The organism is Erythrobacter sp. S43, from assembly GCF_057364955.1.
In genome coordinates this window covers 1,190,546-1,303,378 of sequence record NZ_CP200285.1, presented here as the reverse complement: position 1 = coordinate 1,303,378, position 112,833 = coordinate 1,190,546, and the positions used below count along the sequence as shown (strand labels likewise).

Sequence of the window (112,833 nt, the reverse complement as noted above, 5' to 3'; positions counted from 1 at the left end):
GTGTGCCGGAGCGCATCAAGGTTGACGACGACATCGATCAGGACATTAGAAAGTCGGCATAATGACCGCCCTGGTCCACAAACTGCGCGATATCCGCTTCATTCGCTATATTCTGGCGAGTGTTGGCGCGTTGGCGGTGGATGTGGGTGTGTTTCTGGCGCTGCTTTCCGTTGGTGTCATGGCAGCGGTGGCTTCGGCTATCGGCTATTCCTTCGGCATTCTGGCGCATTGGCTGATGTCGAGCCGCGCTGTGTTTCAGGACACTGTCGCTGAAGGCGGCATGGCTCGCACGCGGCAAAAGGCACTGTTTGTCATTTCCGCGCTGGTCGGGCTGGGCCTAACCACTTTGATTGTCGGTGCGGGCGATTATGCAGGCGGTGATCCGCGCTTGGCCAAGGTTCTGGCCATTGCAGTCAGTTTCTTCGCGACGTGGCTGATCCGCAGCCGGATCGTGTTCCGCGCAGACAGCGCTGGGTAAGGCCATGCTGGCCGCGCCCCAGAAATCCGCCCTCTCCAAGGATTTGCTCGTTCGTGTGAGTGCGATCTGGACGCTGGTTTCTGCAATGCTGATTGCGGTCAATTGGAGCGCCATAACCGGCATGCGCTTTCCCGATCCCGATGACGCGATGCGGTTGGTGCAGGTGCGCGATCTGCTTGCCGAACAAAGCTGGTTTGACGTCACTCAGTATCGCAGCGATGCGCCGGCAGGCGGTGTCGCTATGCATTGGTCGCGGTTGGTCGATGTTCCACTGCTGCTGGTGATCGCGGCGCTGACTCCGCTTTTCGGTGCAGCGGCTGCCGAAACGGTTGCCATCGTTCTTGTACCGTTGCTCACGCTGTTTCTGGTTATGTTTCTTGCCGCGCGGATTGCGTGGAGAATGCTGGGCGAAGAAGAGGCGACCTTCACCTGTTTGATCCTTGCGATTGCGATCCCGGTGCTTTTCCAGCTTGGCCCGATGCGGATTGACCATCACGGCTGGCAGATCGTGTGTGCCCTCGGCGCTGTGAACGCGCTTATGATACGCTCACCTGCCATTGGCGGCGCGTTGATTGGTCTGATCTGCGGGGTGTGGCTATCCATCTCGATCGAGGGGCTGCCTTTGGCCGCTGCGATATTTGGCGTGCTCGCGTGGCGCTGGGTCCAAAAGCGCGAGGCGCGTTGCTGGCTGGCCAGCGCGATTGTCGGCTTGACACTGTCGAGCGCGCTGTTGTTCCTGCTCACACGCGGCCCAAGCGCATTCGCCAATTATTGCGACGCAGTCAGCCCAGTGCATTTGGGCGCGTTCGCTTGGGGCGCATTGGTGCTGACGATGCTCGCCCGATTGGAACCCATCCCCCGTATTGCATTGGTGGTCGGCTTTGGCCTTGCAGCAAGCGGAGCGGTTGGCCTGATACTCTACGCCGCGCCACAATGCGCGAGTGGTGGTTTTGCTGATATCAATCCTGTGGCCGAGAAATACTGGCTTTCCCAGATCAGGGAAGGCTTGCCCTTTTGGCGGCAGGATTTCGCGACCGTTATGCAATATGCGGTGACGCCGGTGATCGGATTGATCGCAGCTGTGCAACTCGCCCGACAAGGACAGGGAGGCCAGCGCCAGTTTTGGGCTGACTACACTCTCATTCTGGCGGCTGCATTCTTAGTCTCTCTGCTTGTTGCCCGTGCCGGGGCCGTTGCTTGCGCGCTCGCGGCTGCTCCGTTGGCGTGGCAGGTGCGCCAATGGCTGCGCGCTATCCGGCGGATGGAGAAACCAACGCCGCGCGTGCTTTCAATGCTGGGCGTGGTTTGTGCGCTTTTGCCCGCCTTTCCCGCGATGATCCTCACCAATGCAATCCCCGCTAAGGCGTCAGAGCGCCCGGCATCCGTCGCCAAAGCATCCACCTGCGATGTAGCTTCCGCTTCCGTGTCGCTGGAGTCTTTGCCCACGGGTGAAGTGTTCGCGCCGATGGATATCGGGCCGTCACTGCTGCTCGAAACCGGCCATACCGTGATCGCCACTGCGCATCACCGAGGGGATGAAGGCATCAAGTCGCTGATCGAGATATCGCTGGCGGACCCAGCGCAAGCCCGCCCAATGCTGGCCAAGCGCGGTACACGCTACGTGGCACTGTGCCCCGGTCTAAACGAAGCGCAGATGTATGCTGGGATTTCGACTGAGGGATTTGCTGCCAAACTGGTCCAAGGCGACGCGCCCGAGTGGCTCGAGCCTGTCGCACTAGACGGCGATGGCCTGAAGCTCTGGCGCATCAAGCCCTGACAAAGTCCCAACGGGCTCACGCCCGCACAAAATCCATGGCAACGCCGTTGATGCAGTGGCGTTTGCCGGTCGGCTTGGGGCCATCACCAAAGATATGACCCAGATGTCCGCCGCAATTGGCGCAATGCACTTCGGTGCGGGCATAGCCGATCTTGTAGTCAACCGATGTGCCCACTGCACCACGACGGATCGGCTTGTAGAAAGCGGGCCAGCCGCTGCGGCTGTCATATTTGTGGGCCGAGGAATAGATCGCGTTGCCGCATCCGGCGCATTTGTATGTGCCTTTGCGTTTTTCCTTGTTGAGCGGTGACGTCCATGCCCGCTCGGTTCCTGCCTTCCGCAGTACATAATACTCCGAACGCGTCAGCTTGCGCCGCCATTGTGCGTCGGTGCGAGTGTAGCGAAAGTTCTTCTTCTTCGCTTCGGCAGAGGCAATTCCGCATCCAGCGAGCAAAGGCGTTGCCGCCGCAATGCTGGCGCCTGCGATAAAGGAGCGGCGCTGAGTTGCGTCGCGCATCAGGTTGAAAGCCATGGCATCTTCCCCGTCATAAAGAGCGTGTTCTACTCTCTATTACGGCGAAAACGGCCAAAAAGTTTCACTCCGGCTACAAGGATTAGAATTCGGTGATCTCGACTTCGAGCTTGCGGAAGCCATGGACGAAGTTCGCCCGCACGCGCTCCACATCACCTGCCACGTGCACGCGCATCCGGCGTTTGTGCATTTCTTCGAGCAAAACGCGCAATTGCAGCTCTGCCAAGCGCGCACCGACACAGCGGTGAATGCCATAGCCGAAGGCGATATGCCGCTTGGCATTCTCGCGCTGAAGATCAAGCTTGTGGGGTTCTTCAAAGACGCTCTCTTCGTGGTTTGCGGCGAGATACCACAAAACCACTTTTTCGCCCTTTTTGATCGTTTTGCCGAACACTTCGGTGTCTTCGGTGCAGGTGCGGCGCATGTGTGCCAGCGGCGTTTGCATCCGCAGCATTTCCTGAACAGCGTTGGGGATCACCTCGGGATTTTCCTCGAACAGTTTGCGCTGATCGGGGAATTTGTCGAGCGAATGGACGAAGCCGCTCATTGAGTTTCGCGTCGTGTCGTTGCCCCCGACAATGAGAAGGATGAGGTTGCCCATGAATTCTTCCGGACGCATTTGGTTCATCGCCTCGGAATGGAGCATCATGGAGATGAGGTCGTTGCCCGGCTCTTTGTCTTGCGTTCGCTCAATCCATAGCGATTGGAAGTAGGCTGCCATCTCGTGGAGGAAGCCCCACCGCATTTCATCGAGCTCGCGCACCGTGGCGAGCTCTGTGTCGCCTGACCAGTCCGACCAAAAAGTGAGCATGCGCCGGTCTTCCCATGGGAAACCAAACAGAATCGCGAGCATACCAGTCGTAAGCTCGATCGACACCTTGTCGACCCAGTCGAAGACTTCGCCACGTGGCAAAGAATCGAGCAATTCGCCCGTTCGCTGCCTGATCTCAGGCTCCATTTCAGTCATGCCGGAAGGCGTGAATTTGGGAGCAACAGTCCGGCGCTGCCCAGTGTGCTGCGGACGGTCCATGGCAATGAACATCGGCAATTCACGGCGATCAACGCCGGCTTCAGCAACTTCTTCTTCGGTTAGCCGCTCAAGAATGGTGATGCCGCCATACTCCCAGCTGGACGAGAAAATTTCTGGCTGAGCTTCAATATGCTGGATCGCCTTGTGGCCGACGACCGACCAATATGGGCCGTATGGGCTGTCCGGGATCCAGTGCAGTGGCCCAGCCTCTTGCATCTCGGCGACGATCGGTTGCCACTTGTCCTCGTAATAGATGTCGGAGCGGCTGAGGTCCCACTTGTGCGGATGTGAGGGTTGATCCTCAGGGTGCTTCTTGAAATGCTCGGTAAGCGCCTGATAGGCGGTGGGCGAGGTGCGAACCTCTGGGCGTTGCGGGGCTACGGTTGCCATGACTCTCTCTCCTCTTGGGAGACAGGCAGACTCGTAGAGGCAATACCCTCTCCCTTGATATGCATCCTGCCGCAACTGACACGCGTGTCAATAGTAAGTTGCACTTTGCGACTTAAATTGGGGTCAGGAGGCCGTAGCGTCCTTGGCCCGCCGACCGAACAGGCCGCGGCGTTTGGTGTCACGCCCGGCGCTGCCCGATTTCATCACGCGTTTGCGGAATAGCAGCGATCCGGCTTTCACGAAGATGATGACCGCGACGACTTGCCATGCGAGCGCTGCCGCATGGATCCACAGCGTTTCATCCATCGCCGCGCGCGCCAGCATCGCGAATGGGGATGAGAGCGGGAAGACAATCGCATAAGGCTCCATCCACTCGAATGCTGGTGTCAGCGTTGCCGCGGCAACGAAGAACACCATCAGTTGGAGCATGGTGACAGGCATCGATAAGGTCTGTACCTCGCGCACCGTGTTCGCCATCGCGCCGATCGTAAGGAACAGCGAGCCGAGCAGCAGATATGCCATCGAGAAATAGACCACACCCAATGCGATAAACAGCGGCCAGCCGACGGCAGGACCTGGCAATTGGCTGTAATCGGTGCCTGTCACGGTGATGATCGCATCCTCGGCGGCGAACCAGAAGCCCCAACCGACAAGGCCCCAGACGGTGATCCCCACAAAGGAAACGCCCAGCATCGCAAACAGTTTGCCCATAAACACCGCATCCATCGGGATGGCGGCGGCGAGGATCTCGATGATCTTGTTGCCCTTCTCTTCGGCGAGGTTGGAAAGCACCATGCCCGCCAGAAGCATGGTCAAAAGGAACAGCACCATCTGCGCTGCTTGCGCAGTACGGACGCGGGTGGAACGTTCCGAGGCCGCACTGCTAGCGACGGTCGAAGTGGCGATGGTCGGGAAGCGGCTCGGTGATTGTCCAAGCGCGGTAGCTGCTGCCAACCCCACGGGGCCTTCCAGCCGCGATACCGCCGAGGCGGTGCCGTACAGCTCGGGTTGATCGAGCGTGCCAGCGATGATCGCGGCATAGTCGCCACGCCGCTCTTCCAGGAAGGTGCTCGGGTCAAAGTCCGGATCACTTGCTTCGGGCATTGCCTTCATCGGAGGCAGGGCACCGCGGAGTTGATTGCTCAAGGTCTCGCTCGCCGCGATCATGGCGGCGCTATCCTTGGCATTCATGGCCAGCCCGATCTCGACGGTCACCGCCTCGCGAGAGACCTGACTGCCGATGCTGCCCGCAAGACCGCCCACGATGACGGGGAACAGAGGGCCGAGCAGGAAGAACAGGAACGCGCGGCTGAACAGCACGGCGATAAAGTCTCGCCGTGCAATGACCCATGCTGCTTCCAGTTTGGACAGGCGCGGCTTTGCTTCCACTTCGGCGTTGATGATGGCTTGATCGTGCAGGCTCATGCGTTCTCTCCTGCTTGATCGGCTTCGAGTTGTTTGGCGGCCGCTTCACCCGCAATCGCGACAAATGCATCGTGCAATCCGGCGCGTTCGATGGAGAGCGAGAGAATACCTGCTTCGCCATCGATCAGGCTCTTGAGCAGCGGCTCGATTCCGCTTTCGGGTAGTGGGAAATGGAAGAAATCGCCCTCGCGCCGCGTGTCTTCGGGCAGTGCCTTCATCCATGCGCCTTCGCGCGCACGGGTCTCCAGACGCACTTGCGCAGGAATGCGATCTCGTGCCGCCTCAACGCTTCCCGCATAGGGCACTTTGCCGCCGGCAATGATCGCGACGCCTTCACAAAGGCGTTCGGCGTGGTGGATCACGTGGGTCGAGAAGATCACCGTCACTCCGTCATCGGCAAGCGCGCGGATCATCCGTTCCAGCTTACCTTGGTTGATCGCATCGAGTCCCGAAAACGGCTCGTCCAGAACCACCAAGCGCGGGCGGTGGACCAGCGTTCCGAGCAACTGAACGGTTTGAGCCATGCCCTTGGAGAGCTGGCGGATCTGACGATCGGCGGCGTGGCTCAGATCGTGGCGTTCAAGCAATTCGACCGCGCGCTTCCGTCCCTCGGCCAGAGGAAGTCCGCGCAGCGCGCCCATAAAGGCAATCGCCTCAGTGCACTTCATCGCCGGATAAAGCCCGCGCTCTTCGGGCAGGTAACCGATCATCCGGCCGATATCGTGCGGGCGATCGTGCCCGAATACACGGCGCACGCCTTCGTCCGGGTCAATAATTCCCAACAGCATGCGCAGCGTCGTCGTTTTGCCCGCGCCATTGGGGCCGAGAATTCCGTAAATCGCGCCTTCGGGCACGCTGATGTCCACGCCATCTACTGCGCGGGTGCCGTCAAAGCTCTTGACCAGACCGCGCGCTTCAATCGCCAGCGCGGGACCTTCGGGATGTTCGCTCACGACGTTGCTCGCAGCCATGTGTTCGCCTACCGGTATATGCATGAGTATGTCGGTTAACGCGTGAGACTAAACGGGAGCAACCCCAAGGATGGTTAACGCGAACCCAACAACCGAGCTCGTTGAGCTCTTGCAAGAGCAGGCGAACAGCCTTGGATTTGTGGCATTCGGCATCACTCATGCTCGTGAGGAACCCGCGCGTGCCAAGCGGCTGGAAGAGTGGCTGGGCGAGGGCAACCATGGCTCGATGGAGTGGATGGAAACGCGCCTTGAGCACCGACGCTCACCGGAAGGGCTGTGGCCCGAAGCCAAGAGCGTCATCGCGCTGGGTATGAGTTACGCGCCTGCGCACGATCCCATGGCTCTAGAAGATGTGAGAGATCACGCGCGCATCTCGGTCTATGCACAGGGCAAGGATTATCACGATGTCGTCAAGAAACGGCTGAAAGCGCTGGCGCGTTGGTTGGTTGCCGAAGAGCCGGAGGCGGGCGTGAAAGTCTTTGTCGACACCGCGCCGGTGATGGAAAAGCCTTTGGGCGAAGCGGCGGGGACCGGGTGGCAGGGCAAGCACACCAATCTTGTCAGCCCCGATCATGGCAGCTGGCTGTTTCTGGGTGCGATCTACACCACGCTCGACTTGCCGAACTTCGAGCCACAACGCGATCAGTGCGGATCGTGCCGCGCCTGTCTAGATTGCTGCCCGACCGACGCATTTCCCGCACCGTACAAACTGGATGCGCGGCGTTGCATTTCGTATCTCACCATCGAGCATAAGGGGCCGGTTGCGGAGGAGTTCCGTGAGGCCTTGGGAAATCGCATCTATGGCTGCGATGATTGTCTGGCGGTGTGCCCGTGGAACAAGTTTGCCAGCGAGGCGCATGCGATGCGCGAATTCCTGCCACGTGCGGAACTGGTCTCACCAAGGATTGCAGAATTGCTGGCGCTGGATGACGCGGGCTTTCGCGCCTTTTTCTCCGGCTCGCCGATCAAGCGCATCGGACGCAATCGATTTGTTCGCAATTGCCTTTATGCGGCGGGCAATAGCAGCGATGCGAGTTTGCGCGAACCAGTTGAGGCGCTGCGCAATGACCCCGATCCTGTGGTGGCTGACGCCGCCGAATGGGCGCTCAATCGTCTTTGAACTCGCTGTTATGCTCGCCCAGGCGCGGCGCATCGCCGGGCTCGCTAGCGTCCCAATCGCTGAACCGATTGGGATCGCGCATCTGGTAGAGCGGGCCTTCACTTGGGTGCTCGCTTGCAACGAAAAAGCCGCTTTCGCGCAGATGTCGATCATCAATCACATCGTCCAAATCGGTCACCGGCATGCTCGGCACATTGTGTCGGCGGAGTACCGATAGGCACTCTTCGGTGGTTAGCTGTGCGCTGAGCTCACCGATCCGCTGATACAGCTTGGGCATGTCGGCGATGATATTGCGAATGTCCGCGTAACGCTCGTGTTGCGCCGTGACCGCATCACCTAGAAGACCGATGACTTTCGGGAATTGCGGCAGGGTGTAGGGCACGATGCTGATCCAACCGTCTTTGGTCGGAAAGGGCTGGCGATTGGGATCGACCTGACGGCCATAGCCTGCATCGCCATTCGGCGGATCGAAGGTCTTCGCGTCTAGATGCTCTTTCATCATGAAGCTCGCAAAAGCTTCGAACATCGGCACTTCGACGCGCTGCCCCTTGCCGGTGCGCAGGCGGTGAGTGATCGCGGCGAGGGTGGCGTAGGCGGCGTGAAGCCCCGCGACCTTATCCGCGATAAGCGAAGGCAGGTAGCGAGGGCGAGGTTCGCCATCGACGCGCGGGAGCAGTGATGTGGTGCCAGTCGCGGCCTGAATGACATCGTCATAGGCTTGGAGGCCCGCATAGGGCCCGCCTGACCCAAAGCCAACGCAGTGGACATAGATAAGGTTCGGGTTAAGTGCCTTGATCGTCTCGTAATCAAAGCCAAGCCGCGCAATCGCCTCTTCGCGCACGTTGTGAATGAACACGTCTGCTTCGCTCAATAGGTCGCGAAAAGTGGCTGCGTCGCCTTCATCCTTGAGGTCGAGAACGAGCGACTTCTTGCCCCTGTTGAGCGCGATAAAGCCTGGAGCCATGCCCGCCGTTTTCGCTGGCTTTGCGCTGTGCCGATATACATCGCCGCCCGGCGCCTCGATCTTGATGACCTCCGCCCCGTAATCAGCCAGAATCTGTGTGGCGTAGGGGCCGAACACCACGCTGGTCAGGTCGACGACTTTGATGCCTTCCAGCATGGGTTGATTGTCACCCGGTGCCATCATGGTGCGCGCTGCCTAAATCAGCTCTTTGAGCGGCACTTCAGTGTCAGCAAGTAGCGCCGTATCAACCTTGCCGATGCCTTTTTCGAGCAGTTTGCGGCCCTGCACATAGTCTTTCATCGTGCCCACACAGTCGAAGGCAATCGGGCGGCCTTCCTTCATATAGACCACCGTGAATTTGCGGGTCTCCGGATCGCCGCGCAGCACGGTTTCGTCAAAGCCCAGGTTCAGCCCGGCGGTCTGCAACTTTAAATCATACTGGTTGGACCAGAACCAAGGCAGCGAGTTGTAACGCTCCTTTTCGCCCATGATCGCTTTCGCCACCGTGTTTGCCATGTCGTGCGCGTTCTGGACCGATTCCAGCCGGATCACGACATCTTCGGCATAGGGGTTTGCGTGTGCCGCGCAGTCTCCAATGGCATAAATGTCATCCAGTGTGGTGCGGCAACAATAGTCGACATCCACCCCGTTTGATCCCGATGCACCTGCCGCGATCAGCGGGCCGACGGCCGGAACGATGCCGATGCCAACCACGATCATGTCGCATGCGATGGTTTCGCCATTGTCGAGCTTCACTCCGTCGGCGACTTTGTCTTCGCCGATGACTTCGGTGACCGACCGGCCCAGCCAGACATCTACGCCCTGCCGCTCGTGTTCTTCCTTGTAAAAGGTGGACAGTTCCTCACCCGCAACGCGCGCGAGCAGACGGTCGAGCGTTTCGACCAACGTCACTTCGCAGCCCAGCTTGCGCAGCACGGCTGCTGCTTCGAGGCCGATATAGCCTCCGCCAATCACAACGGCTTTCTTCGCGCCGTCTGCAAGCGCCTCCATCATGGAATCGGAATCGCGTTTATCGCGGACATAGAACACGTTTTTCCGGTTGGCGCCGGCTACAGGGAGTCTGCGCGGATCACCGCCGCCCGACCAGATAAGTTTTCGATAACCGATGGTGCTGCCGTCAGAGAGGGTGATCTCGTGCCGCGTCGCGTCCACATCGGTCACCCCGCTGCCAAGCCGCAAATCAACATTCTTGTCGGCCCAAAACTTCTCTGGGCGGATCATGATCCGCTCGAAGCTTTTGTCTCCGGCGAGATATTCCTTGGACAAAGGCGGGCGCTCATAGGGTGGCATCGAATCGCGCCCAATCATCAGGATCGAGTCTTCGTGCCCCTGCTGACGCAGTGCAATGGCCGCTTGCGCGCCGCCGTGGCCGGTGCCGACGATCACCACATCGGCGTGAGTCTTTTCACTCTCCATAGGCTCGCGCAAATCGGGCATTGCGTGCGTTCCGTCAAGAAGACAGCGCGAGCCCTATGGGTCGAGCAGGTTGCGAGCCTGGCTGGCGATCTGGGCGAGAACCGCAGGGGCAACCGGTGTGTGCGACTGCGCACGGCCAACCATCGCCTTGAACTGGCGAATGGATGGCTCGTTGTCCTTCTCCCATGTCTCGACTGCGGCAAGAGGGTTCTCCTTGCCTGCTTTGCGCCGGATCAGGCGGCTCAGGAATTCGAGGCGCATCTGCTGGAAATCGCGGGCGAGGCCGGCGACAAGGAGACGCTCCCAGACATCGCTGGGCTCCATCAGAGCAGCAGTGCCTTGTGCCCAATCGAGACCAAGGCTGATGCCCAACTCGGTAAAGGCGTCTGTCAGATCGAGTGCCGACACTTCAGCTTTCCGCGCCAAACGGGCAAGGCCAATCACGCCGTCCATCTGGAACAGCAACACGACGTCTCCAGCGAGCTTTTTGGGCGTGCCCGAGCCGATAAGATTAGACACCATGGCATCCGATTGCTGGCGCGTTTCGCCGGCAATGAGCGTGTCGGTCGCCTTCGCCAGTTCTTTGACCCCGTCGCCCAGTTCCTCGGCCAGCTTGCTTGGCATCGATTTGGCAGCGCCAGCGCGAATCAGATCGGCCATGTGTCCGCGCAGGCCCATCGCCACCCGCTCGAACAGCTGAATACGCGTCGATTCCGACACATCCGCGTCGTCGATCTGGCGCCATATTGCACCCATATCGAACAGCAGGTCCGCCGCGACGAACGCCTTCGCGATCACTGCGGGTCCGACGCCTTCTTCTTCTGCGAGTTCGAACGGGACCAGCAGGCCCAGCCGGTTGACGATGCGGTTGGCCAGTTCGGTCGCAATCAGTTCGCGGCGCAGACGGTGATCGCGGATCTGATCGGCAAACTTCTTACGTATCGGTCCGGGGAACATCGCCAGAAGCGTGTCCTCCAGCACCGGATCATCGGGAAGATCGCTTTCTTCGATCGCGTCTTGCAGGACTAGCTTCGCAGAAGACAGCAGCACCGCGAGTTCTGGCCGGGTCAGTCCCTGACCATCGCCTGCGCGCCGCATCAGCACTTCGCCGCTGGCCAAGCCCTCATTGTCGCGGTCAAGATCACCCTGTTCTTCAAGTCGCTCGATCAGGCGCACATTTGACGCCATCGCATCCGCGCCGCCCGCTTCGGCGATAGACAAGGCGAGCGCCTGCAGGCGGTTATCCTCCAGGCATATGTCGGCGACCTCGTCGGTCATCTTCTCAAGCAGATTGTTGCGCGCTTTGTTTTTGAGCGCGCCCGCCCGCTGCGCTGATGCCAGTGCGATCTTGATATTGACCTCATTATCCGAGCAATCGACGCCGGCCGAATTATCGATGAAGTCGGTGTTGATCCGGCCTCCGGCGAGCGCAAAGGCGATGCGCCCGGCCTGTGTCACGCCAAGGTTTGCACCTTCACCGACCACTTTGGCGCGCACTTCGCCAGCATTGACGCGCATTGAATCGTTGGACGGGTCACCGACCTCCGAATTGCTCTCGCTTTCGGCCTTGATGTAGGTGCCGATGCCGCCGAACCACATCAGGTCAACCGGCGCTTTCAGGATGACGCTGACCAAAGCTTCGGGTTCGATCTCGGATGCGTCGATGCCGAGCGATTCGCGGGCCTTTTTGGGCAGTTTGATCGTCTTGGCAGATCGAGCGAAAACGCCGCCGCCGCCTGAAATCAGGCCTTTGTCATAATCGTCCCAACTCGAGCCCGCCATGTCGAAGAGGCGCTTGCGCTCCTTCCAGCTCCTCTTGGGGTCGGGATCGGGGTCGATGAAAATGTGGCGGTGATCGAAGGCGGCGACCAGCTTGATCGCCTTCGACAGCAACATCCCGTTGCCGAAAACATCGCCCGACATATCGCCGCACCCTGCGACGGTTACCGGGTCCTTCTGAACGTCGACCCCCATTTCCAGGAAATGGCGTTGCACACTGACCCACGCGCCGCGCGCGGTGATGCCCATGGCCTTGTGGTCGTATCCGTTCGAACCGCCGCTGGCGAAAGCATCGTCGAGCCAGAAATTCTTGTCTTCGGCGATGCCATTGGCGACATCCGAGAAGCTTGCGGTGCCCTTGTCTGCGGCGACCACGAAATAGGGGTCCTCGCCATCATGGATTACGACGCCGTCGGGATGCACGACCTTGTCATCGACGATGTTGTCGGTGACCGAGAGCATGGTGCGGATGAAGACCTTGTAGCTTTCCTTGCCCTCGTTGGCCCATGCGCCACGGTCCTTCGCCGGATTGGGCAGTTGTTTGGGGTAGAAGCCGCCCTTTGCGCCTGAAGGCACAATCACTGCGTTCTTGACCTTCTGTGCCTTCATCAGGCCGAGGATTTCGGTGCGGAAGTCGTCGCGCCGGTCTGACCAGCGAAGCCCGCCGCGTGCCACTGCGCCAGAGCGCAGGTGAATGCCTTCGACGCGGCTCGAATAGACGAAGATTTCACGCCACGGCACCGGCTTAGGCAAGTTGGGCACCAGCGAAGAATCGATCTTGAACGCGAGTGCTTCGTGCGCTGCATCGGCGAAGGCATTGGTGCGCAGGATCGCATCTATCACTGCCTTGTATAGGCGCAGCAGACGGTCATCATTGATCGCATCGACTTTCGCCAATGCGCGCGTGAAGGCTTTGGAAGCGGTGTCGCAGGCCTCTTCGCGATTGCCGTCAAAATCCGGATCATGGCGCGCATTGAACAGATCGATCATCGCGCGCGTCACATCGGGCGCGGCGTTGAGCGCATCGACCACGGTGTAGATCGTGAAGCTCATGCCGGTCTGGCGCAGATAGCGATAGAAGGCGCGCATCCAGTTCGCCTCTTGCGAGGCGAGCCCGGTTTCGACGACCAGGCGGTTGAACGGATCGTTCTCCGAATGCCCGCTCAGCACATCGACAATGGCCTGCTCAATGGCGTCCGCGCGCTCCATCAGGAGTGCTGAATCCTCACCGCTCCGCAGCGCCAATGTGAATTCGTGTATGGTGCCTAGATCACCATCGGCCAGATGGTTCGGAATTTCGGCAAGCACGCGGAAGCCGAAATTCTCCAACGCGGGGACAGCATCGGACAACATCAACTCGCCCGAGCTGTGGTAGATTTTCAGTCGGAGCTTTTCGCCTTTGTCTTTGGCAATACGGTACAGCCGCGCATCGCGTTCGGGCGTGTCGGCATCAGTATCGAGATGGCGCAGACGGTCGATATCCCGCGCTGCTTCGGCGGCATCATAACGCGCGCGATAGCTCGCAGGGAATGCGCCAGCGTAACGTGCGGCGATTGCCGGAACACGCGAACTCTCATCGTGCTCGGCCAAGTGATGCTCGACCGCTTCGCCCCAACCGCGCAGCATGTCTTCGATCTTTTGCCCGATCTCGTCTGCATCGGGCAGCGAAGTCGCTTCGCGAACATCCAAAACAAACTCGAGCTGCGCCAGTGCGCTACCTTCGACTTGCAATCCCCAATCCAGCACCGTGGTGCCAGGTTCATCGGTGAGCAGGCTTTGAATCTGCAGTCGCACATTGGTCGAAAGCAGGTCACGCGGCAGCCAGACAAATGCGAAGGCGTGACGTTGCAGGGCTGACGGCACCACCACCAGCTTCGGGCGAGGCCGGTCAACAAGGCTCATCATGGTTGTCGCCAAGCGGCTGACATCCGACTTGCCAAATGTGATCATCAAATCGTGCGGAAGCACTGTGAATGCGTGCAACAGCGCTTTTCCGGCATGCCCGGAGGGACTGAAGTCCAGCTCTTCGTTCAGAGCCTGAACGTTCTGGCGCAGCAGAGGCACGTCTTCGGGCGCCGTTGCCATTGCCGCGCTGGTCCAAAGACCAGCGTGAACGGAAAGTGCGGTTACCTTTTCTCCGTCACGCTGAGCCACGACCAGCAGATCGAGCGGCATACGGCGGTGCACATTGGAGATTCGGTTCGATTTGATAATGAGCAGATCGCGGCGCGATTCTTCGGTTGCTTCCTGCTCGAACCATTCAAATGCCCGATCATAAGAGGTGTCCGCCAACAGTTCGCGCGAGCTCTTGCGGCACACGCCCAGAATGTTGGTTTCGGTCCCGTTGCGGTGGCGAGTGATGTGGCCAAGCTGGGTCAGCATGCCGCTATTGAGCCATTGAAGAAGCGCGGCGGCCTCTTCGTTAATCGCAGAGAGCGCTTCGATATCTGCTGCCATTGCCGACTGCACATCGCCCCAGTCGGATACGGCCGCGCGGACATCGCCCATAGTCTCGCGCAGCAGTGAGAGAAGCTCGCGGCGCTCACGCGCATCAACGCGCGGGGTCTCGATATAGACCATGGACTCGCGCATTTCTGGCGTCTCGGCGCCAACCTCGCCGATCGCGGCCAGTTTGCCGTCCTTGTCTCGTTCAACCGGCACAACGGGGTGGACCAGCCGGTCAATGCTCAGACCCGCCGAAGCAATGGTCGCTGCGATGGAGTCGACCAGAAACGGCATATCGTCATTGATCACCGCAATCCGCAGTTTGCGTCGCTCACCGGTTGAGGATTCCAGCATGAGAGCCGAGCGCTTTTCGCTGCGGGTCTGTCCGGCAGAAAGCAGGAACTTAGCAATGTCCTGCAACTCATTGGCATCCAGGCTTTCGTCGCCGGGAAGCACTGAGGCGCTCAGATGACGGGTTAGACAGTCACGCATCGATTGGGGTTTCGATGCCGTATTTTTCGCGCGCTTTCCCACCATGAGCAGTGTTCCTCGCATCCTGCAGTCGGGCAATATTATTTTGCCGCATTGTTCTAATAGAACACTGATACTCGCATGCGCCGAGTCTGCGCAAGTGCAATCGGCGCCCGATCCGGAGCAATTCTCTGCCGACTGAGAAGTTAGCTCGCCAGCGCGGGCTGGCAGGCTTCGATCGTGAGTTCGAGCGAGCGAAGACGCGCCTCGGGATCATAGGTTGCGCCGCATAGGATGATCTCATCGGCGCGTGTGCGGGCCACAAAGTCGTCGATCTGCCCGCGAACGGTTTTGGGGGAGCCAACCGCAGCGGCCTGCCCAATATGTTCGATCATGGCGCGAGAGGGTGCGGGCAAAGTGCTGGTGTAGTCTGCGATCGGCGGCGGCAATTTCCCCGGATTGCCACTGCGCAAGCGTACAAAACTCTGTTGCTGGCTGGTGGCGAGTAGTTGCGCCTCTTCGTCGGTTTCCGCCGCAAAGACATTCATCGCTACCATCACGTGCGGTTTCTCGAGCGCTTCCGATGGCTGGAATTGGTGGCGATAGACTTCGAGAGCGCTGTCGAGATGATCAGGAGCGAAGTGCGCCGCAAAGGCATAGGGCATGCCGAGTTTCGCTGCGAGCTGCGCGCCGAACAGACTTGAACCGAGCATCCAGAATTCGACGTTCGAGCCAAGTCCGGGTGTGGCAGCGACCGGCAGGTTGATATCGCCGGTCAGCAGCGCGCGCAGCTCAACCACGTCTTGCGGGAAGTATTCTGACGCTTGATGCAGGTCCTTGCGCAGCGCCCGCTGCAATTCCGGCCCGGCTCCGGGCGCTCGGCCGAGCCCGAGATCGATGCGACCGGGGAAAAGTGCGTCTAGTGTGCCGAATTGTTCGGCAATCTGGAACGGTGTGTGGTTGGGCAGCATGATCCCGCCAGAACCGATGCGGATGCGACTGGTGGCGTTGCCGATATGCGCAAGCACGACCGACGTCGCGCCGCCTGCAATTCCGTCCATTGCGTGATGCTCGGCTACCCAGAAACGCTTGCAGCCGAGCGCTTCGGCATGGCGGGCAAGATCGGTCGCCGCCTCGAAGGCTTCTGCCACCGTCCCGCCTTCGCGCACGGGCACCAGATCGAGGACGGAAAAGGTAGTCATTGGGATGGCGTTTCCTCTGTCGGCGGGGGTCCGAGTTGTTTCAGATAATCCTGCGCAGCCTTTGCCGCCAAGCTGGCTGGTTGGGCATCGATAACAGATTGCCAACTTTGCCGCGCGGCCTCTTCACGACCCGACAGGACAGCAATCACGCCCGCCTCGAGCCCGATTTGTGCGTCCATCGGAGCCAGCTCCACAGCCTTCTCGATCGCGGCCTGCGCTTCATCAAGGCGATCCAAACGACGCAGCAACGTCGCCTTTAGCAACCAGCCTTCGCCTTTCTCGGGCTCAAGGCTTGTGACCAGCTCCAACTGCTCCAGCGCTGCCTCAGGCTGCTTTAGCGACACAAGTGCGCGCGCCAGATCGGACGCGGCGAGTGCCTGCAAAGTGGCGGATGCGGCCTGCTCCGCATCTGCTTTCGCCTTCACGAAAAGTTGCTGTGCGTTTGCTGCATCGCCGCCGACCAATGCGGCATTGCCTGCCATCACGCCAAAGCGTGCTTTCGCGCTCAACTCATCCCCGGGTGTCTCATCGCGGGCAGCAAGAAAGGCAGTGCGCGCATCATCCCACAAAGCAAGCTCGGTCGCGGCAAGGCCGAGGCAGTGATTGGCAATTACCCGCTCGGCGCCGCTAGAGCTGTTGCGTTTGATCTGCGCTTGGGTGTGTGCCCGCGCCGCATCTGTTTCCAACTGCTCCAAACACTGCGCCAGCCACGCGCTGGTTGGATCGGCAATTTCTGCGGCGACATTGCTACGGCCTGGATTGTTGAGCCGACGGTTGATGATTTCCTCTTCGGAGCCGGGCGGGGGCGCCACCGGATTGGGGCCAACCTGCATCATCAAGGCGAGTATCAAAGACATGGGTCAGGGGGTGTCCATTGAATAAAAGCGATCCACTTCCGCCTTTAGCCGCACGATATCTGAATCGCGTGAAAGGCGGTGATCGCCGTCTTTGATAAAGGTCACTTGAACATTGTCCGAACGGAGCGCGGCGGCTAGCTTGAGGCTGATTTCCCACGGCACATCGTTATCGCGCTGACCGTGCAGCAATTGCACCGGACAGATTATCGGGATTTCAGCCGAGAGTTTCAGATTGCGCTCTGCATCTTCGAACAGTTCGGGATGAGTCGGCGTGGGATCAGGCCCATAGGGGTTGTCCTGATAAAAGGTCTCCCCGCCGGTCAGGATCGCGCGCTCCATGTCTGAGAAGCCCCAACGGGTGAAATCGGGCGCGGCGGCGATGCCGATCATGCCGGTCAGGCGATTCTCCAATGCCTCGCCCACCATCAGCATCAGCCAGCCGCCCATTGATGAGCCGACCAGCAAAACCGGCCCTTCGACATAGGCCTCGATCAAAGCCAGCACCTCGTCGCGCCATCGGCTTAGGGTTCCATCGGCGAAATCGCCGCTGCTTTCCCCGCAGCCCGAATAATCAAGGAGCAAACACGCGCGCCCTTTGGCCTGCGCCTCGGCAAACAAAGCGGTCGCCTTCCCGCCTGCCATGTCCGACATGTAACCGGGCAAGAACACCAGCGTAGGGCCGGTGCCGGTCACCATTCGGTAGGCGATGCGGCGCCCGTCGGGCATGTCATGAAACTTCAATTCACTCATGCCAGCGTTCATGCCTGTGCTAGGGGCAAGAGTGCAAGGGCCGAGATACATGGTCCGACCGGGAGAGAGCCACACCATGATCAAGAATGAACCGAGCGAGCTGCCGTCTCGTCCAACCCCTACACCCGCCTCTGCGATCTCGCGTCGCGGACTGTTCGGTTTGGCAGGAGCAAGCGCGGCAATGGCGGCGATCCCGCTTGGCGCGCAAGGTTTGAATAAGGGGTTCACCCATTGCGTCGCGAGCGGTGAACCCTCAGCGAACGGTGTTCTGCTTTGGACGCGCTATGTCGGCAATGCAGAGCGACTAGAGTGGATCATCTCTAAAAACGCGGATCTTTCAAAACCGGTGCGAGGCGGCTCGGCACCACTCGATCCTCAGCGCGATTATTGCCTCAAGGTCGATATCGCCGGGGGGCTCGATCCCGACACATGGTATTATTACCAGTTTATCGCGCCCGATGGCACCAAGTCGCCGATTGGCCGCACGCGCACGTTGCCAGAGGGCCCGACTGACCGTTTCAAGCTTGCGGTGTTCTCCTGCTCGAACTTCGGCTTCGGCTGGTTCAACGCTTATGGCCATGCCGCCAAAGCCGCCGATTGCGACCTCGCCGTGCACTTGGGCGATTACATCTATGAATATCCGGATGGTACATATCCCGGCGCAGGTGAGCGCAATATTGCTCGCGGCCTTGCGCCCAAGAACGAGATTGTGACGCTGTCCGATTACCGGCTGCGTTACGCCACCTATCGCAACGACCCTGACCTTCAGCGCATCCACCAGATCATGCCGATGATCGCGGTTTGGGACGATCACGAAAGCGCCAATGACAGTTGGAAAGACGGGGCGCAGAACCACCAAACTGCTGTTGAAGGCCGCTGGGATGATCGCAAGGCGATTGCAAAGCGGGTCTATCGCGAATGGATGCCAGTGGCAGACAAACCCTATTCCAAGTTCGAGATCGGTGATCTGGCGACAATCTTCCGGCTGGACACGCGGCTGGAGGGCCGCGACAAGCAATTCAACCTTGCGCGCGTTTTGGAAGGCAAGACCAAGCCTGAAGAGGCGATGGCAGCGCTAACCAGTTTCCGCGATGGCGCATGGGCGCGTGAGGGGCGCCAGTTGCTTGGCAAGGCACAAGAGGAATGGCTCTCTAATGGGCTTGCCGCTTCGCGCAAACGCGGTGCGACATGGCAGGTGCTGGCGCAGCAGGTGCTGATGGGCAATCTCAAAACGCCGCCAAACATTATCGACGCGCTGCCCGAGGGCCTGCCTGACTTTATCAAGCAACGCTTTACCGCCGCTGCTCTTGCAAGCGGAGCGGGACTGCCCGCCAATATGGATGCGTGGGACGGATATCCTGCCGCGCGCGCGCGGGCACTGAAGTCCGCGCTTGAGGCTGACGCCAACCTATTGGTCTTGGCGGGCGATACGCACAATGGCTGGGCATTCGAGTTGGATCATGAGGGCGCCAAGGCGGGTGTGGAGTTCGGCACACCCGGTGTCACGTCGCCAGGGTTGGAACGCTCGCTTGGCATGATCCCACCAGCTGACTTTGCGAATTCGGCAGTCGCTGCGAACGACCAGCTCAAATGGGCGGACACATCGCAGCGCGGCTATATGACGGTGGAATTGACCCCGACCAAAGCGACCACCGAATATCGCTTTGTGGCCGGGGTCAAAACACGTTCAACGCAATTGGCAGGAACGAAGAGTATCACCACGCAGGCGGGGTCTGGCGCGCTGGAGGTTTAGTCGCGGCTGAATATCTCTTCGATTGTCAGCTCGAACACATCGGCAATCCTGAACGCAAGCGGCAGGGACGGGTCATAGCGGCCCTTCTCGATCGCGTTCACGCTTTGGCGGCTGACTTCCAAGCGGTCGGCAAGATCCTGTTGAGACCAGTCGCGCTCCGCGCGCAGCACTTTGAGACGGTTGTTCACCGGATCTCTCCATAGGTGCCGTATTTGATTTTGTTGAACACCGCGCCGATGCCAAGGCCGAAGCACCAGATGGTTGGCCACCAGAATGCGGCAACAGGTTCCACGATCTTGTAGGTTTCGAGAAAGCCCCAGACTGCCGCGAGCGTGAAGGAGATCGCTGTCGCGATCAGACCCTGCCTGACATAGAGCATGCGGTAAAACTCGTCTTGCTCCTCGACAATCAGGCCGCCGAAAATCCAGACCACGCCAGCAAAAGAGAGGCCGGGAAGCAGCGCGATGAACACAGCGAGGGGTCCAGTCAGTCCGCGATCTTCGATCAGGTTCTCTGCCAGAAACAGCGTGAGCAGATAGAACGCCATCACCACTGCGATCCGTGCGAGGTAGCGTTGGCTTGCCTTACCCTTTGTCCGCCCGAGTGACTTCACAAACGCAAAGATCATCAGCGCCGTCGGAACAATCGCGAGGATATAGGCCGTGTTGATGCCAATCGCGTCCGACTTCCAAAGAAACATGACCATCAATGCGCTTAGCACCGATGATACGGCTGCGACCAAACACGCCCGGCTGAATTCTTCCGGCTTATCGGCTTTGGCGTTCACAGCGCGCACCCACGGCCGCAGCCGCCATCGGTTTTGATCGTCGCCCACGCGGCGCCCGATAGACCCAGAACCACGCTCGATGAGGCGGCGCTGCTGATGTCCATAGCGCTCATTACAAGAGCGGCGGCGATGATGATTCCTGCCCAGAGGAGGGCTTTGCTTGCGTTGCTCATGGTAAAGCTCCCTTTCAACTATGGAAAGCACACTTGTCATTGATTCGTGCGAATGTCAAGGGTGCTTTCCAAAAAGGAGCGTCAACTTTCCGATCGCCCTTTCAGTGGGTGACATTTGGGCCGCGTGGCCCTATCTGCCCGGCATGGCCATTCTGCTGACCACAACCACGACAACTACCACCTCGGATATCCGGGGGCGGTTGGTCGCGCGTTGATCGCAGCCATCGCCACCCGGTTTCGGGTGGCGCGGTGTCCTCCTGAAATCGGTAAAGCCTCAAACACCGCTCTTCCGGTGCGCGCCCGCATGTTCTAGGGCGCGCCAAACGTGATTTGGAATTGATGATGACCGAACTGCTCAAAATCAGCCTACCCGATGGATCCGTGCGCGAAATGGAAGCGGGCTCAACGCCGTATGACGTCGCTGCAGCCATCGGCCCGGGCCTCGCCAAAGCCGCGCTTGCGGCACGAGTGAATGGCGAAGTGCGCGACATAAATCGTCCCTTCGAAGGCGACGCGCAGCTGGCGCTGATCACCTCCAAAGACGAGGAAGATGCGCTCGAGCTTGCGCGGCACGACTACGCCCACGTCCTTGCCGAAGCGGTGCAGGCGGTGTTCCCTGGCACGCAGATCACGTTCGGTCCGGCCACCGATGACGGCTTCTACTATGATGTAATGGCTCCTGCGACACGCGGTCCATTCACCATGGAAGACCTGCCCGCCATCGAAGAGAAGATGCGCGAGATCATCAAAGCGGACAAACCGCTGCGCCGCGAAGTGTGGTCGCGCGAGGACTTGATCGCCAAATGGGAAGGCGAAGGCGAAGCGTTCAAAGCCGAATGGGCCAAAGAGCTGCCTGAGAACGAGGAACTGACAGTGTACTGGTCGGGTGACGACTGGCTCGACATGTGCCGCGGTCCGCACCTTGCCTCGACCGGCAAGCTCGATCCGACGGCGTTCAAGCTGATGCGCGTCGCCGGGGCCTACTGGCGCGGTGACCAACGCAACGCGCAGCTGACCCGCATTTATGGCACCGGTTGGCTCAACAAGAAGCAGCTGAACGCGCACCTTCACCGCCTCGAAGAAGCGGCCAAGCGCGACCACCGCAAGCTGGGCCGCGAAATGGATTTGTTCCACCTTCAGGAAGAGGCGCATGGCAGTGTCTTCTGGCACCCCAAGGGCTATCGCATCTGGCGCGAGCTGGAGGCCTATATGCGCCGCAAGATGGATGGCGGCGGATACCGCGAGATCAAGACGCCGCAGCTGATGGATGTGCGCCAATGGACCCAGTCGGGCCACTGGGGCAAATATGCCGAGAACATGTTCGCGGTGCCAGATATCGTGCCCGAAGTGGACGACACTGGCGCCGCGTCCGAGGCTCCGAAAGTCGCTGATGATGCCGATTGGATGGCGATCAAGCCGATGAACTGTCCGGCGCACGTGCTCGTGTTCAAGCAGGGCATCACTTCATATCGCGACCTGCCGATCCGGTTGGGCGAGATGGGTTGCTGCCACCGCAACGAGCCGCACGGCGCGCTGCACGGCCTAATGCGTGTGCGTCAGTTCACGCAGGACGACGCGCACATCTTCTGCACCGAAGAACAGGTGGTCGAGGAAGTGCGCAAGTTCTGTCGCCTTGCTGCAGACGTCTACGAAGATTTCGGGTTCAAGTTCTCGATCAAGCTCGCCCTGCGCCCCGAAAAACGGCTCGGCAGCGATTCTGATTGGGACAAAGCCGAACAAGAGCTTCGCGACGCTGTCGAAGAAGCGGGTATGATGAACGAAGAATTCGGCTGGGAAGAACTCCCGGGCGAAGGTGCATTCTATGCGCCCAAGCTCGAATGGCACCTGACCGATGCGATTGGTCGGACGTGGCAGGTCGGCACCATTCAGGGTGATCGTGTTCTGCCCGAACGGCTCGATGCAACCTATATTGGCGAGGATGGCGAGAAACACCGTCCGGTGATGCTTCACCGCGCAATCTTTGGTTCGTACGAGCGGTTTATTGGCATCCTGATCGAGCACTACGCCGGGCGTCTACCGGTGTGGCTCTCGCCAGTGCAGGCCGTGGTTGCTCCGATTGTCTCGGATGTCGATGGCTATGCTGAGGAAGTGCGCGGCAAGCTTGAGGCGGCGGGGCTTCGCGTGTCGAGTGACCTGCGCAACGAGAAGATCAACTATAAGATCCGCGAGCATTCGCTGGCGAAGGTCCCTCACATCCTTGTGGTTGGCAAACGCGAGGCCGAGGAAGGTGCAGTCGCGATCCGAACGCTGGGTGAGAAGGATCAGCAAGTGATGGGTCTTGATGAGGCCATCGCGATGCTGACCGGCGCGGCGACACCGCCCGATCTGCGCGGCTGAGAGCAGGTAGAGCAATCACTATGAAGCTGATGATCATCCTCTCACTGGCGGTGAACATCGTTGTACTGGTTCCGGTGAGTTATGGCATCGCGACTGGCGCGCCATGGGCCAACGATGCCTATGGCGCGGCGAGCCCTGCGCGCGGCATCGTGCTTGCGATGTACACCGCCATCCTGCTGGCTTCGATTGCGTTTCTGTTCAAGCCGGTTCCAGCGGCGGTGGCAGCTTTGCTGGCGATCCAGATCATCTATAAAGTGCTGACTCCTGTAACTGTCGGATCGCTTGCCAATCCGGTGGTGACCGCCAATCTCGCGATTGCTGCGCTCCACGCGGTGACGCTTGGCTTTATTCTGTTGCGTCCTTCCGCCTGATGGACCTCCTCGACAGCTACAGCTGGACGCAAGTTACCGTGGCCATCGCCGCGACTTTTGCGTCTGCTTTTGTGCGTGGCCTCGCAGGCTTCGGCATGGCGATCATTCTTGTGCCAGTTTTGGCGCTGGCGCTTACGCCTATCGAGGCAGTTCTGATCATCAACTTCCTAGCGCTGTTTATCGGCGCGAGCGAGTTGAAGATGTTTCTGACCCATGCGGAGAAGTCGGCGTGGATCATCGGCGGACTGGTGTTGCTGACCACCGCGCCGGGTCTGATCGTGCTGGCTGCGACGCCGCCTGATCTTGCTCGCCTTCTAATCGCATTGGTGGCGCTTTCGGCGTTTCTCCTGATCCTGTTGCCCACGCGCGAGGCGCATATGCCCGGGCCGGTCACCACCGGTGCAGCGGGCGTGGCCAGCGGATTGTTGACCGGTTTTGCGGGCATGCCCGGGCCGCCAGTTGTGCCGTATTATGTGGGCCGCCGGATCGCGCGTGAAATCGCCAAAGCTTCGATGCTTTTAATCTTCACCATCGCCGCCTTTGCGGGCCTTGCTTCAGGCTACGCTATTGGCGAGCTGGAATGGCGTCTGTTGTGGCTGGCGGTCTTGCTGTTCCCGGCGGTGCTGCTGGGCAATTGGCTCGGCGCAAAGGCGTTCGGCAAAGTCACCGACACGGTGTGGCGCAGCTTTGTCGCATTTGTACTCGCCGCTGCAGCGATTGCTGCGCTGGTGAAGCTGCTTCAGTAGTGGGTGGTTAGAGCGGGAGCGGCTGACCCGCGAGGATCAACGCTGCGCCGCAAGCAAGCACGATAGCTGAACGCGCCAGATCAACTCGCCGCTCCTGCGCGGCCTCATAGGCGCTTTTGGTCAGGGCAATAGCTTTGCTCATTCCCCTCTAATGAAGGGTAGAGTCCTAACGGGTCGTTAAACCTTCGGCATTTGCTGGCTGGCGCAGTGGAAGCCGCCGCCCCCAGCGAGCACGGCATCGCCGGGAAGGCCAATCGTATTGCGGTCGGGGAAGAGCGCGGCGATGGCCGCAACGCCTGCGTCGTCGTGCGGTGAGCCGAAGGTCGGAACGACTACGAGGTTTGTGGTGATGGCAAAGTTCACGTAGCTTGCGGGTTCGACATGCCCATCACGCTCGATCCGCCCCGGTGAGGGGATTCGGGCTACGTCTACGCCATATGCTTCGGCACGCCGTGTGGCATCATCGTAGATTTCAGCATTGGGGTCGTTAACGTCCTTTGCTGTGGGCACCACCAGCCGGTTCGCCCCGACAAAGCGCGCGAGGTTGTCGACATGGCCATCGGTGTGATCGTTGATCAATCCATCGCCGAGCCAAAGCACGCGGTCGAAGCCGAGAATGTGGTGCAGCTCAGCCTCAATCTCTTCGCGGCTCATGTGCGGATTGCGATTGGGATTGAGCAGGCATTGCTCGGTTGTCGCAACGAGGCCAGTGCCATCGCCATCGACCGCGCCGCCTTCAAGGATCATCGGTGAACTGGTGGTCTCTAAGCCTACATTACGTGCGAGCTCAGCGCCGATCATCTCGTCACCCGGCATCTCGTACTTGCCGCCCCAGCCATTGAAGCTGAACCGCCGTGCGGAGCCATCGGACATGACCAGCGGGCCTGTGTCGCGCAGCCAAATGTCGCCATAGACACGCCGCTCCAGCACGATGTTGTCGTTGACCAGTTCGCGTGCTCGCGCCTCGTTTGCTTCGTCACGAACGAGCAGCCGGACCTGCTGTCCGCTTTCGGCCACCGCATTGGCAAACGCGGCCATCTGCTCTTGTGCGGCCTCGAGAAAACCTGGCCATTCCTCGGCCAGATGCGGGAAACCGATCCAAAGCCAGTCCTGCGGTGCCCATTCGGGCGGCATAAGCACGGCCATGGATCCGTTATCCCGCTTCTTGAACGCCTTGAGTGGCGTTTAGCAGCCCTTATCCGCGGCGCCGCAACTCTCGTCGCGGATGGCGCGGAATTCGTCACCATCGTTCCAGTTCGGCCAGCTGCTGCTCATCGCCATCATGCGTCCGATGCGGTAGAACAGCTGCAAGTCACCCATCACGCCGGACCAGTCCCACTCTTCGTTGAACTCGTCCTTCGGGCCGTGATAGCGATTGAGGCGATAGTCGTCGGCGACCTTCTTACCCGCTTCGCGCCCGCCTTCGATCAGGTCTTCACCACCGTCGATGTAGAGCATTGGAACGCCCTGCTTGGCGAAGGCGAAGTGGTCGGAGCGATAGTAGTAGCCGGCTTCAGGATTCGGATTTGGCGTAGCGACGCGGCCATCAGCAACAAGTGCTGCATCCATAAACGCATCAAGCTGCGATTTGCCCGGGCCGACCACGGTCACATCCTTGGACGGACCAGCGACAAGGAACGCATCCATGTTGATCCCGCCAACGGTCTGGTCGAGCGGGAAAATCGGGTTCGAGGCATAGTAATACGCCCCAAGCAGACCAGACTCCTCGGCGGTTACCGCGAGGAACACGAGACTGCGTTTGGGCGCGCCCTTCTTCGCATGCGCTTCAGCCAAAGCCACCAATGCTGCGGTGCCGGTTGCGTTGTCGACTGCGCCGTTGCAGATATTGTCGCCATCAGGCGCTGGTTTGCACTCGCCAAGGTGATCCCAGTGAGCTGTGTGGATGATGTACTCATCCGGCTTTTCGCTGCCTTCGAGAATGCCGATCACGTTCTGTGATTTGAATGTGCGCATCGAGTTCTCAAAGCTGGTCGAAGCTTTGAGTCCCAGCTCCACCGCTTTGAAGTCTTCACTCTTAGCGGCTTCACTCAGCTCTCCAAGGTCCTGTCCGGCAGCACTCAGGATGGCTGCGGCCACATCCTTCTGCACCCAGCCATTCATCTGCGTCATCGGCGGAGCGTTGTCGCCGCGCGCGGCATAGGCCTGCGGGCCGCTCCATGAACTCTCAACGACGTTCCAGCCATAGCTCGCTGGATCGGTGTCGTGCACGACCAACGCGGCCGCTGCACCCTGACGGGCGGCTTCTTCGTACTTGTATGACCAGCGACCGTAATAGGTCATCGCTTTACCGTTGAACGGGCCTTCAAGGTTTTCATTCTGCCAATCGGGGTCATTGACGAGGATGACGACGGTCTTCCCCTTCACGTCGACGCCCTCGTAGTCGTTCCAGCCCTTTTCGGGCGCGTTAATGCCGTAGCCAACAAAAACCATTTCGCTGTCTTCGAGGCTGATCGACGCTTCCTCCTGATAGGTAACGCCGACCCATTCACCGCCGAAATCATAGGATAGATCGGTGTCTTCGCCCTTAATCGTCAGCGGCGCGAAGTTGCTTCCGTTGATCTCGACCAGAGGGACTTCCTGAACCCAGCTATCGCCATTGCCCGGTTTCAGGCCGGCTTTCTCGAACCGGTCAGTGAGCAGCGCGACAGTCAGCTCTTCTCCCTTTGTGCCTGGCATACGGCCGCCGAATTCGTCGGTCGAAAGTTCGCGGGTGATGTCCTTCATCGTGTCTTCGGACAATTCGCCCGCTTCAACTTCTGGAATGTCGAGCTCTGCGGTGGTGTCGCTGCCCGGCAGCGCGTCGCACGCCGTCATAGCGAGCGCGCCAACCATTGCGGCGCCAAGGCCGAATGCGCGTTTGATCATTGGTAAGTCCCTCTCGAAAATATGCTGCGCGCTTCTCTTGCAGAGCGGCGGGGGCGCTGCAAGAGAGATGGTATGGCGTTAACGGGAGCGACAGGTTGGGACGGCGCGCTGGAGCGGGCGAGGGCGCATGCGCCGTTCCTGTCACGCGCGCTCGATCGCCAGCCTGAGCTTGCTGCATTGCTGGCTGATAGTGATGTCGATGCTGCGCTTGAGTGGACACGAAAGCAAGCTGAGCATGACGACATCGGGGTTGCTTTACGACGCGAGCGATTGGCCCTCGCCACCACCGTGGCCATTGCCGACCTGGCGGGCGCATTTGGGCTCGAACGAGTTGTGGCGGAATTGACCGATTTTGCCGATCGCGCGCTCGACCGATCGATCCGCAAGGCCATCGAAGAGCGCACCGGCGAGGATGATCCGTCCGGTCTGATCGCACTCGCATTGGGCAAGCAAGGGGCAGGAGAGCTGAACTACTCCTCAGATATCGACCCCATCCTCCTTTATAATCCAGCCACATTAACCCGGCGCGAGAGCGATGATCCGGGCGATGTGGCGCAGCGCTACGCGCGGCGCGTGCTCAAGCTGCTGTCCGAAAACACGGGTGAAGGTTACGTGCTGCGCGTAGACCTGCGGCTGCGCCCGGCAAGCGAGATCAGTCCGTTGGTCGTGCCGTATGGATCGGCGCTAACCCATTATCAGGGCGCGGCGTTGGCTTGGGAACGTGCCGCATTCACCAGAGCCCGTGCAGCAGCAGGCGACATCAAAGCAGGTGAGGCTTTCCTTGATGCGATCCAGCCGTTTGTCTGGCGCCACGCGCTCGATTTCGGCGCTGTTGAGGAAATTCGCGAACTAACCCGCCGCATTCGCGCAAGCCATGATGGCCCAAAGGAGCCAGGCCCCGGCTTCGACGTCAAAAAAGGGCGCGGGGGCATCCGCGAGATCGAATTCTACGCGCAGACACACCAGCTCATCCATGGTGGGCGGGATCCGTCCTTGCGGGTACGCGGGACGCGCGCGGCTCTGGATGCGCTGGCACAGGCGGGGCTGATCGAGCGCGAGGCAGCACAGGTGCTGGGCGAAGGCTATGATCGCCTGCGCCAGATCGAGCACCGGTTGCAAATGGTCAACGACCGCCAGACTCATGCGCTGCCCGAAGGCGATCCGCTGGACAATGTCGCGTGGCTCGACGGGTTGGATGATGGCGCAGCTCTTGTGGCGGAGTTGACCGAACTCACCGCGCGCACCGGTGCGATATACGATGCGTTGATCGGCGAGACGACGCCCGCTCCCGCTCCCGCGCCAGAAGCAGTCGGACAAAAGGACTGGTTGGCTGAACTCGGCTTCGAAGAGCCCGAGCGTCTCGCCTCACGGATCAAGGGCTGGCGCGACGGGCGTTTTCAGGCGCTGCGTTCTCCACAGGCGCTCGAGGCGTTCGACCGAATGCTGCCCAAGTTGTTCGCCGCGATTGCCGCCAGCGACGATCCACCGCGAGCCATAACGCGGTGGGAGAGCATCCTTGAACGCGCGCCCTCAGCGATCACACTGTTCCGCCTGCTCGATGCGCGCCCGCGTCTGATGGGCCGATTGGTTGCCGCACTGACTCTCGCATCGGGTCTGTCTGACGAGCTGGCGCGCCGCCCGGAATTGCTCGATACGCTGGTTGACCGGAATGCGCGCGAACTGCCCGGATCAGTGGAGGACATCAAAGAGCGTATCACCCTCGCTGCCTCGCGCGATGACTACGAAGCGATGCTTGATGCGATCCGGTTGGTGACCGGGGAAATCCGTTTTGCGCTTGGTATCCAGCTGATCGAAGTGAACGAGGACCCGCTCGAAATCGCGCAAGCTTTGTCGCGTACCGCTGAGGCCGGATTGCAATTGGCTGCTGAACTGACCGTCGCTGAATTCGCTCAGGCGCACGGGACGATTCCCGAAAGCGAGCTGCTGGTTCTGGGACTGGGTAGGCTGGGCGGCGGGGCCCTGACCCATTCGTCCGATCTCGACATCATCTATCTGTTCACTGGTGACTATGCGGCAGAGTCCGATGGAGAAAGGCCGCTAAGCGCGACCCATTACTATAACCGCCTTGGCAGCCGCGTGACCGCTGCCTTGTCGGTGCCGACGGCTCAAGGGGCGCTTTATGAAGTCGATACGCGTTTGAGGCCGCAGGGCGCGCAAGGGCCGCTTGCGGTGGGTTGTGATGCCTTCGCCAAGTATCAGCGCGAGGCCGCGTGGACATGGGAGCACATGGCCCTTGCGCGTGCGCGCGTGCTTTATGGGTCGCCGAAGGGGCGCCAAACGCTCGACACCGTGATGGACGAGGTGCTCCAGGCCAAGCGTGACCACGCCGCGCTGCGCGATGATGTGCGCAGGATGCGCAGCGAAATGGCAAAGCACAAACATCCCTCCGGTCCGCTCGACGCAAAGCTGCATCGAGGCGCGCTAGTCGATTTGGAGTTCATTCTGCACTATCTGCAGCTCAAGGGACGCAAACCAGACGGTAGCGTGCTAGTCGACACCCACCCGCAAGCCTTCGCGCCCGATCTAGGCACAGCGATCGCCGCCATGATTGACGCAGATTTGCTGCCAGAGGCGATACTGCCTGCACATGACCTGATGGCACGGCTGTTGATCGCGAGCCGCCTTCTTGCACCCGGCGGAGCAGAGCCTCCTTCCAGCGCGGCGAAGGCGCTCGCCGGCGCGTGCCGTGCGGATAGCTACGAAGACCTCTTGCAAAAGTTTGGCCAAGCGCGCCAAAGCGTCGCCGAAGTTTGGAACGCGATCTTCGACGAAACGCTTACCCTAACAGACATTCCCGAATTCTGACTGGAGCCACGAATTATGAGCACTTTCCCCGCAGCAGGCGATGCAATGCCCGATATCGAAATGGGCACCCCCGATGGTGGCACCGTCAGGCCATCCGATTTCAAGGGCAAGAAGCTGGTCGTGTTCTTCTATCCCAAGGACAACACGCCGGGCTGCACCACCGAGGCTAAGGACTTTACCGCGCTGAAAGGTAACTTTGACGCGGCCGGTGTTGAGCTGCTCGGCGTATCGAAGGACAGCGCGAAGAAACACCAGAACTTCATCGCCAAACACGAACTGACCACCCCGCTCGCGACAGATGCGGAAGAGGGCGGGCTTTCCGACGCGCTCGGCATCTGGACCGAAAAGCAGATGTACGGAAAGACCTATATGGGCATGGTCCGCACCACCTATCTCGTCGATGCCGACGGTACGATCGCGCAGGTTTGGAACAAGGTGAAGGTCAAAGGTCACGCTGAAGAAGTGCTGGCCGCAGCCAAGGCGCTCTAAGTCACGCCATCCATGCAATCCGTCGTTTCCGCCATCCGCGCCGCACTGTTGACGGCTGATCCGCGCGCCAAGTGCTTCGCAACCCGCGATGTCGCGCGGCGCTGGCGGCGGGGCGATTTAGCGTTTGTGTTTGACGAGCCCATGCCAGACCAGCCTGCATGGCCCGATGCGCCTGAGCTGCTGCCGCCAAACAAGATGCCCAAACGCGGAAAGTTCGGCTCCGAACGCGCGCGCATCGCTCTTTGGCACAGCTTGGCGCATATCGAGTTCGTTGCGATTGACCTCGCGCTCGATATGGCAGGGCGGTTCGGCGAGATTATGGGCGAGGAGTTCGTTTCCGACTTCCTCCATGTCGCAGCTGATGAAGCGATGCATTACGCGCTGCTAGCGCGAAAGCTGGAACGCTTGGGCAGTCATTATGGCGCACTTCCTGCCCATGCTGGCCTGTGGCAGGCTGCTCACACCACACGCCACGATGTTGCAGCGCGGCTAGCAATCGTGCCGATGGTGCTCGAAGCACGCGGACTTGACGTCACGCCGTCAACTTTGGAGCGGGTAGAGGCCGCGGGAGACGAAAATGGTGCGAAGATCCTTTCCCGCATCCTTGACGACGAAATTCGCCATGTTCGATTCGGCTCAAAGCACTTTTTGAAGGTTTGTGAATCGCGTGGTGAATCGGCCGAAAACCTATGGAAATCCCTCGTTCGCGAGCATTTCAGAGGAGTGGTTAAGCCGCCATTCAACGACTCAGCGCGTCTCGCAGCCGGACTGCCGCGCGAATTCTACATTGATGTTGCGAATTAACGAATCGCCGCAATAACTCACGATCACACGCTCAGGCCGGACTTTTTGTCGGTTTGAACACGGCATTGGCTGCAACGCAGCATGGTGGGACACGCTGCTTCGCCAAATGCCTCGAAAACCTGCAGGCGAAAACGCCGCACTGAATAGGATCGGGTTACGAATGAATACGCTTTTTAAGCGAATGTCCCAGGTAGCAGGCGCAATTTGTGCCGCCGCTGCCATGATTGCCTCTCCGGCAATCGCTTCGACTTCTGCCAACGCAAATTCTGCCGCTGAAGTGACCGTACCGGTCGAAGACGCGCAGGCCGGTAGCCTTACCTTGGGCGATCCGAAATTCCGCGATGCCTTTTCGCAGTGGGTTGAACTGGACAAGAGCGGTCCAAGCACACCGGAAGAGCGGACGCAGGCCACTAACTGGGCGCGTTCGCCTGTTATGATCCCATCGGGTATGCCGCTTTATAACTCGCGCCTGACCAGCAGCTACGGCATGCGCAACCACCCGGTTCTGCGTAAGCGCCGCGCTCACAAGGGTGTGGATCTGGCTGCGCCAACCGGCACGCCGATTTACGCGACTGCAGATGGCACCGTTTCGCGTGCAGACTGGTTCTCAAGCTACGGTCTTTACATCAGCATCGAACATGGCGGCGACCTTCAGACTCGCTTTGCGCACCTTTCGCGCCTTGCTGTTGCTGCTGGCGAAAAAGTGAAAAAGGGCGATCTGATCGGCTATGTCGGATCGACCGGACGCTCCACCGGCCCGCACCTGCACTATGAGGTCCGCGTGAACGGGGTTGCAGTCAATCCAATTCCATATATGAAAGAAACAGACGCGCAGGTCGCCTACCAAGGCGGTCGCGGCGGTCAGGGCGGCGAATAAGCGCCCGACACAGTTTCACCCGCCAATGAGCGGGTCGGACATTGGAGAGGGTGTCCGAGTTATGGCGGCGGGTTTTCCCGCCGCCTTTTTTGTGCGCGTTTGAGATGTTCATGCCTGCCGATTTTGCTTGCGGGCTAACGGCTCCCCGTTAGGTTTCTCAATTGAGAGAGATACCCTGAGTCCCTGCAAGGACCAGGCAACGGAGAGATACATGAGCATGCACCCCATCGCGCACGCCGCGAACCGTCCCGATCATCCCGCAGTCATTATGGCCGGATCGGGCGAGCAAATGACCTATGCCGAAATGGACGCGGCATCGAACCGTTTTGCCCAGCTGCTGCGAGCAAACGGCGTGGGCGAAGGTGATGCATTTGCGGTGCTGATGGAGAACCGCATCGAGTATTTTCCGATTATCTGGGGTTCGCAGCGATCGGGCACGATGCTTGTGCCTGTCTCGACCCGTCTGACCGCGCCAGAAATCGCCTATATTCTTCGCGATAGTAAAACCGAACTGTTGATCACATCGACTGCCTACGCCGATGTGCTCGAAGGGATCAGGGCCGAGCTTCCCGATCTGAAGGTGCTGGTGGTGGGCGATGACTACGCAGCGGCGCTGACCGCGCAGTCTGCTGATCCAATTGCGGACCAGAGCGCTGGCATGATCATGCTCTATTCTTCGGGCACCACCGGGCGCCCAAAAGGCATCCGCCCGGCGCCTCCTGAAGATCCTGACGTGCAAGCGGCAGTTCCGCTTATGGGTCTGGCGATCATGGGTGCTGGGATGCCTGCCGATGGATCGATGGTCTATCTCTCACCCGCGCCGCTTTATCATGCCGCCCCGATTGGCTGGTGCTCGGTCGCCCACCGTCTAGGCGCGACGATCGTGGTGATGGAGAAGTTCGAACCCGAAACCGCACTCGCCGCGATCGAAAAGCACAAGGTCACAGACAGCCAGTGGGTCCCGACCCATTTCGTGCGCTTCCTCAAGCTCGATCCGGCCATCCGCACCAAGTATGACCTCTCCAGCCACCAGCGCGCGCTGCACGCCGCTGCGCCATGTCCTGTGCCGATCAAGCAAGAGATGATCGAATGGTGGGGGCCGATCATCAACGAATACTATGCCGGTTCCGAAGGTATCGGGATGACGCTGGTGAAGTCGGAAGACTGGCTCACCCACCCAGGCACTGTGGGCAAGGCGATCTATGGCACACTGCACGTCTGCGGCCCCGATGGCGAGGAGACCTCGGCAGGTGAAGACGGCCTGATTTATTTCGAAAACGCCCTGCTGCCGACCTATCACAACGATGAGGCGAAGACGAAAGAGGCGATGAATGCGCATGGCTGGATGACGCTGGGCGATATCGGTCATGTTGATGAAGACGGCTTCCTCTTCTTGACCGACCGCAAGAGCCACATGATTATTTCGGGCGGCGTAAACATCTATCCGCAGGAGATCGAGAACCTGCTGGTGACGCATGACAAGGTGATGGATGCCGCCGTGATCGGTGCGCCCGATCCCGACCTTGGCGAAAAGGTGGTCGCTGTGGTGCAGCCGATGGACATGGGTGTGGCCGGTGACGCATTTGAGGCCGAGCTGCGCGACTTCCTCGCCCCCAATCTCTCCAAAATCAAAATGCCCAAACTGTTCGATTTCCGCCCGGATCTGCCGCGTGAGGCGAACGGCAAGCTCTACAAACGTGAGCTGCGCGACGAATTCGAAGCCAAGGAGAACGCTTGATGGCGGGCGCTCCAGCGGTTCTACCGAATGATGTCGCGCGCGCTGTTATCGCGCCCGAAAGCTATGCCGAATGGAGTGGTTTGCTCGATCTGTTTGACCGCCTGCGCGAAGAGGCTCCGGTGGCCAAGGTCATCGCCGAAGATGATAGTTTCGAGCCGTTCTGGCTGATTACGCGCTATGATGACGTCATGCGCATCTCGAAAGACAATGCGACCTTCCTCAACAATCCCAAACCGGTCGTGTTCGCCACTCGCGAAGCGACCGAGTTTTCGCGCGCGGCAACTGGATCGAACATGTTGGTCGATAGCCTTGTCGTGTTCGATGCGCCGATCCATCCGAAGTATCGCAAGCTGACCCAGGAATGGTTCATGCCGCGCAATCTCAAACTGATCGAGGGTGAAATCCGCGCTTTGGCCGAGCGTTTGGTCGATGCTATGCTTGCTGACGGGCCCGAGGTGGATTTTGTGACGGCCGTGGCTGCTCCGATGCCGCTGCGTGTGATCATGCAGATTCTTGGCATCCCAGAAGAAGACGAGCCGCGTATGCTGATGCTGACGCAGCAGATGTTTGGAGGGCAGGACGCAGACCTTTCGGGCAGCGGAATGGCGAATATGACGCCTGAACAGGTGCTCCAGTTGGTATCCGGCGCCGTCAAAAGCTTTGAGGATTACTTCGCTGGGATCGCAGCCGAGCGCCGTGCCAACCCGACCGACGATGTCGCGAGCGTCATCGCCAACGCCAAGGTGGACGGTAAGCCGCTGCCAGATCGCGACATGGCAGGATACTACATCATCATGGCCGCCGCCGGGCACGATACGACATCGGCCACCATGTCAGGTGCCATGCAAGCATTGGCTGATGATCCCGCGCAGTTTGCCCGGGTCAAAGCCGATCGCTCACTGCTTCCCGGAATCGTTGAAGAGGCGATCCGCTGGACCACATCGGTACAGCACTTCATGCGCACAGCAGCCGAGGATGTTGAAGTGGGTGGTCAGCAGATCAAAGCGGGTGACTGGATGATGCTGAACTATGTCTCAGCCAACCACGATCCGGCCCAATTTGACGATCCACGACGTTTTGATGCCAGCCGCTCGCCTAATCGCCATCTCGCCTTCGGGGCGGGCGCGCACCAATGCCTTGGCCTGCATATGGCGCGGCTCCAGATCCGGATATTGTTCGAGGTGTTGCTAGACCGGATTGAGACCGTCGAGCGTATTGGGGAAGCGCGGAGATCCACCAGTACTTTCGTCGGCGGGCTAAAAACGCTTCCGCTCAAGATCACGCCAACCTAAGTTTTGTATATGGGGTCAAAAAGCAATAAAACAAGAGTAAGTGCGAACAAAAGTTTCGCATCGTGTTTTATCGCGACTCAGGTGCGAATTATCTGGTCTTTTGTCCGCGATTATGTTAATTGTACGTTCATGGGAAAAATCAGGACCAGGACTACCGCTGACTTTGCGGTGCGCTTTTGTGCGGGTGTGGCACCATGACACTTTTGGAGCCGCATAACCTACCATTTGCGATTGCGATCATCGTGCTGTTGTTCATCGCAGTGGCGCAGGTGATTGGCATTGGTGATGTCTTTGAAAGCGCCGAAGCCGATGTCGATTTCGACTTCGATGTGGATGCGCCCGATGGCCTTGCCGGCGGTGGATTGGTCGAGAGTGTAATGGGTCTGCTCGGCCTTGGCCGGGTGCCGTTCCTGATCTGGTTGGTGGTCCTTCTGTTCCTGTTCGCCGCGATTGGCGTGGCGGGGCAACAGACCGCAATCGCTCTGCTGGGATCACCGCTCAACATGGTGATCGCGAGCCTGGGGGCAGGCGTAGCGGCGCTGCCCTTAAACGGCCTGCTTACCCGTCCACTAGCGCGCCTTTTGCCGCAGGACGAGACGAGCGCGGTCGATACGCGCAGTCTAGTGCGCCGCGATGCCGAAATTCAGGTTGGCACCGCGCGCATAGGTTCGCCCGCCCGTGCCAAAGTGATCGACGAATTTGGTCAGCCGCACTTTGTGATGGTTGAACCGCATGATCCCGATGCGGCGTTGGTCGAAGGCGAAACCGTCTTGCTGGTGCGCAAGGAAGGCGAGATCTTCTTTGCCACCCAGTACGAAAACCCATTGCTAGGCCTCGAATAGTCGAGGTTGTTATTCGCGTGAGATGGCCACCCCGAAAGCCAACGAAGCGCACATACGAACAGGAGAAAATATGGATACTTTGATTGAGGCAGGGATGTGGGCCGGAATAGGGCTAGTGCTTCTCTTTGTTGTTTTTGCTTTTTTGACGTCACTGTATCGCCGCGCCTCGAAAGAGATTGCATTTGTTAGGACGGGCGTTGGTGGTGAGAAGGTCGTGATGAATGGCGGCGCGCTTGTTTTTCCGGTATTTCATGAAACCATGCCAGTGAATATGAACACGCTGGTGTTGGCAGTTGTTCGCCGTGATGCCGAGGCTCTGATCACGCTCGACCGACTGCGTATCGATGTGAAAGCGGAATTCTACGTCCGCGTCCGGCCTGATGCAGGTTCGATTGCTATGGCTGCGCAAACGCTGGGCCAACGCACCATGCAGCCGGAACTGCTCAAGGATCTCGTCGAAGGTAAGTTTGTTGACGCGCTCCGCTCGGTCGCGGCGGGGATGAGCATGAACGAGCTGCACGAGCAGCGCGCAGACTTCGTCCAGAAGGTGCAGCAAGTGTCTTCGAACGATCTGGCGATGAACGGTCTGGAGCTTGAATCGGTATCTCTGACAGGCCTTGACCAGACCAGCATCGAGCACTTCAACGCCAACAACGCGTTTGACGCCGAAGGTCTGACCAAGCTCACCGAACAGATCGAAGCGCGCAAGAAGCTGCGTAACGATATTGAGCAGGACACCCGTGTCCAGATGGAGACCAAGAACCTCGAAGCCGATCAGCGGTCTTTCGAGATCGGGCGTGACACCGAATATGCCCGGCTCCAGCAAGAGCGCGAGGTTGAGGTCCGCCGTGCCGCGCAGACGTCTGAGATCGCTCGTGAACAGGCTGAACGCCAGCGCGAAGCAGATGCTGCGAAGATTGAAGCCAAGAAGCAGGTCGATGCGCAGCAGATCGAGGCAGACCGCTTGGTTGAAGAAGCCCGGATCGATCAGACCCGCGCACTTGAGATCGCCCGTCAGGAACAGCAGATCGCTGTCCAGAACAAGTCGCGCGAAGAAAGCCAGGCCAAGGCCGAAGCAGATGCTGCCCGCGCCAAAGCGGTCACGGCAGAAGAGCAGGTTGTTACCTCTCGCGAGAGTGAGGTGGCTGAACGTCAGAAGAAGATCGAGCTGATCGAAGCGGCCAAGGTTGCCGAACGTGATGCAATCCAGATCAAGGTGGAAGCCGAAGCAGAAAAAGACGCTGCAACCAACCGCGCCGAAGCCGCAAGGCTTGAGGCGAAGGGTGACGCGGACGCCGAAGTGCTGCGTGCCGAAGCCGACCGCGTGCGCTTCGAAGTTGAAGCCGCCGGTCAGCAAGCGGTCAACGAGGCAGCCAACATCCTCTCGATGGAGCAGATCAGCCTGCAGACCAAGCTTGCCCTGCTGCGCGTGCTGCCTGAGGTTATCAAAGAGAGCGCCAAGCCGATGGAGGCGATCGACTCGATCAAGATCGTACAGGTCGATGGGCTTACCCAAAGCGGTGGCGGCTCGAATGGCGGTGGTGCAGGCGCCGGCGGTGGCTCGGGAAACTTGGCTACTGACGCGGTGTCAGCGGCACTTGCTTACCGCGCCCAGGCACCGGTGCTCGATGGCCTGATGAAAGAGCTTGGCCTTGATGGCTCTTCGCTCGGATCACTGGTGCAGGCCGCAGCGGATGCTCCCGAGAAGAGCGACGCCGAACCGACCTCCTATCTCGCCGACGCGCTGATGGAGGAAGCGGGTGAGGCGATCGAGGACGATGCTGGTGACGCCCCGGCGGAAGAAGCCGCCGAGTAATTGGTCACTGACCCAGGTGGAGCCCCCGGACGGTTAAGTGCTGTCCGGGGGTTTTCTACTGCCTATGCTCCAAGCAGGCGCTGCGCCATGGCGCGCACATCGGCACCCATGTCTTCGCGTTCGAGAGCGAGTGCGAGGGTTGCTTCGACAAAGCCCAGTTTGCTGCCGCAGTCATAGCGATTGCCGTCAAAGGTGACGGCATGGAACGGCTGGTCACCAATCATCTTGGCCATCGCGTCGGTCAGCTGGATTTCACCGCCAGCGCCTTTTTCCTGAATTTCCAGCGTGCGCATTACTTCGGGCTGCAGAATGTAGCGGCCCGAAACGATCTTGTTCGAAGGCGCTTCGGCAACCGGCGGCTTCTCGACCAGACCAGTGACCTCGGTCAGTGTGCCTTTTTCAGCGCCCGGAGAGATCACGCCGTAGCTTGAGACCTCTTCCATCGGCACTTCGAGCACGCTGATGAGATTGCCGCCGGTTTCATTATAGGCATCCACCATCTGCTTCATGCAGCCGGTCCCGCCCTTTTTGCCGATCATCAGCTCATCGGGCAGAAAGATCGCGAAAGGCTCATCCCCCACAATCGCGCGTGCGCACCAGATCGCATGGCCCAGACCCATCGGCACTTGTTGGCGGACGGTGATGATATCGCCCGGTGTCGCACGAGTCGGCTCCAGCACGCCCATATCCTTGCCGCGTTCGCTCATCGTGTCTTCGAGCTCGTAAGCGACGTCAAAATGCTCAACAATGGCGGTTTTTCCGCGACCGGTGACGAAGATCATCTGCTCGATCCCGGCCTCGCGCGCTTCATCCACCGCGTATTGGATCAGCGGACGGTCAACGATCGGCAAAAGCTCTTTCGGGATCGCTTTGGTCGCTGGAAGGAACCGCGTTCCAAGCCCCGCAACGGGGAAAACGGCTTTCTTGATTGGCTTATGGGACGTCATAATTGGCCTCACGAAGGCTTCTGGTTTCAGTCTGCAAACGTTCGTGCCGTTCACATGCGTTCAGGTCAATGACCACAAACACGCATATGGCGTCAGTTGCGTGAATTTCGCGATCCGCTAAGGCAATGCTCCATGGACAAACTCATCATTCATGGCGGGAATCGCCTGTCGGGCACGATCCCCATTTCAGGCGCAAAGAATGCTGCGCTTACGCTCATTCCCTGCGCTTTGTTGACGGAGGAGCCGCTGACTCTGCGCAATCTGCCGCGTCTGGCGGATATTGACGGGTTCCAGCATCTGATGGGCCAGTTTGGCGTTACCGTCAGCATTCAGGGCAACAACCGGCCCGAAGATTTCGGACGTGTGGTCACGTATCAGGCCGCGCGTGTCACTTCGACTGTCGCGCCGTACGATCTGGTGCGCAAAATGCGCGCTTCGATCCTTGTGCTTGGCCCGATGCTGGCGCGGATGGGTGAGGCGACGGTTTCGATGCCGGGCGGCTGCGCTATCGGTAACAGGCCGATCGACTTGCACCTCAAGGCACTCGAAGCATTCGGTGCGGAGATCGAGCTGGCGCAAGGCTATGTGAAGGCGATTGCGCCTGATGGCGGATTGCCGGGCGGCGATTTCGATTTTCCTGTCGTGTCCGTCGGTGCGACCGAGAACGCGCTGATGGCCGCCGTCCTCGCCAACGGCACCAGCCGGTTGACCGGTGCGGCGCGCGAGCCGGAAATTGTTGACCTGTGCAACCTCCTCGTCGCAATGGGCGCGGAAATAGAAGGCATCGGCACATCCGATCTGACCATTCACGGCGCCAAACGCTTGAACGGCGCGACGTACAAGGTGATGCCTGACCGGATCGAAGCGGGCTCCTATGCCTGCGCGGCGGCGATCACAGGCGGTGATGTGCGGCTCGAAGGCGCAAGCGGATCGGATATGGGTTCGACACTCACCGCCTTGCGCGACATCGGGCTCGAGGTGGAAGAGGACAAGACAGGCGTGACGGTCCGGTCTAACGGGCCGCTGCAACCGACAAACCTGACCACCGCGCCGTTTCCGGGCCTTGCCACGGATATGCAGGCGCAATTGATGAGCCTGCTTTGCAAGGCCGAGGGCACCAGCGTGCTCAAGGAAACGATCTTTGAGAACCGCTTCATGCACGTGCCGGAATTGGCTCGCATGGGCGCCGATGTCGAAACCGAGGGACGCACTGCGATCGTCAATGGCCCGGTCGACCTGACCGGCGCGGAAGTAATGGCGACCGACTTGCGCGCTTCAATGAGCCTGATCATCGCAGCGCTGGCGGCCGAGGGTGAGACAACTGTACGTCGCATCTACCACCTCGATCGCGGATACGAGCGGCTGGAGGAAAAGCTCCAATTGCTCGGCGCGAATATCGAGCGTGTCGGGGACGACTAGCTCAGGCTTACCAGCCAAACCCTGATAGCGCTCGCCAAACCCGGCGGTGTCTCCGCCTTGATCCGTTCGGCGTCTATCTGCGCGACCAATGCGCTGATGGGCACGTCGCGCCGTGCCGCCTCAGCTTTCAGCATTTCCCAGAACAGCGGCTCCAAACTGATGCTGGTTTTGTGACCGGCGATCTGGATCGAGCGTTTGACCGGCGGGTGATAGGGCGGCGTGTGCATGGCCGGATTGATAGCAAGGCCGGAAAGCCGTGTCGCCCACCGCTATTTGTAATGCTCGCGCCGGTCCGAGAACGTCCGCACCCGTTTGCGCCATGCGCGATAGCTGCCCGGTTTGAGCCGTGCGCGCATCAGCGCCTTCACTTCCTTCTCGCCCAGACCGTACTGATCCTCGATCTGCGAAAAAGCCACATGATCGCTCAGCGCCATCTCGACGATGGCGCTGGCTTCAGCTTCAGAAAGTGAATCGCTTGCGGGCCCGGTCATACGCAATCAACGCTCGTGATGCGCCTTGGTGCCTTCAACTATAGGCCTCTTACTCCGCTATCCAGTCGGCATAACGCACTCTGGTCACAACTGCCTTACTTTCGCGTCGCTCGTCGCCAGTGGGGCGGCCTGTAACAATCGCGTCAACCGTTTCGGCGCGTTCCCAGACGAGGCCTGCTGAATCGACAGCAATCTCGAATGATATGGTCCCGCTCGCGTCAATATCACTGTTCTGCTTGGCGGCTTGCTCTTCGGTCAGCGTCCTGCCAGTCATCTCCGCTACCGCCAGATCGGTCTTGATCGCGGATTGTCTCACGAACGCTCCGTTTACTTTAGCCTCACCGCGGAAGCGCCGGAATGCGCCTGATGCGTCTACTTGTTCCAAAGTCACCGAAACACCGTGATGGGGAAGGTAGACTGTTGTGCCAGCCTCGATTGGACCGGGGCGCATTCCGAAGGACTCGATCTCCTCGATAACGGCTTCGGGTTCGCACAGGATTTGCTGTGCTGTCCATGTGAAGAAGCGGGCCGAGCACAATTCGCGGGTCCACCCTGCATCGGCCAGCCAATTGTCTACGCGGGTCTCGATATCCTTCGTGTTCTCGAGTTGTTTGGAGCCATCGGAGCCGACCCGGACAAGCGCCGGATACATCCACATCGCGTTTCCGCGAATGTCTTCTGGATTTGCCGGGATGGAGTATTCGATCCGCACGTTATCGCCATCGGTCTCAACTATCCTCTCGGCGAGGACAGCGCCGCCCGATGCGGAGCTTTTGCTGCCACCTTCGAGGCTACCTGACTGGGTACTGTATTCGCTCCGAAGTACATAATCTGGCGATTGCGCTATTGCGGGGACAGCAATCCCCGTGAGGATTAAAGCTAGGCACAATGCTTGGTGAATTTTCATTGCCCATCAGTAGCATTTTTGCCCGCCGGTGAGCAGAGTGAAATGCTGTGTGTCAGGCCGCGCGAGCTGCGCTGAGCAGACCGGCAAAGCCGCTCGGGAAGGAAGTGCCGAACGGTTGCAGGTGCAGCGCGCATTGCGCCAACTCTTCTTCGCTCAGGGCGTGCTGGAATTGCAGGCCGAAATGGTTGCCGTCTTTCCAGCGCACTTCGGCCAGTTGGTCAGGCAAGCCATCTAGTTCAAACGCCAACAGGCGATTGAAGGGCAGATCGTCGGTGCACTCAATCCGCACGCTGTCTCGCCCAAGTTCAATTGTCTGACCGAAAGTATTGCTGCGTCCGTCAACGATCTTGGCGGGCGCCGCGATCTTGAGGTTGAGAGAGGCAGGCTCCTGCGCGCTTTCGTCTCCGATGAACTCCTCTAGCGAAACATCGGCGGCAAAGCGGAAACCGGCCTGACGTTTGCCGATCCACACGCGCTCGACCGGGTAGGTGAAGCCGTCGGCCAGTTGCAGGATCATGCGTGGTTCCGGAGGGACCTTGTGGAGGAAGGCCAGCCCGACGCCGAGCGTCGAGACATCGCGGATCTGGCAGTAATACTCGCCGCTCTGGCACACCAGCTTGGCTGGGCGCAGTTCAAGCTCGGTACGTTCTGCCTCGCGCTGATCAGCGCCATCGGCTCCAGTGTCTGTGCTCACTTGCGTCGTCATGCCGCACCTCGGTTGTCCCATTCATGGATAACGAAAGGTAGCTCGTGTTGGTTAACGAAGTGATAAGAGAAACATTTTGATTTTCCAGAGCTTCGACTAGGCTGGATGGCATGTCATTCAATTTGATCTACGTCTTCTCAATGATTGCAACCGGGCCACTTTCTGCCTTTTCCGATGGCCCATCAATACAAACACTTGAGAGTGCGGAACGCGAGGGTGAGCGCAAGAAGCTGCCCGCGCTCAAATCCCACTTCCGGGCTGCCAAGCGGTTGGGACTACAAACTGATGGATTGTACTGGCATCGCGCTGACGGCAAAGCGCTAGATGCTCCTTTATCTGAGGGAGGGTATTTCAGCTACCTGCGGTTCTGCAAAGACGGGTCTGTGGTTTCGGTGAGCTCAACGGGTACGCCGGAGCAGGTCTGGAAATGGATGAAATGCAATCCGATCAATCCCGGACACGGTAGTGGGGCCATCCGCGAAGACACCGGGCTTTTGAGCTTTACCGTTCACGCCCCCACGGGAAGGATCGACTACGAAGTCCGCCTGTATTCCAGTACCTCGCGTCCTGACTATGCACCCGGCATGTCGGTTAGCATCACCACTCGAATCAAGCAGGCTAAAGACTTCGGCAAAACAGTCGAGCGCGAATACTGGTTCGTGCCGCTGTCTTGAATCTGCCGAGGCTCAATACATGTGCTGGCCGCCATTGATGCTCATGGTGGAGCCGGTCATGAAAGCGCCGTTCTCGCTGGTGAAGAATGCGACGCCGCGGGCGATTTCCTCGGCCTGGCCCAGACGGCCCACCGGGATCTTGGCGACGATCTTCTCCAGCACCGGCTCGGGAACGGCCGCCACCATGTCGGTGTCGATATAGCCGGGCGCGATCGCGTTGACGGTGACGCCGAATTTCGCGCCTTCTTGCGCGAGCGCCTTGGTAAAGCCGTGAATGCCCGATTTCGCAGCGGCATAGTTCACCTGGCCATACTGGCCTGCCTGCCCGTTGATTGAGCCGATATTGACGATGCGGCCCCACTTGCGCTCGCGCATTCCAGGGAAGGTCGCTTTCGCCATGTTGAAGCACCCGCCCAGATTGACGCGCATCACGTCGTTCCAGTCGTCAAAGCTCATCCGGTGCAGCGTGCCGTCGCGGGTGATGCCGGCATTGTTGATGACGATATCGACCGGTCCGTGCTTTTCTTCGACCTTGGCACAGCCATCAAGGCACGCCTCGTGATCGCCCACATCCCACTTGGCCACGGGAATGCCGGTTTCTTTCGAGAAGGCGGCGGCGGCTTCATCATTGCCGCCGTAATTGGCGATGACGGTGTGACCTTGCCGGTTGAGGCGGTTGCAGATGGCTGCCCCGATCCCGCGCGTTCCCCCTGTGACGATTGCTACCCGGCTCATAGATCCCTCCGACTGAAACTCGAAGCGAACGTAGCGGTGACGTAACGTCAGGCAAAGAAAAACCCCGCAAAAGCGGGGCTGTCTCATACGAATTCACTGTGCCCGGAATGGACTGGCGCGGGTCAGAACTTGATCTGAGTGCCGACGTAAACGGCCTGATCGTCTTGCTGTGGGCCGACAATCGGGCCGAGACGATCACGCTCTTGTGACAGCCGGACACCGGCGGTCACATCAAGATTTTTGGAAAGACGGAACGAACCGCCGACATCAACCGAAGCTTCCGACGCATCAAGCGTATTGAGCGAGCGGCCGGCAATGGCCTTATCCTCAAGCGTGATGCGTGGTTGCAGACGGCTTGGCTTGTCCTTTGCGGTCGGGCCGGCAGGCTTGAATTCTGCCAGATCCGGAACCTTCAGATCGCGCACAGTCTTTGGCAACTCGGTTGCGCGCGCGAAGCTTTGATAGCCGCGCGCAATGCCGAGATTGTAGCTGGACGCCTGAAGCCCTGCGATGCCGCTCGCGTTCTTGCCAGGCGTGGCCTGAATGGCGGAGCGAACCGAAATCGCTTTTGCAGTCTGTTCGTCAACACGCACAGCAACGGTCACAAACCGGTCCTGCTCAACCGGCCCTGCGCCAGCAGGCGTGAAACGCGAGCCGTGCTTATCAGAGACATCTGCGAACTTGGCGGCCAGTTCTGGATCAACAGAACCGGGCGTGAAAAGGCTGATAGCCGCATCCTCAATCGCGGAGGAATTGCCGGTAAGCGAAACAACAGCAAGACCAGAGGAAGGCAGGGCCAGAGCAAGAATGCCGGCCATGCCGATCAGCGGCGCGGAGCGCTTCGCTTTCTCGATCTTGGCGGTTTCTTGAGCCACTTTAACGTCACTTCCCTGTTTTTTGCGTAGATTTATCAGTGTCTCCCAAGCACGGTTAGCCTGAACGATAGCTGATCAAGAATCTTTAGCGCTAACAACCTAGGACTAAGATACCGCATTTCGCAATCGATTCGCCCCATGATTGACACGGTTGGTGATACAGTGTTGCCCAACTGCACACTTTGTTTCGGGCGATTGCCTGCTCTGCGATGCGCAGTTCAGCCTGTAGAAAGGCTCTCAAACCCAATCGAAGCAGGATTTTTCATGGTGGACCGAGTGACGAAGGCGCTTGCCGCAGGGCGCTTGGAGTTTATAGAGCCATGACATGGACACAGAGGGACATTACGCCGTGACACGCGCCAAACACGTTTTTTCAGGCCCGACAAAGACATTGATGCTGGGCACGGCACTCGCGCTGCTTTCTGCATGTGGTGGCAGCGGACGCCCGACCACCGATCTTCAGGCTGCTCAGCTTAATGCGATTGGCGTAAACGCGTTTCTGTGGCGCGCTTCGCTTGAAACCGTCAGCTTCGCTCCGCTGCTTCAAGCGGACAGCGCCGGCGGTGTGATCGTGACCGATTGGTACGCCAACCCCAGCAATCCGAGTGAGCGGGTCAAGCTGACCATCACGATCCTTGATCAGGATCTTCGTGCCGATGCGCTGCGCGTGGCCGCCATCCGTCAGGTTGCCCAGAGTGGCAGCTGGGTTGATGCGCCGGTTCAGGCCGCAACGGTTCAGAAGCTGGAAGACATTATTCTGACCAAAGCGCGCGATCTGCGTCGTAAGGCAGTAGCCGGATAGTCTTTTTCGCGTTAGCGGACATTCCATGACTGATACCCGTTTCGATCCGTCGCAGGCCGATGGGCGCTGGCAGCGTGCGTGGGCAGATGCCGGCACCTTCACCGCCGACAGCAACAGCGACAAGCCCAAGAGCTACATCCTCGAGATGTTCCCCTATCCATCGGGGCGCATCCATATGGGGCACGTGCGCAACTATACGATGGGCGACGTGCTCGCACGCTACAAGAAGATGCGCGGACACGAAGTGCTGCACCCGATGGGCTGGGACGCGTTCGGCATGCCGGCTGAAAACGCGGCGATGGAGAAGAAGGTCCATCCCGGCGAATGGACGCGGGCCAATATCGCAGCGATGAAAGAGCAGTTGCAGCGCATCGGCTTTGCGCTCGATTGGACACGCGAATTCGCCACCTGTGACCCCGAATATTACGGGCACGAGCAGGCGCTTTTCATCGATATGTACGAGGCAGGGCTTGTCTATCGCCGCCAGTCGGAAGTGAACTGGGATCCGGTCGACATGACTGTGCTCGCCAACGAGCAGGTGATTGACGGCAAAGGCTGGCGTTCGGGTGCCGAAGTTGAGAAGCGCAAGCTCGACCAGTGGTTCCTCAAGATCACCGACTTTGCCGAGGACCTGCTGGACGGGCTGGGCGATCTGAAAGACTGGCCTGACAAGGTGCGGCTCATGCAGGAAAACTGGATCGGCAAGTCGTCTGGTCTGGAATTCAGCTTTGATCTCTCGAATGGCGAGAAGCTGCCGGTTTATACCACGCGCCCTGATACGATTTTCGGCGCGAGCTTCTGCGCCATCGCGGCAGACCACCCGATTGCACAGGGGCTGGCGGCTGATCCGGCGGTCGCGGCGTTTATCGAGGAATGCAAGAAGGGCGGCACCACCGCTGCCGAGCTCGAAACCGCCGAAAAGCTCGGCTTCAAAACCGATATCACTGCCAAGCACCCGTTCAGCGGTGAGGCTATGCCCGTGTTCATCGCCAACTTCGTGCTGATGGATTACGGCACCGGCGCCGTGATGGGCGTGCCGGGACACGACCAACGCGACTTTGAATTCGCGACCAAATACGAGCTTCCGATTGCCCGTGTCGTCGCGTCCGATCCGTCCAAAGCCAGCGAGCCGATGGGCAACGAGGCAGAGCCGGGCGACGGTGTGATCGTCAATTCGGACTTCCTTGATGGAATGAGCGTCGAGGATGCCAAGGCGGAAGTGATCCGGCGTGCCGAAGATGGCAGCTGGGGCGAGGGCACGACCGTGTGGCGCCTGCGCGATTGGGGCATTTCGCGCCAGCGTTACTGGGGCACGCCGATCCCGTTCATTCACTGCGACACCTGCGGCGTGGTTCCGGTGCCCAAGGACCAGCTGCCCGTTACACTGCCCGAAGACATCGACTTCGAAACGCCGGGTAATCCGCTGGAGCGGCACGCGACCTGGAAGCATGTCGATTGTCCGAAATGCGGCAGCGCAGCGCGGCGCGAGACCGACACGCTTGACACGTTTGCGGATAGCTCGTGGTACTTCCTGCGCTTTGCAAGCCAGCCCGACAATGCGCCGTTTGATCCGAAGGAAATCGCCGCATGGCTTCCGGTCGAACAATATATCGGCGGAATCGAGCACGCGATCCTGCACCTGCTCTACGCCCGTTTCTGGACGCGTGCTTTGGCGCATATCGGCAAGTTGGACGTGAAGGAGCCTTTCGCGGCGTTGTTCACTCAGGGCATGGTGACGCACGAGACATACAGCCTCGGCGATGGCTCGTGGTTGAGCCCTGATGAGGTCAAGAAAGACGGCGCGGACTGGGTGACTGTCGAAGGCGGCAAGCCGGTTACGCCGGGCCGCGTCGTGAAGATGTCGAAGTCGAAGAAGAACGTCGTCGACCCCGACAACATCATCGCCAACTACGGCGCGGATGCGGCGCGCTGGTTCATGCTCTCAGACAGCCCGCCCGAGCGCGATCTGCCGTGGTCCGAAGCGGGAATCGAAGGCTGCTGGCGCTTCGTCCAGCGTCTCTGGCGTCTGTTCGACAGCTATGATGCTGGCGCGACTGGCGAAGACAAACAGCTCGCGCGGAAGGCGCACCAGACGATCGTCGCGGTGGCTGAGGATATCGAGGCGCTCAGCTTCAACAAGGCGGTCGCGCGCCTTTATGAACTAACCGGCGCAGCGGAAAAGGCGAACCCGAGCGAAAGCCGCAATTTCGCGATCAACGCGATCCTGCACATGGTCAGCCCGATGATGCCGCACCTCGCGGAGGAAGCGCATGCGAGTATGGGCAATGCAAGCCTCATCGCCGATGCCCCATGGCCTGCGCACGATCCGGCCCTGCTGGTCGAAGATGAAGTTACCATCGCCATCCAGCATATGGGTAAGCTGCGCGACACGCTGACTGCGCCTAAGGGAGCGTCGAAAGACGACCTCGAAGCGCTTGCTTTGGCGAGCGAGAAGGTCCAGCGTTCGATCGACGGAGCGGATATTCGCAAGGTGATCGTGGTGCCTGACAGACTGGTCAATATCGTCACATGACGCGCATGGGCGCCTTGCCCGCCGCAGCGATGCTGGCGCTCTCCCTTCCATTGGCGGGATGTGGCCTGCAACCGCTCTATTCCAGCGGCAGCACTGGCGTGGCGCAAGGTTTGGCTGCGGTGGAAGTGCCCGCCATTCCGGGCCGTGATGGCTGGTTGATCCGCAACGCACTGCAAGACCGGCTGGGCGTGGCTGGCGGTGACGTTCCCGCTCGCTATCGGCTTGATGTGCGGCTGGATGATGCGCTTGAAGCCCTGGGCGTGCTCAACGATGATACGATCAGCCGCGAACGCCGGATATTGCGCGCGCGCTATCAGTTGGTTGATTTGACCACGGGTGAAATCCTGCTTGATGCGACTTCCGGTTCGGATGCGGGGATCGACGTGGTTTCCAGCGAATACGCGACCATCGCCGCCGAGCAGACGGCGCTGGAAAACCTCGCCAAGGAAGTCGCCGACCGGATGGTAACGCGTATCGCGCTGACCTTGCGTAATGGCTCAGAGGGATCTGAGTGAAGGCGACCCAGCGCGATTTTGCCCGCGGCATTCCGCGCGGTGCGGCGGACGCCTCAATCTTCTTTTTCTGCGGCCCCGATGAAGCCGGAGCCTCGGCTGCGGCCAGCGCGATTATCGAGGCGCTGCCCGACGCGGGTGAGCGGGTAGATATCACCGGAGCCGACCTCAAGCGCGATCCCGCTATGCTTGGCGATGAAGCGCGTTCGGCATCCCTGTTTGGCGACAAGCGGCACATTTTTGTGCGCGCGACCGGTGATGAGGCGCACGACGCGGTCAAGGCGCTTGTTGAAACCGGAGAGGCGGGCGCTGGCGACGCCGCACCCGTCCTGATCGTTGCCACTTCCGCCACGGACAAAGCGCGCACTGCCAAATTGCTCGAAAAGCGGCCCGATGGGATGGTGGCGATGTTCTATCCGCCCGACATGCAGTCTGTGGCGGTGTCAGTGCGCGGCATGGCAGATGCGGCGGGCCTGCGGCTGGGCGGGGATCTTGCCGAGCGGATTGCGCGCGCGGCGGGACTGGATGTGAGGCTGGCGCAGTCCGAGGTGACGAAGCTGGCACTTTACTGCGACGCCGATCCGCAATCGCCCAAGTCGGCGAGTGTCGAAGACTACGAAGCCATCGGCGCCGCGACTGAGGAGGATGGCTTTCAGCCTCTCGTCAATGCGGTGATGGGCGGCGAAACGGGTAAGCTCGACAAGGAAATTCGGCGCATGCGCGAATTGGGGCTGAACCCGGTCGGTTTGTTGCTGGCGCTGGAGCGGCGCGCATCGCAATTGGCGCAGATCACAGCCAAGCTCGGCCCGCGTGGCAATTTCGATGCGCTCGGTAAGGGCGAGAAGGCACAGCTTGGTATCTTTTGGCGCGAAGAGCGGGACATCCGCATGCAGCTTGGCCGGTGGAACGTGCCGGAGAGGCGCGGATCGCAACGGCGCAAGCTTGATCGCCTTATTCCGCGCCTGATCGATTTGCACCGATCTCTGCTGACGAACAGCCAGACCGCCGAGCTTCTGTTGGCGCAGGACCTTGCGGAAATTACCCGTTTTGCGGCGCGCCGATAGATAAATCGGGATAAAGGGCGCCGCACACCGCCCATTGACGACCCTTTTACCGTATACCGTCAGCCTAGGGGCAATACGTAGGTCGTACGAAAAGGGCGGAAAGCTCTATGAACACTCACTCCGGGCCGCTGCTTACCCCAGCTCAGCTCGACATTGATGCAAACCAAATTGCACCTTCGCTGGAGCGGAGACGCCTACGGGCCTATGCTCTGATGTTGGTCATGGATGCGGTGCTGCTGCATCTTAGCTTTGCGCTGGCCTCATTTCTTTACGAAGGCATGTGGTGGGAGCCGCGCGCGATGTTGGCGGTCCAGGCGATGCTGCCAGTGTATTTTACGATCGCGCTCTACAATTCGACCTATTCCACCAAAACTCTCAGCGACTGGATATTTGCGTCTCGCAAAATGCTCATCGCTTTGGTGGTTGCCGCGGCGTTGATGAACTTCCTCGCCTTCTACACCAAATCAAATGCCCAGTTCTCGCGCGTGTCGGTCACACTGGGCCTGATGCTCGCGGCGATTGCGCTAGTTTCCTACCGCCGTCTGATCCCATTTGTCGTTGAGCGGTATTGGGGTGGCAAAGTCCGTAATCTGTTGGTGATCAATGATGGCGGGCCAGAATTTGCACTGGAAAATGGCGTAGCTGTTTCGGCGAGTGACTTTGATCTCGATCCGCGCAGCCATGACCCGTATATGCTTGACCGGCTCGGCAAGCTCTTGCGCAATCAGGACAAAGTTGTCGTGAGTTGCCCAGAAGGACGTCGCGGCAGCTGGAGCGTGCTGCTGAAATCCACCGGCATTTATGGCGAGATTGTCAGCGATCCTGCCCATGCGCTGGGTGCGATTGGCGTGCACCGTTACGATGGGCAAGAGCGAACGACATTGGTCGTGTCACGCGGCCCGCTTGGATTGCGCGGGCGCATTTTGAAGCGCGGCTTTGATCTTGTGGTTGCGGGCTTGGCGACAGTCTTTTTTGCCCCTCTGCTTCTGCTGGTCGCGCTTCTGATCAAGCTGGAGGATGGCGGACCCGTCTTGTTTGTTCAAAAACGACTGGGGCGCGGAAACGAGTTCTTCAAATTGCTGAAGTTCCGCAGCATGCGCGCAGAGAAGCTCGATGCGGACGGGGCGCAATCAACAGGGCGCAATGATGAACGCATCACCCGCATTGGCCGCTTTATTCGTCGCACCAGCATTGATGAGCTGCCACAGTTGATCAATGTTCTGCGTGGTGAGATGTCGATTGTGGGCCCGCGTCCACATGCCTTGGCCAGCCGTGCGAACAGCAAGCTGTTTTGGGAAGTTGATGCGGGATACTGGCGCCGCCACTCGCTCAAACCTGGTCTGACTGGACTAGCTCAGGTGCGCGGCCATCGTGGCGCGACGGAGGAGGAGAAGGACCTCACCGACAGGCTGGAGTCCGATCTCGAATACATCTCGAACTGGTCGATCCGCCGCGACATCCGGATTATGGCCCAAACACTGCGCGTGCTGGTCCACGACAAAGCGTATTAAGTCGTAAGCTTGGTTTAGTCGGGAACAGAGAAGGTCCCCGTCACCCGGCCAGAGCCATTGGTGCCTGCTGGCAAATCGGGATTGGAGCTGCCCGCCGCGCTGCCATCGACGCTGGATACACCGGAGCGCAGATCGATGACCAGACGCCCGCCGCTCAAACGGTCACTACCGCGATTGAGCTGAACGTTTCCGGCCATGGTGATGATGCGGCGGTTGAAATCATAGATCGCGGTGCTTCCGCTCGCGCGTTCATTTCCGCGCGTCACAACCACGCCGCCAGTGGCTGTGATGCGATTGAGATCTAGCTTGCCGCCCGCATCGGTGTAGTTCAGCAAGGTGCGAGCCGAACGCAATTGCAGGTTCGCCTGATTGATCACGACATTGCCTGAAAGGATCACGCGGTTGGCGCGGTCCTGAAGTTCGATCCGGTCTGCACCGAAGCTGACTGGTGCATTTGAGTTGTGGCCCGCAATCGCCTGCGCCTGAAGTGCCACGCCTGCTGCCAAAGCTGCCGTGAGAGCAAACCCTCCGGCAAACCAGCCAAGAGCCACCCGGCCAAGATGCGAAGACTTACGAGTGCGAGACATGTTCTTGTTCCTTGTCATCGTGGCGGTTTTATCGGGGCAGCTTGGGTGTTTGCGGAATTCTGAGCTGACCGGGCACCATGCGGACACGGGCATTTCCTTCCAGCGCGATAATCCGCGCGTCAAGGTCAATGCGCGCCGAATTGGCCGAGAAAGTGCCTGCGGGGATTTCACCTTCGACCCCTTCGTCGCCGCTCATCGTGCGGTTTTTCATATCGATGGAAACCCCGCGCGCGACCATGCGATAGCCGTCAGCGGCTTCCATCCGCAGCGCATCGTTGACCGAAACGACTTCGGATCGAATGTCATATGCGCCGCCGGGCGCAATGATCCGTGCCGGTCCTTCAGGAAGGATCAATTGCGCGGCGAGATCCTCCATCCGCACAATACCCTCGGAACTGGATCTTTGCACTGCCGATCCGGCAGTGACTGAAAACGGCCGGTCCTCGTCATCACGTCCGCGATACATGGCTTTGTCGACGCTCAATCGCTCGTCAATCATCGCCACTTTGTCGCGATCGAGCAGGAAGCTGACTTCGCTGCCCGGGCTGAGCGGGGTTATGATCATAAACGCCGCAACCACGCCCACCAGCATCGGCAGCACCCGCGCGAGGATACCGATCAGCGTATCGTGCGATCCACCAGGTGCGGCAAAGTGCTGACGCTTGTTGCGCAGCGCTCTGGCTTCCTGTGTTTCGATGCGGCGTTGTTGGCCCATGGCGGATCAGTACGGTGTTTCGGATTACGAGTGGCTGAAGATATCGTGATCGGCCCAGCCTGCGATGTCGAGCAGTGCGCGGGTGGGCAGGAAGTCAAAGCAGGATTGCGCCATCTCCATGCGTCCTTCGCGCTCCAGCCGGATGATCAGTTCGTCACGCATGCGGTGAAGGAAGCGCACATCCGATGCCGCATATTCGCGCTGTGCATCGCTGAGCTCCGGTCCGCCCCAATCGCTGCTTTGTTGCTGCTTGGAAATGCTTTCTCCGAGCAGCTCTTCGACAAGGTTTTTGAGGCCATGCCGGTCGGTATACGTGCGCACCAGTTTGCTGGCGATTTTGGTGCAGAACACCGGGGCTGCCATAACGCCAAGATAGTACTGGATCGCCGCCAGATCGAAGCGGCCAAAGTGGTACAGCTTCGTGCGTGTAGGATCGGCAAGGATAGCGGTGAGATTGGGCGCGTCGTAGCTGCTGCCCGGATTGAACCGCACTAGGTGTTCGTCACCGGTCCCGTCGCTGATCTGCACCACACACAGGCGATCGCGCGGGGTCAGCAGACCCATGGTTTCGGTATCGACGGCGAGGTCGCTGCTGCCTTGCAGCACGCCGTCGGGCAGATCTTCTTCATGAAAATGGACTGTCATTGCGCGGCTTCATTACGCCGATTGGGGAAAGAGGGGAAGGGGCCTCTCGCCCCTTTGATGCAAGCGGGTGTAACTTCGTTTGCATGGCAGGCGAGAACATCCCTGAAAGCTGGCGCGGCACGTTGGAGCCGGCGCTTGCAACACAAGAGGCTCGCAAGCTCGGAGGATGGCTGCGCGCTGAGGAATCGGCTGGCAAGGTGATCTACCCACCCAGGGGCCAGAGGCTGGCCGCACTGGCGCTCACGCCGCTCGATGCGGTGCGTGTGGTGATCCTGGGGCAAGATCCCTATCACGGGCCGGGTCAGGCGCATGGATTGGCGTTCTCGGTGCAGGACGGAGTGAAGGTGCCGCCTTCGCTTGCCAACATGTACAAAGAGCTTGAGGCGGACCTCGGCATCCCGCGCTCTGATACTGGAAACCTCACACCATGGGCCGAACAGGGCGTGCTGCTGCTCAACAACACACTGACGGTTCAGCAAGCGCAGGCTGGCAGTCATGCTGGACGCGGGTGGGATGCGATCACCGATGCATGTGTAAAGGCCGTGGCCGAGCGTGCTAAGCCTTGCGTGTTCATTTTGTGGGGCAGCCACGCCGCGAAGAAGGCTGGACGCATCGCCGCACTTGGCCGGAGTGATCGGCATCTTGTAATTAAGTCACCGCACCCAAGCCCGCTTTCTGCCCATCGCGGCTTCTTTGGCTCCAAGCCTTTCAGTCAGGCCAATGCCTTCTTGGAGGGCCATGGGCTGGAGCCGATTGACTGGTCGCTAACATGACCGAAGACGAAGCCCGTGCCGCTTTGCTTGTCCGCCAGGAGGAACTGGCGCGAGAAGATGTCGCGAACGCCGATAGCCGTGACACGGTCGAACTACAACAAGACAGCGTCGGGCGCCTATCCCGTATGGACGCCATGCAGCAGCAAGCGATGGCTCAGGCGCAAGAGCGTCGACGCGGACAGGAGAAGCTGCGGATCAAAGCCGCGCTGGAACGGCTCGATGATGGCGAATGGGGATATTGCACCACCTGTGGCGAAGAGATTGCCGAGGCGCGGTTGCGGCACGATCCGAGCGTAGCGGTGTGCGTCGGGTGTGCGAGCAGATGAAGCGCTAGCCTTAGTTGCAGGCGGCGCCCTTTGGATCGGTCCGGCGGCTGACCCAGCGAAATGCGTTCTTTAGCAGCGTGACATAGTGCGGATCGTCATAGCTTTCGTCGCTATGTCCGACGGCGGAGTAGACCGCCCGACCCTGGCCCGGACAGCGGCTCCACACGATCGGGTGGTTGATCGCACCTTCGCCCATTCGCAGGTCCGAGACATCCCCATATTCATCGTTACGCGGGCGATAGGTGCTCTCGTCGAGGCCTAGTAGTGGCTTCATCCCGTGTGCCTGCGCGGGCCCGTCAAAACTGTACCACTCATCCCGGTGCTCCCAGCTGGTGGGGAGATTCCGCGTAACTGGATGATCTCGTGAGAGCACCTCGACACGGGCGGTTTGAAATTGTGGGCCAGCGGGGTGACCAATAAAGCGCGGCCCGATCAACGTTTGCTGATACCATTCCCAACTGTTCTGCGAAGCGTCTCCGGCAGAGTGTAGTCCGATCCAACCGCCGCCGCCTTCAAGCCAACGCTGAAACGCGGCTTCTTGCGCTTCGGTGAGGATATCTCCGGTGGCGTTGTTGAACACCACCACATCGAAACGTGCCAAGTTCTCATCGTTGAAGACCGCGCCGTTGGCCGTCGTGAAAATGCCGTAACCAAATTCCCGCGCCACCTTCACGAAGAACGCATCGCCGCCAGCGATCCCCTCATTATGCCGCCAGCCCAGCGTTTTCGAGAACACCAGAATGGCAGGCTGCGGCATCCATTCGGTGATTTCGGGTGGAGCGGTGTCCACGCCGACTGCGGCTTTGTGCGAAGAAGTGGCGCAGGCGCTGAGCAAGGCCGCCGCAGCAAGCGAGAAACAGCGTACAAACGATTTCATGGCGTGGGCTCCAACCAAACAAGTCCCTGAAACGCGAGGTTTCAGGCTTGCTTATCGATAGAGGCTTTGCGCGGATTCGCTAAGTTAAAACGCTTTGGTCAGCCGTCCGCCAACCAGCAGCCCGTTGTCGCGAAACGCGATAGCACTGTCGATGAATTGCGCGTTGAGCGTGAACTGGAAGCCATTTTTCGCGCCCACAGTGTAGAACGCCTCGATGCCCCATTCATCTTCGATCGGCAGGCGGAACGCGATGTCGTTCACCAACTCGTCTGTGAGCGAATACTGGAACCACGCGAGGCCAAAGCGGTCTTGCGGGCGGAAACGCGGGTTACCGGAAATGCCGACATAGCCCGAATAGTCGAGGAACGTCGGATCGCCGCCAGAGGCCTGAAAACGGGCGAGGATGCCCCAGCCTTTGCCCGGTGCTTCGGGATAAAGCTTCACGAATTGATAGGCCGAAAGCTGCACCGCGAGCTCGTTGGACTCATCACCGAAGGTGCCGATTGGCGGCGGCGGCGGGGTCAGGGCGCGGGGCAGAATATCGACCGCAAAGCTGTTGCGTGTCGAGCCGACCACGGCGAAGTTGTAGACACCCGGCATCTTGCCGATGCGCGCCTTGTAAGCCGCAGCCGCCATAAAGGCGACGCCGCTTTCAAACCCGGTTTCGAAGCCGGTGCGTTCATACTGGCTGTCCGGATCGAACACCCAGAAGCGGTAAATCCAGTTCTTGGTCGGCACAGTAAGTTGCGCGCCGGTCAGCGTGTTCGGCACAACGGCGGTCGGCGGCAAAGCGAGGCCAAGGTTCTGGAACCCGTAATGCCCGTCGCTTTCCACCACCGGTAGAGCGCCCGAGATATCGAGCACGTTGATCTTGCCCACGGTCAAGTTGGTGCCGCCGGGCCATGTCTTCGAGATGTTGACCGAGACGTCGAAATTCCCTGCGCCTTCCGGGCGGAACAGGGCGGTGTTGTTCGGGATAAGGCCGATGACGCCGTTCGACGTTTTGCCCCAAGTGAATTCGGGGCGGATGTTCAACTGCCAGCTGTCATCAAGACCGAAATTGCTGCCACCCAGGCTGATGTAGGCGTCTGCGCGACCGCTGTAACGCGCGATGGGATCATAGCTGCCGGAAGCAGGCACATCGAGGAACTGCGAGACAACGAGTTTGACGTCTGACTTCTTTGGCTTGCCCGGCGGGATCAGCGCCTTGCCCTGCAGCGCGACTGCGGGGGCAATGCCGGCCACTGGCGCCGGTGCGGTTTGCGGTGCGTACCGCGCGACATCCTCTGGTAGCAGTGTGGCAGAAAGGTCGGTGCTGTCCTGTTCGGCAGCCTCAACCGGCAGAACAGTCTCCGTCTCTTCCTCTGCCGCAGCATCTGCCAAGGCTGGGTTAGCCCAAGCGAGTGCAGCGATACTGGTGGCGGCAAAGCCAAGTGCTCTTGCCTGTTCCAAGACGTGATTCATGCTTTTCGAAATGTGCGCCGCCATCGGCTTCGACCCCTCTCGTGGCTCTTTAGATAGAGCTGCTCTGACCTCTATGCTCTTCGACGCTTATAACTTTGTAAACAAAGCTAAAAACGGGCAAGATTCCTCATTATCTCGCCGCGCCGCGCGCATTTCTTTGTGTAAGAGTCTCTAGGTGCAAACCCGCGCCCATGGCAAGCGCCCCGAAATGCGGGGTCCGCATTTTTGCACCATGTGGCTTTTGCGCGACGTGAAACAGAGGCTTCAGCGGGGAAGGGCGGAGGCCCCCATCAGCGCCTCGTCAACCGCGCGAGCGGCCTGACGACCTTCACGGATCGCCCAGACAACTAGGCTTTGCCCGCGGCGCATATCACCGCATGCAAAGACGCCGGGAATGCTCGTGGTGTAGTCCTCGGTGTTGGCCTCGACATTGCCGCGCCCGGTCAGCTCCACGCCGGCCTGCTCCAGCAAGCCAGCCTTTTTCGAGCCGACGAAGCCCATAGCGAGCAGGATCAGATCAGCAGGGATGGTGAACTCGCTGCCTGCGATCTCTTCCATCTTGCCCTCGTTCCACTCGACCCGAACACATTCGAGGCCAGTGAGCGTTTCGCCGTCGCCGACCACGCGTTTAGTCAGCACCGCCCAGTCGCGCTCAACGCCTTCTTCGTGGCTGGAGGAAGTCCGCAGCTTCACCGGCCAATCGGGCCAGGTCAGTGCCTTGTCCTCGGCCTTGGGAGGCTTGGGCATGATCTCCAGCTGGGTGACGCTCTTCGCGCCCTGACGGTTGGAGGTGCCAACACAGTCGGACCCGGTATCACCGCCGCCGATCACAACCACATCCTTGCCCGTCGCGAGAAGACTGCCGCGCGGCGCGGCGCGCAGTTCATCGTCTCCTGCGTTACGCTTGTTCTGCTGGGTCAGGAACTCCATTGCCAGGCGAACGCCCTGCATTTCTGCGCCCGGGATTGCCAGCTGGCGCGCGTCTTCCGAACCGCCTGCCAGAACGATGGCGTCAAAGTTCTCCTGCAAGCTCTTGAAAGAGATATCGACGCCGACTTCTTTCGAGGTTTTGAATTCGACCCCCTCGGCCTCCATCTGGACGCAGCGCCGGTTGATCAGGTGCTTTTCCATTTTAAAGTCAGGAATGCCGTACCGCAGAAGTCCGCCAACGCGGTCGTTCTTTTCGAAGACGGTGACGCTGTGGCCCGCACGCGCAAGTTGCTGGGCTGCGGCCATGCCTGCTGGGCCGGAGCCGACCACGGCTACCGACTTGCCGGTCTTTGTTTCCGGAACCTGAGGTTTGACCCAGCCTTCCTGCCATCCGCGGTCAATGATCGCGGCTTCGATCGATTTGATCGTCACTGGCTGATCAATGATGTTGAGAGTACAACTCGCCTCGCATGGGGCGGGGCAGATGCGGCCGGTGAACTCGGGGAAGTTGTTCGTGGAGTGCAGAACGTCGAGCGCGTTCTTCCAGTCGTTCTCGTAGACGAGGTGGTTCCAGTCCGGGATCATGTTGTTCACCGGACAGCCGTTGTGACAATAGGGAATGCCGCAATCCATGCAGCGCGAGGCCTGCGCGGTCAGCGTTTCATCGCTCGGTTGAACGACGAATTCGCGGTAATTGTTCAACCGCTCTTTGGGATCGAGATAATCGCGCTCGCGGCGATCCAGTTCGAGAAATCCGGTGTCTTTGCCCATTGCTCTAACTCTTACTCCGCTGCCACGCTGGCAGCTTCATTGCGTTCGGCTTCAAGCGTCTCAAGCGCCCGCTTGTAATCGCGCGGCATAACCTTGACGAACTTGCCCAGCACGTTGTCCCAGTCCGCCAGCATGTCAGCGGCAGCCTGCGATCCGGTGTGCAGCTGGTGGCGTTCGATCAGGATGCGCAGACGCTCGGCATCGTGGCGGAGCATGTCACCCATGCCGAAATCGTTGACCGATGTGCCACGCTGTTTCGGTCGGCCCGTCCCTTCATCAGTGTCAGCCTCCGCACTGATCGAAATAAGGTCGACCTGCGCATGGTTTACGCGTTCATTGAAAGTGCCCTTGGGATCATAAACATAGGCGACGCCGCCGCTCATTCCGGCTGCGAAGTTGCGGCCCGTGCGTCCGAGCACCACGACCACGCCGCCGGTCATATATTCGCAGGCGTGATCGCCCGCACCTTCGACCACGGCGATGGCGCCTGAGTTGCGCACCGCGAAGCGTTCGCCTGCGACGCCGTTGAAATAGGCCTCGCCCGCAATTGCGCCGTAAAGCACAGTATTGCCGACGATGATGTTCTGACGTGGATCACGATCCGCAGCGTCTGGCTGGCGGATGATGATGCGACCGCCCGAAAGCCCCTTGCCGACATAGTCGTTGGCATCGCCGGAGAGATCAATCGTCACACCATGCGCGAGCCATGCGCCAAAGCTTTGGCCGGCGACGCCCGACATGTTGATGCGGATCGTGTCTGGCGGCAGCCCTTCATGGCCATGCGCCTTGGCAACTTCACCCGAAAGCATGGTGCCCACGGTGCGGTTCACATTGCGCACTTCATAATCGAGCTGGACCGGCTTCTTCGCCTCGATTGCGTCTTTGCAATCAGCGATCAACGTGTTGTCGAGCGCGGCATTCAGGCCGTGATCCTGCCCCTCGGTGTTATAGAGAGGCGCGTCCTCGGCGATCGCGGGTGCGTGCAGCAGACGATCAAGATTGATCCCACGCGCCTTCCAGTGGCGGTGCATGCGGCTCATGTCGAGACGGTCAACGCGGCCAACCATTTCCTGAACGGTGCGGAAGCCCATTTCGGCCATGATCGTGCGCAGCTCTTCGGCGACGAAGAACATGTAGTTGACGACATGTTCGGGCGTACCGGTGAAGCGCTTGCGCAGCACCGGATCTTGCGTCGCGACGCCAACCGGGCACGTGTTCAGGTGACACTTGCGCATCATAATGCAGCCTGCCGCAATCAGCGGGGCGGTGGCAAAGCCGAACTCGTCCGCGCCCAGCAACGCACCAATGGCGACGTCACGTCCGGTGCGCAGTCCGCCATCAACCTGAACCGCAATGCGGCTGCGAAGGTCATTGAGGAGCAGCGTCTGCTGCGTTTCGGCCAGACCGATCTCCCAAGGCGATCCCGCATGGGTGAGCGAGGTCAGCGGTGATGCGCCGGTCCCGCCGTCATAGCCCGAAATGGTCACATGGTCGGCGCGTGCTTTCGACACGCCAGCAGCCACGGTGCCTACGCCCACTTCGGAAACGAGCTTCACCGAAATCCGCGCGTCGGTGTTCACGTTCTTGAGGTCGTGGATCAGCTGCGCGAGGTCTTCGATCGAGTAGATGTCGTGGTGCGGTGGTGGCGAGATCAGGCCAACGCCCGGTGTCGAGTGACGCACTGCGCCGATGCGCTTGTCGACCTTGTGGCCGGGTAACTGCCCGCCCTCACCGGGCTTCGCACCTTGCGCCATCTTGATCTGGATATCGTCCGAATTGACGAGATACTCGGTGGTCACCCCAAAGCGGCCCGATGCCACCTGCTTAATGCGGCTCCGCATGGAATCGCCGTTGTCCATCGGCTGGAAACGGAACGGTTCTTCGCCGCCTTCACCGGTATTCGAGCGACCGCCAATGCGGTTCATCGCAACGGCCAGCGTCGAGTGCGCTTCATGGCTGATCGAGCCGAAGCTCATCGCGCCGGTGCTGAAGCGTTTGACGATTTCGGCAGCGGGCTCGACTTCTTCGAGTGGAATCGGCTGGTCGGCTTTTTTGAATTCCATCAACCCGCGAATGGTCAGCAGGCGCTCGCTCTGCTCGTTCACCGACTTGGCAAATTCTTCGTAATTGGCGTGATCGTTCCCGCGCACAGCGTGCTGCAATTGCGCGACGTTTTGCGGGGTCCAGGCGTGCTCCTCTCCGCGCAGACGGTATTGGTAGATACCGCCGACATCGAGCATGCCTTTATAGAGCGGATTGTCACCATAGGCCTGCGCGTGGCGGCGCACGCTTTCCTCGGCGACCTGCTCCAGACCGACGCCTTCGATCGTGGTCGCGGTGCCGGTGAAGAACTTTTCGACGAACTCCGACGAAAGGCCAACCGCGTCGAAAATCTGCGCGCCGCAATAGGACTGGTAGGTCGAGATGCCCATCTTGGACATGACCTTACGGATGCCCTTGCCGATGGCCTTGATGTAGTTCTGCTGCACTTCTTCGGTGCTGGCTTCGGGGTGTTTGCGCGTACGAATATCTTCAAGCGTTTCGAAAGCGACGTATGGGTTGATAGCCTCTGCACCGTAACCCGCGAGCACGCAGAAATGGTGCACTTCGCGCGGCTCACCAGACTCAATGACGAGGCCGGTTTGCATCCGCAGACCCTGCCGAACGAGGTGGTGATGCACCGCCGCCGTTGCCAGCAATGCAGGCATCGGCACGCGGCCCTCATTCTGGGCGCGGTCAGACAGCACAAGGATGTTGTGATCCTGAAGCACCGCTTCGGTCGCGGCCCAGCACATCTCTTTCAGCGCTAGCTCAATGCCTTCGACTCCGGCCTCGGCGTCCCAAGTGATATCCACTGTGGCACAGCGGAACGCGCCGTCGAGCGTCGTTTCAACCGAACGGATCTTTGCCAGGTCATCATTGGTCAGGATTGGTTGCTGAACTTCCAAGCGCTTATGCGTGCCGGCGTCATGGCCGAGCAGGTTCGGGCGCGGTCCAATCATGGAAAGCAGGCTCATCACCAGCTCTTCACGGATCGGGTCAATCGGCGGGTTGGTCACCTGCGCGAAGTTCTGTTTGAAATAGTCGTAAAGCAGACGCGCACGGTCAGACAGCACCGCAATCGGCGTGTCGGTGCCCATCGAGCCGATCGGATCGTCGCCTTTGACCGCCATCGGCTCAAGAAAACGCGAAACGTCTTCCTGTGTGTAACCGAAAGCCTGCTGACTTTGGAGCAGGGTGGGTGTTTCGTGGTTCTGGTCCTGCGGCAGTTCTTCAAACTCGGGATCGACAACGTCGAGGTCTTCGAGTTTGAACTGCGCCTTATCCAGCCAATCGGCGTAAGGCTCTGCGCCTGCGAGATCAGCTTTCAGTTCTTCGTCTTCGATGATGCGGCCTTGCTCAAGGTCGATCAGGAGCATTTTGCCCGGTTGCAGACGCCATTTGCGGGTGATGTCTTCCTCGGCAAAGGGCAGAACGCCGCTTTCCGATGCGAGGCAAACGATGTCGTCCTTGGTCACGCAGAAGCGCGCGGGGCGCAGGCCATTGCGGTCAAGCGTCGCGCCGATTTGGCGGCCATCGGTGAAGCACACCGCCGCCGGGCCATCCCATGGCTCCATCAACGCGGCGTGATATTCGTAAAACGCGCGGCGCTTCGGATCCATCAATGTGTTGCCCGCCCACGCTTCTGGAATCAGCATCATCATCGCGTGCGCCAGCGAGTATCCACCCGCCAGCAGCAATTCGAGCGCGTTGTCGAGGCAGGCCGTGTCCGACTGACCATGTGGGATAATCGGCCACATCTTGTCGAGATCGGTGCCGAGCAGGTCGCTTTCCATCGTGCGGCGACGCGCATTCATCCAGTTCACATTGCCCCGGTTGGTGTTGATCTCACCATTGTGCGCAATCAGGCGGAACGGGTGCGCCAGGCGCCAGCTCGGGAACGTGTTGGTAGAGAATCGCTGGTGCACAAGGCCCAGTGCTGAGACGCAATCGGGATCGCGCAAATCGTCGTAGAAACTGCCCACCTGACTGGCGAGCAGAAGGCCCTTGTAAACAACCGTGCGTGAGGAAAAGCTCGGCAGATATGTGTCGACCAGCGTCGGCATATCGTGCTTCTTGGCCAACTTCTCGAGCGGGTTTTGCACCTGTTTCCGGATAACCAGCAGCTTGCGCTCAAATGCGTCTTGATCGGCGCAGCTTTCACCGCGACCGATTATCGCCATCTGGATCACGGGCATGGATTCGATCACGGCATCGCCCAGACCATCCAATGTGGTCGGCACATCGCGCCAGCCGATGAAGGTCTGGCCTTCCTTGGCGGTGAATTTCTCGAAACGATCCGCGACAAACGCACGCGCTTCTTCGTTCTGCGGCAAGAAGCACATCGCGACACCATAATCGCCTGGCTGCGGCAGATCGTGGCCGTTCTCATCCGCCCATTTTCGGATAAGAGGGTCGGGAATCTGGATCAATAGGCCCGCGCCATCGCCCAAAAGCGGGTCAGCGCCCACCGCGCCTCGGTGATCAAGCTTGTCGAGAATCTCCAGCGCTTGCTCGATAATTGCATGGCTTTGCGCGCCTTTGATATGCGCAACCATGCCTACTCCGCAGGCGTCGTGTTCGTTTCTCGGGTCGTAAAGACCCTGGGAATTGGGCAATCCCATGGCAAAGATCCGTTCTGTCAGATGCCAATGCCTGCGACCCGGCTTGCGACGTTCGCAAGGGAGCAGACAACGGCAGGGTGTCGTGCAGGAAGCGAGCGCCGAGGCTGCTCCCACTCGTTCGACCCCCTATTGCCGACAGGATCACGATTTTGCAACTGCGAAAGACGAAAGTTTATTTCGCATAGGTATAGCTATGCTTATATTTGATTGCGCTTTGCGCAAACGCGCGGCGATCTTGTTGCAGATCGCTCAATTTGTGCCGTTGCTCGGCGCGCCGTTTAGGCGGCGCCGCGCAGGTTTTGAAGCTTTGAGATCGCTTCGCGCATTTCACCTTTGGCCGCATCCGTAGACTGGGCGCCTTCTTCGGTCAGGCGAGAAAGGGTCCTGAGTGCCTCGGCGAGCTCGGCATCACGGTCTTGCGCGGTGGCACGAGAATGCGCCGACGCTTTGTTTTCGTGCAAGGCAACCGCCAACCGCTCGACCATCTGTACAAGGCTAAGGTCCTGTGGTGACACGGCGCGCAGCTTTTCGATGGCTGATTCGACCGGAACCGCGGGAGCCTCTTTCGCAGCTGATTCTTCTTCGACGACGTCCTCTTCAGGCGAGCCCAGATCAAGCGGTTCGACGGGCTGAGCGTCAGCCTCGTGGTCTAGCTCCAGCTCTAGCTCAGTGCCGGCGAAACGGAAATCTTCATCACGCGAACCAACTTGCGGACTTTTGGCCCAGCTCGCCAGATGATCGTTTAGTGGATCAGATTGCTCTTCCTCACGCAGATCCTCGACCCATTCGGGATCGTGGTTGCTGAAGTCGTCAAAATCATCGAAATCGCTCGCGGCAGGCTCTTCTAGCTCGAAGGTGTCGTCTTCCAGCGGCGCATCCAGGCTTTCGCTACCAAGGTCTTCGCTCGGATCGATGGTGAAGGCATCGGCGTCTTCGAAATCGTCAGATTCCACCTCATCCGTTTCTGCCATTGCTTTGCGCTGGATCAGTCGCGCGAGAACAAACATGCCAATGGCACCACAGATCGCAGCGATAGCGATTGCGACAGAGTGAGTGTTTGGTGCGATCACATCAAAGATCGGCTGCGGGGTCAGGCGTTTCACCACTGAATAGGGCAGAACATAGAGCATCGCCGCGCCAACAAGGGCGCCCCAAACTGCGAGGCTCGGCACAAAGACCGCCTGTTGCGTGATGGGCTTTGATTTGCGGCGCGCTTTCAACTCTACGCCTTTGGATCGTTTAAACACGTTCGTGCACCTGCTCTAACCGTGTGTCTCCAGAGTTCTCTGGAAATCGGCGGGCTCTCGCCCATCTGTTTCATTGCGGTCGGTTAGCAAGAGATGGTAAACGTCTAGATAACGCGCGGCGTTGGTGTGCCAGCTATGCCGGGCGCGGACATGCTCAACGCCGCGACTACGGATCGCATCCCAATCTTCACGCGAATCAAGCACTTCCGACAGTGCGACGGCGCAAGCGGCAGGGTCGTCTGGTGCGAAAAGGAAACCGTTCTCGCCTTGCGTCATCAGCTCACGGTGGCCGCCGACATTGGACGCGGCGACAATGCGGCGCTGCGCCATGGCTTCGAGCGGTTTCAAGGGCGTGACTAGATCAGTCAGGCGCGAGGCTTTGCGCGGATAGGCCAGCACATCGATCAGCGAGTAATATCGCTCAACCTCGCTATGCGGCACGCGGCCTGTGAAAATCACAGCATCGGGTTCGGGCAGGGCAGCGGCCTTAGTGCGCCATTCTGCATCCATTTCTCCCGCGCCGACCAGCAGCAAGCGCGCTTCGGGATATTCGCGGCGCAAGATTGGCATCGCTGCGATTAGATCGTCGACGCCCTCATAATCATAGAAACTGCCGATATAGCCGATCACGGGCGTATCGGGCTCAAGGCCAAGCTCCGCAGCCAGCGCGTCATCGCGTGGGGGCGGATCGCCAAACAGCGACAAGTCGACACCGTTGGGCATGACGCCGATTTTCCCAGAGCTGATCCCGCGCTTGATCAGATCGTCACGCAGGCCCTGACAGATGGTGAAGACCGCATCGGCGCGCTTGACGATCTGCGTCTCCAGCGCGCGGGTCATGCGGTATTTGATCGATCCTTCGGTGCCGGTGCGATTGCCCACGGCAGCATCTTCCCAGAAGGCGCGGATTTCATAGACGAACGGAATACCGAGCGATTCTGCCGCACGCTGTGCCCCGCCGCCGCACAAAGCGGGCGAGTGGGCGTGGATAATGTCAGGGCGCCATTCTTCGGCCAGGTTGCGGATGGCGGCTGACAATGCCGCCATTTCGCGTGTTTCGGCGATACCCGGCAAGCCGCCAGCTTTGCCTTCAGTGCGATGAAATGTCAGATCGTCGACAGTCTCGACCGGCTCAAGCTCGCCAGCTTCTTTCAGGCTCGCCTGATGCCGCAGTCCGGTGATGCCGCGCACCTCCAGCCCATGGGCTTCCTGCGCTTTCAGGATTGCGCGCGTGCGGAAGGTGTAGCCGCTGTGGAGCGGTAGTGAGTGGTCCAAAACGTGAAGAACGCGTGTCATGAAAGGTCCATTGGCACAGATGTGCTTAACACCGCGTCAACCCAGCTGCGCTACATGCCTGCAAACGAACGGGCTCACGCCCGCATTTGGAAGCAACGCAGCCGCAATGATTGACTACATCGCTCTTGGACTTGGACATGGCCTGATCGCCATCGCGCTGGTGCGCATGTTTCTGCGAACGGAAGTCGATTACGACCCGCTGATCGAAAGGATGCGCGACACGATGCGCCGCACCCGTATGGAATCGAGCACCGCTGGACGCAACGCAAAGCGGCGAGAAGAAGCGAAAGCCGCGACTGTGAGCGCCAAGTCGCGCCGGCCATCTTCGCGCGGGAAGAAGAGCGATTGATGCTCGATCTCGCTTTCCTTGGTTTTATCGGCTTCGTGCTGCTGCTTGGCCTGCGCCGCCCATACATCTGGGTGATGCTGTATGTGTATATCGACATCCTCGCACCGCAGCGCATCGGATACTCGCTCATAACGGATATCCCTGTTTCGCTGATCGCTTTTGGCGCGGCCTTTGGCGGTTGGCTGCTGATGGACCGCAAGGACGGCGTGACCTTCAGCGCGCGGCAAGGCCTAATCCTCGCTTTGTTGCTCTATTGTTTTTGGACCACCGGCAATGCCGACTATCCCGAAAACGCTGCGACCAAATGGGAGTGGGTGTGGAAGGCGCTGCTGTTTGCGCTTTTCTTGCCTTTGACACTGACGACGCGGGAGCGGTTGGAAGGGCTCGGCCTTGTGTTGGTGCTCTCGATTGCCACGATCGTCATCGGCACGGGCATGAAAACCGTGCTCGGCGGTGGCGGGTATGAGAACCTCAAATACTTCGTCAACGACAACAGCGGTATTTATGAAAGTTCAACGCTGGCCACGGTCGCCATCGCGCTGACCCCGTTGATCTGGTGGTTCACGCGCTTTGGCACGATCTTCAAACCGCATTGGACCGTCACGACTTTTGCAGTCCTGCTGATTTTTGCGTGTTTGCTCGTTCCCATTGGAACCGAAGCGCGCACGGGTCTGGTCTGTATCGCTGTGCTGGGCGTGTTGCTGCTGCGCTATGTGAAGCGCCGGTTGACGCTGATGGCGGCGGGCGCGGTGCTGGGCATGGTCGCTCTGCCGTTCCTTCCGCAAAGCTATTACGAGCGTATGTCCACCATCGCGCAGCCGGGCGGTGATGAAAGCGCCTCCACCCGTATGGCGGTGTGGGAATGGACCATCGATTACGCTGCGCAGAACCCGTTTGGCGGCGGCTTTGATGCCTATCGCGGAAACAGCTTCACTTATGAAATGCCAGTGAAAGAAGAGACCGAAAACACCACCACTATCGAGTATCGCGAAGTGACCGATGAGGGGCGCGCCTATCACTCGGCTATCTTCGAGCTGCTGGGTGAGCAAGGTTATCCTGGCCTCACCATCTGGCTGCTTTTGCAAGGCCTCGGCGTTTGGCAGATGGAGCGGATCCGGCGGCGGTGGAAAGACAAGACCGAAGAGCAAGAGGCGTGGATTTCGCCCATGGCGACTGCGCTGCAAATGGCGAGCATCATCTACATCGTCGGCGCGCTGTTCCAGGGCATCGCCTATCAGCCGGTGATGCTGATGATTATCGGCCTGCAAATCGGACTCAATTCCTATTGCAAGCGGATCGAATCAGAGCGGGCCAAGCTGGAGCAGACGGGCAAGCGTTCATCCAAGGATAAGCGCCGCGAACGCCGTTCTCGTTCCACCCCGACCGGTAGCCATTCAGGCGATGCCGTAACGGCATAATCTGCCGCCTACCTTTACCATTGCGTTTGCGCGTGGCGCCTGCCATTAAGGCGACACTTAACGTAAACGTAAACCTGCCATTCGGCTCGATCGTGTGGCGCAAAAGGTAGAGGAGCCTCCCATGTCACCACAGGATCTGGCCGCGAAAGTCGGCGAGCATATCGGCACCAGCAACTGGGTCGAGATGAGCCAGGAAAAGGTCAACATGTTCGCGGATGCGACTGGCGACCACCAGTTCATTCACATCAATGAAGAAGCTGCAAAGATGACGCCGTTTGGTGGCACCATCGCGCACGGCTTTATGACCCTGTCGATGATCCCGGCTCTGACCGCTGACAGCGATGTTCCGCGCCTCGACGGGATCAAGATGGCGGTGAACTATGGCGGCAACAAAACCCGCTTCATCAACCCGGTCCGCACCGGCAAGCGCATTCGTGGTCACTGGAAGCTGACCGAAATGGTCGAAAAGCGCCCGGGCCAATGGCAGCAGACCTGCGAAATCACCATCGAGATCGAAGGCGAAGACAAGCCCGCTCTAATCTGTGAGTGGATGACGCTTTTCTTCGTCTGACTTGACCGGATCAATTCAGAATTTGCGCCCCGCGCCATGCGGGGCCGGATCGTATCACCTTTCGAAAGGACACCCCCAATATGTCACGTGACGCAGTCATCGTCTCCACCGCCCGCACGCCGATCGGGCGCGCTTACAAAGGCGGCTTCAACGCAACGCCCGGCGCAACGCTCGGCTCGTTCTCTTACAAAGCCGCTGTTGAACGCGCCGGCATCGAAGGCGGCGAAGTCGACGATGTCGTGTGGGGCGCAGTCCTCACGCAGGGCACGCAGGCAGGTAACATTGGCCGTCAGGTCGCGCTGCGCGGTGGTGCTCCGGTAACCGTCGCCGCCCAGACCATCGACCGTCAGTGCTCTTCAGGCCTGATGGCGATTGCGACCGCTGCCAAGCAGATCGTTGTCGACAACATGGACATCGTCGTTGGCGGTGGTCAGGACTCGATCTCGATGGTCCAGACGCCTGAAATGCGCGTTGCTCCCGATCCCTCGCTGATCGCGATGCACAAAGACGTTTACATGCCGATGCTCGGAACCGCTGAAACCGTGGCAGCACGTTACGGCATCAGCCGCGAAGCGCAGGACGAATACGCCCTGCAATCGCAGCAGCGCACCGCGGCTGGTCAGGAAGCCGGTCACTTCGACGCAGAGATCGTTCCTGCGACCACCACCATGATGGTGAAGGACAAAGAAACCGGCGAAATCAGCCAGGTCGAGCACACGCTGACCAAGGACGAAGGCAACCGCCCGTCGACCACGCTGGAAGGTCTCGCTTCGCTCAATCCGGTGATGGGTCCAGATAAGGTAATCACCGCCGGCAACGCTTCGCAGCTTTCGGACGGTTCGAGCGCATCGGTGCTGATGGAAGCCAAAATTGCCGAGCAGAAGGGCCTTGAGCCGCTGGGCCGTTATGTCGGCATGGCCGTTGCAGGCACGGAGCCGGACGAAATGGGCATTGGCCCGGTCTTCGCCATTCCGAAGCTGCTCAAGCAGACCGGACTGAAAATGGACGATATCGGCCTTTGGGAGCTGAACGAAGCCTTCGCCGTGCAGGTTCTGTACTGCCGCGACAAGCTCGGCATCGATAACGACATTCTCAACGTCAACGGCGGCTCGATCTCGATCGGTCACCCCTATGGTATGACTGGCGCACGTTGCACCGGCCACGCGCTGATCGAAGGCAAACGCCGCGGCGCGAAATACGCAGTCGTCACCATGTGTGTTGGTGGCGGCATGGGCGCAGCGGGTCTTTTCGAGATCTTCTAAGGCTGCAAGCGCAGAACGCTAAAAGGGGGCGGGATCGGCAAGGGGCTGGTCCCGCCCGTTTTGTTTGCTAGGCTGCATTCTTCAGAGTTGAGGGGGGAATGCAGATGACAAGGTCGGTAATTCTAAGTGGTGCAGCGATGTGCCTGGGGCTTGCGGCGTGCAATCAGGAGCCAGAGGCGCCGCAAAATGCCGCACCGGTTGAGCAGGCGGCACCGGCAGAGGCTGAGGCACCTGTCCCCGCGCCGACCGCAACCGAAACAGAGGCCGCCGCGCAAGAGGCTGCGCCTGCGGGCATCACCTCGGCTTATACCAAATACAATCTCGACAACTGCCGCGTGCTCGCATCACAGGCGGAAGAAGGTGAAAGTCTCGAGGCGGTTTGTGAAGGGTATGACGGCGTTCCGCTCTATGTGAATGTTGGCGACGGCCGGTACGACATTGATGTCGGCGTGAAGACCCGGGACTTCAGGACCATTTCGCCGTTCAACGACTTGAACGACACGATCGAGTGGCGATTGAAGGACGGCAAACCGTTCGCGGTGATCGCGCGGCTTAAAGATGTCTCCATGGAAACGGGCGGCAACAGCGCGCTGATCGTTGAAACAGTTGGCAGCGCAAGCAAGCCCGGCTGCCGAGTGGCGCATGTCTGGAACTCCACCGGCTCGACTCAGAACCAGCGGGCGCGGGACATTGCTGACGGAACGCTTGCGGCGGGCTTTGCGTGCCCCTCGGAGCCGCAACGCATCGGCTGACGCGAAGGGCTTGGTCACGCCATGGGGATCATGGAGATCATCGGAATCGCTAGCAGCGTCAGCTTGCTCGCAGGCTGGCGGCTGTATCTCTGCATCTTCGCCACGGGGCTGGCGATGCGGCTGGATGCGCTGCCGGTGCCTGAACATCTGACCAGCCTTGCGGTGCTGGAAAACCCGTGGGTCATGGGCATCGCGGCCATGGGGGCGCTTGCTGAATTCTTCGCCGACAAGGTGATGTGGCTCGACAGCGCATGGGACGCGATCCACACCGCCGTCCGTCCGGTGGGCGGTGCTTTGCTGGCGCTAGCGATTGTCGATCCCTCGGACCCCGCAACGCAGGTGGTGGCGTTTCTGCTGGGCGGGGGCGCCAGCTTCCTTGCCCATGGCGGCAAAGCCAGCGCGCGCGCCGTGGTCAACACATCGCCCGAGCCGGTCAGCAACGCGGTGGTATCAAGCGGCGAGGATGTGGCCACGGCAGGGCTGTTATTTGTGTCCTTTCAATACCCGCTGATGGCGCTGGGCATCGCAGCAGTCTTGTTGCTGTTGGTGCTCGGATTGCTGTGGGCGGCGAAGCGGGTTTTGAAACGGTTGTTTTTCCGGAGCCGTACACCCGAATCCTAGCTGGTCAGAAATGCTCGGCGATAAATTCTTCAACCACCGGCGCGACTTTGGTGCGCCAGCGGCTGCCGTTGAAGATTCCGTAGTGTCCGGCACCTTCAGCCACGTAATACCGCTTCTTCTCTTCGGGCAGATGATCGGTCAGCTTGAGCGCCGCCTTGGTCTGGCCGAGGCCTGAGATATCGTCGCGTTCGCCTTCGATGGCGAGCAGCGCGGTATCGGTGATCGCATGCAGATCGACAATCTCGCCTTTGTGGCGGAAGGTATTGTTCGGGATCGAGTGTTTCTGGAACACCTCTTCGACCGTCTGGAGGTAGAATTCCGCGGTCATGTCGCAGACGGCGCGGTATTCGTCGTAGAAATCCTTGGTCGCTTGCGCGCTTTCTTCATCGCCAGCGGTCAGATGTTTGAACATCTCGTAATGGCTCATCATGTGGCTTTGCAGGTTCATGCTCATGAACGCCGAAAGCTGCATGAAGCCGGGATAGACCCTGCGGCCCGCGCCGCGATAATTCATCGGCACTGTCGCGATCACCGAGTGGCGAAACCACTCGATTGGCCGGTTCATGGCATGATTGTTGACCGTCGTCGGGCTTTCACGCGTGTCGATTGGACCGCCCATCATGGTCAGCGTTGCCGGGGTCGCTGGTGATTTGTGCAGGTTCATCAAGGCGGTGGCCGCAAAGGCCGGCACCGAGGGTTGGCACACGGCCATCATATGCGGGCGCTGGCGCGTTGCTTTGGGCTCTACCTCGTAGATGTATTCGAGGAATTCCATGATGTAGTCGATATAGTCATCGAGATCGAAGTGGCCTTCGTGCAGCGGCACAGTCTTCGCATCGGCCCAATCGGTGATGTAGACTTCATAGCTTTCGAGCATCCGCGCGACCGTGCCGCGCAGGAGAGTGGCGTAATGCCCGCTCATTGGGGCAACGATTAGCAGCTTGGGGCGCTTCTTCTTACCAGTATCAACCCCATCAAGGCGGAAGCGTTTGAGATCGCCAAACGGGCGGTTGACCACGGTCGCTTCGATCACCGGGTAGATTTTGCCGTCCGATTCAATCTCAGTGATGCCGAAGGCGGGTTTGCCATAATGTGCGGTTGCGTGGGCAAAAACGTCGAGAGCATTCGCGGCAATCGGTCCGAGCGCGGTGTAGCCAAACGGATTGGCGCGGTTGGTGATCATTTCTGCGCTAATTGAAGCGAGCGCGCTGACGCTGTTCATCCAGCTGCGCTGGATTTCGTAAGCCTGGTAAAGCATGCTTTTCCCGTCTTCGTGTTACGAACGGCGCGCCTGATCCCCCTAGCGCAGCGTACACTTTGTGCCCCTTAAATGGGCTGCAATTGAATTTTGTGCAATGCACAATTTTCGGGCCCGCGTCCACTCATTCGGGATTGTGCGGTTTTTACACGTGAAAAATCGCGGACTGCGCCCTAGATGGAGCGCATAATGGACGGATCGTTGCAGGATACCAGCGTTCAGGAGACGCATTCGCCCCAAGAGGTCGATGCCGAGGAAACGCGCGAGAGCGAAACAAATCGCTCGCTCGCACCATTGCGCATGGTGTTCCGCGAAGCGGCCAAATACCCTCAGCAAATCGGATTGGCTCTGGTAGCGTTGCTGGTCACCGCGCTGGCGACATTGGCGATCCCGTGGCGCTTCAAAGTCATAATCGATGAGGCGTTTGGCGGCACTGCGAGCCAGGCAGATATTTCGACTGCGTTTCAATATCTGATGATGATCGTTGTTGTGCTCGGCATCGGCACAGCCATGCGGTTCTATTTCGTCAGCTGGATCGGAGAGCGGGTGGTCGCTGACATTCGGCTCAAAGTGCAGAACAATCTGCTTCGCATGTCGCCTAGCTTCTATGAAGAGAACAGCCCCAAGGAAATTTCCAGCCGGATGACGTCCGATACCGCGATTATCGAGACTGTGGTGGGCACAACCGTTTCTGTGGCGCTGCGCAACACACTTACCGGAATCGGCGGCATCCTGTTGCTGCTTTATCTGGCGCCAACGCTCACGCTCGGGCTTTTGATCGGTATTCCGGTGGTGATCATCCCGATCGTTTTTTTGGCCGCCGCATCCGGGCCGTGTCGCGTTCCAACCAGGACCGGATTGCTGATGTGGGCGCCTATGTGACTGAGGTTTTGGGCGCGATGAAAGTCGTCCAGAGTTTTGGTCAAGAGCGGCGTGAGGGCGACCGTTTTGGCGGCGTGGTCGAACGCACCTTCGAATCCGCGCGCAAACGCATCGTGCTTAGAGCGATCATGACGTCGATCGTTATCGTTTTGATCTTCGGCGGGGTCACATTGGCGATGTGGCGCGGTGCAATTGCTGTGTCGGAAGGCGCGATCAGCGGCGGGACTATTGCCGCTTTTGTCCTGACAGGCGGTTTGGTCGCGGGCGCGTTTGGAGCACTCACCGAGGTTTATGGCGATCTTCTACGCGGAGCAGGCGCAGCAAGCCGCCTTGCCGAGCTGCTTGAGGCAAAGCCTTCGATTGCACCGCCCGCACGGCCTGAGAGCCTGCCTGTGCCAGCGCGCGGAAGTCTATCGTTCCGCAATGTCACTTTCCGCTATCCCGCGCGGCCCGAAGTGGCTGCGCTCAAGGATTTCTCCCTCGAAATCGAACCGGGGGAGACCGTGGCGATTGTTGGCCCTTCGGGTGCGGGCAAATCGACGCTCTTCCAGCTAGTCGAGCGGTTTTACGACCCGCAGGGCGGCACGATCCGGATGGATGGCGTCCCGCTGATCAAAGCGGACCCAGCCGAAATCCGTGAAAGGCTCGCCTTTGTCCCGCAGGATGGCGTGCTGTTCAGCGCCGATGCACGCGACAATTTGCGTTATGGCCGTTGGGATGCCTCGGACGAGGAGATCTGGGAAGCTGCCCGCGCGGCCAATGCCGAGACATTCTTACGCGCTCTACCTGAAGGGCTCGACACCTATCTGGGCGAAGGCGGGACACAGCTTTCGGGTGGCCAGCGTCAACGTGTCGCGATTGCCCGTGCTCTGCTGCGCGATGCGCCGATCCTGTTGCTGGATGAGGCTACCAGCGCATTGGATGCAGAGAGCGAACAATTGGTGCAGCAAGCGCTCGATGAGTTGATGGCGCAGCGCACGACGTTGGTAATCGCCCACCGCCTCGCCACGGTGCGACAGGCGGACCGGATCGTGGTGCTCGATCAAGGCGCGATTGCCGAGCAGGGCACACACGATCAGCTGCTGGCCAAAGGCGGCCTGTATGCGCGCCTCGCGAAGCTGCAATTCGCGACCACCGCTGCCGCCTAATCCTGCGGAACCGGGGCTTCTCGTGCCCGTTATTCGACCAAATACGGCAATCACCGGACGAACGGCGACACCGTTGCTTTGTTCGGTCTAAACCTCTCTCATCAGGCTCTATGATCCTGCCAAACGGGGAAAGTCATTATGATCAAGAAATCTGCTCTTCTGTGTGCTGGCGTCGCCGCCTTCGCGCTCAGCGCACCGGCTTTGGCCGATAACGACCCGCACCATGTCGACATGCTCATCGAAGAAAGCGAAACCGAGGCCGCGAGCCCCGCGTCTTCGCCCAAGATGGATTTCGGCAGTTGGGGTGTCGGCCTCGATACGATCGATCAGGGCGTTAAACCGGGCGATGACTTCAACGCCTATGTCAACGGTAAGTGGATCGCCTCTAACGAGATCCCTGCTGACCGCCAGCGTTTTGGTGCATTTGACCTGCTGCGCGAAGGTGCGACGCAGGATGTGAAGAAGTTGGTTGATGATCTCGTCGCCTCCAATCCCGAGCCGGGCACGCAGGCGCGTCGCATTGTTGATGGCTACACCGCGTATATGGACGTTGAAGCGATCGACGCCAGCGGACTGGCGCCAGCCTACCCGTATCTTGCCGAGATTTATCAGGCCCCCGATCTTGAATCGCTCGTCAAACTGATGGGCAAACCCGGTTACTCCTCGCCCGTGGGCGCGGGCGTGACCATCGACGCGCGCAACCCGACCGATTACGTCGTTGGCCTCGGCTTCAATGGAACTGGGCTGCCGGACCGCGACTACTACCTTGTCGATTCCGAGAAGAACATCGAGATCCGCGCGAAATATAAAGAGTATCTCGCAAAGGTCCTTAATGCGGCTGGCTACACCGATCCTAAGGCTGCGGCCGAGGCGGTGTACAGCTTCGAAGCCAAAGTCGCCCGGTTGGAATGGGCGCGGCAGATTTTCCGTAAGCCGACACTCACCTACAACGAGCTGTCGCCGGAAGACTTGAAGGAGATGGCTGGCGATTTCCCGATCGAGACGCTTCTGGAATCGGCCAAGCTTTCGGGTCAGACCCGCTATCTCGCCGCTCAGATCCCTCCAACCGAGGAAGAGAAAGAGCAGGCCGGCATCACGCCAGAGCAGGAAAAGATGATCGGCGACGGTCTTCCGGGGATGATGAAGTTCCTGTCCGAAACGCCTCTTTCGACGATCAAGGCGTTCATGGTTGTCGACATGATTGGCAACAACACCGCGGTGTTGAGCAGCGAGCTGGATAAGGCTGCTTTCGAATTCTACGGCAAGACCATCAATGGTCAGGAAAAGCAGCAGGACCGCTGGAAACGCGCCATCAACGAGGTTGAAGGCGCCATCGGCGAACAGCTCGGTGCGCTTTACGTCGCCAAGTACTTCCCGCCTGATAGCAAGGCGCGGATGGACACGCTGGTGGCGAACCTATCAAAAGCCATGGGCGCAGCGCTCGATGAAAACGAGTGGATGACCGAAGAGACCATCGCAGAAGCGCGCAAGAAACTCGGCACCTTTGTGCCGATGATCGGCTATCCCGAGGAATTCAAAACCTATGACGGGCTTGAGATGACTGGTGACGATCCGGTCGGAAACCGTCTCGCGGTTGCGCGTTGGAACGATGAAGACCGCCGCGCGCGTCTCAAGAAGAATGTCGACCCGACCGAGTGGGGCATGTTCCCGCAGACGGTGAACGCATACTACTCGCCGCTGACCAACCGCATAGTGTTCCCCGCCGCAATCCTTCAGCCTCCGTTCTTCAACGCGACCGCTGACGAGGCGGTGAACTATGGCGGCATCGGTGCTGTGATCGGCCACGAAATCGGTCACGGATATGACGACCAGGGTTCGCAGTTCGACTCCACCGGCACTCTGCGGAACTGGTGGCAGGATGAAGACCGTAAGGGCTTCGTCCAATTTACCGAGGCGATGGGCGGTTTCATCGAAGCCTATTGCCCTGTCGAAGGATCAAACGGTCCCGAGTGCCTTCGCGCTGGCCAATCAATGGGTGAGACTTTGGGCGATGTGGTTGGCCTGCAAATGGCATACCGCGCCTATCGCATGTCGCTGAACGGTGAAGAGCCGCCGGTGATTGACGGATTGACCGGAGATCAACGCTTCTTCCTTGGCTATGCTCAAATCTGGCGTTCGATGGAGCGCGAAGAGAGCCTGCGCAACCGCGTGATGACCGCGAACCATCCGCCGGGTGAATTCCGCCTCAACAACGCGGTTCGCCACATCGATGCATGGTATAAGGCGTTCAACGTGAAGCCGGGCGATAAGCTGTATCTGCCGCCGGAGAAGCGCGTCAAAATCTGGTAGCGCTCCGTACAAACCCGCTTCGTGATGAAACGGGATCATAAACTCTTTGACTTAGCCCGCGCCCCTGCCATGGAGCGCGGGCTATGACTTTTCTGCAGCTGCTGATCATTGCCATTGTTCAAGGGATTACGGAGTTCCTGCCGATCTCTTCGTCGGGGCACCTCATCCTGATCCCGAGCTTCACCGACTTCTCCGATCAGGGACCGCTGATCGATGTGGCGGTGCATGTCGGCTCTCTGCTCGCGATCATCGTCTATTTCTTCAAAGACGTGGTGGTACTAGCACGCGGTGGTTTTGCCAGCATCGGGATCGGCACAGATAATCCCGAAGCGCCCAAAGAGCGCCGCCTGTTCTGGTGGATCGTGCTCGGCACCATTCCCGCCGTCGCATTTGGTCTCGCGATCAAGATGGGCGTGTTCAACTCTTTTGCGGAGACGGTTTTTGGCGTCACCGTGGTTGATGATGACCTGATGTCATCGATCCGTTTCACCGACCTCATCGCGTTTAACCTGATTGCTTACGGTATCTTGCTGGGCCTCGCGGACTACTTGGGCAAAGAGGTGAAGAGCTTCGAGGATATGACGTGGCGCGATGGCCTGATCGTCGGCATTGCACAGGCGCTGGCGATCATCCCTGGCACCAGCCGTTCGGGAGTCACCATGACGGCCGCGCGTTTCCTCGGGTACAAGCGGGTTGAGGCCGCGCGCTTCTCCTTCTTGCTCTCAATCCCTGCGGTGGCCGGCGCAGGCGTGCTGATCGTGCCGGAGATTTTCGAGGCTGGCACCGCGCTTGCTTGGGACGCGCTTGTAGCAGGGGTTCTGACCTTCATTGCTGCCTTTGCCACCATGGCGTTCCTGATGAACTTCCTGAAGCGCGCATCCATGATGGTTTTCGTCATCTATCGCATCGCGATGGGTTGCGCTCTGCTCTATTTTTTCTGAATCTCTTGGCCTGTAGGGATCGTCGGAACAAAGGTCCCGTCTGCGGATTGAGCAGATGAAAGGACAACGCAACCACTATGGCATTGGCAGTGCTCTTCCTCGTCGGCGCTTTGCTTGGCTGGCTCGCATCAATTCTGGCTCGCACGGAAAGTGCGGGAGAGATCGTGCGTCAGATCAGCATAGGCGTTGTCGCGTCGCTTGTCGGCGGGCTGTTTATGAACAACGGCACGATGATTGGCGGCCTGTCACTGACCGCGCTCGGTGTCGGCGCGGCGGCGGCTTTTGTGCTCTTGGTCCTGTATCACGGCGTTTTCCGCAACCGGACTGCCTAAACCGGATCCGCGCCTGATCCTCGGCCGCCGCGCAGATGGTATTCCTGCGTCCCACGGTTCACCACGTAATCGACATCGATCACCGCGCTGTTGGCGTAGGTGAAACCGGGTGCGAGGTTTTTGTATAGCCGGTCAAAGTCGCGCTCGACCGTTTGGCGATACAGGTCCTCAAAGCTCTCGATCACGAAATAGGTGGGTTGTAGGTCGCTAATGACGTAATCGGTGCGCATCACGCGATCGACGTTCAACATGATGCGATTGGGACTTTTGGCCTCCACAGCAAACACCGCCTCGGTTGGGCCGGACAGAATGCCTGCGCCATAGGCTTTCACGCCGTCAGCTTCTTCGATCAGGCCGAACTCCACCGTGTACCAATACAGCGCGCCGAGTGATTTGAGGCGATTGTACCGCATGGCCTTCCACCCAGCACGGCCATATTCCTGCATGTAATCGGCATAGACCGGATCGGTCAGCATCGGCACGTGACCGAACACATCGTGGAACACGTCGGGTTCTTGAATGTAGTCGAATGTCTCGCGTGTACGGATGAAATTGCCCGCCGGGAAACGGCGGTTGGCGAGATGCCAGAAGAACACGTGATCGGGTATCAGCATGGGGACAGGCACGACGCTCCATCCGGTCAGCTTGTCCAGCTCTTCAGTCAAACGGCTAAACTCTGGCACACCCCCGCGCCCCAGATCCAGCCGCTCCAGCCCTTGCATAAACGCAGTTGCGGCGCGCCCCGGTAGCACATCCATTTGGCGGTTGAACAGGTCATTCCAGACCGCATCATCTTCGCTTGAATAGACGGTCTGCGCGGGCTCAAGCCAGTCGTCACCGACATGATCCGGCTTCTGCAATGGCGCAGTGAATACGTCCTCCGGAAGCTCCGGCAGTTTCGAAAAGTCGGTTTCAGGGTCAGCGAGAGTAGCCATATGCTTGCATTTGATACTATCACGGCCGTGAAACAAGCACAAAGGAAGCCGTATGGGTCTCAAGGGCAAGGACTATCGCAAGGCGCTCGAACCGCTGACCGAAGAATTGGTCGGCATGGCGCGCTGGGCGCGGACAACGGGCGCTCGGATTGTGGTCCTGTTCGAAGGGCGCGATACAGCAGGCAAGGGCGGGGCGATCCGCGCCGTTCGGGACAAGCTGAACCCGCGTCAATGCCGAACTGTGGCTTTGGGCAAACCCACCGATGACGAGCGCGGCCAATGGTACTTCCAGCGATACATCAAACATCTACCGACCACTGGCGAGATCGTGCTGTTTGACCGCAGTTGGTACAACCGTGCGGGCGTGGAACAGGTGATGGGCTTTGCCGATCAGGATCAGGTTGATGTGTTTCTGCGGCAAGTTCCGGTGTTCGAAAAGCTGCTGACAGATGATGGTATCCTGCTGTTCAAGTATTGGCTGACGACTGATCAGGACCAACAGGAAGAGCGGCTGCGTGAACGGCTCGACGATCCGCTGAAGCGCTGGAAGCTCTCTCCCATCGATCTTGCCGCGCGTGAGAAATACGACGCCTACACCGATGCACGCGAAGCCATGCTGGAAGCCACGCATACCGATCACGCACCGTGGACTCTGGTCGATTTCAACGACCAGAAGCGCGGGCGACTGACGCTGATCCGCCACCTGCTCGATCACCTGCCTGATACCCATGTCGCGCCGCCCGAGATTGATTTCCCTGAATTGGGACGCGAACCAAAGGCAGAAAGCTACGGTGTGATGAAGCCGATCAAAGACTATCCAGACCCAGATTGACTCTCCGGCAAAACTGATATAAATATGATATCATAATTATATCGAGGAGAACCACTATGGCGTCCGCAGATCAATCGGCGATCACATCCAGTCGCGAGAAAGCGGCAACTTCATTCAACGGGTATCTCATGCTGATTGCGTTGATTGCAGCACTGGTTTTGCCGGTGCTTTTCGGGTTTTCGACGGGCGATGAAGGCATCGTCATCGGCAGCGTGCTTTTGACCGTGCTCGCTTTCGTATTTGTGGCTGTCGGTTTTTTCATGATCCAGCCCAACCAGGCGGTGGTGATCACCCTTTTCGGCGAATATCGCGGCACCACACGTAAAGAGGGGCTGCACTGGATCTGGCCCTGGATGGGCAAGAACAAGGTCAGCGTGCGTGCGCACAACATCCATTCGGAAAGGGTCAAGATTAACGACTTGCGCGGCAACCCGATTGAAGTTGCCTGCAATGTGGTTTGGCGCGTGGATGATACTGCGCAAGCCGTGTTTGACGTCGATGATTACAAAGAGTTTGTGAACATCCAGATCGAAGCCGGTCTTCGTACGGTCGGCGCGCGCCACCCCTATGACGACATGTCGGATGAGGACGAAACGACGCTCCGGGGCAGCGCGGATATCATCGCCAATGAACTGCGGGTTGAGCTAAACGAGCGGCTAGCGGTCGCCGGCATAATTGTCGACGAAGCGGGCCTCACTCACCTCGCCTACGCTCCAGAAATTGCGGGCGCCATGCTGCGCCGCCAGCAGGCCGATGCCGTGATTGCGGCGCGCAAGAAGGTGGTGATTGGAGCAGTATCCATGGTCGAAGACGCGCTCGAGAAACTGTCGGGTGACGGTATCGTGGATCTCGACAGCGAACGTAAGGCGGCGATGGTTTCGAACCTGATGATTGTCCTGTGCGGAGATCGCGAGGCGCAGCCGGTCGTCAACACCGGAACGCTTTACCAGTAACGGGGCCTACCGAAGGAGGCAGCCATGGCTGCACCCAAAAGAAAGCCTTCGCGCTGCGGCTCGATCCGGCGGTTCACGCCGCGATCGAGCGGCTGGCTGGGGCAGAGCTGCGTTCCGCCAATGCGCAGATTGAAGTGCTGCTGCGAGAAGCGCTCAATGCAAGGGGCATTGAAGCCGGGCAATCGCAAAAGCCGAGGCGCGGCAGGCCACCTAAAGCCGGGGGTTAAACCGTCGCGTTGGCCTTGGTTACCTGTCGGCCATCGCTGGCAAACGCGCCAAGCTCATAACCGTCTCCGGCCTTACGCATCACCAGGTGCAGCGGCTCATTTACAATGGCCGGAGACATGCCGCGAAATTGAAAGCTGCACAGCCGGTTCTCGCCCAACTCACTCGCCGCCAATTGCAGTAGCAGGCTCGCAGTCAGCGGTCCGTGCACCACCAACCCTCGATAGCGCTCAACCGCTTCGGCATAGGGCGCGTCGTAGTGGATGCGGTGCGTGTTGAAGGTCAGCGCTGAATAGCGAAACAGCAGGCGCGGATCGGGCGTGATTGTGCGGTGCGCGTCCCATTCGTCTGTGTTGAACTGACCATTGCTCGGCTCGGGAGGGCTGAGCGGCGCATCTGCCGCCGCTGCATCGCGATAGACCAGCGTCTGTGTCTCGCGCACAGCCAGCGTACCGTTGGCGTGTGTTTCGTGATCGACATTCACAAAGGCCAGCTTACCGCTTCCGCCTTCCTTTTCACTAATCGAAGCCACGCGGCTTGTGCGCGTGATCGCCGCGCCTTTCGTAATCGGTGTGACAAACTCAACTTTGCTGGAAGCCCACATGCGCCGTGGCATGGGAAAGGGTGGGAGAAAGCTGTCAGGGCTGTCATCGCGAGCTGGATGACCATCCTCGCCAAGTGAAGAGGTTGGCGCGTCTGGTGTGCAGAGCGCGAAGTGGATGCCTTGTGGCAGCGGATTGCTCTCAGGCAGACCGAAAGTGGCCAACCACCGCTTGGCCCGCGCCTCATCGAGCTGGTCGCTCGCGCGGACCTCTCGCCCGATCCATGCGTCCCAATCACTCATTTGAAATGCTCATGCGGCTCGCTCAAACACCGCTGCGATGCCCTGACCGCCGCCGATGCACATCGTCTCGAGGCCGTATTTGACCTCGCGTCGGTGCATCTCTGCGGCCATGTCGGCCAGAATGCGCCCGCCGGTCGCGCCGATGGGGTGGCCGAGCGAGATGCCCGAGCCGTTGACGTTGAGAATATCGCGTCGGCTGTCATCGGCGGACCAACCCCAGCCTTTCAGCACCGCGAGGACTTGCGGCGCGAAGGCTTCGTTGAGTTCAACCAGCCCGATATCGTCCCAAGAGTAACCGCGCCGCTCGAACAGCCGCTCGGTCGCAGGAACGGGTCCAATACCCATGCGCGACGGGTCGCAGCCCGCCGCTGCCCAACCGCCGAACCAGAGCGAGGGGGTGAGGCCCAGCTCTTCCAGCTTGTCCTCCGCCACCACCAGACACGCCGCCGCCGCATCGTTCTGCTGGCTGGCATTGCCTGCGGTGACGATGGCATCGGGGTCGCGCTTCAGATCAATCGCGCGGAGCTTGCCGAGCGTTTCCATGGACGCATCGGCGCGATAGCCCTCGTCATGGTCGAATGTGACCGGATCGCCGCGTCGTTGTGGCACCTCGATTGGCACCAAATGGTCAGCAAACTTGCCTTCGGTCCAAGCCGCCGTTGCATTCTGGTGCGAACGTGCAGCGTAGGCGTCGGCCTCCTCCCGTGTGATTTCGTAGTCCTTGGCGAGGTTCTCTGCAGTTTCGATCATGCCGGTGATGATCCCGAACCGCTCGATTGGCTGGCTCATCAAGCGCCCGCGAGAGAGGCGATCGTGCAGCGTGATATCGCCCATCCGCGCACCGCCGCGCCCTTGCAGCGTGTAGTGCTCGACATTGGACATGCTCTCGCAACCGCCTGCGACCACGACGTCGGCCATGCCCGTCTCGACCATCATCGCCGCATTGGCGACCGCTTGCAGTCCTGAGCCGCAGCGCCGGTCCAGTTGGTAGCCGGGCACCTCAAGTGGAAGCCCTGCAGCGAGCCAGGACCAGTGACCAATGGCGGGCGCTTCGGCGTTGCCGTAGCCTTGCGAGAACACGACATCGTCAACGCGCTCCGGATCAATGCCCGAGCGCTCGACCAGCGCTTTGAGGATGATCGCGCCAAGTTCGCCCGCATTGAGGCTCGACAGCCCGCCCAAAAACTTGCCCACGGGTGTGCGGAGCGGTGAAACAATGGCGGCGCGTCTGGTCATCAGCGGTACTCGTAATTGGCGTTTTTATCAGAGCGTGCGACAGTGCCTGCATCGATCAGCTTGGCGATAGTGCCCGAGGAAAGCCCAAGACGTTCGGCCAAGACTTCCTCGGAATGCTGCCCGAGATAGGGCGCTGCTGCTGGGTCACCAGCCTCGTGCGCTGGCATATTCGCGAAGCTGCGTGTGGCGGGATATTCAAAGCCCGAAGGGTTAGCAGGCGAGGGGCCGAACAGCGGATTGTTCGCCACCAGATCGGGATCCTGCGAAGCCTCATGGTGCGAACGATAATGCTCGAACGTGCAACCTTGCGCGGCCATACGCTCGGCGAGCGCCGCGTAATCCTCGGCTTCGGCGGCAGATTGGAAGATATCGAAAAGGCGGTGACGGTTTTCAAAGCGCGGGCGATCACCGGCGCTAAAGTCCACATCGAGTTCCTTTTCGAGCGCAGCAATCGGCTCGGCCACATCGAATGCAGCAACAAGCCCCGTCCACTGCTTTGGCGTCAGCGCGGCGACCATAAAGCGCTTGCCGTCTCTTGACCGGAAATCGCGCCCGAACGCACCCCAGATGGCGTTGCCCAGACGCTGGCGATCCCCGCCGCGATAGAGCATTTCAGCGAGCGTCCCGGAGTTTGCCATGGTGCCAATCGCCACATCGCCCAGCGGCACGCGCATCTCGCTGCCTTGGCCGGTCGCGGTGCGATGATGCAGCGCGGTCATCAGCGAAAAGGCCGAATAGGCACCGGTGATGAAATCCCACGCCGGCAGGGGTTGGCTGATCGGCGGTGCGGTCTCCGGGTCCCACTCTTCTGGGCCGGTCATCAGCGGGTAACCAGACGCAGCGTTGACCGTAAAGTCCATCGCCTGCCGCCCGTCGTGCCATCCCATGATGCGCACGCTGATCATGTCATCGCGTTTCGCCGCCATGGCCGCGTGGCTCAGAAAGCTCTTCTCGGGAAGGTTGGTGATGCACTGGCCCGTCTTCGCCGCCAGCTCGACGCACAATTCGCGCCCTTCGCCGCTGCGCAGATCAAGCGCGACCGATTTCTTGGCGCGGTTGAGGTTCTCCCAGCTTAGCGAACGGCCCTCTTTGGTCAGCATGAACCGGTCGTAATCTAGGCCGCCGGCCTTGTGATCGACGCGGATAACTTCCGCCCCCATCTGCGCGCAGTAAAGCCCGGCGGTGGGTGAAGCGACGAAACTGGAGACCTCGATGATCGAGAGGTCGGTAAGAAGTTTGTACAAGGTGCGTTATCCGTTCGCTGCTTCCCATTCGCGCAGCATGTGTTTGGCGATCTGAAGCTGCAGAATCTGCGTGGTGCCTTCGTAAATGCGGTAGATGCGCGCATCGCGATAAAAGCGCTCGGCATCGTATTCAGCGAGGTATCCTGCGCCGCCATAGACCTGAACGACGCGGTCGACGACGCGGCCGCACATCTCGCTGGCGAATACTTTAAAGGCCGCCGCCTTGGTGATGATGTTTTCGCCACGGTCGGCGCGTTCGGTCACATCGCGCATCATGCATTCGGCGGCGTAGATTTCGGTTTCGCTGTCGGCCAGCATCGCCTGGATCAGTTGGAAACGCGCGATCGGCTCGCCAAACGCTTTGCGTTCATTGGCATAACGCAGCGCCGAATTCAGCGCACGGCGCGCATAGCCGGTTGCCGCCGCGCCAACGGAAATGCGGCCATTGTCGAGGCTTTGCATCGCGAAGCGGAAGCCCTTGCCGGTCTCACCGCCCAGCAGCGCATCACCCGGCACCTTCACATCATCAAGCATGATATCCGAGATGTGCGAACCTGACTGGCCCATCTTGTGGTCAGGTGATCCGGTCGAAACACCAGCCGTATCCATCGGCACCAGAAAGGCGCTGACATGCGCATTCTTGGGCAGGTTTTCCTTTTCGGTCCGCGCCATGATCAAAGCGACTTCTGCATGCGGCGCGTTGGTGATGTAGCGCTTGGTGCCGTTGAGGATCCAGCCATTGCCATCGGGATCAGGCACAGCGGTGGTCTGCAACCCGGCGCTATCGCTGCCCGAACCCGGCTCGGTCAGGCCAAAGCACGCGATTTTTCCTTCGGCGATTTTGGGATACCATTCGGCGCGTTGTTCCTCGGTTGCGCCGTTCTTCAACGCGCTCGAAAACATGCCGACATTGATCGAGAAGATCGAGCGATAGGCGGGGGCGGCATAGGCCATGATGTTCACCACCCGCGCATATTGACCCATGTTGAGGCCAGCGCCGCCATATTCTTCCGGCACAGTCAGCCCGAACAATCCCATCTCGCGCATCTCATCGATGATTTCGGGCGGGATCGCGTCGTTTGCGATCACTTCGCCCTCGGCAGGGATCAGACGTTCGTTGACATAGCGCTCAAGCTGCTCGGCAAATTGCTCGAACGTGTCGGTGTCCATTCCGGCGTTGAACTGTCCGGCATGGTCGGGTGCCACATTCATCTCGATCTGTCCTCTCACACGGGCTTTGCCGCCCGCCTATTCGCCTTCTTGGGCAGTGTTGGATTGAGCTTCGGGAGCCTGTTGCGGAGCGGGCAAGTCCACCGGAGGGATCGCGCCCTCGGGGATCTGTTGCTTGTCCAGCTCTTCCGCAATTTCATCAAGAGCCGCTGCTTCGCCCTCGGTCACGCCGCCAGGGCCCGTTTCTGAGCCGGTGCCACAGGCTGAAAGCAGCGCTGCAGGAAGCAGCACGCCAGCGGACCATGCGCGCAAGCGCTGGCCTCCACGCATATCGTGGTCCGCCGGTCTGTGTGCCATTCGCTTATTCTTCAACCGCATCAGCCGCAGCAGCGGCCGCAGCTTCTGCAACATCAGCTGCGTCAGCTGCCGACGCTGCTTCAGCGGCCGCGTTGGCCGCCTCCAGAGCCGCTTCGGCTTGGTCTGCGACTTCAGCCGCATTGTCCGCTGCCGTTTCAGCCGCTTCCTGAGTGACCGGTGCGGGCTCGGCGCCTTCGCCTTCGTCACCTTCGCTGGCGGCGCTGTCTTCAACCGGCTCTTCCGTCACGGCTTCCAAAGCCTCGTCCGCAGGCACTTCAACGGTGTCGGCGGTTGCTTCGGTCGATGCGCTTTCAGAGCTGCCGCATGCGGCCAGTGCCAATGTTGCTCCACCAAGCAGAGCGATGCTTGCAATCTTCTTCATGGGGGTGATCCTCCTCAGTTATCCCTTTAAGATTGGCACTATCTAGCCACGCGCAGGCCCTTAAGCAAAGCGCGAATTGATGGTTCGAAACGGCACACAGTGAAAAGCGTGAGCATTGCGGCAAGGGCAGTCTGGTAAAGTCCCTTACATGGTTCAGAAAAATGCCCCCGCCCGCCGTGTTCCGGAAGGACGCATGAAGAAATGGCTCGCCGCCGCGCTCGGCAGCTCGCTGATCGTCGCACTGTCGGCGACAACAATCCACGCGCAGAGCGGTGGCGGGGCTTTCACGATTGCCGAAACGGGCAAATCCTATGGCTCGCTTCAGGCGGCGATCAAAGCGGTGGGCAATTCACGCGCGACGATCAACATCGCTCCGGGTATCTACCCCGAATGCGCTGTTCAGGAAGCGGGCGTTATCAAGTATGTCTCTGAGCAGCCGGGCGCTGCGATTTTCGAACGCCGTTCTTGCGAGGGCAAGGCTGGATTGGTCTTGCGTGGAACGGGCGCAGAGGTACGCGGTGTCGTCTTCCGCAATTTCGCCGTTCGGGATGGGAACGGTGCAGGTATCCGGCTCGAGAAGGGCAGCCTGAATGTCGCCAATTCTTGGTTCCTCGACAGCCAGCAGGGCATTCTGAGCGCCAATGATCCAAACTCGCAGATTTACATCGTGCGCTCGACCTTTAGCGGGCTGGGCACATGCGAGAACTCGGCGGGCTGCGCGCACTCGCTCTATATCGGCAATTACGGTTCGTTGACGGTCAAAGAGAGCCGCTTTGAACGCGGACAGGGCGGGCATTACGTCAAAGCGCGCGTGGCCAATGTGACGATCGAAAACAATTCGTTCGACGACGCCAACGGCAATAAAACCAATTACATGATCGACCTGCCCGCTGGCAGCCGCGGGATGATCAGAGGCAACTGGTTCGTCCAGGGGCGCAGCAAAGAGAACTACTCCGCCTTCATCGCGCTGGGTGCCGAACAGAACCTGCACAATTCCGACGGGCTGGAAGTCACCGGCAATCAGGCCCGTTTCGTTCCGGGACTGCGCCGTTCGAGCGTGTTTCTGGCCGACTGGACCGGCTCGCGCATCGCCTTGTCAGGCAACGCCCTGGCGGGCGGTTTGAAGCAATACGAGCGGCGGTGAAATGGCCTCACGCCTGCGTTGATGGCTCCGGATCATCGTCTCTGATTTCAACACGGCGCGGCAGCCCGAGCTCTTCACAGATGACGTTCGCGCGTCTGCCGATCTCGCGAAAGTCTATGCCTTCAAGCTCTTTTGAGACAACTTCGAAGCTCCTGTCGGCATCTTCATTGCCATGCACGGCCGAAGCCAAGAACCAGGCAGCGGCCTCGCGTTTGTTCACTTCAACGCCTTCGCCATTGTAAAACAACACGCCCACCCCGCGTAATCCATGATCGTTCCCAGCGCGCGCTGCCTTCATGTAGTTGGCAAATGCGGCGTCGTAGTCTTGGGCCGTCCCACGTCCGAGAGCTTGCATCATCCCAAGGCTGACCATGGCATTGCTGAAGCCTTCGTTTGCGGCGGTGGTGAAGAGGCCGACGGCCTCCTCGAGAGTCCCCTCAGCCTTGCCCTGGTCAATCAACACACCCACACGCCAGCGCGAATAGTTGCGCCCACCAGCGATCGCGATGCGATAGTGTTCTAAAGCCTTTTGAGGATTCGCCTCGACCCCACGACCCTCGTCATAGAACCAGCCGAGCCATTCATGAGCGCGTGCGTCTCCGCTCCTCGCTCCTTCCTCTGCCAATGCAAAGGCTTGAGCGTTCTCCCCCTCGTTGACGAGTTCTTGCACCGCGTCGTTGGAGTAATTCCCGAGGCCGAGGACCATCGCAAGGGCAAGGATGAAGTAACGCATGTTCTGCCTCTTTTTTTGCTTTGAGGCTGACAGTTTAGCCGAAAGCCCGCGCGTAAGATACCTCACCGCTTGGCAATTCGCCTTCCAGCAGCAAGCACTGGAAATACTCGGGCGGTGGTCCGGGATACTTCAACTGGGGTTCGTGTTTGAAGCCAAAGCGCGGGTAGTACTCGTTGCTCCCAAGCAAGATGATGCCCTTAGCACCCTTTTGCCGCATATCGGCGATGCCGCGATTGATCAGCGCGCCGCCTATGCCTTCGCGCTGTAGTTCTGGCCAAACCGATACAGGGCCAAGTCCATACCAATCCCGCGCGCCGTCGGTGATGGTAACGGGCGAAAACGCGATATGGCCGACGATCCTCTCCGCGTCTTCGGCGACCAGAGACAGTGTCAAATCGCCATCCGCGCGCAGCTTGTTTACCAGCTCCGGCTCGTCTCCATCGCTGAACGGCATGGGGTCAAACGCAGCCTTGGTCAGCGCAAAGATTGTCTCCTCGTCGCCGGGCGCCTCATCACGAATGGTAATGCTCATTTGAGCAGATGCCCCGAACGGTCGCGCTTGGTGGCGAGGTAGCGGGCGTTGTGCGGGTTGTCGGGCAATTGGTGTTGCACGCGCTCGGTCACAGTGATCCCAGCCTCGGTGAGTGCATCCACTTTCTTCGGATTGTTGGTCATCAACCGGATCGTTGTCGCACCGATCAATTCGAGCATCCGAGCTGCCACCGGGAAGTCGCGCGCTTCATCGGGCAGGCCAAGCCGCTGGTTCGCATCCACTGTGTCGAAGCCCTGATCCTGCAGGCGATAGGCGCGCAGTTTGTTAATGAGGCCAATCCCGCGTCCCTCCTGCCGCATGTAAAGCAGCACGCCCCAACCATCATCTTCGCGGGCATGCCGCGCCATGGCGTCGAGGCTCGCATCGAGCTGCGGTCCGCAATCGCATTTGAGGCTGCCGAGCACATCGCCAGTCAGGCACTCCGAATGCAGCCGCACCAGCGGCACTTTGTCTCCCGTCTGTTTGCCGATCACCAGCGCGACATGCTCTCGCGTATCTGCAGTCGAACGAAACGCGATGATCTCGGCATCCTCGCTTGCCGTGACAGGCAGGCGCGCCCGAGTGACGATGTCGAGCCGGCCCGTATCGGTGTAAGCGGCGAGATCGCTTGCATGGAGCGGGTGTGGCTCACCCCCTTCAACCGGATCGACCATAAAGGCGGGAAGAATGCCGGCAATGCGAGCATACTCCATCGCCGCGACCGCCTCGTCCGGCCAATTGATGCCGTCCGCGCGAAACGGGCCTTTGAGCGGATTGTTGAGGTCCAGCGACGGATCAGCGATTGCGCGCGCCAGATCGAGCGAGATGGGTTCGCCGCCCCTGATCAGTATCGGCGTGTGCGGCACATCGCTGCGCGCTGCCTCACGTTGGTTGGTGAGTTTCAATGTCGCCGCGCGCGCAGCCGATATCAAAAGCTGGCCGGATAGCGCACCGCGCGCGATGGCGGTTTCGATAGGGAGCAGAACCGGACCACCGGCAAAATCAAGCGCCCAGCCATGGCGCAGCGCATCCACCGCTTGCGCGGCGCGCCGTTCGGGCGAAGGGCCCTTCAGGTGGTTATCCCCGCTCAGAGATCGAACTCCGTGATCAGCGGGATGTGATCGGACGGCTTTTCCCAACTGCGCGCCTCTTCAAGCACGCTGTGCGCCGTGGCCTGTTTCGCGAGCTGTGGGCTCGCCCACATATGATCGAGCCGCCGTCCGCGGTCATTCTTGCGCCAATCGGGCGAGCGGTAAGACCACCAGCTGAAATAGCGTTCCGGATCCTGGATGAACTCGCGGCCGACATCGACCCAGCCGTGCGCGTCTTTGAAGCGTTGCAGGGTTTCGACTTCGAGCGGGGTGTGGCTGACAACTTTGAGCAGCTGCTTGTGGCTCCACACATCGCTTTCGAGCGGAGCGATGTTGAAATCACCGACGATCAGCGTGGGCGCGTCCACGTTGTCCGCCCAGCGCGTCATCCGTTCGAGAAAATCGAGCTTCTGCCCGAATTTCACATTCTTCTCGCGGTCGGGAATATCGCCGCCGGCGGGCACATAGACGTTCTCGACCACCATGCCGGTATCGCCAACCTCGACACCAATATGCCGTGCTTCGCCGTTCGCTTGCCAGTCATGGCGTGAGACCTCTTTCAAGGGCAGACGGCTGACCGTGGCGACGCCATGATAGCCCTTTTGCCCGCACACCGCCTGATGCTCGTATCCCATCGCGGCGAGCGCCTCGGCGGGGAACTTGTCGTTCTCGCACTTGATCTCCTGCAGGCAAAGGACATCGGGCGCGTGCTCGGTGAGATACTTCTCAACGATGGGCAAGCGCAGGCGGACGGAGTTGATATTCCAGGTAGTGACAGAAACCATGATTGGGGACTTAGGGGCGAGGCACTTGCCCCACAAGCTTTAGCTTTGCTGTCACAATGGATAGCGATAGGGAGCACGCAATGTTCTTTGGAGAGCCAAGCATGATCCGCACTCGTTCTTTCACCGCACTGTTGGTCGGCGCCGCTTTATCGCTTGGCGCTTGCTCGACCGATCAGGGCAGGACTTCTGTCGCCAGCGCTTCGCAGCCCGTGCCGCAGGAAGCAGCGCCCAAGAAAGCGAAGAATGTGATCCTGTTTATCGGCGATGGCATGGGCATCTCCACCATCACCGCGGCTCGTATCTATGCCGGACAGAAGCGCGGAGAGACGGGCGAAGAGAATCTGCTGAGCTTCGAGAAGTTCGACAATGTTGCGCTCGTCAAAACGTACAACACCAACGCGCAGGTTCCTGACAGCGCAGGCACGGCGACCGCGATGCACAGCGGCAGGAAGACCCGCATTGGCGTGCTCGGCATTGGGCCAGAGGCTGCACGGGGCTCCTGCGCCGATGCTCTTACACATCCGCTTCCATTGCTCGGCGAAGAAGTAAAACAGCGCGGGCTTGCGCTCGGCATTGTCTCTACCGCGCGCCTGACCCACGCGACACCGGCCAGCGTCTACGCTCGCAGCGCCGACCGGAACTGGGAGTCGTATGTCAGCAGTAGCGAGAGTTTGGACAATTCGGCCTGCGACGACATCGCGACCCAGCTGGTCAAAGCCGATTTCGATGTGGCTTTGGGTGGGGGCAAGCGCTCTTTTCTTGGCGGTGAGAACGGCGGCAATCGCAAAGAAGCCGATGTCGATCTCGCCGCACAATGGACCGCTCGCACAGGCGGTTCGTTCGCAACGACCAAAACCGAATTGGAAGCGGCACCGGCAGATAAACCCGTTCTTGGTCTCTTCAGCTCCAGCCACATGACTTACGAGGCCGAGAAGGATGGCACCAAGGGCGCCAGCGAGCCTACGCTGACCGATATGACCGCGCAGGCGATTGCGCGGCTCAAGTCGGATCCGGACGGCTATTATCTCATGGTCGAATCCGGTCGTATCGATCACGGCCACCACGCGGGCAAAGCAGGCTACGCGCTCGAAGAAACCGTCGAGTTCGCCCGTGCGATCCAGTACGCGATCGACAACACCAATCCCGAAAACACTCTGATTATGGTCACCGCAGACCACAGCCACGTCTTCACCATTGCGGGCTATCCGCGCCGCGGAAACGACATTCTGGGTCTGGTAGTGCCGCCATCAGGCGACCTGACCAATACCGAAGAGCCAACACCCGCAACCGATGGCAAGCCTTATACAACGCTCGGCTACGCCAATGGTCCAGGCGCCATCGCAAACAAAGCCGAGCGCCCCGATCCGGCCACTGGCGTCAACGCGCAGCAGCAATCGACCGTGCCGCTTTACAGCGAAACCCATGCGGGCGAGGACGTTGCCCTCTACGCGCAAGGGCCTGGTGCAGAGAAAGCGCGCGGCGTGATCGAGCAGAATGTCATCTACGACATCATCCGCGCTGCATTCGGTTGGGACTGAAGCGCTAGAGCGCTGACATCGTGTAGGAAAGAAATGAAAAACCCCTGCCCCGGGGGCGGTGGGACAGGGGTTCCATTCAGCGTTCGTCACGCTTGTCCAAAGCGGCCATCACGAAGGACCGGGCAACAGGGGGGAAACCCACCTTCAGCCGCTTTGTATTTGTAAAATTACGGCGTTTTAGCTTTCGCGTTTATGAACGTGAGCCCGATTTTGTCGTATCTATACAACTAAACGCGGTTCAACCGTTCATCGCGGTCGACGAGACGTTTTACGCGGGTCTTTGAATGTAAACGTGCTTTCCGCGACCGAAACGCCATAGCGGTGATTCGACAGGCGGACGGTCGTGCGGTGATTCTGCGCGTCCAAAGCCACCCAGTTCGCAAGCTGCCATCCACCCGGCGCCCGGCCGTTCTTCGTGAAGATCATCGTGATCGTGCCGTATTCCGGTTTTTTCGGATCGCGCACCTGAACGCTGATGACGTTGCTGTTTCCGGTCGGGATCAGTTTGCCATAACGCTTCACATCGCGATTCGGATCGAGCAGCGCGCCAAGCGGCGAGTTCTTGATCGGCCAGCGCTGCACTTGGCGCACTTCGTAATCGACCATGTAGAGCGAGCGGCCATTTGAGACGACCAGCAGATCAGCGTTCTTGCCGTAATCGAATCGAATCTTGCCCGGACGTTTCAGCGTCATCTGCCCGCGCGCAACAGCGCCCGAACGATCAGTTTGGGTGAAGCTGGCGCGCATTGTCGAGATGCCGCGCAGTGCGGTCACCACCTGATCCAGCTTCGCTGAATTGCTCTGCGCCTGCGCCTCGGCCACGGGGCTCAAAGGCGTTTCACCTGGCAGCGACAGCGCAGCCACGCCGACGCCAGCAATGGCGGCGATCTTCAAGGCTTTGGTCGGTACGAATCGTGTCGGCATGGTCAAAACTCCCGCATTCTGGACAAGGAGCAATAGGCTCAGCCGAATGATTGCAGGCTGAACCGCCGTGTTGGCAAGCTGAAAGGTAGAAGTTTCTGCAATGCGTGCAGAAAAGCCGATCTTACTTGATCTTGGCTTCTTTGAACTCGACGTGCTTCTTCGCGACCGGATCGTATTTGCGGAACACCATCTTCTCGGTGATGTTGCGCGGGTTCTTCTTGGTCACGTAGTAAAAGCCCGTGCCCTCGGTCGAGACGAGCTTGATCTTGACGGTTGCGGGCTTCGCCATGGCGGTTTCCTAAATGCTTGGTGTCGCTCTGTGAGAGCGTGAAAAGGTCTAAAACAAAATGGGCGACGCAACCCGCGCCGCCGATCAGGGCGCGCCAATGAGCGATTCACGGGGTAAAGTCAAGCAGAGTCACGCGATCTCGCTCACCAATCAGACCCGCTTGGCTTGCCTCTATTGGCCTTCACGGTGCCGCGCGCCTTCTTCGCTTTCAGCCGCTTGGTCTTGCCGACTCGGTTGACCCTGCTCTTGGCGCGCTTCTTTGGCTGGCGATGCGCGGCCTCGAGCATTTCCTCCAGCTTCGCGCGCGCCGCCTGCCGGTTGGCTTCCTGCGTGCGGTGCTGGCGCGCTGTGATCAGCAAATCGCCTGCCGCCGTCAGCTTCGATCCCGCTGCCTCTCGCAACCTTGCGAAGACGGGCGGGGGTAGGCGCAGTGCGTATATGTTGACCCGCAGCTGCACCTCGGTCGCGACTTTATTGGCATTCTGCCCGCCGGGACCAGAGCCGGCGAGGAAGCTCTCCTCCGCCAAAGCGTGGGCGCGGCTGAGCAGTATGTCATCCATCGACTGTTTGTGCAGCGGGCGGTGCGGGTGGTTCGGGCGCTTCCGGTGCAGTCAGGCCTGCGCGCACGAAGTCTTCCGGGAAGGGAGCATAGGCGCTGATCGGGGGCTTGTTTCCGCGTTGCAATGTGATCGTCTCGGCGTGGAGCATGGTGCGCGGCGCGCCCTTGTTCTGCCCGCGCACGGGCCCATAGACCGGATCGCCCAGCAGCGGCGCGCCGAGCCCTTGCAGCGCATGGACCCGCAACTGGTGGGTGCGCCCGGTGGTCGGGCGGAATCGGATCAGCGAGCGTCGTTTGTCGCCCTCTCCAATGGTCTGGAGCAGCTCCCAATGTGACACCGCCGGTTTGCCCTTTTTCGCCGCAATCATGCGCCAACCTTTCTCTGCGCTGCTGATCTTGGCGAGGTTGAGGGCAATGGTGCCCGATTGCTCGCTCGGCTCGAAATCGATCACCGCAAGGTAGGTCTTACCCACCAATCGGTCTTCGAATGCCTTGTTGAAGCGTTTCAGCGCTTTGGGATTGCGCGCCAGCAGCAAGCATCCGCTCGTGTCGGTGTCGAGCCGGTGCACTGCAACTGGCGGTCGTTGAAAGCCCAGCTTCAGCTGCTCGATATGGTCCCACAGCGCCGGGCCGCCGCGCTTGGGGCGGTCGACCGGCAGGCCAGCGGGCTTATCGATCACCAGCGCTTCGCCGTCTTCGAATAGGATGGGGATGTTCATAGGGTTTGGTCACTCGGCTGCGAAGACTGACTGCGATCTCAACGCTTCATCGTGCGTCTAGAACGCCTGAAACAGTTGAAACAGTGTTCAAGGGCAAAATTCCAATCGATCAATAATGTGCGGTTTGATCGATTGGTTCGATTGAGGGGTGGGGCGACGTTTCATGCCCCGCTTCTTCCCATATTGCGCCGCGGTAGGAAACTGCTGCGCGCTATACAAGCTTTGCGGCGAACAATCCGCGTAGCGCGTTGCCGAGCAAGAAACCATCGGCGAGGTCATCAAGCGTCAATTCGGCCTCTGTCGCGCGGCCTTCGGCAATCAGGTGTTCGCGCAATATGCCGGGGAGCAGGCCCAGCGAAGCGGGCGGGGTGAGCAACACGCCATCGCGCTCTACAAACACATTGGTGAAGCTTCCTTCGGTCACCAGCCCATCATCGCGCACCAACACCGCCTCGCCAGCGCCAGCGGCTTTCGCCGCGTTCAACGCGTCTTCGTAAAACCCACGATCCGAGGTTTTGTGACGCAGCCGCCAATCCGACGGGTCGAGCGGGCTGGGCAGGGCAATCACGTCCACCGTTTCGGCATTCGGCTTTGGCATTGGCCCGGCTTCCAAAGCCAGTTCGCCGCTCCTCGCCACCAACAGCCGCAGCTTGGCCGCATCCTCCAACTCGAAACACAGCGCCTGAATCTGGTTGCGCGCGGCGTGGCGGTCGAATTCGAAGCCCAGCACCTTCGCGCTTTCCTTCATCCGCGCCAGATGCAGCTCCAGATGCGCGACGCCGGTTTCGGGGTCAAAGCGCATTGTCTCGATCAAATCGCAATTGGGCGCAGTCAGATCGGGCGAGGCGCGCCGTGCGAAGCCCGCTTTCACCTCGCATTCGCGCCGTTCGGCCATGGCGTCGCTATCGGCGACGATGGCAGAGCCGACGCCCAGCATCGCATTGCCCTGATCATTCTCGATAGGCGTCAGGCGCAAAGTGCGGATGGCGACGTTAAAGGCGGCGTTTCCATCTGCGTCGATCCGGCCAATCGCCCCGCAATAGGGGCCGCGTGCATCGCGCTCGACTTCGTTGATTAGCTCCATCGCGCGGATCTTGGGTGCGCCGGTGATCGAACCGCATGGGAACAGCGCCCCGATCAGATCGCCTGCGCCTTTTCCTTCCGCCAGTTGTGCGTGCACGGTGCTCACCATCTGGTGCACGGTGGGATAGCTTTCAATGGCAAACGGCGCATCCACACGCACGCTGCCCGGCACCGCCACACGGCTCAGGTCGTTGCGCATCAGATCAACGATCATCAGGTTTTCGGCCTTGTCCTTGACCGACATGGCCAATTCTTCGGCGAGTTCGGCATCGCTCGCAGCGTCACCACCGCGCGGGCGCGTGCCCTTCATCGGCTTGGCCTTCGCGCTGTCCCCTTCCAGCGAAACGAACAACTCGGGCGAGAAGCTTAAGAGCCAGTGCGAACCATCAAAGATCGCGCCGCCATACCCGGCCTTGGCCGCACCGCGCAGCCGAGCATAGATCGCCATTGGATCCCCGCGATAGGAACCGGCGAGCGGGTAGGTGAGGTTCGCCTGATAGATATCGCCCGCATGGATCGCCTCGCGCAGTGTCTCGAATGCGGCTTCGTAGCCGCCGGGCGAAACCTGCGGATCAAGCGGGCCGATGGAGCCGTCGCCCTCAGCCCTCTCATTCAGCCATGCGTCCACATTCTCGGCAGCAATGCGGCGTGGTTCTTCGAACAGGCCCAGCCAGACCAGCGGCCCGGCCGCGCCATTGCGAGCATCGGCCAATCCGCCCAGTTTAGGCTCCAGCGCCAAGCCGGCTTCATAAGCAATATAACCGGCCAGCGTGCCGCGCCCCTCGGCGCGTGCAGCCTCGGCCTTGGCCAAGACATCGGCCACATCGCCGGGATGATAGGCTGCGAAGACCTCGATCGGCGCCTCATACAGCATCGCATCCGCCGCACCGCTTTCGCGGGCGTCATCCAGCAACACGAATGGCGACCGTTCTCCCATCAATTCCTGCATTAGACGTTCGTTCGCTGCTGTCGAGAGGTTGACCGCTTGGATTTGGGCTTGCAGACGTCATGACAACACAAGTGGGCGACAATGACACATCACTTAGGGGTCACAATTCGATGAGCGATATCTTCCTTGGACTGGGCAGCAATGGCGAAAACCAGAGTCTGGCGCTGAGCCGGTCCAACCGTCACGGCCTAATCGCGGGCGCAACCGGCACGGGTAAAACGGTGACCTTGCAAGGTTTGGCCGAGAGCTTCTCCGCAAATGGCGTGCCTGTCTTCGTGGCCGACGTGAAGGGTGATCTGTCGGGCATCGCTATGCCCGGCTCGCCGACTTTCAAACACGCCGACAAGCTGGAAGGCCGCGCCAAAGAGCTTGGCATGGATGATTACGGTTATTCAGACAATCCGGCGATCTTCTGGGACTTGTACGGTGAGCAAGGCCACCCGATCCGCACCACGGTTTCGGAAATGGGTCCGCTGCTGCTCGCGCGCCTGCTTGATCTGAACGACACGCAAGAAGGCGTGCTGCAGATCGTGTTCAAATATGCCGATGAAAACGGCCTGCTGCTACTCGACTTCGGTGATCTGCAGTCGATCCTGCAATGGGCGAACGAGAACGCGAAGGAGCTTTCGGGCACCTATGGCAATGTCTCGAAGCAATCAGTTGGTGCGATCCAACGCCAGCTGCTCAGCTTTGAAGCCCAAGGGGCGGACCACTTCTTTGGAGAGCCTGCGCTGGAGATCGACGATTTCCTCAAATGTGACGAACAGGGGCGCGGCTATGTGAATGTTCTTGCCGCTGACAAGCTGATGCGCAGCCCGAAGCTTTACGCGACGTTTCTGCTGTGGCTGCTCGCTGAATTGTTCGAGAGCCTGCCCGAAGTCGGTGATCCTGAGAAACCCAAGCTGGTGTTCTTCTTTGACGAGGCACACCTTCTTTTCGACGATGCCCCTAAAGCGCTTCAGGAGAAGATCGAGCAGGTCGTGCGTCTGATCCGTTCCAAGGGCGTTGGCGTGTTCTTCTGCACCCAGAACCCGATCGACATCCCTGAGGAAGTCGCTGGCCAGCTCGGCAACAAGGTGCAGCATGCCCTGCGCGCCTTCACGAAGCGGGACCAGCGCGCAATCAAGGCTGCGTCCGAAACCTTCCGCATCAATGAAGAGCTGGATGTCGAGCAGGTCATCACCGAGCTGAAAGTGGGTGAGGCACTGGTTTCGACGCTCGATGAAGATGGCGCGCCGACTGTCGTTCAACGCACGCTGATCAAACCGCCGCGTTCGCGCCTTGGCCCGCTAACCGCGAAAGAGCGCGCAATTATCCAGTCGATCAGCCCGTTTGACGGCAAGTATGACGAACGCGTCGACCGCGAGAGCGCAGAGGAAGTGCTCGCGCAGAAGGCCGCTGATGCTGCGGCCACCGCAGAAGAAGTCGCCGAAAAGGGCGAAGAGGAAGTCGGCAAGCGCTCGCGTAAGTCAAAGAGCATGTGGGAGAAGGCCGTTTCGCGCGGGACCAAAGTCGCCGCAGGCGGCATGGCGGGCGCAGCGGCAGCCGCTGTTCTGGGCAAGAAAAGCCGCGCCAATCCGGTGAAGTCAGGCATCACGTCAGCGGTCGGCTCCATCGCCACCGATCTGGCAGGCCCGATCGCGGGCCGCTTTGTGCGCAACTTGATCGGCGGCTTAATGCGTTAGATTGCCTCAAGCGCCGGCGCGGGCATCCGCCCGCTTGGCTATCCTCGCTCACGCGCCTTGACGGTCGCGTCGCTGTGGGCGGGCGGTCGCCCTTGCGAACCCTAATGGGTCCGATGAACTTAGATCGGCAGACGGATTTCCGCCCGCAGGCCGCCTTCGCTGCGGTTCGCCAGCTCCAGAGTACCGCCGTGTTGTTCGGCAATCGCGCGGGCGAGGGTGAGGCCCAGTCCTGCGCCGCCGGTTGCGCGGTTGCGGCTGGCCTCCCCGCGCGTGAACGGTTCCAACATCGTCTCGATCTGATCCGCAGGAATGCCGGGCCCTTGGTCGTCCACGCGGATCACGGCATGGCCATCGGCCTTGAGCACGGAGAGCTCCGCTGAACCGCCATAGCGCACCGCATTCGAAACCAGATTTCGCACCGCGCGCTTGAGCCACGTTTCCTGAACCCGCGCGGCGAGGCGCGGGGGATCATTGATCGTCACCGGCTCTTCGAGATCCTCGAACTCCTCGACGATGCCGATGGCGAGCGCGCCCAGATCGATGACTTCAGCCGTCCCGCCGCGTCCGACACGGGCAAGCGAGAGAATATCGTCCAGCGTGCGGGTGATATCCTCAATACTGTCCGCCATGCGGGCGCGCTGAGTGTCGTTGGGTACGCTTTCGATCCGCACCCGCAGGGCTGCAAGCGGGGTCTTCAGGTCATGCCCGATCGCCCCAAGCATCACGTCTTTTTCGTCCAGCAGAGCGGCAATGCGCGCTTCCATGGCGTTATGCGCTGCAATCAGCTGGCGCGTGTCGGAAGGACCGCTTTCCTCAAGCACCACGGCGCGGTCCGGATTGCTGGCAAAGTCTCCCACCCGCTCGGTCAGCCGCGCCAGCGGGCGCGTGATGCGGCGCAGAACGAAGAACAGCAGCGTCATCAGGACGACAAAGATCACGAGCGTTTGTGCTGTGGTGACCGCGATGACAGTGCGATCCGCGCGCGGATTGGGCACGCGCACCACATGCCATACCCCGCCATCCGTCCATTGCACTGCTGCGACGAGAATCTCGGCGGATACTGTCTCCAAACGTCGAACCGATCGTCGCCAACCGCGCGTGCGCTCAAAAAGCACCGGATCATCTTTGGCGAGGCGCTGCGTCACAATCACGTCATGCGGCTTTTGGCTCATGAAATCTGTGATGCGTGTTGTAATGAGCGCGGCCAGTTCGCTGTCATTCACCTCTTCGGAAAGCAGCGGATACGTTTCGGTGATCTCAGGCCGCAAAGGCGGTGCCCCGCGTTGATCCGCGCGCCGCGGACGGCGCCTTTGATTGTCGGACAACACCTCTTCCCCGCGATCCCTGCGAAGCATGGGGCTGCCCCAGATCAGGCTAACAATTGCGGTTACCTGCCCTTCTTCGCGCCGGTCCTCTGCGATGCGGTAGATCAACACCGATGTGATCGTCTGCGCCAGCAACAATGCCAGCGCGACGGCCATCAGGGTCTGACCAAGAAGACTCTTTGGAATAAGCCGCCCCATCTACGCCTCAACTTTCCGGTGCAGGAGGACTGCGTTTGACCTGTGCAGCAAAGCGGTATCCGCCGCCGCGCACGGTCAGAATATATTGCGGCTCGCGCGTGTCGGCTTCGATCTTGCGGCGCAGGCGGCTCACCTGATTGTCGACCGCGCGGTCAAACAGATGCGCGGTGCGGCCCTGAACCATATCGAGCAGCACATCGCGGTCCATGACCTTTTTTGGATTGTCGAGAAAGGCGCGCAGCAGGCGAAACTCGGCGGTCGAGATCGGCACTTTCACGCCTTCGGGATTGGTCAGTTTGCGCTTGAGCGGATCGAGCAACCAGCCCTCAAATGCATAATGCCAATCCTCCGCCTGAGCCTCGCGCGTTGGCCCGCGTCCGACGCGGCGCAGTACGGTGCGGATGCGGGCGACAAGCTCGCGCGGTTCGAAGGGTTTGACGATGTAATCGTCTGCGCCCAGCTCCAAGCCGATGATCCGGTCGGTGCTTTCGCCGCGCGCGGTCAGGAAGATCACAGGCAATTGCCGGGTTTCGACCAGGTGACGACAAAAGGACAGGCCGTCCTCTCCCGGCATCATAATGTCGAGAAGCACAATCTGCGGCACCGTTTCGTCGAGCATGCTGCGTGCGATCGCAGCGCTCTCGGCCTCGCTCACATCGAAGCCCTGACCGGAAAGATACTCGGCCAATGGCTCGCGCAAAGTCGGTTCGTCATCGACCAACAGGACTTTGGGATTGGCGGTGTCGGCGTTCATCGGTCTCTCTTAGTGCGGATTGGCGGAGCGGTGTATTCTAAAGTGATTTGGCCCGACCTGCTCGCCAAAACCGCTGGATGCGACGAACAGGCCGGGCCAAGATTGTGCTGTGTCAGCGTGTGATCAGCGTGCGTCGCGACGCTGCCCACGCATCCCTTGGCGGCGTTCCTGACGCTGGGCGCGCATTTTCTCGCGTGCCGCTTTGCGCTCTTCAGTGGTGATCGTGCCGGACTTGTCAGTGTCAACGCGGGCGAAGCGGGCTTCGACGGCTGCGTCAAACTCTGCGCGGCTAACGACCTGATCCTTGTTGGTGTCGGCGCGGCGCAACATGCGCATCATCCGCTGCGGGCCACGGCGACCACCACGCATCTCAGCGCGCTGTCCACGGCGCTGGCCGCGTGCTTCACCACGCTGTCCGCGCCGTTCTGCACGTGCTTCCTGCGCAGCCGCCATTTCGGCTTCGCTCACGCCACCGCTGTTGTCGGTGTCGAGGCGTTCGAAGCGCTTTGCCTGACGTTCTGCACGGCGTTCAGCGCGTTTTGCCTGACGGGCTTCGCGCGCTGCTGTCATTTCGGCCTGGCTCAGTTCGCCATCATTGTTGGTGTCAGCTTCGGCAAAGCGAGCGGCGCGGCGGGCTTCACGGTCGGACTTGTCGATCTGACCATCATTGTTGGCATCCATCCGCTCAAAACGCGTTGCAGCATGGGCTTTGGCCTCGGCCAGCGACACTTCACCATCGCCATTGGCATCGGGATTGTGCTTTCCGCCGTGCTGCGCAACGGCAATGCCAGCGGTTCCAAGTGCCAGAGCGGCAACGGTCAATGTGAGGGTCTTCTTACGCATATCAAAACTCCTATTCGTTCTATCTAGAAGAGTTGCGGCGAGACACCAATTCGCTGCGTAGGGGGCGCAGCGGCGACCGGGGTATTGGCTGGCCCAGGGGAGGCCAGCCTTTCGTCGTTTGAGGAGAGTGCCGCTTGAGGCGCTCACCGCAACTCACAAGAGCCGTTATAGGTGTGCGTTGTCGCAGGATTATGCCGGTTCAGCGTTACTTTGTCGCAAAGTGTATCAGGTTGGGCCCCGCGTTCATGGACCCGAAAGTCTGGCGGGCGCGAGATCATCTCGGGCGCATCTGCGTGCCTTCGCCAGAGGTGATGAAGATGGCGGTCGCGCTCTCTTCCACATCGGCAATATGCCACACGCCAGGTGGATTGATGGCGTATTCTCCGGCTGACAAAGCGACGGTTTCGCGCTGCCCGTCAGGAAACTCCTGCGTCAATACCATTGTCCCGTGGGTGCAAATGACCACTTCGGATCCGTTGGGATGCATTTCCCAAGTGTCCCACCCTTCGGTGAAAGTGTGTTGCGACACCAACCGACCTTCGGCGCCGTCACCACCATGGCGTGCGCCATACTCTTCATACCAATCCATGCCCGAGAAGGGCGGCTGGGGCACGGCAGTCGCGCCCAGCCCGAGGTGAAGAAAGCTATCAGTGAGTTTGCGCGCAGTCATGTTGCCCTCCTAGCCCGCTTGGTCTTTTCCGCCGCGCCCTATCCCGTTGGCGCAGTCATGCAGAACACGTTGAGCTTGTTGCCATCCGGATCGCGGAAATAGCCCGCGTAAAAGCCATCGTCTCCGCGCGGGCCGGGCGCGCCTTCGTCGCTGCCGCCATTGGCCAGCGCAGCGTCATAGACCGCCTGCACCGTGTCCGTATCGGCGACTTGCAGTGCCACCATCGTGCCGTTGCCGACGGTCGCTTCCTGCTCGTCAAAGGGCTTGGTCGCAGCGATGCCGGGCGCGCCTCCCATTTCGCCCCATGCGATGAAGGTGTCAAAATCCATCATGCGGCCCACGCCGAAATGCTTGGCAATAGCATCGTAGAAAGTCGCTGCGCGCGGCAGGTCATTGGTGCCAAGGGTTACGTAGCCGATCATGTCATATCCTCCTCTGGCGCGCCGCCCGTTGCGACTCGCGATATGAGAACATTACTGGAACAAACTATCCACTACAAGTGCGCTAAAGCGGTTGTGTGTGCCGTTCCACCCATGCGCGGTCCTCGCCCTCAAGCTGCGGCGCGATCAAATCGCGCACCGCGACGTGATAGGCATTAACCCAAGCGATTTCGTCCGGCGTCAGCAGGCTTTTCTCGATTAGAGTGCGATCGAGAGGTACGAATGTGAGGCATTCGAAGCCGAGATAACCGCCTTCTGCGCCTTCGATCGGCTTTTCGACCGTCAGCACAAGGTTCTCGATCCGGATGCCGAACGCATCGGGTTTGTAATAGCCCGGTTCGTTCGAAAGGATCATGCCGGCCATCAGCTCTTGAGACGTGCCAGCCTGCCCGCCAGCGGGCTTGGCGATGCGTTGCGGGCCTTCGTGCACGCCAAGGAAGCTGCCGACGCCGTGACCGGTGCCGTGGGCGTAATCGACCCCGCCTTCCCAGAGATATTGGCGCGCGAGCACGTCGATCTGGCCTCCGGTTGTGCCTTGCGGGAAGACTGCACGGTCGATCTGGATGTGGCCTTTCAGAACGCGGGTAAAGCGGTCCTTCATCTCCGCGCTGGGCTGCGCGCCGTTGGCGGAATTGATCCACACGGTGCGGGTGATGTCTGTGGTGCCCGCGGGATACTGACCACCGCTATCGACGAGGTAGATTGAGCCGGGCGGGATCGGAATGTTGCTGTCCTCGTCGACCTTATAGTGCGGCAGGGCGGCATGGCCGGCGGCGGCGCTGATTGTGTCGAAGCTGGTGTCGCGCAGATCGCCAGCCTCACGCCGGAGCCCTTCGAGTTTTGCGGCGGCGGCGAGCTCGTCAATTTCGCCCGACGGCGCGGTTTCTTCGAGCCAACGCAAGAAGCGGCTCACTGCTGCGCCATCAATGCGCTGCGCGTCGCGGTGGCCCTGTTGTTCGGCGGGGTTTTTGACCGCCTTGGCGAGGATCGTGGGGTCCTGCTTGAACACAAACTTTGCCCCGCCCGCGCGCAGGCCCTGCGCAATGCCGACCACGCCGAAGGTGGGATCGATGCTGACACACTTGCCTGAATGTTCACCCAAGGCGGCCTCGAATTCACCTCTGTCGCGGATGGTGACCGCGTTGCCGAGATGCTGGGTGACTTCGGGGGTGACCTTGTCCTCGCCGATAAACAGCTCTGCGGTGCCGTCTTTGTGCGCAATCACATAAGACAGCGCGACCGGCGTGTGCGAGACGTCAGACCCGCGAATGTTGAGCAGCCACGCGATCGAGTCGAGCGCGGGGATCACCACCGCATCCAATCCTTCGCCGGTCAGCCAGTCGGCGATTTCGGCGCGCTTGTCAGCAGAGGAACGGCCCGCCAGCTCTTCGGTGTGCACAATCGCCTGCGCATCAGACGGTGTCGGCTGGTCGGCCCAAACTGCATCCAGCGGATTGCCTTCCGCGGGCAGCATCTCGATACCAGCTGACTTCACCGACTTTTCCAAAGCGGCGACCCAGCGCCATGTGTGCAGCCAGGGATCATAGGCGATCTTTGCGCCATCCGAAGCGACCTCTTTCAGCCAACCGCCAAGGCTATCACCCGGAATGCTGCGATATTCGAACAAAGCACCGTCCACTTGATCGCGGACCTGCACGGTGTAGCGCCCATCCACAAAGATCGCCGCGTGATCGAGCGTTACCGCCGCAAAGCCTGCTGAACCGCCAAAGCCGGTAAGCCATTCCAGGCGCTGCGCATAATCGCCGACATATTCGCTCATATGCTCATCGGAAATCGGGATGATGAATCCGTCGAGCTCGCGGCGCTTCAATTCCTCGCGCAGCGCGGCAAGGCGGGCTTCATGGGTCTGCATCAGCATCGGACGGGGCCTCTCGAGTCTCGAATTCGTATCGAGAACTCACATAGGCGCTTTGCCGCTGGTCTGCCAGCGATGGCCGTCTACTTGCGAGGATTGGCGTACCAGAACGTGCCGATCGGGTGATTGGGTGTGCCGAACACGTCTTCGCGCGGTTCAAGTCGCACAACTTCATACGCGGCCTTGCAGGCAGCAATATCGCTTGCATCGCTGCCTGCTGTTTTGGCTACGCGGCAGTGCGTCACCGCGCCTGAGGTATCGCCTTTGAGATAGAGACGCAGCTCGCTTGTGTCGCGTCCGCGCGGAAACACGCCGCGCTGGGCAAGCCGCTCTTCAAACGCGGCTGCGCCTTCCGCATTGATGCGCGTCCGTTCGATGCGGCCGTCCTTCGGACCAATAGCCATAAACCCTTCCGATCTCTGCATGATGTACAGCGGCACCGCGGCCGGCCTCAGGCGTGTATGGCTCCAATTGGGCACAAGCTCGTTCTTGGCAAAGTCACAGGCTTCTTTGTCTTTGTCGGAATTGCCCGACAGTTCGATCACTTTGCATTTCAGCTCGCCCCTTTCATCCCAGACGACCAGTCCGGTGCCCGGAAGATCTCTTGGGATATCGCCCCAACCCTGTTGCGGAGCGACTTTCCATCGCGGCGCTTGATAAAGGTAGGACACCCAAGAATTGCCCGGCGGAAACTGTCGCAGACCTTCAATCGAAGGCGCTGCCATGAGCATGGTTGGCGAGTCATCCCGTGTTGCGAACAAAGGGGAAAGAGGCGCATCGGGTTGGGCATTCCGGTTGCGCTCGAAAATGGAAAGATTGAACAGCCCCTCCACTCGCGTGCCATCATTGGAAAGCTGGGGCAGGAAACGTTTTCCTTTTGTATCATCGCACAGCTTGGCGAAGATCGGCAGTGGTTCGCGCCTATGCCGACATTCGGCAACGCTCCCGTCGGGACTGATCTTGAGCACGAGCCGGGCATATTTGCTCACATTTGCGTTGGCCAAGTGCGCCTGGACCAGCACTGAGTCGGCATCGAACCATTCAGCCAAGGGGGCGATAGACTGCGCAGTCCGCAAAGGAGGGTTGTCCCTGTCCAGTTCGCCATAGCCCGAAACGTCGAGCATTCTGTCTTGCAGCTGCCCACGCGTATTCTCGACACGAGGCGCTTTTGGTTCATCGGCCAAAGCAGGCGACGAAAGCGCAGCACAAGCCAAGAGAACTGCGGCGGAAAGACGGGTAATCATGGGCGGTGCGACCCTCCAGAGTGTTGAATTCTTTCTACGTGGCGTTGGCGAGATTAAGCAAGGCTTGCCAGCGTTAAGCAGCCAACCTAGCTGTTGCAAAAGACCACTCCCTAAAGAGCTTCCCCCATGACCATGTTCCGCTCGATCAGCACATTCAGCCTCGCCGCCGCGCTCGCCAGCGCGCCTGCCATGGCCACACCCCAGAATTCATCCGAGGAAACACCTGAAGTGACCGAAACCACGCCGACATCTCCACCGCGCGCCGAAAAGCGCGAGCACAGCTATACCCATCACGGCATCACCATCTCTGACCCGTATGACTGGCTGTACGACAAGTCTTATCCGGTCGTGGATGATGAGGATGTGCTCGATTACGTGAAGGCGGAGAATGCGTGGTTTGAAGCGCAGATGGCCCCGCAAAAGGCGCTGACCGACAAGTTGTTCGAAGAGATGAAGGCGCGGATCAAGGAGGATGACAGCTCCGTTCCGCAGCGTCGGGGTGAGTACCTCTACTGGTCGGAGTTTGAAGAGGGCGCGCAGTACCGCAAACACTACCGCAAGCCGATGGACGGCGGTGAAAACCAGCTGATCCTCGATGAAAACGAGCTGGCGGGTGACCTGGAGTATTTCCGCCTCGGTGCGGCGAGCGTCAGCAAGAATGGCAAGCTAATGGCCTATTCGACCGACACCAACGGATCGGAACGCTACACCGCGCGGATCAAGGACCTTGAGACGGGTGAATTGCTGCCTGACACGATCGAGAACCTTCGCGGCGGGCTGACATGGGTGAAGGGCGACACGGCGCTGGTCTATGGCCCCTCGACCGAAGAATGGCGCACGCTCGAAGCCAAGTTGCACGTGCTCGGCACACCGGTTGAAGAGGATGTGACGCTCTACAAGGAAGAGGACCAGAGCTTCGGCGTCGGCGCGGGGCTTTCGGTGCAGGACGACTATCTCATCATCGCGACTGGCGACAACGAGACGAGCGAAGTGCGCTTTGTTTCAGCTGATGATCCGACCGGTGAGCTGACGCTAATCAGGCCACGTAAGAAGGGCGTGGAGTATGATGTCGATGTGCGTGATGGTCTGTTGTTCATCCACACCAATGACGACCATGTGAATTTTCGCCTCGCCACCGCCCGGCTCGAGAGGCCTGCTGTATGGGAAACGCTTATCCCGGGGTCGGATGAGTTCTATTTGACCGGCGTATCGCTCTTCAAGGATTTCTATGTCACCGAAGGCCGCCTCGCGGGTCTCGACCAGGTCCAGATCCGCGACTACGCCGATGCTTCCAAGCTGCGCCCGATTGCCTTCCCCGAGGCGAGCTACAACGCGGGCCTGTCGAACAATCCCGAATATGATCAGTCCAAGCTGCGCCTTGCTTATGAAAGCATGGTCACGCCGGACTCGGTCTATGATTATGACGTGGCCAGCGCTTCGCTCGAACTCCTGAAGCAGCAGGAAATTCCGAGCGGATATGACGCGTCGCTCTACACCACAGAGCGGCTGGAGATCGAAGCGCGCGACGGAACGATGGTGCCGGTCAGTGTGGTTTACCGCAAGGATCGCAAACCGGGCGGGCCGCTCCACCTCTATGCCTATGGCGCCTATGGCTATGCCGTGCCGCCGGGTTTCTCGACCACGCGCCTCAGCCTTGTCGATCGCGGCTTCGCCTATGCCATCGCGCATATTCGCGGCGGCGATGATCTGGGGCGGCGCTGGTATCTTCAGGGCAAGATGTATGAGCGCACCAACACCTTCAACGACTTCGTTGATGTCGGTCGCGGGTTGATCGCGAAAGGCTACACCGCTGAGGGCAAAGTCACCGCCAGCGGCGGTTCGGCCGGCGGCGAGTTGATGGGCGCGATCATCAATCAGGACCCGTCGCAATACGGCGCCATCGTTTCGCACGTGCCCTTCGTCGATGTGCTCAACACGATGCTGAACAAGGACTTGCCGCTCACGCCGGGCGAATGGCAGGAATGGGGGAATCCGATCGAGAGTAAGCAGGCGTTTGCCTATATCCTCTCGTACAGCCCTTATGACCAAGTCACTGCGCAGGATTACCCCCCGATGCTGGTGACGGCTGGTCTGAACGATCCGCGCGTTACCTATTGGGAGCCTGCCAAATGGGTCGCCAAGCTGCGCGAATTGAAGACCGACGACAACGTGCTGCTGATGAAGACCAACATGGGTGCAGGCCACGGCGGCAAATCTGGGCGGTGGAATTCGCTTTATGAGACTGCCGAGGAGTTTGCCTTTATCCTGTGGCAGATGGGGATGGCTGACGAAGAGGCGGGTGAGTGACCACCCGTTTCACCCGCACTTTCACCGCCGCGCCTGAGCACATCGACGAGCTAGGCCACGTCAACAATGCGGTGTGGGTGCAGTGGATTCAGGATATCGCCACCGCGCATTGGGATGCGGCTGCGCGGCCCGAGGATCATGAGCAGTTCTTCTGGGTCGTGATCCGGCACGAGATTGATTATCGCGGCAATATCGCTGCGGGTGAGGCCGCTTTGGGAGAGACGCATATCCCCGATCCACCCAAAGGCGCGAAGTCGGTGCGCGTTGCCGAGTTCAAGGATGCAGACGGCAAAGTGCTGGTCTCCGCGCGCACCACTTGGGCCATGCTCGATCGCGCCAGTGGACGGCTCGCCCGCGTGCGCCCCGAAGTGATGGACCCGTTCCAAAACGCATCGTAATGGGCGTGTCACAGAATCTGCCTATTGCGCGGGATCAATCGGAATTCACGCACCCATGAAACGCACGCTTCAATCCATCGGCCTTGCCGCCACGGCCCTGCTGACGCTCAGCGCTTGTGATGCAGGCGGCACACGCTCGCACATCCACGCCGTTGGCTCTTCGACCGTTTTCCCCTTTGCCAAACTGATGGCGGAGAGCTTCGCGCTCTCGAACGGCGAGTACCGCTCTCCGTTGATCGAATCCACGGGGTCTGGTGCGGGGATTCAGGAGTTTTGCAAAGGGTTGGGCGCGAACCGCCCAGATATGGTCAACGCCTCGCGCCGAATGAAGGTTAGCGAGTTTGAAAGCTGCGCTGAAAACGGCGTGACCGAGATTATCGAGCTGCAAGTGGGCCTCGACGGGATTGCCTTCGCCTCGGCGAAAGGCGGGATCGAGCTGAACCTGTCGCCCAAGACCGTATACGAAGCGCTCGCCGCGCGTCCCTATGGCAAAGAGCAGACTGCGAAGACATGGAAAGATGTCGACCCGGCGCTGCCGGACGATCCGATCCTGGTTTACGGCCCATCAAGCACGTCGGGCACGCGCGATGCCTTGAAAGAGCTGGTTCTTGAAGCGGGATGCGACACCAATCCCGCAATGGAAGCGCTCAAGAAGACCGATAAGGAAGAGCATCAGGCGATCTGCACCAATGTGCGGCCCGATGGCGCCTATATCGATCAGGGCGAGCAGGATAACCTGATCGTTTCGAAGATTCAGGGTAACCCGCGCGCTATCGGTCTGTTCGGCTTCTCCTACCTCGATGAGAATGCCGACAAGGTTCAGGGTCTGCCGATGAACGGCTTTGACCCGACTTACGACAACATCGCCAACTTCGATTACCCCGGCGCACGCCCGCTTTATGTCTATGTGAAGAAAGCCCACATGCGCGCCATTCCGGGTATGCAGGCTTTCCTGCAGGAGTGGGTCAACAACTGGAAGCGTGACGGCATTCTGGCGAAGATCGGTTTGGTGGCATCACCGACTGAAGCGATGGCCGCGAACGAGGCCAAGGTCACTGACCTGCTGACGCTGACGCGTGAGGAGCTGGAAGGCGGGGCCTAAGCCAGCCGCGCTTCCAATCAATTAAATCGGATTGCCGTCCTGATCGCGGAAGATTTCGCGGCGGCCGACATGGTTGGCCGGGCCGACCAGCCCTTCGCTCTCCATACGCTCGATCCATTTGGCGGCTGTGTTGTAGCCCACGCCCATCTGGCGTTGCAGCCAAGAACCTGAAGCCTTCTGGTTCTCGATCACGATTTGGCACGCCTGACGGTATTTGCGCTCGTCAGGATTGTCGCTGGCGGTGAACTCGTCCTCGAACGAGAAGCCGCCACCATCTTCGGGTTCTTCCGTGACCGCGTCGATATATTCCGGTTTACCCTGCGCGCGCCAGAAATCGGCAACGGCTTCGACTTCTTCGTCGCTCACAAACGGGCCGTGGACACGCACGGTTGCGCCGGTGTTTGGCTTGTAGAGCATATCGCCGCGGCCCAGCAGCTGCTCGGCACCTTGCTCGCCCAGAATGGTGCGGCTGTCGATGCGGCTGGTCACCTTGAAGCTGATACGCGTGGGCAGGTTGGCCTTGATCACGCCGGTGATGACATCGACCGAAGGACGCTGCGTCGCCATGATCAGGTGGATGCCCGCCGCGCGTGACTTCTGTGAAAGGCGCTGGATCAGGACTTCGATTTCCTTGCCCACGGTCACCATCAAGTCAGCCAGCTCGTCTACGATCAGCACGATCTGCGGCAGCGGTTCGTAATCGAGCTGCTCTTCTTCGTAGATCTCGTCGCCTGTCTCGGGGTCAAAGCCCGCCTGCACACGGCGGCCCAGCGGCTTGCCCTTGGCAATCGCGGAGCGGACCTTGTCGTTGAAGCTGTTGATGTTGCGCGAGTTGACGCTGCTCATCATGCGATAGCGGCGCTCCATCTCTTCGACCGCCCACTTCAGCGCGCGCACCGATTTGTGCGGTTCGGTCACCACGGGCGAGAGGAGGTGTGGAATGTCGTCGTAGGACTTCAATTCGAGCACCTTGGGATCGATTAGGATCAACCGGCACTCGGCGGGCGTGAAGTGGTACAGCAGGCTCAGCAAAATGCAGTTGAGGCCAACCGACTTACCCGAACCGGTCGTACCCGCGACTAGGAGGTGAGGCATGGCGGCAAGGTCGGCGATGATCGGCTCACCAGCGATATCCTTGCCCAGAATGATCGGCAGATTGCCCTTGTGCTCGGCAAAGTCGGCGCTTCCGGCGAGCTCTTTGAGCAGCACCATCTGGCGGTCAGCGTTGGGAAGCTCAATGCCCATGACAGTCTTGCCCGGAATGGGTGAGACGCGCGCCGAGATCGCAGACATGTTGCGCGCAATATCTTCGGCAAGGCCCACAACACGGCTGGCCTTGATACCCGGTGCGGGCTCCAGCTCATACATCGTCACCACAGGGCCAGTGCGGACCGCGGTGATCTCGCCCTTCACGTTGAAATCGTCGAGCACATTCTCGAGCAGGCGCGCGTTGCGTTCGAGCGCGAGCTTATCGAGCGAAGGCTTCTTGTCCTCGGAAGGATCGGCGAGCAGGTCGAGGCTCGGCAGATCGTAGGTTGCGAACATGTCGCGCTGGTTCTTCTTCGCGGCGACAGCTTTCTTGGGCGGGGCGGAAGGATCGGTGATTTCGGGTGCACGGCGCGGGGCGGGTTCAGGCGTTTCTTTGGCCGCCTTCTTGCTTTGGCGTCGGGATTTGGGTGCGGAGATATCATCCGGATCATCTGCCGCAGGTGCGGGAAGCAGCTTGTTGCCGCCAAGCCCGGGAATGCGTGCAAGCACACCGGTTGCCCCGCCAGTCAGAAACAGTGGAAGCGTCAAGAGCGAGCGCCAATCGATCGCAAAGATACGGGTGAGCAATGCCGCCGCTCCGCCAAGGCAGATCAAAGCCAGCGCGAGGATGACCCAGCCCGATGCGCCTTCGCCGAACCGACTGCCAATCGCTTCAATGGCGCCTGCACCCAAAAGGCCGGACACACCGCCCAATTGAGCAGGCAGCGTGCCGCCCGCGCTGTCAAATGCCAGCGAAAGCACTGTCGCGAGCAGAACCATCGCGATCAGCAACAGGCCCGTGGGCAACCACCAGCGCATTGGCTCGTCCACCGCGTCCAGATCGTCCTCGGTCTCTACATCGCGCCACAGCTTGCGCGCAGAAATGTAGAGCAGGGGAAGCAGCAGCACGCAGGGCAAGCCGAAAATGAACAGCGCGCGGTCTGCCAACCATGCACCCGATAAGCCCATCCAGTTGCCTACTTCTTCGCCCGATGCGGCGGTCGAGGGACTTGGGTCGGTTTGGGTGTAGCTGACGAGTGAGAGTGCAAGGAACGCCATACCGATCAGCAGCAGGGCGGCGCCTGTCATCTGCGCGGCGCGGCGCATGGAACGACGCAGGCCGGCGCGCCATTCGACGCTGGATTTGCGGGTGTTGATAGCGCGGCTGGCCATGGGGGTTCCCTTCCTTGGAACACACCATGAATCTTTGGCGAGTCGCGGTCAAGCGGAGTGCGATGAATGGCGCATCAATTATCGGGCGGGTTAGCCGGGCGCAGGACCCACCAGGCCGTCTTTCTCCATCCGCTCAATCATGCGCGACGCGCGGTTGTAGCCAAGCTGGAATGTGCGCTGGATATCGCTCACCGAACAACGTTCTGTATCCTGAACGTGCTGACAGACGCGGAGATACAGCGCATCGTCGGGGCTTTCCGGGGTGTTGTCATTGGCAAAGACCATCAGCTTAATCCGTCAATTGCGGCCCAGCGCGGCCATCCGAGTTTATCGGCTTTGTGACTGTCCATCCCGCCCAGTGCGATAACCGGGGTGAGGGCATGCTGCGCCAGCAGCCGGAAGCGCGCTGGCCCCAGGACCTTGCCACCGGGATGAGAGCGGGTTTTGAAGACAGGAGAAAGCAGCACGGCATCCGCGCCTAAGCGATTGGCAAGGCCGATCTCGTACAGGTTGTGCGCGGTGGCGAGTTGCAGCAAGCCTGCACGGGTCGGCCAATGCGTGCGCGGTGCCCCGTAGATCCCGTCCGCGCCCCATTCGGTTGCGGTCAGAGCGCTGTCGGCAAGAATTACGGTATGCTCACACGCCTTTGCCACCCGCCGCAGCGCGCGGAATCGTTGCCAGCGTTCGGGATCGCCGAGGTGATAGTGGCGATAGATAAACCCGCTTCCGCGCGGCAGACCGTGCAAAGCTTGCTCAAGCACAGCATCGTTGCGCTCATCGGAAATGAGCCAGATATCCGGGAGGGACTGGTGCCGCGCCATCGGGCCGCTATATCGCAGCCCTATGGAAAGTGCAGACACAAATGCTTCCGCTCGTCTTGAAGACGTCAACGCCAAGATCGCGCGCATGTGCAAGGTTGCGAGGCGTGAGCGTGACGAGGTCACACTGATCGCAGTGAGCAAAACGCACCCCGCCGAGAAAATCACGCCTCTGCTCGAAGCAGGACACCGCGTGTTCGGCGAAAACCGCGTGCAGGAAGCACAAGGCAAATGGCCTACCTTGTGCGAGCAATATCCTGATTCCGAGCTGCACCTGATCGGCCAACTGCAATCGAACAAGGCCGAAGAAGCGGTGGAGCTGTTCGACTGCATCCACGCCCTCGACCGGCCGAGCCTTCTCAAAGCGCTGGCCAAGGCGATGGACAAGACGGGCAAACGCGTGCCGTGCTTTGTGCAGGTCAATATTGGCGATGAAGAGCAGAAGGGCGGTTGTCCGATTGGTGACCTGCCCGATTTTCTTGCGAAAGTGCGCGAAGCGGACATTCCCGTCGCGGGGCTGATGTGCCTGCCGCCCGCCGATATCGATCCCGCGCCGTTCTTCGCGCTGCTTTACAAACTGGCACAGGATAATGGCTTGGAGGGGCTGAGCATGGGCATGAGCGGAGATTTTGAAACCGCAGTAATGCTCGGTGCAACGCATGTTCGTGTGGGCACGGCGCTGTTTGGAGCGCGGGGGTGAGCGATGCTTTCGCCCGTTTCGAGGCGAACTGGCTGCCGCGCTTGCAGGCCGATGCGATGGTGGCGTTCCACTATGGCCCGCTGCCCGCACTGGCAGGCATTCATTCCGCGGTGGCCGACGCCTTTGTCGAGCAGCACGGAATGACACCCATCGGCTTCAATTGGGAATTGCTCGATGCCCATGCAGCGGCGGGCGAGCCGCGTTCTGCCATGGGCGAGATGATCAAGGCATTGAGCGATGACATTGCCCAGCCGGGCAAACGATGGCTGGGCGAAGCGGCCGCGACCCAATGCGCCACCGACTTTCTTACCGCTCTGGATCCCGCGACACAAACGGTCGTGTCCAACCGCTATGACGGCTTGTGGAATCCGATCAGCGGCGCACCGGTGGAATGGGGATTTGTCGGCTTCGACGATGCGCATGCCGCTTTGCTTCTGATCGCCAGCCGATAGCGCCCACGAAAAAGGGCGCCCCGTTGCCGGAGCGCCCTCTTGTTGTTGGCTAAGCTTCTCGGTCAACAGTGTTGACCGCAAGGCCGACTGGCCGCCCGCAGCGACGCGACCCTCAGGTCGCGTGAGCGAGAAATCGCACCCCGGATGGGGTGCGAAATCAATAAAGCTTAGAATTCAAAAACGGCTTCGATACCGACGTTGCGGCCGCGCGACAGCGGCGAGAAGGTGCCAGCTGCCGGGAACTGACCAAACGTCTGGTTCACGCCGTTGGACAGCGGACCGCCGAACGGGATCTGCGTGTCACCACCAACCTGCACTTCGTCGAACAGGTTGCGGCCATAGACCGAGAACGACAGGCCTTGGAGCGGCGTCTTC

At 59.9% G+C, this 112,833-nt stretch carries 105 protein-coding genes and 1 pseudogene (2 of these 106 only partly in view); 46 read left to right on the top strand and 60 right to left on the bottom strand.

All coding sequences use genetic code 11. From position 1 onward, the window contains the following. The 3 genes in view from AC0V6K_RS06245 to AC0V6K_RS06235 are tightly spaced (at most 4 nt apart) and all read left to right on the top strand, a layout consistent with a single transcriptional unit that may run on beyond the window. A protein-coding gene (locus AC0V6K_RS06245; RefSeq protein WP_472625650.1) for an NAD(P)/FAD-dependent oxidoreductase crosses the window boundary here: on the top strand, window positions 1–62 show its 3' end. It extends 1,552 nt beyond the left edge of the window; the window shows 62 of its 1,614 coding nt (coding positions 1,553–1,614); its start codon lies off the left edge, out of view; its stop codon occupies window positions 60–62. Next, complete coding sequence (locus AC0V6K_RS06240; RefSeq protein WP_472625648.1) at window positions 62–478, top strand: GtrA family protein; 417 nt, start codon at window positions 62–64, stop codon at window positions 476–478. The genes AC0V6K_RS06245 and AC0V6K_RS06240 overlap by 1 nt, the downstream gene beginning before the upstream one ends. Window positions 479–482: 4 nt before the next feature. Then, on the top strand, window positions 483–2,255 hold the full coding sequence (locus tag AC0V6K_RS06235) for a hypothetical protein (RefSeq protein ID WP_472625646.1): 1,773 nt from the start codon (window positions 483–485) through the stop codon (window positions 2,253–2,255). Between the two features lie 16 nt (window positions 2,256–2,271). Here the strand turns inward: AC0V6K_RS06235 and msrB are convergent, their stop codons facing one another. From msrB to AC0V6K_RS06215, 4 genes are all read right to left on the bottom strand, one after another. Next, window positions 2,272–2,772 (bottom strand): peptide-methionine (R)-S-oxide reductase MsrB, encoded by a 501-nt coding sequence (msrB, locus tag AC0V6K_RS06230; protein WP_486172583.1) that lies wholly within the window; start codon window positions 2,770–2,772, stop codon window positions 2,272–2,274. A gap of 97 nt (window positions 2,773–2,869) precedes the next feature. Beyond that, the gene (locus AC0V6K_RS06225; protein WP_472625642.1) at window positions 2,870–4,207 is read right to left on the bottom strand and encodes a cytochrome P450; all 1,338 of its coding nucleotides are present in this window, start codon (window positions 4,205–4,207) and stop codon (window positions 2,870–2,872) included. A 123-nt stretch (window positions 4,208–4,330) separates the two neighbouring features. Next, the gene (locus tag AC0V6K_RS06220; RefSeq protein ID WP_472625640.1) at window positions 4,331–5,632 is read right to left on the bottom strand and encodes an ABC transporter permease; all 1,302 of its coding nucleotides are present in this window, start codon (window positions 5,630–5,632) and stop codon (window positions 4,331–4,333) included. After that, window positions 5,629–6,603 (bottom strand): ABC transporter ATP-binding protein, encoded by a 975-nt coding sequence (locus AC0V6K_RS06215; protein ID WP_472625638.1) that lies wholly within the window; start codon window positions 6,601–6,603, stop codon window positions 5,629–5,631. The genes AC0V6K_RS06220 and AC0V6K_RS06215 overlap by 4 nt, the downstream gene beginning before the upstream one ends. A gap of 70 nt (window positions 6,604–6,673) precedes the next feature. Between AC0V6K_RS06215 and queG the strand changes: the two genes are divergently transcribed. Further along, window positions 6,674–7,723: a tRNA epoxyqueuosine(34) reductase QueG gene (queG, locus tag AC0V6K_RS06210; RefSeq protein WP_472625636.1), complete on the top strand. Its 1,050-nt coding sequence runs from the start codon at window positions 6,674–6,676 to the stop codon at window positions 7,721–7,723. On the opposite strand, the gene AC0V6K_RS06205 is transcribed toward queG, so the two are convergent. The 6 genes from AC0V6K_RS06205 to AC0V6K_RS06180 form a co-directional block, all read right to left on the bottom strand. Next, a complete protein-coding gene (locus AC0V6K_RS06205) occupies window positions 7,710–8,870 on the bottom strand; it encodes a CaiB/BaiF CoA transferase family protein (protein WP_472625634.1) in 1,161 nt (386 codons plus the stop codon). The two genes, queG and AC0V6K_RS06205, sit on opposite strands and share 14 nt — an antisense overlap. Before the next feature lie 12 nt (window positions 8,871–8,882). Continuing rightward, a complete protein-coding gene (locus tag AC0V6K_RS06200; protein WP_472625632.1) occupies window positions 8,883–10,145 on the bottom strand; it encodes an NAD(P)/FAD-dependent oxidoreductase in 1,263 nt (420 codons plus the stop codon). A gap of 33 nt (window positions 10,146–10,178) precedes the next feature. Next, window positions 10,179–14,840, bottom strand: coding sequence for an NAD-glutamate dehydrogenase (locus AC0V6K_RS06195; protein ID WP_472625630.1), 4,662 nt, complete (start codon window positions 14,838–14,840; stop codon window positions 10,179–10,181). Between the two features lie 185 nt (window positions 14,841–15,025). After that, complete coding sequence (locus AC0V6K_RS06190) at window positions 15,026–16,021, bottom strand: LLM class flavin-dependent oxidoreductase (protein ID WP_472625629.1); 996 nt, start codon at window positions 16,019–16,021, stop codon at window positions 15,026–15,028. Beyond that, complete coding sequence (locus tag AC0V6K_RS06185) at window positions 16,018–16,878, bottom strand: tetratricopeptide repeat protein (protein WP_472625628.1); 861 nt, start codon at window positions 16,876–16,878, stop codon at window positions 16,018–16,020. The genes AC0V6K_RS06190 and AC0V6K_RS06185 overlap by 4 nt, the downstream gene beginning before the upstream one ends. Window positions 16,879–16,881: 3 nt before the next feature. After that, window positions 16,882–17,628 (bottom strand): alpha/beta fold hydrolase, encoded by a 747-nt coding sequence (locus AC0V6K_RS06180; protein ID WP_472625627.1) that lies wholly within the window; start codon window positions 17,626–17,628, stop codon window positions 16,882–16,884. A gap of 76 nt (window positions 17,629–17,704) precedes the next feature. On the opposite strand from AC0V6K_RS06180, the gene AC0V6K_RS06175 reads away from it, so the two are divergent. Next, a complete protein-coding gene (locus AC0V6K_RS06175; RefSeq protein WP_472625625.1) occupies window positions 17,705–19,381 on the top strand; it encodes an alkaline phosphatase D family protein in 1,677 nt (558 codons plus the stop codon). On the opposite strand, the gene AC0V6K_RS06170 is transcribed toward AC0V6K_RS06175, so the two are convergent. The 3 genes from AC0V6K_RS06170 to AC0V6K_RS06160 are packed head-to-tail and all read right to left on the bottom strand — an operon-like array spanning window position 19,378 to window position 20,341. Continuing rightward, window positions 19,378–19,569, bottom strand: coding sequence for a helix-turn-helix transcriptional regulator (locus AC0V6K_RS06170; protein WP_472625623.1), 192 nt, complete (start codon window positions 19,567–19,569; stop codon window positions 19,378–19,380). The two genes, AC0V6K_RS06175 and AC0V6K_RS06170, sit on opposite strands and share 4 nt — an antisense overlap. Further along, window positions 19,566–20,168 carry a hypothetical protein gene (locus tag AC0V6K_RS06165; protein WP_472625621.1) on the bottom strand — a complete coding sequence of 201 codons (603 nt, stop codon included), beginning with the start codon at window positions 20,166–20,168 and terminating at the stop codon, window positions 19,566–19,568. Before AC0V6K_RS06165 ends, AC0V6K_RS06170 begins: the two co-directional genes overlap by 4 nt. Next, window positions 20,165–20,341: a hypothetical protein gene (locus AC0V6K_RS06160; RefSeq protein ID WP_472625619.1), complete on the bottom strand. Its 177-nt coding sequence runs from the start codon at window positions 20,339–20,341 to the stop codon at window positions 20,165–20,167. The genes AC0V6K_RS06165 and AC0V6K_RS06160 overlap by 4 nt, the downstream gene beginning before the upstream one ends. Before the next feature lie 342 nt (window positions 20,342–20,683). Between AC0V6K_RS06160 and thrS the strand changes: the two genes are divergently transcribed. The 3 genes from thrS to AC0V6K_RS06145 are packed head-to-tail and all read left to right on the top strand — an operon-like array spanning window position 20,684 to window position 23,816. Next, entirely contained in the window at window positions 20,684–22,699 is a 2,016-nt protein-coding gene (thrS, locus tag AC0V6K_RS06155) for a threonine--tRNA ligase (protein ID WP_472626040.1), read from the top strand. A gap of 20 nt (window positions 22,700–22,719) precedes the next feature. Further along, a complete protein-coding gene (locus AC0V6K_RS06150) occupies window positions 22,720–23,070 on the top strand; it encodes a hypothetical protein (protein ID WP_472625618.1) in 351 nt (116 codons plus the stop codon). Next, entirely contained in the window at window positions 23,070–23,816 is a 747-nt protein-coding gene (locus tag AC0V6K_RS06145) for a TSUP family transporter (RefSeq protein WP_472625616.1), read from the top strand. The genes AC0V6K_RS06150 and AC0V6K_RS06145 overlap by 1 nt, the downstream gene beginning before the upstream one ends. Before the next feature lie 7 nt (window positions 23,817–23,823). On the opposite strand, the gene AC0V6K_RS06140 is transcribed toward AC0V6K_RS06145, so the two are convergent. The 3 genes from AC0V6K_RS06140 to AC0V6K_RS06130 are packed head-to-tail and all read right to left on the bottom strand — an operon-like array spanning window position 23,824 to window position 26,702. Next, window positions 23,824–23,958 carry a hypothetical protein gene (locus AC0V6K_RS06140; protein WP_472625614.1) on the bottom strand — a complete coding sequence of 45 codons (135 nt, stop codon included), beginning with the start codon at window positions 23,956–23,958 and terminating at the stop codon, window positions 23,824–23,826. A 35-nt stretch (window positions 23,959–23,993) separates the two neighbouring features. Further along, window positions 23,994–24,962, bottom strand: coding sequence for an agmatine deiminase family protein (locus AC0V6K_RS06135; RefSeq protein ID WP_472625612.1), 969 nt, complete (start codon window positions 24,960–24,962; stop codon window positions 23,994–23,996). Window positions 24,963–25,001: 39 nt separating this feature from the next. After that, a complete protein-coding gene (locus tag AC0V6K_RS06130; protein ID WP_472625610.1) occupies window positions 25,002–26,702 on the bottom strand; it encodes a M28 family metallopeptidase in 1,701 nt (566 codons plus the stop codon). 72 nt (window positions 26,703–26,774) lie between these two features. Here AC0V6K_RS06130 and glnE point away from each other — a divergent pair, with 72 nt between their 5' ends. From glnE to AC0V6K_RS06090, 8 genes are all read left to right on the top strand, one after another. Beyond that, complete coding sequence (glnE, locus tag AC0V6K_RS06125; protein WP_472625609.1) at window positions 26,775–29,528, top strand: bifunctional [glutamate--ammonia ligase]-adenylyl-L-tyrosine phosphorylase/[glutamate--ammonia-ligase] adenylyltransferase; 2,754 nt, start codon at window positions 26,775–26,777, stop codon at window positions 29,526–29,528. 15 nt (window positions 29,529–29,543) lie between these two features. After that, on the top strand, window positions 29,544–30,017 hold the full coding sequence (locus tag AC0V6K_RS06120) for a peroxiredoxin (protein WP_472625607.1): 474 nt from the start codon (window positions 29,544–29,546) through the stop codon (window positions 30,015–30,017). 12 nt (window positions 30,018–30,029) lie between these two features. After that, window positions 30,030–30,821: a ferritin-like domain-containing protein gene (locus AC0V6K_RS06115; protein ID WP_472625605.1), complete on the top strand. Its 792-nt coding sequence runs from the start codon at window positions 30,030–30,032 to the stop codon at window positions 30,819–30,821. A gap of 181 nt (window positions 30,822–31,002) precedes the next feature. Then, complete coding sequence (locus tag AC0V6K_RS06110; protein WP_472625603.1) at window positions 31,003–31,698, top strand: M23 family metallopeptidase; 696 nt, start codon at window positions 31,003–31,005, stop codon at window positions 31,696–31,698. 217 nt (window positions 31,699–31,915) lie between these two features. Further along, the gene (locus tag AC0V6K_RS06105) at window positions 31,916–33,436 is read left to right on the top strand and encodes an acyl-CoA synthetase (RefSeq protein WP_472626038.1); all 1,521 of its coding nucleotides are present in this window, start codon (window positions 31,916–31,918) and stop codon (window positions 33,434–33,436) included. After that, complete coding sequence (locus AC0V6K_RS06100; protein ID WP_472625601.1) at window positions 33,436–34,728, top strand: cytochrome P450; 1,293 nt, start codon at window positions 33,436–33,438, stop codon at window positions 34,726–34,728. Before AC0V6K_RS06105 ends, AC0V6K_RS06100 begins: the two co-directional genes overlap by 1 nt. Before the next feature lie 194 nt (window positions 34,729–34,922). Beyond that, window positions 34,923–35,570 (top strand): YqiJ family protein, encoded by a 648-nt coding sequence (locus tag AC0V6K_RS06095; protein ID WP_472625599.1) that lies wholly within the window; start codon window positions 34,923–34,925, stop codon window positions 35,568–35,570. A gap of 70 nt (window positions 35,571–35,640) precedes the next feature. Then, complete coding sequence (locus tag AC0V6K_RS06090) at window positions 35,641–37,386, top strand: flotillin family protein (RefSeq protein WP_472625598.1); 1,746 nt, start codon at window positions 35,641–35,643, stop codon at window positions 37,384–37,386. 62 nt (window positions 37,387–37,448) lie between these two features. Here AC0V6K_RS06090 and AC0V6K_RS06085 read toward each other — a convergent pair whose 3' ends face one another. Continuing rightward, on the bottom strand, window positions 37,449–38,333 hold the full coding sequence (locus tag AC0V6K_RS06085) for a UTP--glucose-1-phosphate uridylyltransferase (RefSeq protein ID WP_472625596.1): 885 nt from the start codon (window positions 38,331–38,333) through the stop codon (window positions 37,449–37,451). A gap of 132 nt (window positions 38,334–38,465) precedes the next feature. Here AC0V6K_RS06085 and murA point away from each other — a divergent pair, with 132 nt between their 5' ends. Further along, window positions 38,466–39,752, top strand: coding sequence for a UDP-N-acetylglucosamine 1-carboxyvinyltransferase (murA, locus tag AC0V6K_RS06080; RefSeq protein ID WP_472625594.1), 1,287 nt, complete (start codon window positions 38,466–38,468; stop codon window positions 39,750–39,752). Here murA and AC0V6K_RS06075 read toward each other — a convergent pair. Genes AC0V6K_RS06075 through AC0V6K_RS06060 form a run of 4 tightly spaced genes read right to left on the bottom strand, consistent with a single transcriptional unit; the run spans window position 39,749 to window position 41,856 of the window. Beyond that, window positions 39,749–39,979 carry a ribbon-helix-helix domain-containing protein gene (locus AC0V6K_RS06075; RefSeq protein WP_472625592.1) on the bottom strand — a complete coding sequence of 77 codons (231 nt, stop codon included), beginning with the start codon at window positions 39,977–39,979 and terminating at the stop codon, window positions 39,749–39,751. The genes murA and AC0V6K_RS06075 overlap by 4 nt on opposite strands. 42 nt (window positions 39,980–40,021) lie before the next feature. Beyond that, entirely contained in the window at window positions 40,022–40,243 is a 222-nt protein-coding gene (locus tag AC0V6K_RS06070) for a DUF2805 domain-containing protein (protein ID WP_472625590.1), read from the bottom strand. 49 nt (window positions 40,244–40,292) lie between these two features. Beyond that, window positions 40,293–41,150 (bottom strand): hypothetical protein, encoded by an 858-nt coding sequence (locus tag AC0V6K_RS06065; protein ID WP_472625588.1) that lies wholly within the window; start codon window positions 41,148–41,150, stop codon window positions 40,293–40,295. A gap of 52 nt (window positions 41,151–41,202) precedes the next feature. Continuing rightward, window positions 41,203–41,856, bottom strand: a complete 654-nt coding sequence (locus tag AC0V6K_RS06060) for a hypothetical protein (RefSeq protein ID WP_472625586.1) — start codon at window positions 41,854–41,856, stop codon at window positions 41,203–41,205. 110 nt (window positions 41,857–41,966) lie between these two features. Between AC0V6K_RS06060 and AC0V6K_RS06055 the strand changes: the two genes are divergently transcribed. Further along, window positions 41,967–42,530 carry a hypothetical protein gene (locus AC0V6K_RS06055; RefSeq protein WP_486172582.1) on the top strand — a complete coding sequence of 188 codons (564 nt, stop codon included), beginning with the start codon at window positions 41,967–41,969 and terminating at the stop codon, window positions 42,528–42,530. A gap of 12 nt (window positions 42,531–42,542) precedes the next feature. Here the strand turns inward: AC0V6K_RS06055 and phbB are convergent, their stop codons facing one another. Together phbB and AC0V6K_RS06045 are read right to left on the bottom strand one after the other, a co-directional pair. After that, entirely contained in the window at window positions 42,543–43,265 is a 723-nt protein-coding gene (gene phbB, locus AC0V6K_RS06050; protein ID WP_472625583.1) for an acetoacetyl-CoA reductase, read from the bottom strand. 122 nt (window positions 43,266–43,387) lie between these two features. After that, the gene (locus AC0V6K_RS06045; RefSeq protein WP_472625581.1) at window positions 43,388–44,140 is read right to left on the bottom strand and encodes a hypothetical protein; all 753 of its coding nucleotides are present in this window, start codon (window positions 44,138–44,140) and stop codon (window positions 43,388–43,390) included. A gap of 394 nt (window positions 44,141–44,534) precedes the next feature. Here AC0V6K_RS06045 and AC0V6K_RS06040 point away from each other — a divergent pair, with 394 nt between their 5' ends. From AC0V6K_RS06040 to AC0V6K_RS06020, 5 genes are all read left to right on the top strand, one after another. Then, a complete protein-coding gene (locus AC0V6K_RS06040; protein ID WP_472626036.1) occupies window positions 44,535–44,942 on the top strand; it encodes a DUF3576 domain-containing protein in 408 nt (135 codons plus the stop codon). A 25-nt stretch (window positions 44,943–44,967) separates the two neighbouring features. Next, window positions 44,968–47,475: a leucine--tRNA ligase gene (leuS, locus tag AC0V6K_RS06035; protein WP_472625579.1), complete on the top strand. Its 2,508-nt coding sequence runs from the start codon at window positions 44,968–44,970 to the stop codon at window positions 47,473–47,475. Beyond that, window positions 47,472–47,990, top strand: coding sequence for an LPS assembly lipoprotein LptE (lptE, locus tag AC0V6K_RS06030; RefSeq protein WP_472625577.1), 519 nt, complete (start codon window positions 47,472–47,474; stop codon window positions 47,988–47,990). Before leuS ends, lptE begins: the two co-directional genes overlap by 4 nt. After that, window positions 47,987–49,051: a DNA polymerase III subunit delta gene (holA, locus tag AC0V6K_RS06025; RefSeq protein WP_472625575.1), complete on the top strand. Its 1,065-nt coding sequence runs from the start codon at window positions 47,987–47,989 to the stop codon at window positions 49,049–49,051. The genes lptE and holA overlap by 4 nt, the downstream gene beginning before the upstream one ends. Before the next feature lie 107 nt (window positions 49,052–49,158). Then, a complete protein-coding gene (locus AC0V6K_RS06020) occupies window positions 49,159–50,562 on the top strand; it encodes an exopolysaccharide biosynthesis polyprenyl glycosylphosphotransferase (protein WP_472625573.1) in 1,404 nt (467 codons plus the stop codon). Window positions 50,563–50,576: 14 nt separating this feature from the next. On the opposite strand, the gene AC0V6K_RS06015 is transcribed toward AC0V6K_RS06020, so the two are convergent. The 3 genes from AC0V6K_RS06015 to AC0V6K_RS06005 are packed head-to-tail and all read right to left on the bottom strand — an operon-like array spanning window position 50,577 to window position 52,509. Further along, window positions 50,577–51,149, bottom strand: coding sequence for an LptA/OstA family protein (locus AC0V6K_RS06015; protein WP_472625571.1), 573 nt, complete (start codon window positions 51,147–51,149; stop codon window positions 50,577–50,579). Window positions 51,150–51,177: 28 nt separating this feature from the next. Continuing rightward, a complete protein-coding gene (locus tag AC0V6K_RS06010; protein WP_472625569.1) occupies window positions 51,178–51,864 on the bottom strand; it encodes an LPS export ABC transporter periplasmic protein LptC in 687 nt (228 codons plus the stop codon). Window positions 51,865–51,888: 24 nt separating this feature from the next. Beyond that, entirely contained in the window at window positions 51,889–52,509 is a 621-nt protein-coding gene (locus AC0V6K_RS06005; protein WP_472625567.1) for a ribonuclease D, read from the bottom strand. An 83-nt stretch (window positions 52,510–52,592) separates the two neighbouring features. Here AC0V6K_RS06005 and ung point away from each other — a divergent pair, with 83 nt between their 5' ends. Then, window positions 52,593–53,282 carry a uracil-DNA glycosylase gene (gene ung, locus AC0V6K_RS06000; protein WP_472625565.1) on the top strand — a complete coding sequence of 230 codons (690 nt, stop codon included), beginning with the start codon at window positions 52,593–52,595 and terminating at the stop codon, window positions 53,280–53,282. Beyond that, window positions 53,279–53,608, top strand: a complete 330-nt coding sequence (locus AC0V6K_RS05995; RefSeq protein ID WP_472625563.1) for a TraR/DksA family transcriptional regulator — start codon at window positions 53,279–53,281, stop codon at window positions 53,606–53,608. Before ung ends, AC0V6K_RS05995 begins: the two co-directional genes overlap by 4 nt. A 10-nt stretch (window positions 53,609–53,618) precedes the next feature. Here the strand turns inward: AC0V6K_RS05995 and AC0V6K_RS05990 are convergent, their stop codons facing one another. The 6 genes from AC0V6K_RS05990 to AC0V6K_RS05965 all read right to left on the bottom strand — a co-directional run bounded on the left by AC0V6K_RS05990 (window position 53,619) and on the right by AC0V6K_RS05965 (window position 64,857). Continuing rightward, window positions 53,619–54,485 (bottom strand): ThuA domain-containing protein, encoded by an 867-nt coding sequence (locus AC0V6K_RS05990; RefSeq protein WP_472625561.1) that lies wholly within the window; start codon window positions 54,483–54,485, stop codon window positions 53,619–53,621. Between the two features lie 84 nt (window positions 54,486–54,569). Continuing rightward, window positions 54,570–55,949 (bottom strand): carbohydrate porin, encoded by a 1,380-nt coding sequence (locus AC0V6K_RS05985; protein ID WP_472625559.1) that lies wholly within the window; start codon window positions 55,947–55,949, stop codon window positions 54,570–54,572. A gap of 264 nt (window positions 55,950–56,213) precedes the next feature. Continuing rightward, window positions 56,214–57,650, bottom strand: a complete 1,437-nt coding sequence (locus AC0V6K_RS05980; protein ID WP_472625557.1) for a glutamate synthase subunit beta — start codon at window positions 57,648–57,650, stop codon at window positions 56,214–56,216. Window positions 57,651–57,661: 11 nt separating this feature from the next. Continuing rightward, window positions 57,662–62,314 (bottom strand): glutamate synthase large subunit, encoded by a 4,653-nt coding sequence (gene gltB, locus AC0V6K_RS05975; protein ID WP_472625556.1) that lies wholly within the window; start codon window positions 62,312–62,314, stop codon window positions 57,662–57,664. 278 nt (window positions 62,315–62,592) lie between these two features. Next, on the bottom strand, window positions 62,593–63,561 hold the full coding sequence (locus tag AC0V6K_RS05970; RefSeq protein ID WP_472625554.1) for a hypothetical protein: 969 nt from the start codon (window positions 63,559–63,561) through the stop codon (window positions 62,593–62,595). A gap of 15 nt (window positions 63,562–63,576) precedes the next feature. Then, entirely contained in the window at window positions 63,577–64,857 is a 1,281-nt protein-coding gene (locus AC0V6K_RS05965; protein WP_472625552.1) for a TIGR04063 family PEP-CTERM/XrtA system glycosyltransferase, read from the bottom strand. 106 nt (window positions 64,858–64,963) lie between these two features. Between AC0V6K_RS05965 and AC0V6K_RS05960 the strand changes: the two genes are divergently transcribed. From AC0V6K_RS05960 to AC0V6K_RS05935, 6 genes are all read left to right on the top strand, one after another. Continuing rightward, window positions 64,964–65,206, top strand: a complete 243-nt coding sequence (locus AC0V6K_RS05960; protein WP_472625550.1) for a hypothetical protein — start codon at window positions 64,964–64,966, stop codon at window positions 65,204–65,206. Then, the gene (locus AC0V6K_RS05955; protein ID WP_472625548.1) at window positions 65,206–66,624 is read left to right on the top strand and encodes a putative O-glycosylation ligase, exosortase A system-associated; all 1,419 of its coding nucleotides are present in this window, start codon (window positions 65,206–65,208) and stop codon (window positions 66,622–66,624) included. The genes AC0V6K_RS05960 and AC0V6K_RS05955 overlap by 1 nt, the downstream gene beginning before the upstream one ends. 121 nt (window positions 66,625–66,745) lie before the next feature. Beyond that, complete coding sequence (locus AC0V6K_RS05950) at window positions 66,746–67,195, top strand: MaoC family dehydratase (protein ID WP_472625546.1); 450 nt, start codon at window positions 66,746–66,748, stop codon at window positions 67,193–67,195. 80 nt (window positions 67,196–67,275) lie between these two features. Further along, a complete protein-coding gene (locus tag AC0V6K_RS05945) occupies window positions 67,276–68,457 on the top strand; it encodes an acetyl-CoA C-acyltransferase (protein ID WP_472625544.1) in 1,182 nt (393 codons plus the stop codon). A gap of 104 nt (window positions 68,458–68,561) precedes the next feature. Beyond that, window positions 68,562–69,209: a hypothetical protein gene (locus tag AC0V6K_RS05940; protein WP_472625542.1), complete on the top strand. Its 648-nt coding sequence runs from the start codon at window positions 68,562–68,564 to the stop codon at window positions 69,207–69,209. A 21-nt stretch (window positions 69,210–69,230) separates the two neighbouring features. Continuing rightward, window positions 69,231–69,830 (top strand): DUF4126 domain-containing protein, encoded by a 600-nt coding sequence (locus AC0V6K_RS05935; protein ID WP_472625540.1) that lies wholly within the window; start codon window positions 69,231–69,233, stop codon window positions 69,828–69,830. 4 nt (window positions 69,831–69,834) lie between these two features. Here the strand turns inward: AC0V6K_RS05935 and AC0V6K_RS05930 are convergent, their stop codons facing one another. After that, window positions 69,835–71,088 (bottom strand): polyhydroxyalkanoate depolymerase, encoded by a 1,254-nt coding sequence (locus AC0V6K_RS05930; RefSeq protein ID WP_472625538.1) that lies wholly within the window; start codon window positions 71,086–71,088, stop codon window positions 69,835–69,837. Between the two features lie 300 nt (window positions 71,089–71,388). Between AC0V6K_RS05930 and AC0V6K_RS05925 the strand changes: the two are divergent. The 4 genes and pseudogenes from AC0V6K_RS05925 to AC0V6K_RS05910 all read left to right on the top strand — a co-directional run bounded on the left by AC0V6K_RS05925 (window position 71,389) and on the right by AC0V6K_RS05910 (window position 76,701). Next, window positions 71,389–73,118, top strand: a pseudogene (locus AC0V6K_RS05925) (ABC transporter transmembrane domain-containing protein). 138 nt (window positions 73,119–73,256) lie between these two features. Then, window positions 73,257–75,428 carry a M13 family metallopeptidase gene (locus AC0V6K_RS05920; protein ID WP_472625536.1) on the top strand — a complete coding sequence of 724 codons (2,172 nt, stop codon included), beginning with the start codon at window positions 73,257–73,259 and terminating at the stop codon, window positions 75,426–75,428. Between the two features lie 83 nt (window positions 75,429–75,511). Further along, window positions 75,512–76,369, top strand: a complete 858-nt coding sequence (locus AC0V6K_RS05915) for an undecaprenyl-diphosphate phosphatase (protein ID WP_472625534.1) — start codon at window positions 75,512–75,514, stop codon at window positions 76,367–76,369. 77 nt (window positions 76,370–76,446) lie between these two features. After that, window positions 76,447–76,701 carry a GlsB/YeaQ/YmgE family stress response membrane protein gene (locus AC0V6K_RS05910; protein WP_472625532.1) on the top strand — a complete coding sequence of 85 codons (255 nt, stop codon included), beginning with the start codon at window positions 76,447–76,449 and terminating at the stop codon, window positions 76,699–76,701. On the opposite strand, the gene phhA is transcribed toward AC0V6K_RS05910, so the two are convergent. Then, the gene (gene phhA / locus AC0V6K_RS05905) at window positions 76,698–77,636 is read right to left on the bottom strand and encodes a phenylalanine 4-monooxygenase (protein WP_472625530.1); all 939 of its coding nucleotides are present in this window, start codon (window positions 77,634–77,636) and stop codon (window positions 76,698–76,700) included. The genes AC0V6K_RS05910 and phhA overlap by 4 nt on opposite strands. Before the next feature lie 52 nt (window positions 77,637–77,688). On the opposite strand from phhA, the gene ppk2 reads away from it, so the two are divergent. The 3 genes from ppk2 to AC0V6K_RS05890 are packed head-to-tail and all read left to right on the top strand — an operon-like array spanning window position 77,689 to window position 79,648. Beyond that, window positions 77,689–78,468 carry a polyphosphate kinase 2 gene (ppk2, locus tag AC0V6K_RS05900; protein WP_472625528.1) on the top strand — a complete coding sequence of 260 codons (780 nt, stop codon included), beginning with the start codon at window positions 77,689–77,691 and terminating at the stop codon, window positions 78,466–78,468. A gap of 56 nt (window positions 78,469–78,524) precedes the next feature. Then, a complete protein-coding gene (locus AC0V6K_RS05895) occupies window positions 78,525–79,421 on the top strand; it encodes an SPFH domain-containing protein (protein WP_472625526.1) in 897 nt (298 codons plus the stop codon). Window positions 79,422–79,474: 53 nt separating this feature from the next. Further along, window positions 79,475–79,648: a type II toxin-antitoxin system antitoxin gene (locus AC0V6K_RS05890; RefSeq protein WP_472626035.1), complete on the top strand. Its 174-nt coding sequence runs from the start codon at window positions 79,475–79,477 to the stop codon at window positions 79,646–79,648. Here the strand turns inward: AC0V6K_RS05890 and AC0V6K_RS05885 are convergent. The 6 genes from AC0V6K_RS05885 to AC0V6K_RS05860 are packed head-to-tail and all read right to left on the bottom strand — an operon-like array spanning window position 79,645 to window position 84,879. After that, window positions 79,645–80,490, bottom strand: a complete 846-nt coding sequence (locus tag AC0V6K_RS05885; RefSeq protein ID WP_472625524.1) for an HTD2 family dehydratase — start codon at window positions 80,488–80,490, stop codon at window positions 79,645–79,647. The genes AC0V6K_RS05890 and AC0V6K_RS05885 overlap by 4 nt on opposite strands. A gap of 9 nt (window positions 80,491–80,499) precedes the next feature. Further along, the gene (locus AC0V6K_RS05880; RefSeq protein ID WP_472625522.1) at window positions 80,500–81,726 is read right to left on the bottom strand and encodes an acetyl-CoA C-acetyltransferase; all 1,227 of its coding nucleotides are present in this window, start codon (window positions 81,724–81,726) and stop codon (window positions 80,500–80,502) included. Further along, window positions 81,726–82,970 (bottom strand): CoA transferase, encoded by a 1,245-nt coding sequence (locus AC0V6K_RS05875; RefSeq protein WP_472625520.1) that lies wholly within the window; start codon window positions 82,968–82,970, stop codon window positions 81,726–81,728. The genes AC0V6K_RS05880 and AC0V6K_RS05875 overlap by 1 nt, the downstream gene beginning before the upstream one ends. Before the next feature lie 6 nt (window positions 82,971–82,976). Next, entirely contained in the window at window positions 82,977–84,182 is a 1,206-nt protein-coding gene (locus AC0V6K_RS05870; RefSeq protein WP_486172581.1) for an acyl-CoA dehydrogenase family protein, read from the bottom strand. Between the two features lie 36 nt (window positions 84,183–84,218). Then, window positions 84,219–84,497 (bottom strand): hypothetical protein, encoded by a 279-nt coding sequence (locus AC0V6K_RS05865; RefSeq protein WP_472625518.1) that lies wholly within the window; start codon window positions 84,495–84,497, stop codon window positions 84,219–84,221. 4 nt (window positions 84,498–84,501) lie between these two features. Then, window positions 84,502–84,879, bottom strand: a complete 378-nt coding sequence (locus AC0V6K_RS05860) for a hypothetical protein (protein ID WP_472625516.1) — start codon at window positions 84,877–84,879, stop codon at window positions 84,502–84,504. 148 nt (window positions 84,880–85,027) lie between these two features. Between AC0V6K_RS05860 and AC0V6K_RS05855 the strand changes: the two genes are divergently transcribed. Further along, the gene (locus AC0V6K_RS05855) at window positions 85,028–86,023 is read left to right on the top strand and encodes a right-handed parallel beta-helix repeat-containing protein (RefSeq protein WP_472625514.1); all 996 of its coding nucleotides are present in this window, start codon (window positions 85,028–85,030) and stop codon (window positions 86,021–86,023) included. Window positions 86,024–86,030: 7 nt separating this feature from the next. On the opposite strand, the gene AC0V6K_RS05850 is transcribed toward AC0V6K_RS05855, so the two are convergent. The 4 genes from AC0V6K_RS05850 to xth are packed head-to-tail and all read right to left on the bottom strand — an operon-like array spanning window position 86,031 to window position 89,164. Beyond that, window positions 86,031–86,756 (bottom strand): tetratricopeptide repeat protein, encoded by a 726-nt coding sequence (locus AC0V6K_RS05850; RefSeq protein WP_472625512.1) that lies wholly within the window; start codon window positions 86,754–86,756, stop codon window positions 86,031–86,033. A 34-nt stretch (window positions 86,757–86,790) separates the two neighbouring features. After that, a complete protein-coding gene (locus AC0V6K_RS05845) occupies window positions 86,791–87,288 on the bottom strand; it encodes a GNAT family N-acetyltransferase (RefSeq protein ID WP_472625510.1) in 498 nt (165 codons plus the stop codon). After that, window positions 87,285–88,322, bottom strand: coding sequence for a GTP cyclohydrolase II (gene ribA / locus AC0V6K_RS05840; protein WP_472626032.1), 1,038 nt, complete (start codon window positions 88,320–88,322; stop codon window positions 87,285–87,287). The genes AC0V6K_RS05845 and ribA overlap by 4 nt, the downstream gene beginning before the upstream one ends. Before the next feature lie 53 nt (window positions 88,323–88,375). Further along, complete coding sequence (xth, locus tag AC0V6K_RS05835; RefSeq protein WP_472625508.1) at window positions 88,376–89,164, bottom strand: exodeoxyribonuclease III; 789 nt, start codon at window positions 89,162–89,164, stop codon at window positions 88,376–88,378. Window positions 89,165–89,265: 101 nt separating this feature from the next. Between xth and AC0V6K_RS05830 the strand changes: the two genes are divergently transcribed. Further along, window positions 89,266–90,702, top strand: a complete 1,437-nt coding sequence (locus AC0V6K_RS05830; RefSeq protein ID WP_472625506.1) for an alkaline phosphatase — start codon at window positions 89,266–89,268, stop codon at window positions 90,700–90,702. Window positions 90,703–90,948: 246 nt separating this feature from the next. Here the strand turns inward: AC0V6K_RS05830 and AC0V6K_RS05825 are convergent, their stop codons facing one another. The 5 genes from AC0V6K_RS05825 to pabB form a co-directional block, all read right to left on the bottom strand. Next, complete coding sequence (locus AC0V6K_RS05825) at window positions 90,949–91,626, bottom strand: LolA family protein (RefSeq protein ID WP_472625504.1); 678 nt, start codon at window positions 91,624–91,626, stop codon at window positions 90,949–90,951. A 121-nt stretch (window positions 91,627–91,747) separates the two neighbouring features. Beyond that, entirely contained in the window at window positions 91,748–91,915 is a 168-nt protein-coding gene (rpmG, locus tag AC0V6K_RS05820) for a 50S ribosomal protein L33 (RefSeq protein WP_007165948.1), read from the bottom strand. 143 nt (window positions 91,916–92,058) lie between these two features. Beyond that, window positions 92,059–92,475: an alternative ribosome rescue aminoacyl-tRNA hydrolase ArfB gene (gene arfB, locus AC0V6K_RS05815; protein WP_472625502.1), complete on the bottom strand. Its 417-nt coding sequence runs from the start codon at window positions 92,473–92,475 to the stop codon at window positions 92,059–92,061. Next, window positions 92,468–93,193, bottom strand: a complete 726-nt coding sequence (locus tag AC0V6K_RS05810; RefSeq protein WP_472625501.1) for an RluA family pseudouridine synthase — start codon at window positions 93,191–93,193, stop codon at window positions 92,468–92,470. Before AC0V6K_RS05810 ends, arfB begins: the two co-directional genes overlap by 8 nt. Window positions 93,194–93,404: 211 nt before the next feature. Continuing rightward, window positions 93,405–95,213 carry an aminodeoxychorismate synthase component I gene (pabB, locus tag AC0V6K_RS05805; protein ID WP_472625499.1) on the bottom strand — a complete coding sequence of 603 codons (1,809 nt, stop codon included), beginning with the start codon at window positions 95,211–95,213 and terminating at the stop codon, window positions 93,405–93,407. 122 nt (window positions 95,214–95,335) lie between these two features. Here pabB and AC0V6K_RS05800 point away from each other — a divergent pair, with 122 nt between their 5' ends. Then, on the top strand, window positions 95,336–96,910 hold the full coding sequence (locus tag AC0V6K_RS05800) for a helicase HerA-like domain-containing protein (RefSeq protein ID WP_472625497.1): 1,575 nt from the start codon (window positions 95,336–95,338) through the stop codon (window positions 96,908–96,910). A gap of 119 nt (window positions 96,911–97,029) precedes the next feature. On the opposite strand, the gene AC0V6K_RS05795 is transcribed toward AC0V6K_RS05800, so the two are convergent. From AC0V6K_RS05795 to AC0V6K_RS05765, 7 genes are all read right to left on the bottom strand, one after another. Beyond that, a complete protein-coding gene (locus AC0V6K_RS05795) occupies window positions 97,030–98,391 on the bottom strand; it encodes a sensor histidine kinase (protein WP_486172580.1) in 1,362 nt (453 codons plus the stop codon). 49 nt (window positions 98,392–98,440) lie between these two features. Further along, window positions 98,441–99,187: a response regulator gene (locus AC0V6K_RS05790; protein ID WP_472625494.1), complete on the bottom strand. Its 747-nt coding sequence runs from the start codon at window positions 99,185–99,187 to the stop codon at window positions 98,441–98,443. Between the two features lie 123 nt (window positions 99,188–99,310). Next, on the bottom strand, window positions 99,311–100,030 hold the full coding sequence (locus AC0V6K_RS05785) for an EF-hand domain-containing protein (protein WP_472625493.1): 720 nt from the start codon (window positions 100,028–100,030) through the stop codon (window positions 99,311–99,313). A 274-nt stretch (window positions 100,031–100,304) separates the two neighbouring features. Further along, window positions 100,305–100,700 (bottom strand): cupin, encoded by a 396-nt coding sequence (locus tag AC0V6K_RS05780; protein WP_472625491.1) that lies wholly within the window; start codon window positions 100,698–100,700, stop codon window positions 100,305–100,307. A gap of 38 nt (window positions 100,701–100,738) precedes the next feature. Then, a complete protein-coding gene (locus tag AC0V6K_RS05775; RefSeq protein WP_472625489.1) occupies window positions 100,739–101,122 on the bottom strand; it encodes a VOC family protein in 384 nt (127 codons plus the stop codon). An 82-nt stretch (window positions 101,123–101,204) separates the two neighbouring features. After that, the gene (locus tag AC0V6K_RS05770; protein ID WP_472625487.1) at window positions 101,205–103,019 is read right to left on the bottom strand and encodes an aminopeptidase P family protein; all 1,815 of its coding nucleotides are present in this window, start codon (window positions 103,017–103,019) and stop codon (window positions 101,205–101,207) included. 80 nt (window positions 103,020–103,099) lie between these two features. Next, window positions 103,100–104,260, bottom strand: a complete 1,161-nt coding sequence (locus tag AC0V6K_RS05765) for a hypothetical protein (RefSeq protein ID WP_472625486.1) — start codon at window positions 104,258–104,260, stop codon at window positions 103,100–103,102. 189 nt (window positions 104,261–104,449) lie between these two features. Here AC0V6K_RS05765 and AC0V6K_RS05760 point away from each other — a divergent pair, with 189 nt between their 5' ends. The 3 genes from AC0V6K_RS05760 to AC0V6K_RS05750 are packed head-to-tail and all read left to right on the top strand — an operon-like array spanning window position 104,450 to window position 108,067. Then, entirely contained in the window at window positions 104,450–106,567 is a 2,118-nt protein-coding gene (locus tag AC0V6K_RS05760) for a S9 family peptidase (RefSeq protein ID WP_472626030.1), read from the top strand. Continuing rightward, window positions 106,564–106,965 (top strand): acyl-CoA thioesterase, encoded by a 402-nt coding sequence (locus AC0V6K_RS05755; protein WP_472625485.1) that lies wholly within the window; start codon window positions 106,564–106,566, stop codon window positions 106,963–106,965. Before AC0V6K_RS05760 ends, AC0V6K_RS05755 begins: the two co-directional genes overlap by 4 nt. A gap of 55 nt (window positions 106,966–107,020) precedes the next feature. Continuing rightward, window positions 107,021–108,067: a substrate-binding domain-containing protein gene (locus AC0V6K_RS05750; protein ID WP_472625483.1), complete on the top strand. Its 1,047-nt coding sequence runs from the start codon at window positions 107,021–107,023 to the stop codon at window positions 108,065–108,067. 21 nt (window positions 108,068–108,088) lie between these two features. On the opposite strand, the gene AC0V6K_RS05745 is transcribed toward AC0V6K_RS05750, so the two are convergent. The 3 genes from AC0V6K_RS05745 to AC0V6K_RS05735 all read right to left on the bottom strand — a co-directional run bounded on the left by AC0V6K_RS05745 (window position 108,089) and on the right by AC0V6K_RS05735 (window position 111,348). Next, the gene (locus AC0V6K_RS05745; protein WP_472625481.1) at window positions 108,089–110,488 is read right to left on the bottom strand and encodes a DNA translocase FtsK; all 2,400 of its coding nucleotides are present in this window, start codon (window positions 110,486–110,488) and stop codon (window positions 108,089–108,091) included. Window positions 110,489–110,578: 90 nt separating this feature from the next. Beyond that, window positions 110,579–110,773: a DNA translocase FtsK gene (locus AC0V6K_RS05740; protein ID WP_472625479.1), complete on the bottom strand. Its 195-nt coding sequence runs from the start codon at window positions 110,771–110,773 to the stop codon at window positions 110,579–110,581. Further along, on the bottom strand, window positions 110,773–111,348 hold the full coding sequence (locus tag AC0V6K_RS05735; RefSeq protein ID WP_486172579.1) for a thiamine phosphate synthase: 576 nt from the start codon (window positions 111,346–111,348) through the stop codon (window positions 110,773–110,775). Before AC0V6K_RS05735 ends, AC0V6K_RS05740 begins: the two co-directional genes overlap by 1 nt. Between AC0V6K_RS05735 and AC0V6K_RS05730 the strand changes: the two genes are divergently transcribed. Both AC0V6K_RS05730 and AC0V6K_RS05725 read left to right on the top strand, forming a co-directional pair. Further along, window positions 111,332–112,006, top strand: coding sequence for a YggS family pyridoxal phosphate-dependent enzyme (locus AC0V6K_RS05730; protein ID WP_472625475.1), 675 nt, complete (start codon window positions 111,332–111,334; stop codon window positions 112,004–112,006). The two genes, AC0V6K_RS05735 and AC0V6K_RS05730, sit on opposite strands and share 17 nt — an antisense overlap. Next, window positions 112,003–112,458 (top strand): hypothetical protein, encoded by a 456-nt coding sequence (locus AC0V6K_RS05725; RefSeq protein ID WP_472625473.1) that lies wholly within the window; start codon window positions 112,003–112,005, stop codon window positions 112,456–112,458. The genes AC0V6K_RS05730 and AC0V6K_RS05725 overlap by 4 nt, the downstream gene beginning before the upstream one ends. Window positions 112,459–112,625: 167 nt before the next feature. Here AC0V6K_RS05725 and AC0V6K_RS05720 read toward each other — a convergent pair whose 3' ends face one another. Next, window positions 112,626–112,833 carry the final stretch of a TonB-dependent receptor gene (locus AC0V6K_RS05720; protein WP_472625472.1) on the bottom strand. The gene runs 2,117 nt beyond the window's last position, so 208 of the gene's 2,325 nt are visible here — the last part of the coding sequence; its start codon lies beyond the right edge, outside the window; the stop codon is at window positions 112,626–112,628.

What these genes read in the sequence shown, in the direction of transcription:
- AC0V6K_RS06240 (WP_472625648.1), top strand. Translation starts at nt 62, where the DNA reads ATGACCGCCCTGGTCCACAAACTGCGCGATATCCGCTTCATTCGCTAT.
- AC0V6K_RS06235 (WP_472625646.1), top strand. Translation starts at nt 483, where the DNA reads ATGCTGGCCGCGCCCCAGAAATCCGCCCTCTCCAAGGATTTGCTCGTT.
- msrB (WP_486172583.1), bottom strand. Translation starts at nt 2,772, where the DNA reads ATGCGCGACGCAACTCAGCGCCGCTCCTTTATCGCAGGCGCCAGCATT.
- AC0V6K_RS06225 (WP_472625642.1), bottom strand. Translation starts at nt 4,207, where the DNA reads ATGGCAACCGTAGCCCCGCAACGCCCAGAGGTTCGCACCTCGCCCACC.
- AC0V6K_RS06220 (WP_472625640.1), bottom strand. Translation starts at nt 5,632, where the DNA reads ATGAGCCTGCACGATCAAGCCATCATCAACGCCGAAGTGGAAGCAAAG.
- AC0V6K_RS06215 (WP_472625638.1), bottom strand. Translation starts at nt 6,603, where the DNA reads ATGGCTGCGAGCAACGTCGTGAGCGAACATCCCGAAGGTCCCGCGCTG.
- queG (WP_472625636.1), top strand. Translation starts at nt 6,674, where the DNA reads ATGGTTAACGCGAACCCAACAACCGAGCTCGTTGAGCTCTTGCAAGAG.
- AC0V6K_RS06205 (WP_472625634.1), bottom strand. Translation starts at nt 8,870, where the DNA reads ATGATGGCACCGGGTGACAATCAACCCATGCTGGAAGGCATCAAAGTC.
- AC0V6K_RS06200 (WP_472625632.1), bottom strand. Translation starts at nt 10,145, where the DNA reads ATGCCCGATTTGCGCGAGCCTATGGAGAGTGAAAAGACTCACGCCGAT.
- AC0V6K_RS06195 (WP_472625630.1), bottom strand. Translation starts at nt 14,840, where the DNA reads ATGCGTGACTGTCTAACCCGTCATCTGAGCGCCTCAGTGCTTCCCGGC.
- AC0V6K_RS06190 (WP_472625629.1), bottom strand. Translation starts at nt 16,021, where the DNA reads ATGACTACCTTTTCCGTCCTCGATCTGGTGCCCGTGCGCGAAGGCGGG.
- AC0V6K_RS06185 (WP_472625628.1), bottom strand. Translation starts at nt 16,878, where the DNA reads ATGTCTTTGATACTCGCCTTGATGATGCAGGTTGGCCCCAATCCGGTG.
- AC0V6K_RS06180 (WP_472625627.1), bottom strand. Translation starts at nt 17,628, where the DNA reads ATGAGTGAATTGAAGTTTCATGACATGCCCGACGGGCGCCGCATCGCC.
- AC0V6K_RS06175 (WP_472625625.1), top strand. Translation starts at nt 17,705, where the DNA reads ATGATCAAGAATGAACCGAGCGAGCTGCCGTCTCGTCCAACCCCTACA.
- AC0V6K_RS06160 (WP_472625619.1), bottom strand. Translation starts at nt 20,341, where the DNA reads ATGAGCAACGCAAGCAAAGCCCTCCTCTGGGCAGGAATCATCATCGCC.
- thrS (WP_472626040.1), top strand. Translation starts at nt 20,684, where the DNA reads ATGACCGAACTGCTCAAAATCAGCCTACCCGATGGATCCGTGCGCGAA.
- AC0V6K_RS06150 (WP_472625618.1), top strand. Translation starts at nt 22,720, where the DNA reads ATGAAGCTGATGATCATCCTCTCACTGGCGGTGAACATCGTTGTACTG.
- AC0V6K_RS06145 (WP_472625616.1), top strand. Translation starts at nt 23,070, where the DNA reads ATGGACCTCCTCGACAGCTACAGCTGGACGCAAGTTACCGTGGCCATC.
- AC0V6K_RS06140 (WP_472625614.1), bottom strand. Translation starts at nt 23,958, where the DNA reads ATGAGCAAAGCTATTGCCCTGACCAAAAGCGCCTATGAGGCCGCGCAG.
- AC0V6K_RS06135 (WP_472625612.1), bottom strand. Translation starts at nt 24,962, where the DNA reads ATGGCCGTGCTTATGCCGCCCGAATGGGCACCGCAGGACTGGCTTTGG.
- AC0V6K_RS06130 (WP_472625610.1), bottom strand. Translation starts at nt 26,702, where the DNA reads ATGATCAAACGCGCATTCGGCCTTGGCGCCGCAATGGTTGGCGCGCTC.
- glnE (WP_472625609.1), top strand. Translation starts at nt 26,775, where the DNA reads ATGGCGTTAACGGGAGCGACAGGTTGGGACGGCGCGCTGGAGCGGGCG.
- AC0V6K_RS06120 (WP_472625607.1), top strand. Translation starts at nt 29,544, where the DNA reads ATGAGCACTTTCCCCGCAGCAGGCGATGCAATGCCCGATATCGAAATG.
- AC0V6K_RS06115 (WP_472625605.1), top strand. Translation starts at nt 30,030, where the DNA reads ATGCAATCCGTCGTTTCCGCCATCCGCGCCGCACTGTTGACGGCTGAT.
- AC0V6K_RS06110 (WP_472625603.1), top strand. Translation starts at nt 31,003, where the DNA reads ATGTCCCAGGTAGCAGGCGCAATTTGTGCCGCCGCTGCCATGATTGCC.
- AC0V6K_RS06105 (WP_472626038.1), top strand. Translation starts at nt 31,916, where the DNA reads ATGCACCCCATCGCGCACGCCGCGAACCGTCCCGATCATCCCGCAGTC.
- AC0V6K_RS06100 (WP_472625601.1), top strand. Translation starts at nt 33,436, where the DNA reads ATGGCGGGCGCTCCAGCGGTTCTACCGAATGATGTCGCGCGCGCTGTT.
- AC0V6K_RS06095 (WP_472625599.1), top strand. Translation starts at nt 34,923, where the DNA reads ATGACACTTTTGGAGCCGCATAACCTACCATTTGCGATTGCGATCATC.
- AC0V6K_RS06090 (WP_472625598.1), top strand. Translation starts at nt 35,641, where the DNA reads ATGGATACTTTGATTGAGGCAGGGATGTGGGCCGGAATAGGGCTAGTG.
- AC0V6K_RS06085 (WP_472625596.1), bottom strand. Translation starts at nt 38,333, where the DNA reads ATGACGTCCCATAAGCCAATCAAGAAAGCCGTTTTCCCCGTTGCGGGG.
- murA (WP_472625594.1), top strand. Translation starts at nt 38,466, where the DNA reads ATGGACAAACTCATCATTCATGGCGGGAATCGCCTGTCGGGCACGATC.
- AC0V6K_RS06075 (WP_472625592.1), bottom strand. Translation starts at nt 39,979, where the DNA reads ATGCACACGCCGCCCTATCACCCGCCGGTCAAACGCTCGATCCAGATC.
- AC0V6K_RS06070 (WP_472625590.1), bottom strand. Translation starts at nt 40,243, where the DNA reads ATGACCGGGCCCGCAAGCGATTCACTTTCTGAAGCTGAAGCCAGCGCC.
- AC0V6K_RS06065 (WP_472625588.1), bottom strand. Translation starts at nt 41,150, where the DNA reads ATGAAAATTCACCAAGCATTGTGCCTAGCTTTAATCCTCACGGGGATT.
- AC0V6K_RS06060 (WP_472625586.1), bottom strand. Translation starts at nt 41,856, where the DNA reads ATGACGACGCAAGTGAGCACAGACACTGGAGCCGATGGCGCTGATCAG.
- AC0V6K_RS06055 (WP_486172582.1), top strand. Translation starts at nt 41,967, where the DNA reads ATGTCATTCAATTTGATCTACGTCTTCTCAATGATTGCAACCGGGCCA.
- phbB (WP_472625583.1), bottom strand. Translation starts at nt 43,265, where the DNA reads ATGAGCCGGGTAGCAATCGTCACAGGGGGAACGCGCGGGATCGGGGCA.
- AC0V6K_RS06040 (WP_472626036.1), top strand. Translation starts at nt 44,535, where the DNA reads ATGCTGGGCACGGCACTCGCGCTGCTTTCTGCATGTGGTGGCAGCGGA.
- leuS (WP_472625579.1), top strand. Translation starts at nt 44,968, where the DNA reads ATGACTGATACCCGTTTCGATCCGTCGCAGGCCGATGGGCGCTGGCAG.
- lptE (WP_472625577.1), top strand. Translation starts at nt 47,472, where the DNA reads ATGACGCGCATGGGCGCCTTGCCCGCCGCAGCGATGCTGGCGCTCTCC.
- AC0V6K_RS06020 (WP_472625573.1), top strand. Translation starts at nt 49,159, where the DNA reads ATGAACACTCACTCCGGGCCGCTGCTTACCCCAGCTCAGCTCGACATT.
- AC0V6K_RS06015 (WP_472625571.1), bottom strand. Translation starts at nt 51,149, where the DNA reads ATGTCTCGCACTCGTAAGTCTTCGCATCTTGGCCGGGTGGCTCTTGGC.
- AC0V6K_RS06010 (WP_472625569.1), bottom strand. Translation starts at nt 51,864, where the DNA reads ATGGGCCAACAACGCCGCATCGAAACACAGGAAGCCAGAGCGCTGCGC.
- AC0V6K_RS06005 (WP_472625567.1), bottom strand. Translation starts at nt 52,509, where the DNA reads ATGACAGTCCATTTTCATGAAGAAGATCTGCCCGACGGCGTGCTGCAA.
- ung (WP_472625565.1), top strand. Translation starts at nt 52,593, where the DNA reads ATGGCAGGCGAGAACATCCCTGAAAGCTGGCGCGGCACGTTGGAGCCG.
- AC0V6K_RS05995 (WP_472625563.1), top strand. Translation starts at nt 53,279, where the DNA reads ATGACCGAAGACGAAGCCCGTGCCGCTTTGCTTGTCCGCCAGGAGGAA.
- AC0V6K_RS05990 (WP_472625561.1), bottom strand. Translation starts at nt 54,485, where the DNA reads ATGAAATCGTTTGTACGCTGTTTCTCGCTTGCTGCGGCGGCCTTGCTC.
- AC0V6K_RS05985 (WP_472625559.1), bottom strand. Translation starts at nt 55,949, where the DNA reads ATGAATCACGTCTTGGAACAGGCAAGAGCACTTGGCTTTGCCGCCACC.
- AC0V6K_RS05980 (WP_472625557.1), bottom strand. Translation starts at nt 57,650, where the DNA reads ATGGGCAAAGACACCGGATTTCTCGAACTGGATCGCCGCGAGCGCGAT.
- gltB (WP_472625556.1), bottom strand. Translation starts at nt 62,314, where the DNA reads ATGGGATTGCCCAATTCCCAGGGTCTTTACGACCCGAGAAACGAACAC.
- AC0V6K_RS05965 (WP_472625552.1), bottom strand. Translation starts at nt 64,857, where the DNA reads ATGACACGCGTTCTTCACGTTTTGGACCACTCACTACCGCTCCACAGC.
- AC0V6K_RS05960 (WP_472625550.1), top strand. Translation starts at nt 64,964, where the DNA reads ATGATTGACTACATCGCTCTTGGACTTGGACATGGCCTGATCGCCATC.
- AC0V6K_RS05955 (WP_472625548.1), top strand. Translation starts at nt 65,206, where the DNA reads ATGCTCGATCTCGCTTTCCTTGGTTTTATCGGCTTCGTGCTGCTGCTT.
- AC0V6K_RS05950 (WP_472625546.1), top strand. Translation starts at nt 66,746, where the DNA reads ATGTCACCACAGGATCTGGCCGCGAAAGTCGGCGAGCATATCGGCACC.
- AC0V6K_RS05945 (WP_472625544.1), top strand. Translation starts at nt 67,276, where the DNA reads ATGTCACGTGACGCAGTCATCGTCTCCACCGCCCGCACGCCGATCGGG.
- AC0V6K_RS05940 (WP_472625542.1), top strand. Translation starts at nt 68,562, where the DNA reads ATGACAAGGTCGGTAATTCTAAGTGGTGCAGCGATGTGCCTGGGGCTT.
- AC0V6K_RS05935 (WP_472625540.1), top strand. Translation starts at nt 69,231, where the DNA reads ATGGGGATCATGGAGATCATCGGAATCGCTAGCAGCGTCAGCTTGCTC.
- AC0V6K_RS05930 (WP_472625538.1), bottom strand. Translation starts at nt 71,088, where the DNA reads ATGCTTTACCAGGCTTACGAAATCCAGCGCAGCTGGATGAACAGCGTC.
- AC0V6K_RS05920 (WP_472625536.1), top strand. Translation starts at nt 73,257, where the DNA reads ATGATCAAGAAATCTGCTCTTCTGTGTGCTGGCGTCGCCGCCTTCGCG.
- AC0V6K_RS05915 (WP_472625534.1), top strand. Translation starts at nt 75,512, where the DNA reads ATGACTTTTCTGCAGCTGCTGATCATTGCCATTGTTCAAGGGATTACG.
- AC0V6K_RS05910 (WP_472625532.1), top strand. Translation starts at nt 76,447, where the DNA reads ATGGCATTGGCAGTGCTCTTCCTCGTCGGCGCTTTGCTTGGCTGGCTC.
- phhA (WP_472625530.1), bottom strand. Translation starts at nt 77,636, where the DNA reads ATGGCTACTCTCGCTGACCCTGAAACCGACTTTTCGAAACTGCCGGAG.
- ppk2 (WP_472625528.1), top strand. Translation starts at nt 77,689, where the DNA reads ATGGGTCTCAAGGGCAAGGACTATCGCAAGGCGCTCGAACCGCTGACC.
- AC0V6K_RS05895 (WP_472625526.1), top strand. Translation starts at nt 78,525, where the DNA reads ATGGCGTCCGCAGATCAATCGGCGATCACATCCAGTCGCGAGAAAGCG.
- AC0V6K_RS05885 (WP_472625524.1), bottom strand. Translation starts at nt 80,490, where the DNA reads ATGAGTGATTGGGACGCATGGATCGGGCGAGAGGTCCGCGCGAGCGAC.
- AC0V6K_RS05880 (WP_472625522.1), bottom strand. Translation starts at nt 81,726, where the DNA reads ATGACCAGACGCGCCGCCATTGTTTCACCGCTCCGCACACCCGTGGGC.
- AC0V6K_RS05870 (WP_486172581.1), bottom strand. Translation starts at nt 84,182, where the DNA reads ATGAATGTGGCACCCGACCATGCCGGACAGTTCAACGCCGGAATGGAC.
- AC0V6K_RS05865 (WP_472625518.1), bottom strand. Translation starts at nt 84,497, where the DNA reads ATGGCACACAGACCGGCGGACCACGATATGCGTGGAGGCCAGCGCTTG.
- AC0V6K_RS05860 (WP_472625516.1), bottom strand. Translation starts at nt 84,879, where the DNA reads ATGAAGAAGATTGCAAGCATCGCTCTGCTTGGTGGAGCAACATTGGCA.
- AC0V6K_RS05855 (WP_472625514.1), top strand. Translation starts at nt 85,028, where the DNA reads ATGGTTCAGAAAAATGCCCCCGCCCGCCGTGTTCCGGAAGGACGCATG.
- AC0V6K_RS05850 (WP_472625512.1), bottom strand. Translation starts at nt 86,756, where the DNA reads ATGCGTTACTTCATCCTTGCCCTTGCGATGGTCCTCGGCCTCGGGAAT.
- AC0V6K_RS05845 (WP_472625510.1), bottom strand. Translation starts at nt 87,288, where the DNA reads ATGAGCATTACCATTCGTGATGAGGCGCCCGGCGACGAGGAGACAATC.
- xth (WP_472625508.1), bottom strand. Translation starts at nt 89,164, where the DNA reads ATGGTTTCTGTCACTACCTGGAATATCAACTCCGTCCGCCTGCGCTTG.
- AC0V6K_RS05830 (WP_472625506.1), top strand. Translation starts at nt 89,266, where the DNA reads ATGATCCGCACTCGTTCTTTCACCGCACTGTTGGTCGGCGCCGCTTTA.
- AC0V6K_RS05825 (WP_472625504.1), bottom strand. Translation starts at nt 91,626, where the DNA reads ATGCCGACACGATTCGTACCGACCAAAGCCTTGAAGATCGCCGCCATT.
- rpmG (WP_007165948.1), bottom strand. Translation starts at nt 91,915, where the DNA reads ATGGCGAAGCCCGCAACCGTCAAGATCAAGCTCGTCTCGACCGAGGGC.
- arfB (WP_472625502.1), bottom strand. Translation starts at nt 92,475, where the DNA reads ATGGATGACATACTGCTCAGCCGCGCCCACGCTTTGGCGGAGGAGAGC.
- AC0V6K_RS05810 (WP_472625501.1), bottom strand. Translation starts at nt 93,193, where the DNA reads ATGAACATCCCCATCCTATTCGAAGACGGCGAAGCGCTGGTGATCGAT.
- pabB (WP_472625499.1), bottom strand. Translation starts at nt 95,213, where the DNA reads ATGGGAGAACGGTCGCCATTCGTGTTGCTGGATGACGCCCGCGAAAGC.
- AC0V6K_RS05800 (WP_472625497.1), top strand. Translation starts at nt 95,336, where the DNA reads ATGAGCGATATCTTCCTTGGACTGGGCAGCAATGGCGAAAACCAGAGT.
- AC0V6K_RS05795 (WP_486172580.1), bottom strand. Translation starts at nt 98,391, where the DNA reads ATGGCCGTCGCGCTGGCATTGTTGCTGGCGCAGACGATCACATCGGTG.
- AC0V6K_RS05790 (WP_472625494.1), bottom strand. Translation starts at nt 99,187, where the DNA reads ATGAACGCCGACACCGCCAATCCCAAAGTCCTGTTGGTCGATGACGAA.
- AC0V6K_RS05785 (WP_472625493.1), bottom strand. Translation starts at nt 100,030, where the DNA reads ATGCGTAAGAAGACCCTCACATTGACCGTTGCCGCTCTGGCACTTGGA.
- AC0V6K_RS05780 (WP_472625491.1), bottom strand. Translation starts at nt 100,700, where the DNA reads ATGACTGCGCGCAAACTCACTGATAGCTTTCTTCACCTCGGGCTGGGC.
- AC0V6K_RS05775 (WP_472625489.1), bottom strand. Translation starts at nt 101,122, where the DNA reads ATGATCGGCTACGTAACCCTTGGCACCAATGACCTGCCGCGCGCAGCG.
- AC0V6K_RS05770 (WP_472625487.1), bottom strand. Translation starts at nt 103,019, where the DNA reads ATGCTGATGCAGACCCATGAAGCCCGCCTTGCCGCGCTGCGCGAGGAA.
- AC0V6K_RS05765 (WP_472625486.1), bottom strand. Translation starts at nt 104,260, where the DNA reads ATGATTACCCGTCTTTCCGCCGCAGTTCTCTTGGCTTGTGCTGCGCTT.
- AC0V6K_RS05760 (WP_472626030.1), top strand. Translation starts at nt 104,450, where the DNA reads ATGGCCACACCCCAGAATTCATCCGAGGAAACACCTGAAGTGACCGAA.
- AC0V6K_RS05750 (WP_472625483.1), top strand. Translation starts at nt 107,021, where the DNA reads ATGAAACGCACGCTTCAATCCATCGGCCTTGCCGCCACGGCCCTGCTG.
- AC0V6K_RS05745 (WP_472625481.1), bottom strand. Translation starts at nt 110,488, where the DNA reads ATGGCCAGCCGCGCTATCAACACCCGCAAATCCAGCGTCGAATGGCGC.
- AC0V6K_RS05740 (WP_472625479.1), bottom strand. Translation starts at nt 110,773, where the DNA reads ATGGTCTTTGCCAATGACAACACCCCGGAAAGCCCCGACGATGCGCTG.
- AC0V6K_RS05730 (WP_472625475.1), top strand. Translation starts at nt 111,332, where the DNA reads ATGGAAAGTGCAGACACAAATGCTTCCGCTCGTCTTGAAGACGTCAAC.